Here is a 112,631-nt window from a genome sequence, read left to right as displayed (position 1 = left end):
GTGCTGAGCGGGGCGATGAGTGCCAGGAGCGGGCGGTGGCGGTGCAACGCCACAGATCAGGCGGGTAGCCTTGCTCCCGTGCCCCGTCTGTCTGAAGTCATCGCCGCGCTGGAGACGCTGTGGCCCGCCGAGCGGGCCGAGTCCTGGGACGCGGTCGGCACCGTCGTGGGCGACCCCGACCAGGAGGTCACGCGGGTCCTGTTCGCCGTCGACCCGGTCCAGGAGATCGTCGACGAGGCGGTGAAACTGGGCGCCGACCTGATCGTCACCCACCACCCGCTCTACCTGCGCGGCACGACCACGGTCGCGGCGACGCACTTCAAGGGCCGTGTCGTGCACACCCTCATCAAGAACGACATCGCGCTGCACGTCGCCCACACCAACGCCGACACCGCCGACCCGGGTGTCTCCGACGCCCTCGCGGGCGCGCTGGACCTGCGGATCACCGGGCCGCTCGTGCCGGACCCCACCGACCCCGAGGGCCGCCGCGGCCTCGGCCGCCTCTGCGCGCTGGACCACCCGCTGACCGTCCGCGAGCTCGCCGCCCGCGCCGCCGAGCGGCTGCCCGCCACCGCACAGGGCATCCGCGTCGCCGGCGACCCCGAGGCGCTCGTGCGCACCGTCGCCGTCAGCGGCGGCTCCGGCGACAGTCTCTTCGACCACGTCCGCGCGGCCGGAGCCGACGCCTTCCTCACCGCGGACCTGCGCCACCACCCGGTGTCGGAGGCCCGCGCCCACAGCCCCCTCGCGCTGCTCGACGCGGCGCACTGGGCCACCGAGTGGCCCTGGTGCGAGCTGGCCGCGAGCCAGCTCGACGAGATCTCCGACCGCCACGGATGGGACCTGCGCGTCCACGTCTCGAAGACGGTCACCGACCCCTGGACCGCGCACGCGGCCTCAACCACTTCTGACCCCCTTGGAGCCCCGAACTGAACGCCGCGCCCGCCGACCAGATCCGACTCCTCGACCTCCAGGACCTCGACGTCCGCCTCCAGCAGCTGGCGCACAAGCGCAGGTCGCTGCCCGAGCACGCCGAGATCGAGTCGCTGAGCAAGGACCACATCCAGCTGCGCGACCTGCTCGTGGCCGCGCAGACCGAGGAGAGCGACACCGCCCGCGAGCAGACCAAGGCCGAGCAGGACGTGGACCAGGTGCGCCAGCGCGCCACCCGCGACCAGCAGCGCCTGGACTCCGGCGCCGTCACCTCCCCCAAGGACCTGGAGAACCTCCAGCGCGAGATCGCCTCCCTCGCCAAGCGGCAGGGCGATCTGGAGGACGTGGTGCTGGAGGTCATGGAGCGCCGGGAGTCCGCGCAGGAGCGGGTCGCCGAACTGACCGAGCGTGTCACCTCCGTCCAGTCGAAGATCGACGACGCGACCGCGCGCCGCGACGCGGCCTTCGAGCAGATCGACGGCGAGGTCGCCACGGTCACCAAGGAGCGCGAGGTCATCGCCGGTTCCATCCCCGACGACCTGCTGAAGCTCTACGACAAGCTGCGCGGGCAGCAGGGCGGCGTCGGCGCGGCCAAGCTGTACGCGCGCAGCTGCCAGGGCTGCCGGCAGGAGCTCGCCATCACCGAGCTGGCCGAGATCCGCAAGGCGGCACCCGACACGGTGATCCGCTGCGAGAACTGCCGCCGCATCCTGGTGCGCACGTCCGAGTCCGGCCTCTAGGCCTTCAGGGAGCCGTTCCGGTGCGGGAGTTCATCGTCGAGGCCGACGGCGGGTCGCGGGGCAACCCGGGGCCCGCGGGCTACGGGGCCGTGGTCAGCGACGCGGCGACGGGGGAGACCCTGCGGGAGACCGCAGAGTACATCGGCGTCGCCACGAACAACGTCGCCGAGTACCGGGGCCTCCTCGCGGGCCTGCGCGCCGCCCACGCGCTGGACCCGGCGGCGACGGTCCACGTCCGGATGGACTCCAAGCTCGTCATCGAGCAGATGTCGGGCCGCTGGAAGATCAAGCACCCCGACATGAAGCCCCTGGCGGCGCAGGCGGCCCGCGTCTTCCCGCCCGGGCGCGTCACGTACGAGTGGATGCCGAGGGAGCGGAACAAGCACGCGGACCGGCTGGCCAACGAGGCGATGGACGCGGGGGCCAAGGGCGAGCAGTGGTCGGAATCGGCCTCCACGGCAGAGCTGGACGCGGCCGCCGGGCGCTCGGCCTCCACGGCCGAGCTGGACGGGGCCGCCGGGCGCGCCGCCGGGGTTCCGGAGGCTCCCGGAGCCGCCGAGGACGCCGGGGACGCCGCCCGGGCCGACACCCGCGCCGCCCGAGCCGTGGCCGCCCCCGGCTGGGCGCCCGCCGACATGGGCGCCCCCGCCACCTTCGTCCTGCTGCGCCACGGCGAGACCCCGCTGACGCCCCAGAAGCGGTTCTCCGGGAGCGGCGGAACCGACCCCTCCCTCTCCGACACCGGCCGGGAACAGGCCGAACGGGCCGCCGCGATGCTGGCCCGGCGGGGCACCGTACAGGCCGTCGTGTCGTCGCCGCTCGCCCGTACGCGGGAGACCGCCGGGATCGTCGCCGCCCGGCTCGGGCTCGACGTCGCCATCGACGACGGGCTGCGCGAGACCGACTTCGGTGCCTGGGAGGGACTCACCTTCGCCGAGGTGCGCGAGCGCCACCCCGACGACTTGAACGCCTGGCTGGCCTCACCGGACGCCGAACCCACCGGCGGCGGCGAGAGCTTCGCGGCGACGGCCACCCGGCTCGCCGCCACCCGCGACAAGCTGGTCGCGGCCCACGCGGGCCGAACGGTCCTGCTCGTCACGCACGTGACCCCGATCAAGACGCTCGTCCGGCTCGCCCTGGGCGCTCCGCCGGAGTCCCTGTTCCGCATGGAACTGTCGGCCGCGTCCCTGTCGGTGGTCGCCTACTACGCGGACGGCAACGCCAGCGTCCGTCTCCTCAACGACACGTCCCACCTGCGCTGAGCGCCGCCGCCTCCCGGGCCAGCGCCTCCACACGGTCCCAGTCGCGAGCCGCGACGGCGTCCTGCGGCAGCATCCAGCTCCCGCCCACACAACCGACGTTGGGCAGGGCCAGATAGTCCGGGGCGGAGGCGGGGCCGATCCCGCCCGTGGGGCAGAAACGGGCCTGCGGGAGCGGCCCCGACAGCGACCTCAGATACGCCGTACCGCCCGCGGCCTGCGCCGGGAAGAACTTCATCTCCCGCACCCCGCGCTCCAGCAGCGCCACGACCTCCGACGCCGTCGACACCCCCGGCAGGAACGGCACCCCGGACGCCCGCATCGCCTCCACCAGCACGTCCGTCCAGCCCGGGCTCACCAGGAAGCGGGAGCCCGCGGTCACCGCCTCAGCCACCTGCCCGGGACGGATCACCGTCCCGGCCCCGACCACCGCCCCGGGCACCGCCCGGGCGATCTCCCCGATCGCCGCCAGGGCCGCGGGCGTCCGCAACGTCACCTCGATCGCGGGCAGCCCGCCCGCCACCAGCGCCCGCGCCAGCGGTACGGCGTCACGGGCATCCTCGATGACGACGACGGGGACGACGGGCGCGAGGTCCAGCAGGGAGGCGGGCGGGGCAGGGGAGGCCATGGCCTCATCCTGCCGTCGGCATGCAGAGCGCGCAAAGGTCGTTGCGCACCCTGCAACGCCCGCTAGTGCACGTCGTCCACCAGCACATCCAGCGACCACGCCTGCCCCGCCTTGGCGGGCGCCTGCGCCTCCACGACGTACCCGAGATCCCGGAGCGCCTCCACCAGCTCGGCCGGCCCCTTCGGGTCGGCCCCGGCGGTCAGCAGGCTGCGCACGATCCGCCCCTTCGTCGCCTTGTTGAAGTGACTGACCACCTTCCGCGTCGGCGCGTGCAGCACCCGCACCGACGCCGTCCGCCCGGCGACCTCGCCCTTCGGCTTCCAGGCGGCGGCGTACGCGGCGGACCGCAGATCCAGCACCAGCCCGCTCCCGGCCACCTCGGGCAGCACCGACGCCATCGGCGCACGCCAGTGCGCGCCCAGCGCCCCGAGCCCCGGCAGCTTCACACCCATCGAGCACCGGTAGGACGGAATCCGGTCCGTCACCCGCACCGCACCCCACAGCCCGGAGAACACCAGCAGCGACCGCCCGGCACGCCGCTTGGCGGCCGTGTCGAGGGACGCCAGGCCGAGGGAGTCGTAGAGCACGCCGGTGTAGATCTCCCCGGCAGGCCGCGCCCCCGCCGTCCGCAGCTCCGCGTTCTTCGCGACCTCGCCCCGCAGCCCCTCGCTCAGCCCCAGCACCTCACGCGCCTTGTCCTCGTCCCCGGAGCACAGCTCCACCAACTCGGTGAGGACGGCCTCCCGGGCGGCGGTCAGCCCCGGCAGCGACAACGACTCCGGCTTCAGCGGGGCACCGCGGCCGGAAGAGGCCTTGCCCTCGGACGGCGGCAGCAGGACAAGCACGCGTACTCCTTCGATCGAACTCCGCCGACAGCGTACGGGGACGTCGTGGGCAGCTCAGACGCGCGCCCGGCCGAGGGCCCGGACCAGACCGTCGGCGTCGTCGGCGTGGAACCGCACGAGCCGCACCTCGCGGCGCCGCCCGAGGAAGGTGACGTGCGTGACCGGTTCGGTCAGTTCGAGCGTGACCGTGGTCTGCGACCCCACCTCGACGTCCAGCTCGCCCTCGGCCCGCTCGTGCGTCATCCGCAGCTCGCGCCGCACGGAACCGATCCGCTCCAACGGCACGCACAGATCGACATGGACGTACCGCCGTATCCGCAGCGAGCCGCGCTCCACATCCAGCACGTGCGGACGTACGACGGACGAGGCGTGCAGCGCGACCACGAACACAACCGTGTACACGTCCAGGAAGAGGAACACCGCGTGCACGGCCGGCCAGTCCCGCAACAGCACGGACAACGCGACCGTCTCGACCAGACACACGAACGCGAACCCGGCCATCATCGCGCCCTGCCCACGCGCGTACCCGAAGGCCACCCCGCCGCCCGCCCCGTGCGTACGCCGCACCACCCACAGAGCGAGACTGGCGAACAACTGCAGCTCGTGCCGGACCAGCAGCCACCCGGCCCTCATCGCCGCTCCTCGGTGAGGATCCGCAACGCGCGGCGGACGGCCTCCGCCTGGGCCGGGGCGAGATCGTCGTAGAACGCGCGCAGGACGTTGTCGTGCGGATCGAGCTCACCGGCCCCCGGGAACAGCGTCGTGGGAATGCAGTCGGCGAGCGCCCGGGCCGCCTCGGCGACGCGCGGATCGTCCGGCTCGGCGTCGACGAGCGCGTCGAGCAGCGCGTACGCCTCACCGGCCCGCGCGAGCGCCCCCGGACTCCCCAGCGCCTCACCCACCGACGACACCAGCCGCTCCCGGTCCCCGGCCGGCATGGCGGTCTCCAGGAACGCGATGATCTCGCGGTCCTTGGCGGCCATCGGCGAGTCCGACAGATGCGCGGTCCCGGCGAACAGCGCGGCCAGCTCGGGCGACACCGGCCCCTCGGCGGGCACCCCGCCCTCCGCGTCCAGCAGGGTCCGCAACCGCGCCCGCCGCTCCCGCAGCGCCTCCTCCTGCCGCGCCAGGTCCTCGTCCAGCTCGGTCAGCACCTCGACGAGGTCCTTCCCGGCATCGTCCGCGAGCACGTCCCGCACCTCCGCGAGCCCCAGCCCCAGCTCGGTCAATCGCCGGATCCGCGCCAGCACGACGGCATGCCGCAACCCGTACTCCCGATACCCGTTCGCCCGCCGCTCCGGCTCGGGCAACAGCCCCAGATGGTGGTAGTGCCGCACGGCCCGCGTGGTGACGCCGACGACCCCGGCGAGTTCTCCGATCCGCATGCCACCAGTGAAGACGTTGACGCTGCGGCAGGGTCAAGCACGCCGTCCCCGCGAGCACTGCGCCCGCCCCTTCGGCAAGCCCGTCGCTCTTCCGGAACCGTTCGCCTTCGACCTGGACACGGCCGACCTCCTCTGATCCCCTGTGGGCGGGGGTGCGACATGGGGAGACGAGAACAGACCAGCTGGACCAGGGCACGCCTGGGCCGCGCCGGCCCGCCCCTCGACCTCCTCACCGCCCACTTCGACCAGCACGTCTACGCACCCCACGCCCACGACGAATTCACCATCGGCGTCACCGTCGGCGGCTCGGAGGTCATCGCGTACCGGGGCGGGCACATCCACTCCTACCCCGGCTCGATCGTCGTCCTGGAGCCCGGCGAGATGCACACCGGCGGCCCGGCCGCCTGCGACGGCTACGCCTACCAGGCCCTCTACGCCGAACCGGCCCTCCTCACCGACGGCACCGTCGGCGGCCTCCCGCACTTCCGCGACCCCGTCCTCCACGACCCGGAACTGGCGGCGGCCCTGCGTGCCGCCCACACCGACATCAGCGCCTGCCCCGACCCGCTGGAGGCCGAGTCCCGGCTGCCCTGGCTGCTCACGGCCCTGGCCCGCCGTCACTCCACGGCCCGGGCGGCGAGCGACGCCGTGACCGGCGGCGACGGCATCGCCAGGACCGTACGCGACCGCCTCGCCGACGAACTGCTGGAACCCCCCTCCCTGGCCTCCCTCGCCACGGACCTGGGCCTTTCCCGCTACCAGCTCCTGCGCGCCTTCCGCACGACGATGGGCGTACCGCCGTACGCCTGGCTCGCCCAGCACCGGGTGGCCAGGGCCCGCCGCCTCCTGGAAGCCGGGCTGCGCCCCGCCGAGGTCGCCGGGCTCGTCGGCTTCGCCGACCAGGCACACCTCACTCGTTGGTTCCGCCGGGTGCTGGGGGTGACCCCGGCGGCGTACCGCAACAGCGTTCAAGACACCGTGGGGTGAGACGGCCGAGACTCCCCCCATGACTGCACGCGGCTGGTTCCTGTTCTCCCTGATGGGAGTGGTCTGGGGCGTCCCCTACCTGATGATCAAGGTGGCGGTGGACGACCTGTCCCCGTCCATGGTGGTGTTCACTCGCTGCGCCCTCGGTGCCGCGCTCCTGCTCCCCTTCGCCCTGCGCCAAGGCGGCCTCGGCCGTACCGTCCGGGCCCACTGGAAGCCGATGCTGGCCTTCGCCGTCATCGAGATCATCGGCCCCTGGTGGACCCTGACCGACGCCGAACGCCACCTGTCCAGCTCCACCGCCGGACTCCTCATCGCGGGCGTGCCGATCGTCGCCCTCCTCCTGGCCCGCTTCTTCGGAGCGGAGGAGCGGGTGGGCGCCCGCCGCATCACGGGCCTGGCCCTCGGTCTCGCGGGCGTCACCGTCCTGACTCTGCCGCACCTCACCGGCGGCGACGCCCTGTCGATGGCCGAGGTGCTGGTGACGGTCGTCGGCTATGCCACGGCCCCGCTGATAGCGGCCCGGTACCTCAGGGACGTCCCGACCCTCCAGCTGATCACCCCCTGCCTCACGCTCGCCGCCGTCGTCTACGCCCCGGCCGCGTACCTGACCCGGCCCGAAGCCATGCCCTCGGCCGACGTCCTGGCCGCCCTGGCCGGCCTCGGCATCGTCTGCACCGCGATCGCGTTCGTGGCCTTCCTGGAACTGATCAAGGAGATCGGCCCGACCCGGGCCGGCGTGATCACCTACGTCAATCCGGCGGTAGCGGTAGCCGCAGGCGCGCTTTTCCTGAACGAGGAGCTGACGCTCGGCATCGGCGTCGCCTTCACCCTGATCCTGGCGGGCTCGGTGCTGGCCACGGCCGCGGCGCCGAAGCGTGTCGTCCGCCGGGTACCATGGTCGACACGGCAGACGAGCCGGGCGGACGGCCGCGTGGAGTCCCCCTGACGGGGAGCTTCCCGAGGAACGTCCGGGCTCCACAGGGCAGGGTGGTGGCTAACGGCCACCCGGGGTGACCCGCGGGACAGTGCCACAGAAAGCAGACCGCCGGGGACCTCGGTCCTCGGTAAGGGTGAAACGGTGGTGTAAGAGACCACCAGTGCTTGAGGTGACTCAGGCAGCTAGGTAAACCCCACCCGGAGCAAGGTCAAGAGGGAGCACCTCGGTGCTCCTGCGCGGACGATCGAGGGCTGCCCGCCCGAGTCCGCGGGTAGACCGCACGAGGCCGGTGGCAACACCGGTCCTAGATGGATGGCCGTCTCCCCGGCCGCCGCGAGGCGACCGGGTGACAGAACCCGGCGTACAGCCCGACTCGTCTGCCGCTGCCCGCGGCTTTGCGCGCTCGGCCGGCCCGCGCGGTGGGACCCGGGACGTATCCGGCTTTGAAGCGACGGGGCGGCCTGCACGTAGGGATTCCGGCCGTGCCGCCGCACGGCGAGCCCTGAACGTGTCGGACCTTTGCGGAGCGGCCCAGCACCTCGTCACCCGCCCGCGGAAACCTCCGTAGCGGCAACGTGCGCAAAACCCCGCGACGGACCCGCCCCCCACCCCCGTAGAGCAGACGACAGAAAGCTCACAGGGAGGGGAGCAGGACGTGGCAGGGCACAGGGGCAGGCGTGTCAGAGGTGCGGCGGCCGCAGTGGTGGCGATGGCGGCGCTCACCGCGTCGCAGGCGCCGGGGGCGGTTCCGGCGCGGGCCTTGGTACCGGCGCCCAGGCAGGCACCCGCCGAGGTCGGACCGAGCGTGTCCGGCGACGGCCCGTACCGGACCGAGCTGCCGCCGCTGCGGACCGGGAAGCGCGCGGGCGGCCCGGCGGCGGAGGAGGAAGTGGGCGGCGCGCTGCCGGCGAGTGTGTTCGCCGCCTATCGGCGGGCCGAGGACCGGCTCGCGCGCGAGGCGCCCGGCTGCCGGTTGCGCTGGCAGCTGCTGGCGGCGATCGGGCAGGTGGAGTCGGGGCAGGCATGGGGCGGAAGGGTGACGTCGGACGGTACGACCGTCGCGCCGATCCTCGGCCCGCGGCTGGACGGCGTGGCCTTCGCGCTGATCCGGGACACCGACGACGGCGTCCACGACGGGGACACCGCGTACGACCGTGCGGTCGGGCCGATGCAGTTCATCCCGTCGACCTGGGCCCGCTGGGGTGCGGACGGCAACAGCGACGGGCGTAGGGATCCGAACAACGTCTTCGACGCGGCACTCGCCGCCGGACGGTATCTGTGCGCGGGCGGGCGGGATCTTTCCGTTCCCGCCGAGTTGGACCGGGCGATCCTGGGCTACAACCACTCGGCGGCATACTTGCGCACGGTCCGGGCCTGGTACGCGTACTTCCTGGAAGGGCACCGGGTGGTGCCGGACCGCTCCGCCGGGTCCTCCTCCGCGCGCCCTGAGCCGTCACGATCGCCCTCGAAGCCGGAACGAGCCACACCCACCCCTTCCGGCCGTCCGACCGCCATCCCGTCCCGCCCGTCGTCGGCCCCCGCCTCACCGGCCCCCACCCCATCCCGTCCGGCCGCCGAGCCCCCGGAGACGGAGGAGCCGCAACTCACCGTCCCCGACCCGGACATGGAGCTCCCCGGCGACGACTTGCTGCCCAGCACCGCCCCGCTCACCAGTAACAGCGCGGACTCGATGGCCGTCTCCCCCTCCACAACCGCCGATACTGGGCGGTAATGTCGCCCACCGCCGGACAGCACGAGACCGGTGGGTGAGCGCGAAGGGGCACTCATGGCGACGGACACGCCTGCGGACATGCCCGCAGAGACACCTGCGGAGGTGACCGCGGCCGACGAGCGGTGGCGGCGCATGTGGAGCCACCGTGAGCACCTGCTCAAGGTGGCCCGGCGCCGGTCGATGAGCCCGGAGGACGCCGAGGACGCGGTGCATGAGGCGATGCTGCGTGCCGCCGAGCGGCCCGACCTGGACGAGGAACGGCTCGCTGCCTGGCTGACGACGGTGACGATGCGCCTGTGCGTCGACCGCTACCGACAGGTGAACCGCGAGGCCGAGGTGCGGACCAGCCCGACGCTCGTCGCCCCCGGTCCGGTGCCCGTCGAGGAGGCGGTGTGCGACCGGGCCGAGGCGAAGTGGCTGGCGGTGCGCAGTGGTGAGCTGCCCGCGCGGCAGGCCGAGGCGCTGCGGCTGAAGTCGCAGGACCTGGACGTCGGCCAGGTCGCCGTCCGGATGGGGCTGAGCTACCGGACCGTCGAGTCGCTGCTGGCCCGGGCCAGGCGGACGTTGCGGCAGTCGCTGGCCGCCACGCTCGGGTTCGCGCTGTTCCTGATCGGGTGGGGGCGGCCGCGCGGGGTCGGCAGGGCACAGACCGTGGCGGTCGCCTCGACGGCGGCTTCCCTGGCGGTGGCGGGGTTCGTGCTGCCGTACGCCCTCGACGGCAGCGGAGGCGGTGGCGGTACGGCGCCTCGGTCCACGGTCGCCACGCCGGACGCGGAGACGATGCGGCCGGACGGCGGTGGGGACGGCCGTACGCCTCGGGGAGCTGAGCCCACGGCTGCCGCAGGCGCGCGCGGAGCGGCCGAGGCTCCCGTCAGCGAATCGTTCCTCCCACTGTCCGAGCCGTCGCTGCCGGAGGTCCCGGTCGTCGCGCAGGTCCCGGACGTTCCGGAGATCCCGGTGTCGCCGCTGCCCGGGCTGTCCACGCCGGAGGTCCCGCAGGTGCCCGATGTCCCCGACGTGCGGGTGGAGCACTCCGCCGTGCCGACGGGCATGGCGGACACGGCCGTCCCGGAAGCTCATGAGGCTTCCGACGCACCGTCCATCTCGTTCCCCGAGCTCACGGTGAGCCCGCTTCCGTAGCGCTGCCAGGAAACCCGCCCGGGTAGCGCTGCCCGGCAACCGCCCGAAAGCGCCGCCCGGAACCCCGCCCGGGTAGCGCTGCCCGGCAACCGCCCGAAAGCGCCGCCCGGAACCCCGTCCGCAAGCGCCGCCCGGAACCCCGTCCGCAAGCGCCGCCCGGAACCCCGCTCGAAAAAAATCCGCCACTTGAGCGACGGACGCCCCGCCCCTCCCCGTAGAGCAGATGTCAGAGCTGCTCCATGGGCTGAAGGGTGGACCGGATGGGTGTCGAGATCTGTGTGGAAGGGCTGACCAAGTCCTTCGGTCACCAGGTCATCTGGCAGGACGTCTCGCTGACGCTGCCCGCCGGGGAGGTCTCGGTCATGCTCGGCCCCTCCGGCACGGGCAAGTCGGTGTTCCTCAAGACGCTCGTCGGCCTGCTCAAGCCGGAGCGTGGCTCCATCACGATCCAGGGCCGGGACATCACCAAGCTCCGCGAGCACGACCTGTACGAGGTGCGCAAGCTCTTCGGCGTGCTGTTCCAGGACGGCGCGCTGTTCGGCTCGATGAACCTGTACGACAACATCGCCTTCCCGCTGCGCGAGCACACCCGCAAGTCCGAGAGCGACATCCGGCGCATCGTGCTGGAGAAGATGGACATGGTCGGGCTGATCGGCGCGGAGGGGAAGCTGCCCGGCGAGATCTCCGGCGGGATGCGCAAGCGCGCCGGGCTGGCCCGGGCCCTCGTCCTCGACCCGGAGATCATCCTCTTCGACGAACCCGACTCGGGCCTCGACCCGGTCCGCGTGGCCTACCTCAACCAGCTCATCGTCGACCTCAACGCCCAGATCGACGCGACCTTCCTGATCGTCACGCACGACATCGCCTCCGCCCGCCAGGTGCCGGACAACATCGGGCTGCTGTTCCGCCGCGAGCTGGTGATGTTCGGGCCGCGGGAGAAGCTGCTGGCCAGCGACGAGCCCGTGGTGCGGCAGTTCCTGAACGGCCGGATGCAGGGACCGATCGGCATGGCGGAGGAGAAGGACGCCGCCCAGGTCGAGCAGGAGCTCGCGCAGATCGACGACAGCGCGGGTGTTCAGGCGCCGGCTCCCCGCCTGCTGCCGGGGCCGGGCATCGACCGGCCACCCCGCTGGGAGGCCATCGCCCGGCGCGAGGCGGCGCTCCACCGGAAGGAGGTGGCCGGCGCGTGAGCCTGTCACCGGTGGGAGCGCTGCGGCACTCGGGCAGCCTCTTCGCGATGGCGCTGGACATCGTCCGGACGATTCCCCGACGGCCTTTCCAGGCACGGGAGTTCATCCAGCAGACGTGGTTCGTCGCGAGCGTCACCATCCTGCCGACGGCCCTGGTCTCCATTCCGTTCGGGGCGGTCATCGCGCTCCAGATCGGCAGCCTCACCCGGCAGTTGGGCGCCCAGTCCTTCTCGGGGGCCGCCTCCGTGCTCGCCGTGCTGCGCGAGGCCTCGCCGATCGTCACCGCGCTGCTCATCGCGGGCGCCGGCGGCACGGCGATCTGCGCCGACCTCGGGGCGCGGAAGATCCGCGACGAGATCGACGCGATGCAGGTACTGGGCATCGACCCCATCCACCGGCTGGTCGTCCCCCGTGTGCTGGCGTCGATGCTGGTGGCGGTGCTGCTCAACGGCCTGGTGTCGGTGGTCGGCGTGGCGGGCGGCTACTTCTTCAACGTCGTTCTCCAAAACGGCACCCCGGGCGCCTACCTGGCCTCCTTCACCACCCTCGCCCAGCTTTCCGACTTGTGGGCGGCCGAGGTCAAGGCGCTGGTGTTCGGTGCGATCGCCGGGATCGTCGCCTCCTACAAGGGCCTGACCGCGAAGGGCGGACCCAAGGGTGTGGGCGACGCGGTGAACCAGTCGGTGGTGATCACCTTCATGTTGCTGTTCGTGACCAACTTCGTGATGACCGCGGTGTACTTCCAGGTCGTCCCCCAGAGGGGTTAGCCGATGAGACTCATCGACCGCCCGCTGAAGTCTCTAGAGGCCCTGGGCACCCAGCTCTCCTTCTACGGCCGCTCGCTGGCGTGGACAGGGCGCACCCTGCACCGCTACAAGAAGGAGATCCTGCGACTGCTCGCCGAGGTGAGCTTCGGCCGGGGCGCGCTCGCCGTCGTGGGCGGCACGGTCGGCGTGATCGCCTTCCTGTCGTTCTTCACCGGCACGGAAGTGGGGTTGCAGGGCTACGCCGCGCTCAACCAGCTCGGCACCTCCAACTTCGTCGCGTTCCTCTCGGCGTACTTCAACACCCGTGAGATCGCCCCGCTGGTGGCCGGGCTCGCGCTCTCCGCGACCGTCGGCGCCGGGTTCACCGCCCAGCTCGGCGCGATGCGGATCAGCGAGGAGACCGACGCGCTGGAGGTCATGGGAGTGCCCTCGCTGCCGTTCCTCGTGACGACGCGGATGATCGCCGGGTTCGTGGCCGTCGTCCCGCTGTACGTGATCGGCCTGCTGTCCTCGTACCTGGCCGCCCGCACCATCACCACCGGCTACTACGGGCAGTCCACGGGCACGTACGACCACTACTTCCAGCAGTACCTGCCCCCGGTGGACGTGCTGTGGTCCTTCGGGAAGGTGCTGGTCTTCGCCGTCCTGATCATCCTGGTGCACTGCTTCTACGGCTACTACGCGAGCGGCGGCCCGGCGGGCGTCGGCGTCGCGGTGGGCCGTGCGGTGCGGACCTCGATCGTGGCGATCAACGTCCTGGACTTCTTCCTGTCGCTGGCGATCTGGGGCGCCAGCACGACCGTACGGATCGCGGGGTGAGCCGCCGTATGAGGGTGCTGAGACTGCGGTTGTACGGCGTCGTCTTCATCGCCGTGCTCGCGTTGCTGCTGTCCCTGTCCGTCGCCGTCTACCGGCAGGTGTTCACGCCGGTCGTGCGGATCACGCTGGAGGCCGACAACCTCGGCAACCAGCTCGATCCGCGTGCCGACGTCAAGCTGCGCGGGCTGCTGGTCGGCGAGGTGCGCGAGGTGCGGGCCGACGGGACGAAGGCGACGCTCGACATCGCGCTCAAGCCGGAGCACGTCGCCGCGATCCCGTCCGACGTGCACGCCCGCCTGCTGCCCAAGACGCTGTTCGGCGAGAAGTACGTCGACCTGGTCCCGCCCGCCGGCTCGTCCGGCCGACCCATCCGCGCCGGGGACGTCATCACCCAGGACCGCACCCGCGTCGGCATCGAGGTCCAGCAGCTGATGAACGACCTGCTGCCCCTGCTGCGGACGGTCCAGCCCGGCAAGCTCAACGCCACGCTCTCCGCGTTCGCCACCGCCCTGGAGGGACGCGGCGACCGGATCGGCGACAACCTCACGCGAGTGGAGGCCTACCTGCGCCGCCTCAATCCGCACCTGCCGTCCCTGAAAGAGGACATCGCGCGCTTCGCCGACGTCGCCGAGGTCTACGGCGACGCCGCGCCCGACCTGATGGAGATCCTGCGCAACACCGTCACCACCAGCCGCACGATCGTCGAGGAGAAGGACCGGCTGGCGGCGGCGCTGACGACCACGGCGACTGTCGCGGGCACCGCCGAGGACTTCCTCGACGCGAACGGCGACCGGCTGATCACCCTCGGCCGGGTCTCCCGCCCCACGCTGGAGCTGTTCGCCCGTTACTCCCCGCAGTACCCCTGTCTGCTGGCCGGCCTGGTCCGGCAGGACAAGGCGTCCGAGGAGGCGTTCCGGGGCGGAAAGATGCACATCACGCTGGAGGTCGTACGGGCGCAGGGCGCGTACGAACCGGGTGAGGAACCCCGTTACGGCGAGCGGTCCGGCCCCAACTGCCGTGATCTGCCGCATCCTCCGGTGCCGGCGCCCGGCGCCCACCTCAACGACGGTTCGAAGAAGGCTGGTCCGGCCTCGGGCGGTCCGCTCGGCGTCTCCGCCACCCGGGCCGAGCAGCGGGCCGTCGGCTCGCTCGTGGCACCGGTGCTGGGCGTGCCCGCGGACGAGGTGCCGCCGGTCGCGACGCTGCTCTTTGGGCCGATGGCGCGCGGGACGGCGGTGAGCGTCGCATGAGCACCGCAGGAGCCCGGCAGACCGCCGCCCCGCTGATCAAGTTCAGTCTCTTCGCACTCGTGACGGTGGTGGCGACAGCCCTGCTCGCCGCCACCATCGTCACCATCTCCTTCACCCCCGAGCACGAGTACCGCGCGGTCTTCAGCGACGTCACCGGCCTGGAGGAGGGCGACGACATCCGGGTGGCCGGAGTGCGGGTCGGTGAGGTCGAGGGCATCCGGATCAAGGACCGGACGCTGGCCGAGGTCACCTTCACGGTCAGCCGGGGCCGGCCGCTGCTCACCAGCACCGGCGCCGTCATCCGCTACCGCAACCTGGTCGGTCAGCGCTACGTCGCGCTGACCGAGGGCGCCGGCGACGGCACCCGGCTGCGCCCCGGCGGCACCATCCCGCTCGCCCGCACCCAGCCCGCCCTCGACCTGAACGCGCTGCTGAACGGCTTTAAGCCGCTGTTCGCCGCGCTCAGCCCGAAGGACGTCAACCAGCTCGCCACCGAGATCATCAAGACCCTTCAGGGCGAAGGCGGAACCGTCAACAGCCTGCTGACGCACACGGCGTCGCTCACCACGACGCTGGCCGGCCGCGACAAGCTGATCGGCTCGGTGATCGACAACCTCAACACCGTGCTGAAGACGCTCGACAAGCGCGGCGCCCGCTTCTCCGGACTGCTCAAGCAGCTGCGCCGGGTCATCTCGGGCCTGGCCGCCGACCGCAAGCCCATCGGGGAGTCGCTGGTGAGCATCGGCGACCTGACGGAGGCCACCTCGGGCCTGCTGAAGGACGCGCGTTTGCCGCTGAAGGACGACATCGCGGAGCTGACCGACCTCACCGGGACGCTGAACGACAACGAGAAGACCGTGGAGGGCGTGCTGAAGAGGCTGCCGAACAAGCTCAACGAGCTGACGGGGACGGCGTCCTACGGCTCGTGGTTCAACTTCTACCTGTGCGACTTCGACGGCCGGATCGTGCTGCCGAAGACGAAGCAGGTGCTCACGCCCGAGATGCACGTGGCGAGGGCGAGGTGTGGGGCATGAGCCGCAAGCGCCGCCCGGAGCCGCTGGTCAAGGTGCGGGTGGAACCGCCGAAGCTGCCGCGCGTACGGCTGCCGAGGGTACGGCTCCTGCCGCGCCGCAGGCCGCGTCCGCAGCCGCTGATCAAGGTCCGGGTCGATCCGCCGAAGCTGCCGGGGATACGGCTGCGCCGTCCGCGCCTCGGCCCCTTCCGTGAGCGGAACCCCGTCGTCATCGGCGCCGTCGGACTCACCGTCCTCGCGCTGCTGACTGTGGCCGCGTTCAACGCCGACCGCCTGCCGGTGATCGGCGACGGCGAGACGTACAGCGCCGCCTTCGCGGAGGCGGGCGGTCTCAAGCCGGGCGACGAGGTGCGGATCGCCGGGGTCAAGGTCGGCAAGGTCGAGGAGGTCGGCCTGGACGGAGACCACGTCAAGGTCATCTTCAAGATCAAGGACGAGCCGGCGTTCGGCACCGAGACCGGCGCGTCGATCCGGGTCAAGACGATCCTCGGCGCGAAGTACCTCGCCCTGCACCCCAAGGGACAAGGCCGCCTGGAGCCCGGCAGCGAGATCCCGCTGCGGCGGACCGTCCCCGCGTACGACGTCGTGCAGGCGTTCAGCGATCTCACCACCACGACGGAGAAGGTCGACACCGAACAGCTGGCCAAGGCGCTGGACACCATCTCCACGACCTTCGAGGACTCACCCGAAGAGGTACGGGCGTCCATCAAGGGCCTGTCGAAGATCTCCCGGACGGTGGCCTCGCGCGACAAGGCCCTCGGGGAGCTCCTCGACCACGCGAACGGCGTGACGGGCGTACTCGCCGACCGGTCGGGCGACTTCACCGCCCTGGTCGAGGACGGCGACAAGCTGTTCAAGGAGATCAGCAAGCGGCGTGCGGCGATCCACAAGCTGCTGAAGACCTCCGCCGCGCTCGGCATCCAGCTCTCCGGCCTGGTCCAGGACAACGAGAAGGAGATCGGGCCCGCGCTCAAGGGCCTCAACACCGTGGTGAAGATGCTCGAACGCAACCAAGCCGGCCTGGAGCGGAGCATCAAGCTCCTGGCCCCCTACGTACGAGTCTTCACCAACACCCTCGGCAACGGCCGCTGGTTCGACTCCTACGTCCAGAACCTGATCGCCGCCCCCGTGGTGCCGCGGACGGGAGGCGAGCGGTGAGCAACCGATGGAAGAAGCCCCTGGCCCTGCTGACCGCCCTGGCCGTGGTCGCCGCGCTGACCTACGTCCTGTGGCCGCGGACCGAGCCGGCCCGCGTCACGGCGTACTTCCCCCGCACCGTCGGCATCTACCCCGGCTCGGACGTCCGCGTGCTGGGCGTGCGGATCGGCGAGGTCAGGAAGATCACGCCGGAGGGCGGCCGGGTGCGGGTGGAGCTGGAGTACGACGCCGACCACAAGGTCCCTGCGGACGCGCAGGCCGTGATCATCAACTCCTCGGTGGTCAGCGACCGTTACGTGCAGCTGCTGCCGGTCTACCGGAGCGGCCCGGTGCTGCGGGACGGGGACGAGATCCCCGAGTCGCGCACGGCCGTACCGGTCGAACTGGACCGCGTCTTCGACAGCCTGCACACCACGGCCGAGGCGCTCGGCCCCGAGGGTGCCAACAAGGACGGCGCCCTGTCACGGCTGCTCGGCGTCAGCGCCGACAACCTCGACGGCCAGGGCGAGAACCTCCACCGGATGGTCGGGGACCTCTCGGAGGCGGTCACGACTCTCTCCGACGGCCGCACGGACCTGTTCGGCACGGTCCGCAACCTCCAGGTGTTCACGGCGGCGCTGGCGGCGGACGACAAGAGCGTGCGGTCGTTCAACAGCAGCCTCGCCAAGGTCGCCGAGCAGCTCGCGGGCGAGCGCAAGGACCTGGCGGCGGCGCTGACACACCTCGGCACGGCCCTCGGTGACGTGTCCGCCTTCGTGAAGAAGAACAAGAAGTCGCTGACGAAGAACGTGGAGGGCCTGAGCAAGGTGACCAAGGTGCTCGTCACCCAGCGTGCGGCACTGCAGGAGCTGCTGGAGGTCGCGCCGACGGGTATGTCGAACCTGCACAACGCCTACAACCCCGCCGCCGGCACCCTCGACACACGCAACAACCCCGACCACCCGCAGGATCCGGCCGCTCTGCTGTGCTCGATCCTGAAGACGACCGGGGAGAAGACCGACTGCGGGGACCTGAGGGACCTCTTCGACTCCCTGCCCGAAGTGCCCCGAAGCACCTCGGGCACCGGCACGGTCGACCGCACCCTCGGCGGAATCCTGGGGGCGCGCGCATGAGGCCCCTGAGCAAGGGCGGGGTCGTCGCATGGGCGGCCGTCGGGACGCTGCTGCTGTCCGGCTGCGAGATCAACGGCTGGTACGACGTCCCGCTCCCCGGCGGAGCCGCCGCCGACGGTCACGCCTACCACGTCACCGTCGAGTTCCGCGACGTCCTGGACCTGGTGCCGCAGTCGGCGGTCAAGGTCGACAACGTCACCGTGGGCGCGGTGGAGAAGGTGGAGCTGGATGGCTGGCACGCGAGGGTCCGCCTCCGGGTCGCCGACTCGGTGAAACTGCCCGCCAACGCCGTCGCCGGGCTGCGGCAGACCAGCATGCTCGGCGAGAAGTACGTGGCGCTGGCCGGGCCGCCGGAAGGCACGCCGGTCGGCCGGCTGCGCGACGGTGATGTGATCCCCCTGTCCCGCAGCGGCCGCAACCCGGAGGTCGAGGAGGTGCTGTCCGCGCTGTCCGCGCTGCTCAACGGTGGTGGCGTGGCCCAGCTCAAGACGATCACCACGGAGCTGAACAAGGCCCTGGACGGCCGGGAGAACAGGGTCAGGTCCCTGCTCAAGGAGCTCGACACCTTCATCGGCGGCCTGGACGACCAGCGGCGGGACATCGTCCGCGCGCTGAAGGCGGTGGACCGGCTGGCCAAACGGCTGGGCAAGGAGAAGACGACGATCGCCGAGGCCGTCGACACGATACCGCCCGCCCTGAAGGTCCTGGCCGACCAGCGCCGCGACCTGACGAGGATGCTCACCGCCCTGTCCAAGCTCGGCAAGACCGGCACCAAGGTGATCAATGCCTCGCACGAGGACACGGTCGCCAACCTCAAGCAGCTGCGGCCGATCCTGCGACAGCTCAACAAAGCGGGCAGCGACCTGCCCAACTCCCTGGAGCTGCTGACGACGTACCCGTTCCCGCGCAACGTGGTGGACGCCATCAAGGGTGACTACGTCAACCTGCACGTCACGGCGGACCTCGATCTGGCCGGGATCTACGGCAACCTGAGGGACGAGCCGGGCGGCGGGAACGGCGGGGACACTCAGGTGCCGGAGCTTCCCGCGCCCCCGGACCTGCCGGACGTACCGGACCTGCCGGACGCACCGGATCTCCCGGACGCACCGGATCTCCCGGACGTGCCGAAGCCCACCGCGCTGCCGAGCGGTCCGAGCGTGCCGTCGCGCCCGTCGGCCCCCTCGGACGGCGGCGACCCGCTGTGCCCGCCGGTGTGCACCGCCGGCTACGGCTCCGGCGGCCACCGCGCCGGGGGCGACTGGCCCGAGGGGATCGACCTCGAACTCGCCGAACTGATGCTGAAGGGGGTCCAGCCGTGATCACCCGTACGGTCAAGGCGCAACTGATCGCCTTCGCCGCCCTCACCGCCGTAGGCGTGTCGTACGTCGGCGCCGAGTACACGGGCCTGGTGGACGAAGTCCTGGACCGCGGCTACACCGTGCGGGCCGACTTCGCCGACTCCGGGGGCGTCTTCCCCGGCGCCGAGGTCACCTATCGCGGGGTGCCGGTGGGCAAGGTCGGCGCACTGCGCCTGACCGGCCCGGACGGCGTCTCGGTCGCGCTCGACATCGAGGACGGGGCGCCGCGCATCCCGGCGGACACGCTGGCAGTGGTGGCGAACCGTTCCGCGGTGGGCGAGCAGTACGTCGACCTCCAGCCCCGCACCTCCCGCGGCCCGTACCTGCTGAACGGCAGCACGATCCCGCGCGAGAGCACGCGGGTGCCGCTGTCGACGACGGACATGGTCCTCAGCCTGGACCGCCTGGTGAACTCGGTCGGCAAGGACGATCTGGGCGTCACGGTCGACGAGCTGGGCCAGGCGTTCGCCGGTACCGGCCCGAACCTGAGCCGCCTGGTGGACTCGGGCAACACCCTGGTCGAGTCGGCGTCCGAGGCGCTGCCGGAGACGATCGCCCTGATCGAGGACTCACGCAAGGTCCTGAAGACACAGGCCGACCAGGGCTCGTCGATCAAGTCGTTCGCGCGTGATCTGGCGGCGCTGTCGGCCCAGTTGAAAGCCAGCGACGGGGACCTGCGCAAGCTGATCGGCAACGCGCGGCCGGCGGCGCAGGAGCTGAACTCGCTGCTGAAGTCGACCGGGCCGCAGCTGTCGGTCCTGCTGGCCAACCTGATCAGCGGCGGCCAGGTCACGCTGGCCCGCCTCCCTGGAGTGGAACAGGCCCTGGTCACCTTCCCGCTGATGGTCGCGGGCAGCTACACGGTCGTCCCGGGCGACGGCACCACCCACTTCGGCCTGGTCCTGAACGCCGACGACCCGCCGGCCTGCACCCAGGGGTACGGCACGGCCCGCCGGGACCCCGCGGACACCAGCACCCGCGAGGCGAACACCGGCGCCCGCTGCACGCTCCCGCGCGGCAGTCAGTCGTCGGTACGAGGCGCGCAGAACGCCCCGGGCGCATCGCCCGCCGGCGGCGGCGCGGACCAGGCGACGTACGTCACCCCGTACGACCCGGAGACCGGTACCACCACCGGCCCGGACGGAACAAACGTCGAGATCGGCTCGACGGGCGGCCAGCAGGCCGTGTTCGGAAAGGAGTCATGGCAATGGCTGCTCGTTGGCCCCGTGGCATGAGGCCGGTGCGACCCGGAGTGCTGACGGCGGGACTCGTCGCGGCGACCGTCGCCACCACAGCACTGACGCTCTGGCTGGCCTTCGGCCTCTACCAGCAGCGCGAGGCGGACCAGCGACGCCAGGGCATCCTGGCCGCCGCCCGCCAGTCGGCGCTGAACTTCACCTCCCTCGACTACCGGCACTACGACCGCGACAGCGCGAACGTACTGGCGGGCGCGACCGGCGAGTTCAAGAAGCAGTTCACCGTGCAGACGGACCAGTTGACGAAGCTGGTGGCCCACAACAAGTCCGTGTCGGAGGGCCAGGTCCTGGAGGCGGGCATCGTCCGCTCCGACGAGGACTCGGCCCGGGTACTGGTGGTCGCTGACAGCAAGGTCACCAACACCGCCGCGCCCGAGGGGGAGGCGCGCACGTACCGGCTCCAGCTCGACCTCGTGCACAAGGACGGCCGCTGGCTGACGTCCGACGTCGAGTTCGTCGGCTGACCCACGGGCCGATCCGCCGACCGACAAGCACCGACGAGGAGTACGAGGAGTACCACCATGCCGAAGACGACCACCGGCCGCGCCCCCGCTCCGGGCACCCGGCGCACCATGACGGCGGCCGCCCGCGCGGCGGCGAAGCGCGCGGAGCGCGGCCACCGTGAAGCGGGCGCGGCGACGGCCGGCGACGAGGAGTCCCCGCGGCGGGCCGAACGGCCACGCGCCGGACGCACCGTCCTCGTCGAGGCACCGAAGGACGGCTGGGACGACCCGCCTGAGCCGTCACCGGCGTCGTTCGAGGAAGACGCGCCACAGGAACCGAGCGAGGCCCGCCCCGGCGGCCGTCGAAGGCCGCTCACCTTCCTCCTTGCCGTCCTGCTCGTCCTGGGCCTGGTCGCGCTCGCCGCCCTGGGATGGCAGTACCGTGACGGGCGCCTGACGGAGACGGCCCGGGCCGAGGCGCTCGCGGCCGCGCGAAAGGCGGCGCCGATCGTCCTGTCGTACGACTACCGCCGCCTGGACAAGGACTTCTCCAGGGCCCGTGCCCACCTGACCGGCGACTTCCGCGACGAGTACGGCACGACCACGAAGACCGTGGTCGCCCCGACGGCCCAGAAGTACCACGGCGTGGTGAAGGCCACGGTCGCCGCCCCCGGTTCCTCCGGCGGCACCCCGGCCGCCTCCGTCGTCTCGGCCTCCCCCGACAAGGTCGTGGTCCTGCTCTTCGTCAACCAGGTCACCGAGAGCACTCAGGTTTCCGGGGCCCGCGTGGACCAGAACCGGGTGCGGATGACGATGGACCGCACAGGCGACGGGTGGAAGGTGAGCGCGCTGGACGCGCTGTGAAGGGACCGACCGCCTGATCAGCGCCGTCCGGCCTCGGACTGGTCCTCCAAGAGAGGCGCCCTCACCTGGTCGTGAACCTTACGGCTTCTCGGAGCGAAGCGATGGCACCCTTCACATCGGCCGACCGCGCTGCGAGAGCAGCGGCGGCGTGACCAGTCGATGTACGTCACCTGCCAGCTGCGCCCGGCGAGCAGCAGTCGACGAGGGCCGATGACCTCGTCGGTGAGCAGCGGCTGGCACCGGGCCGTCGGCCGGTGCGGCCAAGACGCTGCAGGAACGAGGCCACACCGAGCCTGGGGCGTCGATCCGGACGACCCGGTCCAGGTCGCCGACGTCGATGCCAGAGCAGCAGCTCTGAATCAACCGGAGTACGGAGCGGTCACTGGACCGCCGACCCCAGCGACCGCTCCCGCACCCGCTCCAGATGCCCCCCGAACACCTCCCGGGCCTCCGGCGTCAGCGTCCGCAATGCCATCAGCGCCGTGATGGCGACATCGCACAACTCCGCCTGCACGTCCTCCCACGTGTGTGTGACGCCCTTGCGCGGGTTCTGGCCCGTCGCCCCGATCACCGCCTCGGAGACCTCGCCTACCTCCTCCGAGAGTTTCAGGATGCGCAGGAGGACGCCCTCGCGGCCCTCGACCGGGCGGTTGGTGTCGAGCCACTCCGACAGGGCATCGATGGTGGACCAGAGTTCAGGGGCGGGGGACTGTTCGTTCATGGGGACGCAGCCTGGCACGAGGGTCTGACAACGGGCCTGACACTGCCCGGCCGCCGCCCCTACTCCATGTACTCCTCCTCGAACAACGCCTCCTGCTCCCCTTCCTTCGCCTTGCGCAGGCGCCTCGTCCGGGCGCCCACCACCGCCGCCGTGCCCGCCGCCGTCGCCGCGAAGGCCGCCGGGATCATCCAGCCGCGGTTGACCGTGTGGCCGAGCAGGTGGTCCAGGGAGAGGCGGCCCGGGCCGGTGACGGCCAGGCCCGCCGCGGTCAGGCCCAGCGTCGCCGCGTACTCGTAGCCGCCGCCCTGGTTGAAGAAGCCGTTCGGGGTGTGCACCGCCGCCGCTCCGGCCATCGCGCCGGCCGCCGCCGCACCCGCGGCCGGGGTGGCCAGGCCCAGGGCCAGCAGGGTGCCGCCGCCGGTCTCCGCGAGGCCGGCCGCGGTCGCGCTCGCCTTGCCGGGGGCGTAGCCGACGGACTCCATGAACTGGCCGGTCCCCTCGATGCCGTGCCCGCCGAACCAGCCGAACAGCTTCTGCGCGCCGTGGGCGGCCAGCACACCCCCCGCCCCCAGCCGGAGCAGCAGCAGGCCCAGATCGCGTCGGTCGTAACGGCTCACGTCGTCTCCCGGAGCAGGCAGCAGGAAGGGAAGAGGGTTCTCATCGCGTTCTCCACCGTCGCATCCCCGGCACCTCGCGCCACCTCGCGGACCCGTCCTGGACGCCGTTCGGGTGGCACGGGTGGCGGGGGGTGGGGGCCGGTACGAGGCTGGCTCGTATGACGATTCAGATCACGCGCCTCAGCGACCCGGCCGTCCGCGCCTTCGTGGCCGCCGTGAACAACCACGACCGCGAGAGCTTCATGGAGCTCCTCGCGCCGGGCGCGACCATGACGGACGACGGCTCCGAGCGGGACCTCGCCGACTGGGTGGAGCGGGAGATCTTCTCCTCCCACGGCCACATGGAGGTCGACAACGAGTCCAACGGCGGCCGTTCCCTCATCGCCCGCTACAGCAACGACACCTGGGGCGAGATGCGCACCCGGTGGAGCTTCACCGTGGACGACGACGGCCGGATCACCCGCTTCGAGACCGGGCAGGCCTGAAACCCGCCTCCCGCAGGGGCTTGTGTTCGTGTGCGCTCCAACTTCTAGCCTCTCCCGGCATGGAGACCACACGGCCGCTGGGACGCGGCGGCATCGAGGTGAGCGCACTCGGCTTCGGCTGCTGGGCGATCGGCGGTGAATGGCAGGCTCTCGACGGGCAGCCGCTCGGCTGGGGCAAGGTCGACGACGAGGAGTCGGTGCGGGCGGTGCGGCGCGCCCTCGACCTGGGCGTCACCTTCTTCGACACCGCCGACACCTACGGGGCCGGGCACAGCGAACGCGTGCTGGGGCGGGCTCTCGGCAAGCGCAGGGCGGATGTCGTCGTCGCCACCAAGTGGGGCAACGTGTTCGACGAGGAGACCCGCACCCTCACCGGCGGCGACGACTCCGCGGCTTATCTGCGCCAGGCCCTGACCGCGTCCCTGCGCCGGCTCGGCACCGACTACGTCGACCTCTACCAGTTCCACCTCTCCGACGCGGACCCCGAGCGCGCCGCCCTGCTCCGTGACACCTGCGAGGAGCTGGTCCGCGAAGGGCTGATACGGGCCTACGCGTGGAGCACCGACGACCCCGCACGCGCCGCCGTGTTCGCCGAGGGGCCGCACTGCGCCGCCGTCCAGCACGCGCTCAACGTCCTCCAGGACGCGCCCGCGATGCTGCGGCTGTGCGAGGAGGCGGGCCTCGCGAGCATCAACCGCAGTCCGCTCGCCATGGGGCTGCTCACCGGGAAGCGCCGGGAGGGGCAGCCGTTGGAGGCCGGGGACATCCGCAGCAGGCCCCCGGCCTGGTTGCGGGGTTTCGGTGCCGGGTCCGGCGCCGACCCTGAGTGGCTCGCCCGGGTCGACGCTCTCAGGGAGGTCCTCACCAGCGAGGGCCGCACGCTCGCCCAGGGCGCGCTGGCCTGGCTGTGGTCGCGCAGCCCGCGCACGGTTCCCATCCCCGGCTTCCGCTCGGTCGCCCAGGCGGAGGAGAACGCAGGGGCCCTGGACAAGGGGGCCTTGACCGGCGCGCAGCTCGCAGAGGTCGACCGGCTGCTCGGGCGGTGACCCCACATCCGGTCCCTGCATCCGGTCCTTGACGTGTGCGGCAGCCGTTCCACACGCACCGGTGCGTACTTCGCGGTCCCTCGCGAAGTCCACCCCCACCCGGTGCGGTGGAACGACTGCCGCCGCCCCCCTGGATGTGGCCTACGGAAGCCCTCTGCTCCAACTGTGAAGCTTTCGTGTAGGAGAGTTGAGCATAGGCTCCCTATCGGCCGCAATGGGGCGGACGTTGCTATTCCGGTTGTGCAGGTTGACGACTTGACGAACTCCGTCGTGTGCTCAGCCGCGTCCGACGTACGGCATCGCCGTCGCCAGTACGGTCGCGAACTGCACGTTCGCCTCCAGCGGCAGCTCCGCCATGTGCCGCACCGTGCGGGCCACGTCCGCGACGTCCATGACCGGTTCCGGGGCGACTTCCCCGTTTGCCTGGAGGGCTCCCGTCTGCATACGGGACGTCATGTCGGTGGCCGCGTTGCCGATGTCGATCTGCCCGACGGCGATCCGGTACGGCCGCCCGTCCAGAGAGAGGGACTTCGTCAGGCCCGTCAGGGCGTGTTTGGTCGCCGTGTAGGCCACCGACAGCGGGCGGGGCGTGTGGGCGGAGATCGAGCCGTTGTTGATGATCCGGCCGCCCTGCGGCTCCTGCTCCTTCATCTGCCGGTACGCCGCCTGCGCGCACAGGAACGCCCCGTTGAGGTTGGTGTCCACCACGTGCCGCCACGCCTCGTAGGGCAGCTCCTCGACCGGCACGCCACCCGGCCCGAACGTGCCCGCGTTGTTGAACAGCAGGTCGACCCGGCCGAAGCGCTCGACGGTCGCGGCGAAGAGGGCGCTCACGTCCTCGGGGCGTGAGACGTCCGTCCGTACGGTGAGAGCGGCACCGACGGTCGCCCTCCCGGCCGGGCCCCCGCTCGTGCCGCCGGTCACTCTCCCGGTCGTGCCCCCACTGGTGCCCCCGCTCGTGCCGCCGTGTGTGCCCTCGGGCGCCAGGGCCGCCGTCTCCTCCAGCGTCTCGGCGCGCCGGCCCGCCAGTGCCACCGACCAGCCCGCGCGCAGCAGTTCCACGGCGACCGCCCGGCCGATGCCGGAACCCGCCCCGGTCACCACCGCGATTGCATTGTCCTTGGCATTCATGCGCCCGCAGCGTACGGGAGCCACGTCCGCACGCTGCGGGACCAGGGCTCAAGCCGGCGTGAGCTCCGTCGTGAGGTCCTCGTCCGGGGTCTCGCCCGGGTAGCGGACGCCGACGCGGTTCCGGATGGCGTCGAGCGTCCGCATCACGGCGAGCGTGCCGTCGAGCGGCACCAGCGGGGACTCGGTCTCACCCGCGCGCACGGCCCGCATCACCTCCAGCGCCTCGTGGCGCATGCTGTTGCGGGGTCCGTCCGCCGGATCGGCGGTGAACTCCTCAGCGTCGCGGCCGTCCCGGTGCAGGACGAAACCCTCCGGGAAGAAGAACCCGTGCGGGATGTCGATCCGGCCCTTCGAGCCGGTGACCGAGGCGGAGGTCGCCGTACCGCCCACGATGGAGCAGTGCACCGAACCGAGCGCGCCGCTGTCGAAGGAGAGCACCGCCGCCGTCTGGAGGTCGACGCCCTCCTCGGAGAGCACCGCCCGCGCCGCGACGTCCGACGGCTCCCCGAGCAGCAGCTGCGCGAACGACACCGGGTACACGCCCAGGTCGAGCAGCGCGCCGCCGCCCAGCTCCGGGTTCCGCAGCCGGTGCGAGGGCGGGAACGGGCCGGCCAGCCCGAAGTCGGCCTGGACGCTGCGCACCTCGCCGATCGCGCCGTCGTCGACCAGCGCCTTCAGCCGCCGCACCAGCGGGTTGCAGTACATCCACATGGCTTCCATCAGGAAGCGCCCGTGCTCGCGCGCCAGCGCGACGAGTTCCTCCGCCTCGCGCAGGTTCAGCGTGAAGGGCTTCTCGCACAGCACGTGCCGCCCGGCCGCGAGACACAGCCCGGCGGCGGCCCGGTGCGCGGTGTGCGGGGTGGCGACGTAGACGACATCGATGTCCTCGTCCTGCGCGAGCGCGTTCCAGTCGCCGTAGGCCCGGGGTATCCCGAACCGCTCCGCGAACGTCTTCGCCGACGCCTCGGACCGCGACGCGACCGCCACGACCTCCGCGTCCGGCAGGTCGATCAGATCCGCGGTGAACGCGCCCGCGATCCCCCCGGTCGCCAGGATCCCCCACCGCACCGTGTCCACCGTCATCGCGCCCCGCCTCCACCTCGTGACCCCGAGCAGTCCGTACGAGCTGAGAGCATAGGTGGCGATCGACATTCAGAGGGAGGGACTCATGCCCGAGGGCGGGGCGTCCATATCGAACACCGCGCAGGAGGCCGCAGCCGGGACGGAGCGGCCCGACCGCACGGCGCACCGCCGCACCGGGCTCCTGGTCACCTTCCTCCTGGGAAGCCTGACCGCCGTGCCTCCGCTGGCGATGGACATGTACCTCCCGTCCCTGCCGGAGGTCACCCGTTCCCTGCACGCGCCGGCCGCGACCGTCCAGCTCACGCTCACCGCGTGCCTGGCCGGCATGGCGCTCGGGCAGCTCGTGGTCGGGCCCATGAGCGACCGGTGGGGGCGCCGCCGCCCGCTGCTGGCCGGGCTCGCCGTCTTCGTCGTCGCCACCGTGCTGTGCGCCCTCGCCCCCACCGTCGAGCTGCTGGTGGCCTTCCGGCTGGCCCAGGGCCTCGCGGGCGCCGCCGCCATCGTCATCGCCCGGGCCGTCGTGCGCGACCTCTACGACGGCATGGCCATGGCCCGCTTCTTCTCCACCCTCATGCTGATCTCCGGGGTCGCCCCGATCGTGGCACCGCTGATCGGCGGGCAGGTCCTGCGGGTCACGGACTGGCGGGGCGTGTTCGCCGTCCTCACCGTCATCGGTGTGCTGATCGGGGCCCTGGTGTGGGCGCGACTGCCCGAGACGCTGCCGCCCGCCGAGCGCCACGGCGGCGGCGTCGGCGAGGCCCTGCGGGCGATGCGCACCCTGCTCGCCGACCGTTCCTTCACCGGCTACACGCTCACCGGCGGCTTCGCCTTCGCCGCCCTCTTCGCCTACATCTCGGCCTCCCCGTTCGTCATCCAGGAGATCTACGGCGCCTCCCCGCAGACGTTCAGTCTGCTGTTCGGCGTGAACTCCGTCGGGCTGGTCGTCGTCGGCCAGATCAACGGCAAGATCCTCGTCGGCCGGGTCAGTCTCGACCGGGTCCTGGGCCTCGGCCTCGCGGTCGTCATCACCGCCGCGACCGCGCTGCTGCTGATGTCCCTGGGCGTCTTCGGCGAGGTCGGACTGGCGCCCGTCGCCGTCGCGCTGTTCGTGCTGATGTCGGCGATGGGCATCACCCTGCCCAACACCCAGGCGCTCGCCCTGATGCGCACCAAGCACGCCGCCGGTTCCGCTTCGGCCCTGCTCGGCACGTCCTCCTTCCTCATCGGCGCGATCGCCTCCCCGCTCGTCGGTGTCGCCGGGGAGGACACCGCCGTCCCGATGGCCGTCGTCCAACTGGCCGCCGCACTGGTGGCACTGGCCTGCTTCATGGGAATGTGCCGACCCTGGAAGAAGGAGAGCGGCCGCCCGAGCGTGGAGGGAGCAGTCAGCTGAGCGCCAGACTGCGCGACGGCACACCGGAACGGGCCGGACTCGACCCGGCGGAACTGCGCCGGCTCGTCCGGGAGGTCCACGTCCTCACCACCGGGCAGCGTCCCTGGGCGCCGGGCGCCGTCCTGGTCGTCGGACGCGGCCCGGTGATCGCGGTCGAGGAGGCGACGGGCTGGGCCGTGCGCTACGCGTCCTACGACCCCGACGCCGACGCCGGGGTGGAGCTGCCCCCCGAGGACCGGGTCCCGATGACCGTCGGCACGCCCTTCGACCTGGCGTCCCTCACCAAGCTGTTCACGTCCGTGGCCGCCGTGCAGCAGATCGAGCGCGGCACGCTCGGCATCGACGCGAGGGTCGGGGCGTACCTGCCCGACTTCACGGGGGCCGCCCGGCACGGCATCACCGTGCGGCAGCTGCTCACCCACACCTCCGGGCTGCGGCCCGAACTCCCGCTGTACGACTGCGCCGACGACGCGCAGCGGCTGGCGATGCTCCGGGCGGAGGCGCCGGTCGGGGTGCCGGGCACGTACTGCTACTCCGACCTGAACATGCTCCTCCTCCAGTACGTCCTGGAGCGCATCACCGGCCGCACCCTCGACGTCCTCGTCCACGACGGCATCACCCGGCCGCTGGGCATGACGTCGACGGATTTCGGGCCGTGCCCGGGTGCCGCGGCGACGGAGGACCAGCGGCGGCCGTGGGCCAAGGCGGACCGGGGGATGCTGCGGGGCGAGGTCCACGACGAGAACGCCTGGGCGCTGGGGGGCGTGGCCGGCCACGCGGGGCTGTTCTCCACCGGCCGGGACCTCGCGGTGTTCTGCCGCACCCTCCTCGCCGGCGGCTCCCACGGCCCCGCCCGCATCCTCGGACCCGACTTCGTCGAGCTGCTCTTCACCCCGCCGGGCCTCGGGTTCTCCCTCGACCAGCCGTGGTTCATGGGCGACCTGGCGGGCCGCGGCGCGGCGGGCCACACGGGCTTCACGGGCACGTCCCTCGTCCTCGACCCCGCCACGGACACGTTCCTGGTCCTCCTCACCAACGCGGTCCACCCGCGCCGCCGCCGCCCGGACAGCGCCCCGAGGGCCGCGGCGGCATCCCGGGTGGCGCGGGCGGTGCGGTGATTCTCACCGCCGGCCAGGGGGGAGTGGCGGGGTATGACGAGGGGGGAGGCGGGCGGATATGAGCGCCGCCCGTCGCCCGTGCGGTGCCCTCGCGCTGACCGCTGACCGCTGACCGCCGCCCGCCGCCCGCCGCCCGGCGGTGCCCTCGCGCCGCCCGCCGCCCGTGCGGTGCCCCCGCGATCACCGCCGCCCGCCGCCCGTGCGGTGCCCTCGCGCCGCCCGTCGCCCGTGCGGTGCCCTCGTGCTGACCGCCGCCCGTGCGGTGCCCCCGCGATCACCGCCGCCCGCCGCCCGTGCGGGTGCCCCCGCGATCACCGCCGCCCGCGCGGGCCCCACTCCGCCGCCCGTGCACCGCTCGCCGTCGGCCCGAGCGGCCGCTCGCCGCAGGGTGCACCGCCGCCCGGACCGGCGCCGCACCCCCCGTGCGCCTCGTAGAATCGCCGGGTGAACGCCCCCGTACCCCCGGCCGAAAACCTCCGTGCCGCCCTCGCCGGTCTGCTCGACGGGCTGCCGCCCCGGCAGGCCGCGCAGGCGGTCGAGCGGCTGATCGCCAGCTACCGGGGGGCCACCCCGACCGACGCCCCCATCCTGCGGGACCGGGCCGACGTCGCCGCCTACGCCGCCTACCGGATGCCCGCGACCTTCGAGGCCGTGCGCTCCGCGCTGGAGGCGTTCGCGGACGCCGCTCCCGACTGGGTGCCCGGCGGGCACACCGACCTCGGCGGGGGCACGGGCGCCGCGGCCTGGGCCGTGAGCGCGGTCTGGGGCGGCCGGCGGCCCACCACCGTGCTCGACTGGGCCGAGCCCGCGCTCGCCCTGGGGCGCGAGATCGCCGCGGCCAACCCGGAGCTGAGGGACGTCCGCTGGCAGCGCTCCCGGATCGGGGCGGCTCTCTCCCTCGAGAGCACGGACCTCGTCACCGTGTCCTACGTCCTCAACGAGCTGACCGCCCCCGACCGCACCGCCCTCGTCGACGCCGCCGCGGCCGCGGCGCAGGCCGTCGTGATCGTCGAACCCGGCACCCCCGACGGCTACGCCCGCCTCATCGAGGCCCGCGACCGGCTCATCACCGCCGGCTTCCGCATCGCCGCCCCCTGCCCGCACAGCGCCGCCTGCCCCATCGTCCCCGGCACGGACTGGTGCCACTTCTCCGCCCGGGTCAGCCGCTCCTCCCTGCACCGTCAGGTGAAGGGCGGTTCCCTCGCCTACGAGGACGAGAAGTTCGCCTACGTCGCCGCCGCCCGCTTCCCCGTCGAACCGGCTCCCTCCCGGGTCGTCCGGCGCCCCCAGATCCGCAAGGGCCAGGTCCTCCTGGACCTGTGCGAGAGCGAACCGTCCCTGCGCCGCGGCACCGTCACCAAACGCCACGGCGACCTGTACAAGGCCGCACGGGACGCCGACTGGGGAGACGCCTGGCCGCCCTCCTGAGCTTCTGTCAGGTACGCATAAGATCATTTTCGCGCCCTCGGGCGTGAGCAACGCGTACCACTGAAACGGGAGGACCCTTTGAAGAAACTGCTGATCGCTCCGCTGGCGGCGGCGGCCCTGGCCCTGGCCGGGTTCGTGCCGAGCGCGTCCGGCGCGGCGGCCGTCGGGAGCGACGACGTGTCCACCGTCGCGGCCACGGCGCAGTGCAAGAGCCTCACGGCCCTGTCGACCGTTCACGTCCGCAAGTCGGCCAGCACCAGGTCCACCAGCCTGCGCCTCTGGTACAAGGGCACCAAGGGCTGCGACATCAAGGGTGTCGACGGCGGTTCGTACAGGAACACCTGCGGGATAGACAGCTACCACTACTGGCGCAAGGTCAACTACCGCGGCACCGTGGGCTACGTGCCCAACGTGTGCGTGAAGTACTCCTGACCCGCCCAGCGGACCAGCGCGTCCTCCGCCGCCGTCCGGTCGGCGGGGGACAGGTCCGCGAGGTCGGCACCGTGGTTCCCGCCCGGCACCCACAGCACCCGTGCGTCGGGACCGCCGGGGTGGAAGTGCTCGGCCACGGCGGGGTCCTGGGTGCCGTAGACGAACAGCAGCCGGTTGCCGCGGCGGCGGACCCAGCGGTCGATGTCGGGCATGGCGGCCGGGTCGAAGCGCAACGTGATGTCCCGGGGGACGAAACTGCGCGGCTCGGCGGCGCCCGGGTGGCGTAGCAGATCCGCCAGGTGGGCGGTGGGGAGACTGCCGTACCCGAGCTGGGTGCCGATCTGGTACCAGTACGGGATGTAGTTCCGGGCGGTCGTGTCGGCGTACAGGTCCAGGCCCGCCGTGTCGTCCAGCCAGGTGTACAGCTCCTCGGACGTCGCCCCGGGGCCGGGGATCGCGGCCACGTCGGCCGGGGTGCCGCGCTGCCAGAACATGAACGGCGCGCGCAGGACGGCGATTTCGAGTGCCCTGTCGGCGCTGCCGACGAGCCGGAAGGTGTCGCCGGTGGCGGCCGCCCAGGCCTCGTAGCGGGCGACCAGGTCGGCCCGGCGCAGCAGGATCGCCCGCTGGGCCGCCTTGAGGGACTCCCTGGCGGCGGGGGTGCCGACCGTCTCCAGGAAGCGGAGGTACGCGGAGTCGTCCCGGTCGTCGACGTTGCTCGGGGCCGAGTAGACCACCGTGCCGGCCACGTCATGGGGATGGAAGCGGCGGTGGTAGACGCTCGCCATGCCGCCCTTGCTGCCGCCGGTGGAGATCCACGCGCCGGGGTACAGCCGGCGGAAGAGCCGCACGACGCGGTGGTGGTCGTCGGCCGCCTGGCGGACGGTGAGGTGGGTGTAGCCGGGGTCCGCGGGGCGTGAGGCGCCGAAGTAGCGGTGCTCGACCTGGAGTTGGTTGGCGCGGAGCAGGACCGCCGGTTCTGTCCGCCGGGGGGTGAGGACCGCCTGGTAGCCCGTGCTGAGCAGCACGGTGGGGCGGTCGGCGGCGGTGTGGAGCAGGGTGAGGCGCTGCTCGAAGGTGCCGGCGGCGGGGTTCGTGTGGTCGACCGGCTGGCGCAGGCCAAGGACGAAGTGCCGGTACCCCGGCTCGGCGTCCTGCCGCTCCTCGATCAGACGCAGTCCGGGCAGGGCCCGTAAGGCGTCGGCCACGTCGACGTCCCCGGGGCGGGCCGGTGCGGTCGCGGCCCGTGCGGGTCGGGCCGCCACGGTGGCGAGGCCCGCCGCTGAGACGGCCGTGGCCGCCGAGGCGATGAGCCGTCGTCTGGTCCATGTGCTCATGAGCCGAGTCCTCCCGGGCGTCCGTGGGCGGGTGTCCGCCGGTCGCGGGGTCGCGACCGCCTCAGTACATCCGCCGGACAGCCCGGGAGGATCCCGCGCGCGGGGGTCCGCTCTCCCTCGCACGGGGGAGGCTCAGGACGCCGTGCCGGCCGTGCCCTCCTCCTGTGCTTTCCGCTGTCGTTTCTCCTGGAGCGTGCGCAGCAGTTCGCGCTTCTGGGCCTGCGGGTCGAGACCGCCGCCGATCCGGTCGCCCCGGCCGCCGCCGCGCAGCGCCCTGCGGCCGAGGTTCTTGCGCGATCCGCCCACACCCAGCATGTTTCCGGCTCCGCCTCGGGTCATCTCGGGCTCCTTACCCTGACTACCTCATCGTGACGAGACGGTTCGTCTCGTTCGTACGTGCTCCACTGTCCGCGAGACGCTCCGTCTTGTCAACCTGATAAATTCGGGCCATGGCCGTCCAGAAGTCCACCCAGCCCGCTCCCGGCAAGTCCGCCCCCGACTCCACCCGGCGCAGCGAGAAGTCCCGCCGCGCCATCTACGACGCCGCCCTCGCGCTGGTCGTCGAGGTCGGCTACCCGAAGACCACCGTCGAGGGCATCGCCGCCCGCGCCGGTGTCGGCAAGCAGACGATCTACCGCTGGTGGTCGTCCAAGGCGGACGTCCTGATGGAGGCGTTCCTCGACCTGGCCGAGCAGTCCGCGCCGGAGGCCGGGCCCGCGCCGTACACCTTCCCGGACACCGGCGACCTCGCCGCCGACCTCAAGGCCGTCCTGCGGGCCACCGTCGACGAACTGCGCGACCCGAGGTTCGAGGCGCCCTCGCGCGCGCTGGCCGCCGAGGGCGTCGTCAACGAGCAGCTCGGGCGCGAGCTCGTGGCCAAGCTGATGCAGCCCTCACTCGACCTCTACATCACCCGGCTGCGCGCCGCGCAGGACGCCGGCCAGGTGCGGCCCGAGATCGACCCGCGGATCGCCCTGGAGTTCTTCATCTCCCCGCTCGCCCAGCGCTGGCTCCAGCGCACCGGCCCGATCTCCTACGAGTACACCGACACCCTCGTCGACTACGCCCTTCACGGTCTGGCCCCGCGCTGAGCGGCCCGGGCCAGCCGCCCCGGCGCGTCCGTGATCACGCCGCCGCAGCCCAGCGCCAGCACCCGGTCCCGCTGCGCGTCCGTCACCACGGTGTGCGCCCACACCCGGGCGATCCCCGAGTTCACCGCGCGCACCAGGTCCGCGTCGCGCGCCCGGTGGTCCACGTCCAGCAGGTCCACGTACGACCGCCAGCGCTCCGGGCGGTCCGTGCGCAGCTGCTGCGCCGAGCGCCACAACTGCGAGAGCAGCCCGAGGCGGTGGACGCGCCGGGCCACCTCGGGGTCGTTGGAGTTGACGAAGACCGAGCGGGTCAGGCCGCGGGCCCGGATCAGCGCGGCCAGCCGGTCCAGACCGCGCGGATCCTTCGCCTCCAGCATCAGCACGATCCGCCCGCCGAAACGATCCAGCACCTCGGCGACCGTCGGCGGCCGCTCCGACCGCCAGCTCCCGGGCAGCCTGTCCTTCGGGCGCAGCCGTACGCCCTGCCACTCCCGGGCGTCCAGGGCGCGCACCTCGCCGCCCAGGTAGGTGGTGCGGTTCAGGGTCTCGTCGTGGAACACCACCGGCGTGCCGTCGCGCAGCACCCGGGTGTCGAAGTCGAGCACCTGCGCCGTCCCGCGCTCGTAGGCGGCGGCCAGTCCCGCCATGCTGTTCTCGGGGACCTCACGGGCGCCGCCGCGGTGCGCGACGTACGTGATCCGGGGCAGGGCCGCCACGGTCAGCGGCCCCGCGCCCCACTCCAGCGGCGCCGGGGCGCGGCCGCCGGGTCCCGTGAGGGTCAGCGAGACCACGGAAGCCATGGAGGCCAGACCCGTCAGCGCGATCCTTGTGACCATGGCGACCACGGTAGGACGCCATGTCATGGCAAAGCGGGCAATGACACCCGATCGTGGGGGAGAGCGGGGCTCGCCGGTTCTCCCCCCATCGGATGCCCGGTGTACGTTGCGTTCCCTCCTGTCCCCGATGTGGGCACTGGCCCCCCGGTGCGCGGGAAGATGGGACCATGAGGCATGCTGTTCCGCACGACGGCGAGGCGAGGGGATAGATGAGCGCGGAGTTCGGCGGCCGGACCGGCCTGCAGGGCAAATTCACCCAGTGGCTGCGCGCCGGGCGCCGGCCGAAGGAGACCGCCGGGGACGGCGGCCGTGAGGCCCTGCTGCTCGCCGCCGCCGACGCGGGACTGCCTCTCGCGCCCGCCGCCCACCCCTCCGGGTACCGCTGCTCCTGCGACCGGGTCGGCTGTCCCACCCCCGCCCGCCATCCGGTGTCCTTCGCCTGGCAGACGCAGTCCACCACCGACCGCGGCCAGATCGAGCGCTGGGCCCGCCATCAGCCGCAGGCCAACTTCATCACCGCGACCGGCATGGTGCACGACGTCCTCGACGTTCCCCTCGACGCCGGTCGCGACGCGTTGGAGCAGCTGCTCGCCGCCGGGATCGAGGTCGGGCCGGTCGCCGAGAGCGACGACGGCCGCCTGCTCTTCTTCACCCTCACCCGCGGTACGCCCGAGGACGAGGACGAGTGGTGGCCGTGCGAACTGGACTGCCACCCCGAGACGGTGGACGAGCACCCCGGGCTGCGCTGGCACTGCCGGGGCTCCTACGTCCTCGTACCGCCCGCGCGGCTGCCCGGTGAGGGCCGGGCGGTGCGGTGGGTGCGCGGGCCCGAGCACGCGCTGCCGGATCCGCTGAGCCTGCTGGAGGTGCTCACGGAGGTCGGCGGGCGGTACGCCGGTGAGGACTCCGACCACGCCGCCGGGGCTGCCTGGCCCACGCGGCGGCACTGAAGCCGGTCGGCGACCGTACCGTGAGGGCCGCTACGAGCCCTCCGCCGAGGTCAGGCCCTGGATCCGGCCCAGGATCGTCACCGGGCCCCGGCCCTTGGGGTCCAGCGCCACCTCGTTGGAGACGAACTCCATCGTGAGGGACTGCTTGATCTCGCCCTTCGTCAGGGCGAGGACGTCCTTGCCCGGGGCGGGCACGGACGTGCCCGCGTAGGCGGTCTGCTTCTCGTAGTGGCGCGTGGTGAAGAACACCAGCGCCCCGCCGTCCGTCGTGCGCAGCGCCAGCGGTGCGTAGTCGCCGTTCGTCAGCGGCTCGTCGATGTACTGGGTGACCCTGCCCGGCCTCTTGGAGTTCTTCTGGCGCAGGGCACGCCACTGGCTGGTGTGGGCGCCGTCCGCGAAGGTCTCCCCGCCGCTCTTCAGGTACGTCGCGTACGCCCGGCTCAGCTCGCCGGGGCCGGTGGCCAGGTCGGTCGACTCGGCGGGGACGGGCTCGGCCCAGCCGTCGGCGTCCTTCTCGAACTGCGGGACCTTGCCCGGGGCGACGAGCGTCAGGTACGCCACCTGGAACGGGTCGTCGAGGCTGCTGCGGGTGAACACCAGCAGCCAGCGGGCGCTGCCGCCCTTGTTGCCGGCCGCGTCGACGACGAACCAGCGGGGCCAGCCGGCCTTCTTGGGGATGGTGAACTTCGCGTCGGTCAGCTTCAGCGGGGTGTGGTTCGGGTTGCCGGCCGGGTTGTTGGCCTTCCCGGCCTTCAGGCGGGCCGCGTCGATGTCGGCGAGGGCGCCGGTGGTGTGGTCGGCGTCCAGGGTGCCGTCGTAGGCCTTGTCGGCCTCGTTGTACGCGGTCGTGAACTCCTGGAGGGCCTCGGCGGCTTCGGCGCGGGTCGTGGCCGGGAGGATCTCCCGTTCGCCGTGCACCACGACACATCCACTGGCCGTCAGTGACAAAGCGGTCACCGAAATTGCTATGAGGGCGCTCCGGGCGGGCCTGCGGAGCGTACGAGGGTCGCGATCCCTGCTCATCGGGTACCTTCACCTTCCCCTTTCCGGAGGCGAACCCTACCGGGTGCCTCCGGCGGTCGGGCCGGGGGTGGGGTGAGGGCCGGGGGCTTCGGCTGTCGCCGGGTGCGGGCCCGACCGGACTCAGCGTCGGTGACGGTGGGTTGTCACACCTTGTCGCGCACCGGTGTCGGCGTCGTGGTCCGGGCCGGGGCGAGGAACAGAGCCAGGGTCGGGATCAAGTAGAGGAGCCAGACGGCTACTTGGAGCGTGGTGGGGTCCGGCTGGAAGTTGAAGACGCCCTTGAGGAGCGTGCCGTACCAGCTGTCCGGGGGAATCGTGCCGGAGATGTCGAAGGCCTTGTCGGTGAGGCCGGGCAGGAAGTCGGCCTCCTGGAGGTCGTGGAAGCCGTAGGCCAGGACGCCGGCCGCGACGACCACCAGCATGCCGCCGGTCCAGGTGAAGAACTTCGCCAGGTTGATGCGCAGCGCGCCCCGGTAGAACAGCCAGCCCAGGAGGATCGCCGTCAGGAGGCCGAGGGCGACGCCGAGCAGGGGGCGGGGCGTGCCGTCGCTCGCCGCGTGGACCGAGGCCCAGACGAACAGGGCCGTCTCCAGGCCCTCGCGGCCCACCGCGAGGAAGGCCGTCGCGACCAGCGCGCCCGTGCCCATCGCCAGCGCCGCGTCCAGCCTGCCGTGCAGTTCCGACTTGAGGTGACGGGCCGTGCGGCGCATCCAGAACACCATCCACGTCACCAGGGCGACCGCGAGGATCGACAGCGAACCGCCGAGTGCCTCCTGCGCCTGGAACGTCAGTTCCTGGGAGCCGAATTCGAGGGCGCAGCCGAAGCCGAACGCGAGGGCCACCGCCACGCCGATGCCCGCCCAGATCGGCTTCAGGGCGTCCCTGCGGTCCGTCTTGACCAGGTAGGCGATGAGGATGCAGACGACGAGGCTCGCCTCCAGGCCCTCGCGCAGACCGATCAGGTAGTTGGAGAACACGGGCTCAGGCCTCCTTGGAGAACAGCGTCCGGCCCCACCAGTCGTCCTGGTCGCGGACGCCCGGCGGGACGGCGAAGAGGGCCGAACCCACGTGCTGGATGTACTCGTTGAGCGCGTCCGCGGCCAGGCTGCGCTGGATCGGGATGAAGCCCTTGCGGACGTCCCGCTGGTAGGCCAGGAAGAACAGGCCCGCGTCCAGGCGGCCGAGGCCGTCCGTGCCGTCCGTGAAGGAGTAGCCGCGGCGCAGGATCGTCGCCCCGTGGTTGGTGTCGGGGTGTGCGAGCCGGACGTGCGCGTCGGGCTTCATCGCCTTCAGGAACGGCTCGTCGCGCTCCTTGGCCTTGCCGACCGGCGCGCCCTCGCCCTTGTCGCGGCCGAAGATGTCCTCCTGCTCCTGGAGCGAGGTGCGGTCCCAGGTCTCGATGTGCATGCGGATGCGTCGGGCGACGAGGTAGGAGCCGCCCCGCATCCACGCCGGACCGTCCTTGTCGTCCACCCAGACGAACTTCTTCAGACGGTCCGTCTCGGTGCCCGCGATGTTGCGGGTGCCGTCCTTGAAGCCCATCAGGTTGCGTGGTGTCTGCGCCTCGGGTGTCGTCGAGGACGTCTTGCCGAAGCCGAGCTGCGACCAGCGGATGACGACCTTGCCGAAGCCGATGCGGGCCAGGTTGCGCACGGCGTGGACCGCGACCTGGGGGTCGTCGGCGCAGGCCTGGATGCACAGGTCGCCGCCGCTGCGGGCCTTGTCGAGGTTGTCGCCCGCGAACTTCGGCAGGTCGACCAGGGCCTCCGGGCGGCGGTCCGCGAGGTCGAACTTCTCGAACAGGGACGGGCCGAAGCCGATGGTGAGGGTCAGGCGGGAGGGCTTCAGGCCCAGTGCCTCGCCGGTGTCGTCCGGGGGCGCCTCGGCCAGACCGCCGTAGGCGCCCTCGCCGACGGCGTGCCCGGCCGTCATGCGCCGGGCGGCCGCCGTCCAGTCCTTCAGCAGCTGAACGAAGGCCTCACGGTCGTCGGTCGTCACGTCGAACGCGGCGAAGTGCAGGCGGTCCTGGACGGGGGTGGCGATGCCCGCCTGGTGCGGGCCGTGGAAGGCGATCGCCGAGCCGGCCGGTTCGGTGTCGTCCTCGGTGCGGGCCATCGCCACCGCGCCGCCTGCCGCGGCCGCGCCGAGGGCCAGGCCGGCGCCGCCCCAGCCGAGCAGGGAACGGCGGCTGGGGGAGGGGGAGGGGGAGGGGGTGGTCTCGTCCGTCATCGTGGCCCCGCTACTTCACCACGGCCGCGGCGAGCTTCGACAGCGGTTCCGCCAGGGCGTTGACCGCGTCCGAGAGCTCCTTGCGGTCGGCCTTGCCGACCTTGTCGTAGGAGGTGAAGTCGTACGACGTCGTGTTCGGGCGGTACTGGTCGAGCAGCTTGTCCAGGGCGGCGAACTGCTCGTCGAGTTCGGTGACCAGAGCCGCGTCGTTCTCCTTGGCGACCGGCTTCAGCAGGTCGTACGACTTCTGCGCGCCCTCGACGTTGGCCTTGAAGTCGACCAGGTCGGTGTGCGAGTAGCGCTCCTCCTCGCCGGTGACCTTGCCGGTGGCGACCTCGTCGAGGAGTTCCTTGGCGCCGTTGGCCATGGAGGTCGGGGTGATCTCGGCCTTGCCGACCCGGTTCTGCCAGTCCTTCAGGTCGGTGATGAGCCGGCCGGCGAGTTCCTTCTCGCGGTCGCCGATCTTCTTGTCCTGCCAGAGGGCCTTCTCCAGGCGGTGCCAGCCCGTCCAGTCGGTGGCGGGGTCCTGGCCGTCCTCCAGACCGTCCTCGCGGACGTCGACCTTGGGGTCGATGTCGCCGAACGACTCGGCAACCGGCTCGGTGCGCTCCCAGCCGATGCGGGAGGGCGCGTACGCCTTCTTCGCCGCTTCGAGGTCGCCGTCCTTGACGGCCTCGGCGAACGCCTCGGCCTTCGGCAGCGTCTCGTCGGCCTGCTGCTGCGCGTAGGCGCGGTAGGCCGCCACGGCCTTGTCCAGACGCGGGTCGCGCTTGACGGCCTTGCCGCCGGTGGCCTTGACGGCCTGGCGGATGCCGTCGCCCTTCATGCCCGGCTTGCAGGCGATCTGGTAGTCACCGGCCTTCACCTCGGCGGTGACCCGCTGCTTGGTGCCGGGGCCTATGTTCTCCCGCTCGGTGACCACACGGTCGTCGGGGAAGAGGACGTAGACCTCGGTGACCTTGGAGCCCTTGTTCTCGACGGCCAGCTCGACGTGCCCGGCGGGGAACTCCTTCTTCGACACCTCGCACTTGTCGTCCGTCGCCGTCACGTTGATGACGTGGTCGCCGTCCTTCGCGTCGCTCTTCTCGGTGCAGCCGGTGACGGCGGCCAGGGCCGCCGCGGCGGCGATGACGACGGAAGCGGGACGGGCGGGTCGCATATGGGCTCCAGGAGACAGGAAGGTGAGGCTCACCTAAGACAGCACATAAGGATTACCTAAGTGGCTAAAAATCGCCCCCATGATTGGGTCAAGGGAGGGTCAAAGGTCGCTGCGCCCCCTGCGTCACCGGCGTGCGCCCCTCTCCGGCGGTGCTGCCGCCCGGGACGACCGGCCGCCCCGGCGATGTGAGAATTCCCCTCGTGACTGACTACGACGTGCTGCGCGTCTTCTGTGGACCGAACGGTGGGTACGGCAACGAGCTCGGAGTCGTGCGCGAAGGGTCCGTGATGCCTGAGCGGGACGAGCGGCAGGCGTTCGCCGCGAAGGTCGGGTTCAGCGAGACCGTGTTCGTCGACGACCCCGAGCGCGGAGTGATCGACATCTACACGCCGACGCTGCGGCTGCCCTTCGCCGGGCATCCCTGCGTGGGGGCGGCATGGCTGCTGGACGTGCCCGAGCTCGTCACGCCCGCCGGAGTGGTCGGTGCCCGGCAGGACGGGGAGTTCTGCTGGATCGAGGCCCGCGCGGAGTGGGTGCCGGCGCGGACGCTGCGGCAGTACGGCACGGCCGCCGAGGTCGACGACCTGGCCGTGCCGCCGCCCGGGGAGTGGGTGTACGCCTGGGCGTGGGAGGACGAGCCCGCCGGGCGGATCCGGGCCCGGGCCTTCCCCGGCCGGGGCGACGGCATCGACGAGGACGAGGCGACCGGGGCCGCGGCCCTGCTGCTCACCGACCGGCTCGGCCGGGCCCTCAACATCACCCAGGGCGCGGGCTCGCAGATCCTGACCGCGCCTCAGCCGGGCGGGTGGACCGAGGTCGGCGGCCGGGTCCATCTGGAACGCTGACCCGGGCGGAGCGCGTCCGTACGGGTGGAACAGCGTGTGTGCGAGGCGGTGAACGGGGACCTCTGGGCGTGACCAAGCACCACCGCGAGAGGAATCTCATGCGCATTCGATCCGCTCTGGCCGTCGCCGCCCTCACCGCCGCCCTGTCCGCCGCCGGTGCGGCGACGGCCTCCGCCGACGACGACGGTCACGAGTACCGCGACGACCACCACGTGGCGTGCAGCCCGTACTTCGGCGAGCTCGAGGCCGAGACCGCCGAGATCGAGTGGGGCGGGGCCGTCTGCCACAACGGCCCGTTCGACATCTGAGCGGCACAGGACCGGCTGACTCCCGAGCCGGCACCCGGGGCTCCCTCGCCGCGCGCGAGGGGGCCCCGCCCGTTCACGCCGTCAGGGGGAACTCCTCGGCCAGCGCCTCGAACATCTTGTTGTTCAGCCCGTACGCCCGCTTGCACTCGGCCACGATCCGCTGCCGCTCCAGTTCGTCACCGGGCACCGCGTCCAGCAGCGCGCAGTAAGTGCGCTTGAAGGCGGCCGGGTTGGGGATCTCCTCGAAGACGTAGAAGCGGACCCCGTCGCCCTTCTTCGAAAAGCCCCACGTCTTCTCGGCCGTGTCGCGGATGATCTGCCCGCCGGAGAGGTCGCCGAGGTAGCGGGTGTAGTGGTGGGCGATGTAGCCGGCCGGCCAGGTGCGGGCGCATGCGGTGATCCGCTCCGCGTACTCCAGCGTGGCCGGCAGCGCGTCGGCCGTCGTGCGCCAGCCGGGGCCGCGCAGATGCTCCAAATCCCGCTCCAGCTCCGTCACGCGGAACAGCTCCGGGCGGACGAAGGGGCCGGCCACCGGGTCACCGGCCAGCTGCCGGGCGCCGGACTCCAGCGCGCCGTACACGAACCACAGCTGCTCCGTGTAGCGCGCGTACGCGTCGACCCCCAGCCTGTGCGCCAGCAGGTCGCTGATGAAGGTCGAGCCCCTGACCTCCTCGTGCTGCTCGCGGGAGGCGGTCCGAAGGAGCGTCGAGAAGGATTCCATGGGCACACTTTCCGAGGTTAGGCTTACCTAAGTCAAGCCTCTTGCCGACCGGATGTCGGTAAACTTCCCGACGAGGCGTCGGTAAAAACCTGTGACGCCGGACCCATGCGAGAAAAAACGGCCCGCCCTCCGGGGAGAGCGGGCCGAGCGGTGGTCTGCGGGGCGGGCTACGGCAGCGTGAGGATCTCCGCGCCCGTGTCCGTCACCACCAGCGTGTGCTCGAACTGGGCCGTCCGCTTGCGGTCCTTCGTGACGACCGTCCAGCCGTCGTCCCACATGTCGTACTCGTGCGTCCCCAGCGTCAGCATCGGCTCGATCGTGAACGTCATGCCGGGCTGGATCACCGTCGTCGCGTGCGGACTGTCGTAGTGCGGGATGATCAGGCCCGAGTGGAACGACGAGTTGATGCCGTGCCCCGTGAAGTCCCGGACCACGCCGTAGCCGAAGCGCTTGGCGTACGACTCGATGACCCGGCCGATGATGTTGATCTGCCGGCCCGGCCTGACCGCCTTGATGGCCCGCTCCAGGGACTCCCGGGTCCGCTCCACCAGCAGCCGCGACTGCTCGTCGACGTCACCCACCAGGTACGTGGCGTTGTTGTCGCCGTGCACACCGCCGATGTACGCCGTCACGTCGAGGTTGACGATGTCGCCGTCGCGCAGCACGGTCGAGTCCGGGATGCCGTGGCAGATGACCTCGTTGACGCTCGTGCACAGCGACTTCGGGAAGCCGCGGTAGCCCAGCGTCGAGGGGTAGGCGCCGTGGTCGCACATGTACTCGTGCGCCACCTTGTCCAACTCGTCCGTGGTCACCCCGGGGGCGATCAGCTTCGCGGCCTCCGCCATCGCCCGGGCGGCGATCCGGCCGGCCACGCGCATCGCCTCGATGGTCTCGGGCGTCTGCACCTCCGGTCCGGTGTACGGCGTCGGCGCGGGCTTGCCGACGTACTCGGGACGGCGGATGTTTCCGGGCACGGAACGGGTGGGGGACAGCTCCCCTGGGACGAGCAGCGACTGGCCAGACATGCCAGCGAGTCTAACCAGCGGCCATGGGGGAACATGTCGAAGGCGAGAGGAGCTGGTCATGGCCCTGTTCAAGAAGCGGACGGTCGGCAAGCCGGGTGAGTGGTACTACTGCCTGGAGCACAAGAAGGTCGAGGAGGGGCCGGAGTGCCCCAACAAGGACCGGTTCGGGCCGTACGCCTCCCGCCCGGAGGCCGAACACGCGATGGCGACCGCCCGTGAGCGCAACCTCCAGTGGGAGAACGACCCCAAGTGGCACGACGCCCCGGCGGGCGGCCGGGACGACGAGAGCTGATCCCACCGGCGCCCGGGGCCGCGGCTGCCGCGGCCCCGGGCGTGCGTGACGTCCGGGTGCCGCTCCCGGGTCACCAGCGGGCCGGTGGCGGTGCCGTCAGGTGTTCCGCCAGCCGCGCCATCCGGTCCCGGAAACGGTGCCGCCCCCGCGGGGTCGGCAGGGCGTTCTCCCCGGCCGCCGCGCTCACCAGGTGCTGCACCGTGTCGAGGTCCAGCTCCGAGCCGTCGGGGACGGGCAGGGTCTCGTGCGCCACGGACGGAAGCTCCCCCCGGCCCGGGCCGAGGGCCAGGACCGTCGCACCGGCACGGCGCGCGTCCGACACCCGTTCGAGGAGTGGCGCGGCGGGGCCCCCGGGGGCCACCACCAGCAGGGTCTCGCCCCGCCGGGCCGCCTCCAGCCGGCCCAGACCGACCGCCAGGTGCGCCGGATCCGAGGGGCGGGCGGCGTGCCGCACCAGCGTCGGGGCCAGCTCCGGCGTGCCCGACCAGGCGGCCTCGTCCACCAGATGAGCGGCGAGATGCCAGGGCTCGTACTCCGGGGTGCCGACGAGCAGCAGCCCGCCCCCGTGCGACACCACCGAGCCGCGCAGCGCCCCCGCGAACCGCCGGGTGGCCCCCAGCCACTCCGTCCCGGCGAGCACTTCCCGCAGCAGTGCGACCCGTACCGCATCCATGGGGTCGCATCCTGCCCCGATCGGGCACTCGTGACGTGGAGTTCACCACGCATTCGCCCGGCCTGGGTAGGCCGACCGGTCACGCGTACCACTGTCGAACGACCGGAGGAACCCGTCGATGACCGAGACCAGCGTCCCCTTCCGCGCCGGACAGGAGGGGTACGCCAGTTTCCGTATCCCCGCCGTCGTCGCCACCGGCACCGGTGACCTGCTCGCCTTCTGCGAGGGCCGGGTCGGCTCCCGGGACGACTTCGGGAACATCGACATCGTTCTCAAACGCTCCTCGGACGGCGGCCGCACCTGGGGCCAGCTCCAGATCGCCGCGCACCACGGCGACGCCCTCGCCGGCAACCCGGCCCCGGTCGTCCTCGACACCGGCCGCGTCCTTCTGGTGCACGTGCGCAACGCGGCCTCCGCCACCGAGGACGCCATCCGGCGCGGCACGGTGAGCGCGGCGGACGGGCGCCGGGTATGGGTGCGGCACAGCGACGACGAGGGCCGCACCTGGTCGGCGCCGAGGGAGATCACCCGGGAGACCAAGCGGCCCGAGTGGCGCTGGTACGCCACCAGTCCCGGCCACGCGATCCAGCTGAGCACCGGCAGGGTCGTCGTCCCCGCCAACCACTCCCTGCCGCCCACCGGCACGGACAACGGCACCGAGGGCCGGTACAACGGCGGCCACTGCCTGCTCAGCGACGACCGGGGAGCGACCTGGCGCATCGGCTACGTCGACGACAACACCGACGGCTACATCAACGCCAACGAGACCACCGCCGCCGAACTCCCCGACGGGCGCGTCTACTTCAACACCCGCAACGACTCGCCTTCTCCCGGCACGCGGGCTGACGCCCACTCGGCCGACGGCGGACAGACCCTGGTGAAGCCCTTCCGCCCGCAGGCCGGACTCGTCGCCCCCGTCTGCCAGGCCGCCGTCCTCCAGCTCCACGACCCCGGCCTGCTGCTCTGCTCCGGCCCCGCCGACCCGGGTTTCCGCGCCCTGATGACGATCCGCGTCTCCACCGACGGCGGCACCACCTGGCGCCCGGCGTACACGGTGGACGGCCTGCCCGCCGCCTACTCGGATCTCGTACGGATCGACGCGGACACCGTGGGCCTGCTGTACGAGACCGGCGACTTCGGCGCCTACGAGACGATCACCTTCCGGCGGGTGCCCGTGACGGAGCTGACCTGAGCCGAGGGGAGCGGCCGCGCGGTCGTAGAGTCGGGGCCATGACCTCTACCGACAGTGCTGCCACCGACACCGCCCAGAAGGCGCCCGCCAAGGACCCCTGGGACCTGCCCGACGTCTCCGGACTCGTGGTCGGGGTGCTCGGCGGAACCGGGCCGCAGGGCAAGGGCCTGGCCTACCGGCTCGCCAAGGCCGGACAGAAGGTGATCATCGGCTCGCGGGCGGCCGAGCGCGCCCGGGATGCCGCGGAGGGGCTCGGCCACGGAGTCGAGGGCGCAGACAACGCCGAGACCGCGCGCCGCAGCGACATCGTGATCGTCGCCGTGCCGTGGGACGGCCACGGCGAGACCCTCGCGTCCCTGCGCGGGGAACTGGCCGGCAAGCTCGTCGTCGACTGCGTCAACCCGCTCGGCTTCGACAAGAAGGGCGCCTACGCGCTCAAGCCCGAGGAGGGCAGCGCCGCCGAGCAGGCCGCCGCCCTCCTCCCGGACTCCCGGGTCACGGCCGCCTTCCACCACCTGTCCGCCGTCCTGCTCCAGGACCCGGAGATCGACGAGATCGACACCGACGTGATGGTGCTCGGCGAGGTGCGGGCGGACGTCGAGATCGTCCAGGCCCTGGCCGGGCGGATCCCCGGGATGCGCGGGATCTTCGCCGGGCGGCTGCGCAACGCCCACCAGGTGGAGTCGCTGGTGGCGAACCTGATCTCCGTCAACCGCCGGTACAAGGCGCACGCCGGGCTGCGCGTCACCGACGTGTGAGCCGGTGAGGTCCATGGGGGACACTGGACGGCAGCAGCAGTGCCGCAGTGTCCCCCGACAGGAGTCGACCCCATGCCCCGCCTCGCCCTCTACGCCCTGATCGTCTGCGTCCTCTCCGTGGCCGCGGCCGTCGTCTCCTTCACACGGGGCAGCTTCCTGGGGATCGTGTGGGTGCTGCTGGCGGGCCTGTCGTCCAACATGTGCTGGTACTACGCCAAGCGCGCCAAGCAGCGGAAGTCCGTCACCGGCTGACGCGCGCCCGTCAGGGGGCCGCCGAGCAGAACTCGTTCGAGCCCTGCCAGAAGCGGTACAGCTCCTGACCGCAGTACGTCTCGAAGTCGCTGATCCCGAGAGACTTCAGGATCGTGTCGATCACGTCGAAGAAGACGCCGTTCACCGCGGGCAGCCACAGCAGCGCGAACACGAAGAGCAGGCCGAACGGCGCGAACGGCTCCACCTGGCGCCGGATGCCGTACGACAGCCAGGGCTCGATCACGCCGTAGCCGTCCAGGCCCGGCACCGGCAGGAAGTTCAGCAGCGCGGCCGTCACCTGGAGCAGAGCGAGGAAGGCCAGCGCGAAGCGGAAGTCGTTCGGCACGCCGTCCAGCGCGTCCAGCCAGAACGGGGCGGTGCACACGACGGCGAACAGCACGTTCGTCAGCGGGCCCGCCGCCGAGATCAGGCTGTGCTTCCAGCGCTCCCGGATCCGCCCCCGCTCGATGAACACCGCGCCGCCGGGCAGTCCGATCCCGCCCATGATCACGAAGATCACCGGGAGCACGATGCTGAGCAGCGCGTGCGTGTACTTGAGCGGGTTCAGGGTCAGATAGCCCTTCGCGCCGACCGAGATGTCGCCGCTGTGCAGGGCGGTGCGCGCGTGCGCGTACTCGTGCAGGCACAGCGAGACGATCCACGCCGCCGTCACGAACAGGAACACGGCGACCCCGGGCTGCTCGGCGAACCCGGTCCAGGTCGCCCATCCCGTGACCGTCGTCACGGCGAGGATCCCGACGAACACGGGACTGATCCGCCGCTCGCTGTGGCGGGTGGTGGCGGTGGTCATGGGGCTCCCTGCACTCATCGACACGGGGTGGGACGGCCCGACAGTACTGGGCGCAGGTGAAAAACGTCTCGCGCGGGCGGTCGGTTCCGGGGAGGGTGGGCGCATGGGGCTCTGGCACGTGTACTACGAGGACTGGCAGATGGAGTGCTGCGGCACGCCGTTCTCGGTGGGGGACGAGGTGAGCTGGCCGCTGCTGCTCCTGGACTCCGGCACCGTGCCGGGCGGCGGCCGGCACGACCGGCTCACGGAGATCACCGGGCCCGTGGAGGACGTGGGCGGCGTGCGGATGGTGCGGGAGGAGACGGGCCTCCCGGTGGCCCTCGGGGCGGACCCCGACGCCGACGAGGACCGGCGCCCGGAACCGGGGAGCCGGACCCGGACGGTCGGGCTGCTGTACGTGGAGCGGCACGGCGCGAAGTGGCCCGAGGCCCGCGGACGCGTACGGGCCGTACAGGTGCTGACCCAGACCTGGGCCGAGACGGCGCCGGGCTCGCGCTCCTACGAGCCGGTGCGGGGGGAGCACGTGCTGCGGACGGTGGAGCGGTGCCCGAAGTGGTTCAAGGAGACCGAGGCGGAGCCGTCGGCAGACGGGCGGGGACGGCGCTCGCGCGAATCGGGGGTGGTGGTGACCCTGGACGTGACGGGCACGGACTCCCCGCTCTCCCTTCCGGCCGGCCGCGCCCGGCGCCGCCGAGGATCCTGATGCCGCGCCTGCTCCCGGCACCGCCCCCCGAACGCCCGCCGCGCCGTCAACCGCCGTGACCCGCCCCCGTATCCCCGGAGACAATGAGCCCGTGCACTACCGCATCCTCGGCACCACGCAGGCGCTCCGCACCGACGGGACGGCCGTTTCGGTCGGTGGGGCGCGGTTGCGTGCGCTGCTGACCGTGCTCGCGTTGCGGGCGGGACGCACCGTGCCCACGGGGCTGCTCGTCGACGAGGTGTGGGGCGCGGACCCGCCCGCCGACGCGCCGGGCGCGCTGCAGGCACTGGTCGCGCGGTTGCGGCGGACGCTCGGGGCGGACGCGGTGGCCTCCGCGGAGGGCGGGTACCGGCTCACGGCCGCGCCCGACGACGTCGACCTGCACCGGTTCGAGCGGCTGGCCGGCGAGGGGCTGCGGGCGCTGGCCGACGGCGACCCCGCCAAGGCCTCCGTGGTCCTCGACGACGCCCTCGCCCTGTGGCACGGCCCGGCCCTCGCCGACCTGCCCGACCGCACCGCCGAGGCGGCCCGCTGGGACACCCGCCGCCTGGACGTGCTGCGCGCCCGCCACACCGCCGCCCTCGCCCTCGGCCGGGCCGAGCAGTCCCTGCCGGAACTGACCGCGCTGTGCGACGGCCACCCCTTGGACGAGCCCCTCCAGACCCTGCGCCTGCGCGCCCTGCGGGAGGCCGGCCGCACGGCGGAGGCACTGGACGCCTACGAGGACGTGCGGCGTCTGCTCGCCGACCGTCTCGGCGCCGACCCGGGCCCGGAACTGCGAGCCCTCCACGCGCAGTTGCTCCGCCTGGGAGACACGCCCGTACCCGCACCCGCCGCCGAGGGGCCGGGCAGGTCCGCCGGGAACCTCCGGGCCCGCCTCACCTCCTTCATCGGCCGGGAGACCGACATCGAGACCATCCGCGGGGACCTCGCCGCGGCCCGGCTGGTCACCCTGCTCGGTCCCGGCGGTGCCGGGAAGACCCGGCTGTCGCAGGAGGCCGCCGAGACCGTACGACAGGCCATGCCGGGCGGCGTGTGGCTCGCCGAACTCGCCCCGGTCGACGACCCCGCCGCTGTCCCCGAGGCCGTGCTCACCGCCGTCGGTGCCCGCGAGACCGTGCTGTACGGAGCCGGCGCCGAGGGCATCCGGGCCGCCGTCGCCGACCGGCTCGACGACCCCGTCGAGCGGCTCGCCGAACACTGCTCCCGACCGCACACGCTGCTGATCCTCGACAACTGCGAGCACGTGGCCGACGCCGCCGCCCGGCTCACCGAAGAGCTGCTGGCGCGCTGCCCGGACCTCACCGTCCTCGCCACCAGCCGTGAACCGCTCGGCGTGCCGGGGGAGTTGCTGCGCCCGGTGGAGCCGCTGCCCGAGCCGGTCGCGCTGCGGCTGCTCGCCGACCGGGGCGCGGCGGCGCGGCCCGGCTTCCGGATCGAGGACGATCCGGAGGCGTGCGCCGAGATCTGCCGGCGCCTCGACGGCCTGCCGCTGGCCATCGAACTCGCCGCCGCCCGGCTGCGGATGCTCACCCCCCGCCAGATCGCCGACCGGCTCAACGACCGCTTCCGCCTCCTCACCTCCGGCAGCCGCACCGTCCTGCCCCGCCAGCAGACCCTCAGAGCCGTCGTCGACTGGTCCTGGGATCTGCTCGACGAGGACGAACGGGACGTCCTGCGGCGGCTGTCGGTGTTCGCCGGCGGCTGTGACCTGCCCGCCGCCGAGGCCGTGTGCGGACCGGCCGCCCTGGAGGCGCTCGGCTCTCTCGTCGACCGCTCCCTGGTCGTCGCCGCCCCGCCCGGCGGGCCCGCCGACGGGGAGATGCGCTACCGGCTGCTGGAGACCGTCGCCGAATACGCCGCCGAACGGCTGGACGAGTCCGGGCAGCGCGCCGACGCAGAGCGCGCCCACCTGACGTACTTCCGTGAACTCGCCCGCACCACCGACCCGTTGCTGCGCAGCCCCGGCCAGCTCGCCGCCATCCACCGGCTGGAGCGGGAGTACGACAACCTGCGCACGGCCCTGCGCCACGCCGTCACCGCGCGCGACGAGCAGGAGGCGCTGTGCCTGGCGCTGTCCCTCGTCTGGTACTGGCAGATGCGCGATCTGCGCATCGAGGCCCGCAACTGGTGCCGCGAGATCATGTCGCTGGGCCCGGATCCCTTCGCCGAGCCCGTCCGCCCCGCCGCCGCGGTGTGGCCGCGCTGCACCGACGCCCCGCCCCCGATGACCGGCGAGATCCTGTGGGAGGCCCGGCGCGGCATCCACCTGGCCCATCTCGCCTGCATGGACACCGAACTGGAGGCCTGGCAGAACGGCCGGTCCCAGCGCAAGCTGCGGACCATCGCCCGGACCTACGAACCGGGCCTGCCGCAGAACTGCCGCCTGCCCGGCCTGCTCTGGTTCTTCGCCGTGATGCTGACCGGCGACATGGACCGGCTGCGCGTCATCATCGACGCGTCCATCGACACCTGCCGCCGGACACCCGGCTTCGACTGGGAACTGGCCTCCGGCCTGCAGATGCGGGCCAACTTCCTTGCCAACCGCACCGACTGGGCCGGCGACGCCGCGCGGGACGCCGACGAGTCACTGGAGATCTACCGGCGCCTGGGCGACGCCTGGGGCACCGCCGAGGCCCTGTCCGCCCGCGCCGAGGCCCATGAACGAAAGGGTGAACACGCCCTGGCCGCAGCCGACTACGAGGCGGCCATCGCTCACGCCGAGCACCTGGGCGCCCGTGCCCAGGCAGCCGTCCTCACCGCCCGCCTGGGCAGCGCCCTGCTGGAGGCCGGCGAGGACGAACGCGGTGAGCGGCTGCTGCGCGAGGTGATCGCGCAGCGCGCGGACTCGCACAACGAGGCGATGCCCGCCGCGCGGCTGTTCCTCGCCGCCCGGCTGGGCATGACGGGCCGTGTCGCGGAGGCGCGCGAGCACCTGCGGCGGCTGCGCCAGGACTTCCGTATCGCCCACTTCATCGTCTTCGACGCGTTCATCCTCGGTTCGGAGGCCTGGCTGGACGCCGCGGAGGGACGGCACGAGGAGTGCCTGCGCCTGATCCGCAAGGCGCTGGAGCGGGCCGGTGATCCGCTGGCCACGGCCATCACGCCCCATATGCGCTCGGGATACCTAATCGTCGGCGCCTGGGCCCTGGCCGGTCTCGACGGCGGGCGGCGCGCCGCGGACGCGGCCCGCTGCCTGGGCGCCTTCGATGCCTTGCTGCCGGCCGGTCATGTCGCCCAGCTCCAGGAGCGGGTGACCCGTGAGCGGGCCGAGCGGCAAGCCCGGGCCGCGCTCGGCGACGCGGCGTACGAGACCGCGTACGCGCAGGGCGACGGCCTCTCCCTGGAAGAGGCCGTCGCCCTGCTCTGACGCGGATCCGCCCGTCCGTCAGCTCTTGGTGCGGAACTTGTGGATCGCGACCGGCGCCATCACGGCCGTGATCGCCACGGACCAGCCGAGCGTCACCCACAGGTCGTGCGCCACCGGCCCGCCCACCATCAGACCGCGCGAGGCGTCCGCGAGCGTGGACAGCGGGTTGTAGTCGGTGAACGCCTGGAGCCAGCCCGGCATCGACGTCGTCGGCGCGAAGATCGACGAGCCGAACTGCAGCGGGAACAGCACCAGGAACCCCATGGCCTGCACGGACTGCGCGCTCTTCATGATCACGCCGAGGGTGAGGAACACCCACATGATCGACGAGGCGAAGGCCGTGGACAGGGCCACGGTCGCGAACAGCCCGGGCCAGTTCGTGATCTCGAACCCGACCGCGACGGCGACGATCATCAGCACGGCGGTCGCGAACAGCATCCGCAGCAGCTCCACCGAGATCTTCGCGAACAGCACCGAGCCGCGGCCGATGGGCAGGGACCGGAAGCGGTCCATGACACCGGAGTTGAAGTCCTGGCTGAAGCCGGTGCCGACGCCCTGGGAGAGCGTCATGCTCATCATCGCGATCATGCCGGGGATGACGTACTGGACGTACCGGTCCTGCCCGCCGCCGAGCGCCTGCCCGATCGAGCCGCCGAACACGAACACGAACAGCAGGGTGAAGATGACCGGCATCAGCAGCGCGTCGGCCATCGACTCCGGGTCCTGGCGGATCCACAGCAGGTTGCGGCGGACGAGGGCACTGGTGTGCCGCAGGTGCCCACGCAGGCTGATCCGGGCGTCGTCGGTCGTCGCGGGGGTGGAGACGGTGGCGGCACTCATACGGCGACCTCTTCGCGGTCCTCGGCGGGCACGGTGTCCTGCGGTGCACTGGCGCGGTGGCCGGTGAGGGACAGGAACACCTCGTCCAGGCTGGGCAGTTCGGTGGTGACGGCGGCGAGCGTGACGCCGCGCGCCGTGAGGGCACCGACGACGGCGGTCAGCTGCTCGTCGCTGAGGATCGGTACGAGGAGGGTCCCGGAGTCGCTGTCCACGGTGGTGGTCGCGAGCCCGGTGATGCCGAGGTCGTCCAGGTGCGCGGCGAGCGGCCGCAGGTGCAGGGCGTCGGCCGGCCGGATCCGCAGGGTCCGCCCGCCGACCTTGGCCTTGAGTTCCTCGATGCCCCCGCCCGCGACGACCTTGCCCTTGTCCACGACGGTCAGCTCGGAGGCGAGCTGCTCGGCCTCCTCCATGTACTGCGTGGTCAGCAGCACCGTCACGCCGTCGCCGACCATGGCCTTCACCTCGTCCCACACCTCATTGCGGGTGCGCGGGTCGAGTCCGGTGGTCGGTTCGTCGAGGAAGAGGACGGCGGGCCGCCCGATCATCGAGGCGGCCAGGTCGAGCCGCCGCCGCATACCGCCGGAGTAGGTGCTCGCGGGCCGCTTGGCGGCCTCGGTCAGCGAGAACCGCTCCAGCAGTTCGTCGGCACGCGCGCGTGCCTCCTTGCGGGGCAGGTCGAGCAGCCGCCCGATCATGTACAGGTTCTCCCAGCCGGGGAGCTTCTCGTCGACGGAGGCGTACTGCCCGGTGAGCCCGATCACCCGGCGCAGCTGCCGCGGCTGCCGTACGACGTCGTACCCGGCCACCGTGGCCTGCCCCGAGTCGGGCGCGAGCAGCGTGGACAGGATCCGCACGAGGGTGGTCTTCCCGGCACCGTTGGGCCCGAGCACCCCCATCACGGTGCCTTCCCGCACCTCCAGGTCGACCCCGTCCAGAGCCTTGGTCTCCCCGTAGTGCTTCACCAGCCCCCGCACGGTCACAGCGGCGCCGCTGGTCTGATAGTCGATTCGCGTCATGGGACAGACGCTCTCAAGCGCCACCGACAAACCGCCGACAGATCACCGACAGCCCTCGCCGGTGATCCCGGAAAGGGGACAGCCCGTCGACGGGGGACGATCGACGGGCTGTCCGTGGTACCGCTGTGGCTCTAGTGGACGGAGTGCTCGTCTTGCGGGAACGTTCCCCCGACGACCTCGTCCGCGAACGCCTTCACCGCGTCACCCATGACCTCGCGCAGGTTGGCGTACTGCTTCACGAACTTCGGCATCCGCCCGCCGGTCAGACCCAGCATGTCCGTCCAGACCAGCACCTGCGCGTCGGTCTCGGGGCCCGCCCCGATGCCGACGGTCGGGATGTGCAGCACCCGCGTCACCTCGGCGGCCAGCTCCGCGGGGACCAGCTCCAGCACCACCGCGAACGCGCCCGCGTCCTGCACGGCCTTCGCGTCCCTCAGCAACTGCTGGGCCGCCTCCTCGCCGCGCCCCTGCACGCGGTAGCCCATCGCGTTGACCGACTGGGGGGTCAGCCCGATGTGCGCCATGACCGGGATGCCGGACTCGACGAGCAGCCGGATCTGCTCGTGCGACCGCTCGCCCCCCTCCAGCTTCACGGCCTGCACGCCCGCCTCCTTCACCAGCCGGGTCGCCGAGCGCAGTGCCTGCACCGGACCCTCCTGGTAGGAGCCGAAGGGCAGGTCGCCGACGATCAGGGCGCGCGAGGTGCCCCGTACGACCGCCGCCGACAGCATCGTCATCTCGTCGAGGGTGACGGGCACGGTCGTCTCGTACCCGAGGTGGCAGTTGCCCGCCGAGTCGCCGACGAGCATCACCGGGATGCCGGCCTCGTCGAAGACGGACGCCGTCATCGCGTCGTACGCGGTGAGCATCGGCCACTTCTCGCCGCGCTCCTTGGCGGCGGCGATGTCGCGCACGGTGATACGGCGGGTGCCCTTGCCCCCGTACAGCGCCCTGCCGCTGTCGGAGGACTTCGCCCGAGCAGTCTGGGCAGCCGGAAGCTGCGTCATTACACGGCTCCTAACACGTCATCTCGAGGCGCCCTGACGGCGTCCCCGGACCACGTCCATGGTGGCACCTCGTGCCACCGAGGGCTAGGGGAGCCCCCCGTGAGTTCCGCCCCCGGATCCGCGAGCGGGTGCTGTGTAAGAGACGGGTAAGAGAATTCCAATACGAGACGGTCTCGTATCGAAATGGTTCTAGGCTCGACCGCATGACTACCTCTGACGACCCGGCCGCGCCCACCGGCCCCCGCGTACCGGAAGCGGTGCACCGGCGCCGCTGGGCGATCCTCGGCGTGCTGATGCTGAGCCTGCTGATCGTCGTGCTCGACAACTCGATCCTGAACGTCGCCATCAAGACGATCTCCACCCCGGCCCCGACCGGCCTGGGCGCCACGCAGAGCGAGCTGGAGTGGGCGATCAACGCCTACACCCTCGTCTTCGCGGGCCTGCTGTTCACCGCGGGGCTGCTCGGCGACCGGCTGGGACGCAAGAAGGTGCTGCTCGGCGGCCTCGCCGTGTTCGGCATCGGCTCCGCGTTCGCCGCGTTCTCCGGCTCGCCGGGCGAGCTGATCACCTTCCGGGCCGTGATGGGACTGGGCGCCGCGTTCGTCATGCCCGCCACCCTCGCCGTCCTCATGAACGTCTTCGAGCGCGAGGAGCAACCGAAGGCCATCGGCGTCTGGGCGGGCGGCGTCGGCCTCGCCGTCGCCATCGGTCCGATCACCGGCGGCGTGCTGCTGGAGCACTTCTGGTGGGGCTCGGTCTTCCTCGTCAACGTGCCGATCGTGCTGCTCGCGCTCGCGCTGATGCTCTGGCTGGTGCCCGACTCGCGCGACCCGCACCCCGGCCGGGTCGACCCCGTCGGCGTGGCGCTGTCCGTCGTCGGCCTGGTCCTGCTCGTCTACGGCATCATCGAGGGCGGCCAGCACGCCGACTTCACCGACGTCACCGTGCTGTCCACCATCGGAGCCGGTCTCGCCGTGCTCGTCGCGTTCGTCGTGTTCGAAAAGCGCAGCGACCACCCGTCGATCGACGTCACGTACTTCCGCAACAAGGCCTTCTCGGCCGCCATCGCCGCCATCGCGCTGGTCTTCTTCGCGCTGATGGGCGTGACCTTCTTCTCCGTCTTCTACACGCAGAGCGTGCGCGGCTACTCGCCCCTGCAGACGGGCCTGCTGATGCTGCCGCTGGCCGCCGCCCAGCTGATCTTCGCGCCGCGCGCCCGGCTGGTCGTCGACCGCTTCGGCAACAAGACCACGACCACGGCCGGTCTGCTCGTCATCGCCGCCATGCTGGCCGCCTTCGCCACCCTGGACGCGGACACCCCCATCTGGATCCTGGAAGTGATCTTCTTCCTGATGGGCGCCGGCATGGCACACATCATGACGCCGGTCAGCGTCGTCATCATGCAGGCCCTGCCCCGCGAGAAGGCCGGCTCCGCCTCCGCGCTCAGCAACACCTTCCGGCAGGTCGGCGGCGCCCTCGGCGTCGCCGTCCTCGGCTCGGTGCTGTCCACGGCGTACCGCACGGGCATCGAGGACAAGCTCGGCGCGCTGCCCCCGGCCCTGCGCCACACCGCGGGGGAGTCCATCGAGGCCACCCTCGGTGTCGCCGCCGGGCTGGGTCCGCGGGGGGAGTCCCTGGTCGCCCCGGCCTACGACGCGTTCCTGCACGCCATGCACGTCACCGCCCTGTGGGGTGCCGGCGTCGCCCTGGCCGGCGCGGTCGTCGTGGCGCTGTTCCTGCCGGGCAAGCCGCCGGCGCCCCAGGGGACGGAGGGGGAACAGGAGTTGTCGCACACCAGGTCGTAGGCCTGCGGGAGAATTCACCCCCGCGCAGCAAGGAACGGTCTCCACCCGGTCAGGAAAGGACGCAGCGACGTGAGCCTCGCCGAACGGCACCCCCCGCACGACGGCCCCGGGAGGGGCCGCCCCAGAAGCGAGGCCGTCGAGGGCGCCATCATCGAGGGCGTGATGAAGCTCCTGGAGGAGGGCGTGCCGCTGGCGGAGCTGTCCATCGAGCGCATCGCCCGCACCGCCGGGGTCGGCAAGGCCACCATCTACCGCCGCTGGAGCGGCAAGGAGGAACTCTTCGTCGACGTCGTGCGCACCGCCGAGCCGCCGGACCCGCCGCTGCCCGGCACCTCCCTGCGCGACGACCTCGTGGTCCTGCTGGAGCAGGTGCGCCGGCGCGGCCTGGCCAACCGCTCGTCGGCGATCCTGCACAGCGTGCAGGCCCAGATGAAGAGCAGTCCGAAGCTCTGGGCGGCGTACCACGCCACCGTCGTCGCCCCGCGCCGCCGGCTCGGCCTGGAGGTCCTGAGCCGTGGTCAGGAGAACGGCGAACTGCGCACGGACCTGGACCTCGAACTGCTGAACGACCTGTTCGTCGGCCCGATGCTCGTGCGCGCCGTGCTGCGCCCGGACGCCGAACTCCCCGACGACCTCGCCGAGCAGATAGTCGACACCCTGCTCGAAGGGCTGCGGCCCGACAGCTCACCGCCCGTCAGTTCGGTCTCCCGCGAGCCCTAGTGTGCGCGTTTCGTCACAGAGGGCGCTTTCAGCGGGCGTGAGCGGAACTCGCCGCGGGGACTCGAACGTCATCGCCCCCGTACGGCCGTCGAGGGACGGCGGGGAACGGAACGGATCATCCCCTAGGGTCGTAAGGACACGGGGGCGATGGTGTGCACGGCAGGCAGTGAGGCGACGGTATGGCGCAGCAGGCGTACATGACGGAGACGGACAACGGCGGCTCGGGGCCCGAGCACCGGGGAACCCGGCTTCGGCGCCTGTTCGACCGGCTGGCGGGCCCCTGGCGGGGCGATCCGCGGATCTGGCGTCGCGGGCTGATCGTGGCCGGGTGCGCGGTGCTGCTGGCCCTGGTCATGGGACTGCACTCGCGGATCCCGAACAGGATCGGCAACCTGGGCAGCCTCATCGAGACGTTCCTGCCCTGGCTGGGGATTCCCGTCGCCCTGCTGTTCGTCCTCGCGCTGGTCCGCAGGTCCGCGACCGCGCTGATCGCGGTGGTGCTGCCGTCCGTGGTCTGGCTGAACCTCTTCGGCGGCCAGCTCAGCGACAAGACCGCGACCGGCGGTGACCTCACCGTGGTCACCCACAACGTCAACGCCGACAACCCGGACCCGTCGGGCACCGCCCGTGACGTGGCCGCCTCCGGCGCCGACGTGCTGGCCCTGGAGGAGCTGACGCCGGCCGCGGTCCCGACGTACGAGAAGGCGCTGGCGTCGACGTACCGCTACCACTCGGTGCAGGGCACGGTCGGGGTGTGGAGCAAGTACCCGCTGACCGGCGTCCGGGACGTCGACCTCGACATGGGCTGGACCCGCGCGATGCGCGCCACCGTGACCGCCCCGGCCGGGCAGGTCGCGGTCTACGTCGCCCATCTGCCGTCGGTGCGCGTGAAGATGGAGGCCGGCTTCACGGCCCGGCAGCGTGACCGCAGCGCGGACTACCTCGGCGAGGCCATCGCCCACGAACCGCTGAAGAACGTGGTCCTGCTCGGCGACCTGAACGGCACCATGAACGACCGGGCCCTCAACGCCGTCACCTCCCAGATGCGCTCCACGCAGGGCGCGGCCGGCAACGGTTTCGGTTTCAGCTGGCCCGCGTCGTTCCCGATGGCGCGCATCGACCAGATCATGGTCCGGGGCCTGACGCCGGAGAGCTCGTGGACCCTCCCGCAGACGGGCAGCGACCATCTGCCGGTCGCGGCCCGTGTGAGGGTCGCCACAAGCGGCTCCTGAAAACCGCTGGTCAGGGCTCTTCCGGCAGATATCCGCAGCTGCGGCGTCACCTCGTGGAATAGTGCGCCTGCGAGACTTTGTTCCGTACTTGAACATACGCGTACGGATCTCCAAGCAAGTCTCGAAAGGCTCCTTCATGCCCCTGGCCCTGCTCGCCCTCGCCGTGGGCGCCTTCGGCATCGGTACGACCGAGTTCGTGATGATGGGGCTGTTGCCCGACGTCGCGGACGACCTGAACATCTCGATACCCAGCGCCGGCCACCTGGTGTCGGCGTACGCGCTGGGCGTCGTCATCGGCGCCCCGCTGCTGGCCGCGGTCACCGCGAAGATGTCCCGCCGCACGGTCCTGATCGGCCTGATGGGACTGTTCGTGGTGGGCAACGCCCTGTCGGCCCTCGCGCCCGACAACGGCTGGCTGCTGGCCGCCCGCTTCCTGAGCGGCCTGCCGCACGGCGCCTTCTTCGGCGTGGGCGCCGTCGTCGCGATGAACATGGTCGCTCCCGAGCGCAAGGCGCGCTCGGTCTCGCTGATGTTCCTCGGCCTGACGGTCGCGAACGTCGCGGGCGTGCCGGTCGCGACCCTCATGGGCCAGCACCTCGGCTGGAGGGCGACCTTCCTCGGTGTCAGCGCCATCGGTCTGGCGGCGATCGCCGCGCTCGCGTTCCTCATCCCGCACGACCACCAGCACACCACCGCGGGGGGCCTGCGCGGCGAACTCGCCGCCCTGCGCTCCCTGCCGGTCTGGCTGTCGCTCGGCACCACCGTGGCGGGCTTCGGCGCCCTCTTCGCGGCCTACAGCTACATCACGCCGATGCTCACGGACGCCGCCGGTTACGCCGGTGCCAGCGTCACCCTGCTGCTGGCGCTGTTCGGCGTCGGCGCGACCGCCGGCAACCTGCTGGGCGGCCGCCTGGCCGACCACTCCCTGCGGGGCACCCTGTTCGGCGGCCTCACCTCGCTGGTGGCGGTCCTGTCGCTGTTCCCGCTGCTGATGCGCACGGAGCTCACGGCCGCCGTCGCCGTGATCCTGCTCGGCATGGCGGCCTTCGCCACCGGCTCCCCGCTCCAGCTGATGGTCATGGAGAAGGCCTCCTCGGCCCCGTCCCTGGCCTCCTCGGCCAACCAGGCCGCCTTCAACCTGGCCAACGCCGGCGGCGCCTGGATCGGCGGCCTCGCCCTGGCCGCGGGCTTCGGCGTCACCTCCCCGGCCACGGCCGGCGTGGCCCTGGCCGTCCTCGGTCTGGCCGTGGCGTCGCTGGCCTGGGCGGTGGACCGGCGCCGGGCGCCGGTCGCCGGACGCGAGCGGATCGTGGCGAGCCATGTCCCGCAGGAGGCGGAAGCGGTACACCGCTGACCGCTTCCGGTGCGCGGCGGCCCGGGGGACGAGGTCCCGCGGGCCGCCGTCGCGTCTACCGGGGCGCCCGGCGCCGCGCCGCGACGATCGCCGAACTGGCGGGCGTGGTGAGGACTTCGGCCGCGTCCAGGTCCGGATGGGTCAGGTAGAACAGACGCAGCTCGTCGACCTCGCCCTCGAACCGGGGCGGCCACTCGGCCGACGGGGTGAAGTCGTCCAGGACGAGAATCCCTCCGGGGGCGAGCAGGTCGACGACCCCGCGGGGATCGTCCCGCTTGCCTCCGCCGTCGCAGAAGAAGACGTCGAACGGGGCGTGCCGTTCGAGCAGCCGCCAGTCGCCGGTGAGGACGCTGACGCGGCTGTCGTCCGCGAAGACACCGGCCGCCCGACGGGCCAGCTCCGCGTCACGCTCCACGGTGACGAGCCGCGCGCCCTCCCCGAGACCACTGTGCAGCCAGGCCGTCCCCACCCCCGACCCGGTGCCGCTCTCGGCGACGACCCCGCCGGGCTTCGCAGCGGCGGCCGTCCTCAGCAGCCTGCCCACCTCACGGATGCAGCTCTTCTCGAACCCCGCCTCGGCGGCGAGACGTTCGGCGGCTTCGACACGGGACGGAACAGCACGCACTGCCATGGTCGGCCCCCCCCCTCACGGTGGGCCCGACGCTACCTGACCACCTGTCAGGGCACCGGCCGATTGATCGAGTTCGCCCGACCGCCGGTCGAAGTCGTCGGAGCCGGACGGCGACCATCAGCAGGCATTCCGGTGGGCACCCGGCGCCGTCGAGGGCGAGTGGACCCGCGGCGCCGGCTCGCAGTCCAGGGCCGCCGCGGGGGCCGGGCTCGGTGCGGCGACCGTGCGGCCCGCGCCGGACGGCCCGGTCAGGCGCGCTCGCGGGGCACCGTCGTGCGAGCCGCTCTGCCCGGCGAGGGAGCCGGCCTGCCGGGGGCGTCGCCGGTCGGTGAAACCGGCGTGCCGGGCGGCCTCCGCTTCCAGCGCCTCGGTGCCGGCGTACGGGATGAGGCCTCGCCGGACGCGTTCCCGTTCCCGTACTCGGTGCCGCCGCCACGGGGCGACGGGCTCGTCGGCCACCGCCGTGCCGGACACGCCGGTCGCCTCCCGCACGAGCCCGCCGGGTTCCTCGACCAGGGTGCCGAGGCCGACGTCGATGTCGTGGCGGGCCGCCGTCTCCCGCACCGGCCGGTCGGGCCACCACGTGAGCCGGTGACGCCGGCGACACCGAGCGCCCGTCACCCGGTCGTGGCGGTGCCCCGCGCGGGAGGCGGCGTGTGCGGCCGGCCGCTACTGCGACTGCGTCGCGATCTGGATCAGGTTGCCGCAGGTGTCGTCGAAGACGGCCGTGGTGACGGGGCCCATCTCCAGGGGCTCCTGGGTGAAGCGGACGCCGAGGCCGCTCAGGCGCTCGTACTCGGCCCGGACGTCGGCGACGGCGAACTGGGCGAGCGGGATGCCGTCGCCGATGAGCGCGTCGCGGTAGGTCTTGACGGCCGGGTGGCCGGCGGGCTCCAGGAGCAGCTCCGTGCCGCCGGGTTCCTCGGGGGAGACGACGGTCAGCCATCGGTCCTTCTCGCCCACCGGGACGTCGTGCTTCTTCACGAAGCCGAGGACCTCGGTGTAGAAGCGGAGGGCCTTGGCCTGGTCGTCGACGAAGATGCTGGTGAGTCGGATTTTCACGGGGTGCTCTCCTCGGGTCCGGGTGCCTCGCGTCCGAGCCATCTCTCGGCGATGTCGCGCAACGGGGCCGTGTTCAGGTCGTGGAACTTGTAGCGGCCCTCCCGCCTGGTCTCGACGAGCCCGGCGGCCTCCAGCACGGCGAGGTGCTGGGAGACCGCCTGGCGCGAGATGCCGAGCCGATGCCTCATGCTCAGCCGCGAGCAGATCTCGAACAGTGTCTGCCCGGACTGCTCCGCGAGCTCGTCGAGGATGGTGCGACGCGTGGGGTCGGCCAGGGCTTTGAAGAGGTCGTCGGCCACGACCTCACCATAGGCAAGTGTTCACTTGCCTATCAAGCCCTTCCTCCCGGACCGACCCGTCAGAGCGACTCCCGCCACCCGTTCGTGATCGGCAGCCGCCGGTCCTTCCCGAACCCCTTCGCCGAGATCTTCGTGCCCGGCGGGTACTGCCGCCGCTTGTACTCCGCCGTGTCGACCATGCGCAGCGTCTTCGCGACCAGCGCCGGGTCGTACCCGGCCGCCACGATCTCGTCCGCGCCACGGTCCCGGTCGACGTACAGCTCGAGGATGGCGTCCAGCACCGGGTAGTCGGGCAGTGAGTCCGTGTCCACCTGGCCCGGGCGCAGCTCCGCGCTCGGGGGCTTGGTGATGGAGTTCTCCGGGATCGGCGGGGTCTGGCCGCGCTCCCGGGCGGCCCGGTTGCGCCACTCCGAGAGACGGAAGATCGACGTCTTGTAGACGTCCTTGATGGGGCCGTACGCCCCGACCGAGTCGCCGTAGAGCGTCGAGTAGCCGACCGCCAGTTCCGACTTGTTGCCCGGGGCGAGAACGATGTGGCCCTCCTGGTTGGAGAGCGCCATGAGCAGAGTGCCGCGCAGGCGCGACTGGAGGTTCTCCTCCGCCAGGCCCGTCAGGCCCAACGAGCCCATGTACGCGTCGAACATCGGCTCGATCGCGACCGTGCGGTAGTTCAGGCCCGTGCGGCGGGCCAGTTCGGCCGCGTCGTCCTTGGAGTGGTCCGAGGAGTACTTCGACGGCATCGACACGCCGTACACGTTCTGCGGGCCCACCGCGTCGCACGCGATCGCCGCCACCAGGGAGGAGTCGATACCGCCCGACAGGCCGATCAGGACCGACCTGAAGCCGTTCTTCGCGACGTACGCCCGCAGACCCACGACGAGCGCCGAGTAGACCTCCTCGTCGTCGTCCAGGCGGTCCGCGTAGCCGCCCGTGAGCTCGGGCTCGTAGGGGGCCAGCGGTTCCTCCGAGAGCACCACGCGGTCGATGCGCAGGCCGTCGTCGACCACGCCCGTCGGGGCATCGGCCGACGCCGCCGGCAGATCCAGGTCCAGGACCACACAGCCCTCGGCGAACTGCGGCGCCCGGGCCACGACCGCGCCGTCCTTGTCGACCACGATCGAGTCGCCGTCGAACACCAGCTCGTCCTGGCCGCCGATCATGGCCAGGTACGCCGTGGTGCAGCCGGCCTCCTGGGCCCGCTTGCGGACCAGCTCCAGGCGCGTGTCGTCCTTGTCGCGCTCGTAGGGGGAGGCGTTGATCGAGACCAGCAGGCCCGCCTGCGCCGAACGGGCGGCGGGGACGCGGCCGCCGTCCTGCCAGAGGTCCTCACAGATGGCCAGGGCGACATCCACGCCGTGCACCCGCAGGATCGGCATGCTGTCGCCGGGCACGAAGTAGCGGAACTCGTCGAACACGCCGTAGTTGGGCAGGTGGTGCTTGGCGAAGTTCAGGACCACCTCACCGCCGTACAGCACCGCGCCCGCGTTCTGCGGCGCGCCGGCCGGCTGGCCGTACTTCGGCTGGGCGGTCGCACTGCGGTCGAGGTAGCCGACGATCACCGGCAGCTCTCCGAAGCCCTCCTCGGCCAGGCGCGCGGCGAGAGTGCGCAGCGCCGCGCGCGAGGCCTCCACGAAGGACGACCTGAGCGCCAGGTCCTCGACGGGATACCCGGTCAGCACCATCTCCGGGAACGCCACGAGATGCGCTCCCTGCTCGGCGGAGTGCCGGGTCCAGCGGACGATCGACTCGGAGTTGCCGGCGAGGTCGCCCACGCGGGCGTCGATCTGGTTCAGGGCGAGACGTAGTTGAGGCACGCCGTCCAGTGTAATCGTCAGAGCGACACAATGGGGTGGTGTGGGTCACCCCACACCACCCCGGTCCCCTTGCGGAGGTCAGTGGCGCCGGTACGACTCGACGTAGCCGGAGGCGGGCGAGCCCACGCCGGTGACGTCGTCGTAGCCCTTCACGGCCGCGAGGGAGCTGTCCTTGCCGAGACTGCGCACGGACGTGGCCAGACCGCCGGTGGCGTCGTAGCCGTTCACGAAGTCGACCCGGGCCACGGCGAGGCCGGAGCCCGTCGGGTCGTCGGTGACGTCGTGGTAGACCTTCGAGCCGGACTTCGCGTAGATCGCCGGGTTGGCGAAGCCGATCGCCTTGCCGCCGCGGGCCTCCTGGGCCAGGGCCTGGATGGCCGCGATGGTCGGCGCGGCGAGCGAGGTCCCGCCGATGCGGTACTCGCTGTAGGCCTGCTTCCTGCCGTCGGGGAGGGTCTGCGTCTGCCCCACCAGGAAGCCGGTGTTGGGGTCGGCGATCGCCGCGATGTCCGGGACGACCCGGTTGCCGTCCGCGCTGTTGGCCTTCGCCAGCGCGTCCGGCACGACTCCCTGCTGGTAGAAGGGCTCGGCGACCGTCTTGCTGGTGCCGCCGCCCGCGCCGGAGGTGAAGGCGCCGGGGAAGCCCGTCCAGCTCTTGCCGTCGGCCGACAGGTTCGCCTTGTCGGTGCCCCAGCCGGTCTCCCAGAGGTACGTGTCGTTCTTGCCGACGGCCAGCGAGGTGCCGCCGACGGCGGTGACCCACGCCGAGTTCGCCGGGGAGTCGACCTGCTTCGTCCCGGAGCTCGCGACCTCGTCGCCGTCGTCGCCGGAGGAGAAGTAGAAGCCGATGCCCTCGACGGCGCCCAGCTGGAAGACCTGGTCGTAGGCGGCCGCGAGGTCGGGCGTCTGCGCCGCCTCGACCTCGCCCCAGGAGTTGGACACGATGTCGGCCAGGTGGTGGTCGACGACCTTGCCGAGCGCGTCGAGCAGGTCGCCGTCCGTGCAGGAGGCGGCGCCGACGTACGTGACGTCCGCGGCCGGGGCGACCGCGTGCACCGCCTCGACGTCCAGGGTCTCCTCGCCGTACCAGCCGGACGCCGAGCAGTCCTCGGTGTTCGTGTACTTCGCGGGCAGCACCTGGTGCAGCTGGCCCGTCTTCCACGCCGCGTCGCCGTTGCGCTTGGCGTAGGTGCCGGCGTCGTAGGCGATCGTCGGGGAGGCGTACGCGTCCGTGATGGCGACCCGGACGCCCTTGCCGGTGCGCTTGCCCGCGCCGTAGGCGGCCCGCAACTGCTTGCCCGTGTACCCCTTCACGGCGTACGGGATCTTCTTGCCGTACGCGTCCGGGAGCGTGCTCGCGGTGTTCGAGCCGTAGTACGAGGAGAACGGCCCCGCGTTGCGGAACACGGTGTCGGGCGGCGGCAGTTGATCGTCGTGCGTGGCCATGTGCGGCGCGTTGTCCAGCCCGGTCACGGTCAGGACGGCGTCGGCCAGGCTCTGCGGCACGGAGGCGGTGCTCGCCGGGGCGCGGTAGGTCTTCGAGCCCTTGGCGAAGTTGTGCAACTGGGTGCCGAACGCCTTCTCGGCGGCGGCCACGTCACCGGTGACGGAGACGTAGTGCCGCGTGACGCCGGTGACCTTCAGGCCGGCCGCCGTCAGCCAGGACTTCACGGCCGCCACCTGGGCCGCGGTGGCGCCGAAGCGGGCCTGCGCCTTCCTGGCCGACAGGTACTTGCCGTACGAGGCCGAGTCCGGGTCGGAGACCGCCTTCGCGTAGGCGGCGAGGCCCGCGGCGTCCTTGCCGGCGAGGTAGACCCGGGCCGAGACCCGGGCGCCGTCGGAGGTGGCGCCCTTGTCCGCCTTGGCCGTGGCCCAAGCGGGCCGGGTCCCGGACAGCAGGTCGCGGACCGGATGGTCGGCGGCGTGTGCCGCGGGTATGCCGAGCGCCAGCGCACCGGCGAGCATCGGCAGTGTCGCTGCCATGCTCACCCCGGCGCGCACCGTGGCGCGGTTGGATCTCATGGAACCCCCTGTGCGGTTCGTCGCGAGTGGATCACTCGACGGACGCCACTCTCGCGATGAACCGTTCATGCCAGGGAATGGTGCAGCCCAAGAAGCGCTCTACGGAGGCCAAGAAGAGCCCAAGAGGCCGCGATGAAGGGCGATTTGAGGCTTAAGCGCAGGCCCTCTTCAGGACCGAGGCGCCGCGCCCCGCTCCTTCAGCATGTCCGCCATCAGGGAGATCTCCGACTGCTGCGCCTCCACCATGCCCTGGGCGAGCCGCTTCTCCACCCCCACCGCGCACCGGTCCACACACCCCTCGGCCATGTGGACACCGCCCTGGTGATGGTCCGTCATCAGCTGGAGGTAGAAGACCTCCGCCCGCTTCCCGCTGAGCTCGCCGAGCTTCTTCATCTCGGAGTTGGTCGCCATGCCCGGCATCAGCGCGCCGTCCTTGCCGGAGGCCATGCCGCCCATGTCCATCCACGTCATGGGCGGTTTGGAGGACACCTTGGGCAGACCCCACAGATCGAGCCAGCCGAGCATCATGCCGCGCTGGTTGGCCTGCGTCTGCGCGATGTCGTACGCGAGGCGCCGGACCTCCTCGTCCTCGGTGCGGTCGCGCACGATGTACGACATCTCCACGGCCTGCTGGTGGTGCACCGCCATGTCCCGCGCGAACCCGGCGTCCGCGGACTCGGCAGACGGGGTCACGCTGCCGCCGTCGTCGCCGGCGACCGCGTAGGTGATCGCGCCGGCCGCGACGAGCGCCGCCGCCGCGGCCCCGGCGATCAGACCGACGTGCCTCACTTGGAGAGCCCGTTCGTGCAGGCGGCACCCGGCTCGGGGGTCTGCTCGCCCTGGACGAACTTCTCGAAGAACGCGTCCACGTTCGGGTCGCTCGCGCCCGTCACCGTGCGCTGGTGGCCCCACGCCGAGAGCATGATCGGGTCCTTCTGGTCGTCCATCGGGCTCATCAGCGTGTACGGCGTCTTCTTCACCTTCGCCGCGAGCGCGTCGACGTCGGCCTTCTTCGCCTTGGCGTTGTACGTCACCCACACCGCGCCGTGCTCCAGCGAGTGCACGGCGTTGGTGTTGTTCAGCCGCTCGGTGTAGACGTCGCCGTTGCAGTTCATCCAGACCGGGTTGTGGTCACCGCCGACCGGCGGCTCGGAGGCGTACTTCACGGCCTTGGTGACGTGGTTGCGGGCCAGCTTCCCCTCCCAGGTCTTCACGCCGTCCTTGCCCGTCACGAACTTGCCCTTGCCCGAGGAGTCGCTCGCCGCCGCGGAGTCACTGCCCTTGTCGTCCTGGGACCGCACGAGCACGACGCCGCCGACGACGAGACCGGCGACGACCACCACGCTGGCGGCGATGGTGAGGATCCGGTTGCGGCGCTCACGGGACTGCTCGGCGCGCCGCATCTCCTCTATGCGCGCCTTGCGGTCCGTGCCGGTCTTGTTGGCGGAGCCCATGAGGTGTCCTTCGTGGGAAAGGTGACGGTCGGGTCGGCTGATCGTAATGGGGGAGACGGGGCGCCTCGTAGGGCGGTCGCGGGAATGGGCCGAATCGATACGGCACCGACAGCTGCACGACAGGTTCACCGACCCCCGGCCCCGCACTCCCGCCGATAATTTGAACCGCAGATTCCCATTACCTAGGCTGCCTGCATGCGGCTGCTGCGCTCCACCGACCTCGCCCTGCGGGTCCTGATGCGGCTCGCCGTCGCGGGCGGGTCCAGCCCGACGACCCGGGAGGTCGCGGACGGCATGGACGTGCCCTACACCCATCTCGCGAAGGTCGTCGCCGAGCTCCAGCACATGCATCTGCTCGCGGCCCGCCGCGGGCGCGGCGGCGGCCTCACCCTCACCGAGCAGGGCCGTACCGCCTCGGTCGGTGCGGTCGTCCGCGCCTTCGAGGGCAGCGGCGACGTCGTCGACTGCGAGGGCCCCACCCCCTGCCCCCTCAACTCCGCCTGCCGCCTGCGCACCGCCCTGCGCCGGGCCCAGGAGGCGTTCTTCGCCTCACTGGACCCGGTCACGGTGGAGGACATCGTGGCGGAACCGACCGGGATCCTGCTGCTGGGGATCTCGCGGGGCGCCGATCCCCGTGGTGTCTAGGCCGCCTGCCCCGCCAGCCACAGGTCCGGGCCGAACACCTCGTAGTGGATGTCGGCGGGGGCCACGCCCTTGGCGATCAGCTGGGTCCGCACGGCCCGCATGAACGGGAGCGGGCCGCACAGGTACGCGCGCGTGCCCGTGGCGAGCGGAACGCCGGTGAGGTCGACCAGGCCGAGGTGCGTGCCTGCGGGGGCGTCCTGCTCATACCAGAGGTGGACGGCCGCGTCCGGGAGCTTGGCCGCGTGGGCCTCGTGGTCGGTGCGCAGGGCGTGGGTCGCGGGGGAGCGGTCGGCGTGCACCACGGTGACCGGGGCGCGGTGCCCCGAGTCGGCGAGGTGGGCCAGCATCGCGGTCATCGGGGTCACGCCGATGCCCGCCGAGGCCAGCAGCAGGGGCGTGTGGGGGCCGGCGTCCAGGACCAGGTCGCCACACGGCTCGGACAGCTCCAGGACGTCGCCCACCCGCACGCGCGCGTGCAGGTGGTTCGAGACCTCGCCCTCGGGGGCGCCGGCCTCGCGCACGCGCTTGACGCTGATCTGCCGCAGGTCCGGGCCGGGCGCCCCCGACAGGCTGTACTGCCGTATCTGCCGGGCACCGTCCGCGAGGGCGACGCGGACGGAGACGTACTGGCCCGCGAGGAAGTCCCGCACCGGACCGCCGTCGGCCGGCCGCAGCCGGAACGTGGCGACGTCCGCGGTCTCGGCGACCCGCTCGACGACCTCCCAGGCCCGCCAGGTGTGCCCGCCGCGCTCCTCGCGCAGCCGCTGCTCCACGGCGATGAGCGCGTTCGCCATCAGCCAGTAGACCTCGCCCCACGCGGCGGCGACCTCGGGCGTGACCGCGTCGCCGAGCACCTCGGCGATGGCGGCGAACAGGTGCTCGTGGACGATGCCGTACTGCTCGGGTGCGACACCGAGCGAGGCGTGCTTGTGGGCGATGCGCCGCAGCATCGCGTCCGGCCGCTGCTCCGGGTGGTCCAGCAGGTGCGTCGCGAACGCCGCGACGGAACCGGCCAGTGCCTGCCGCTGGGTGCCGGAGGCCTGGTTGCCCCGGTTGAACAGATCCCGCAGCAGCTCCGGGTGGGCCGCGAACAGCCCCGCGTAGAAGCGCTCGGTGATCGTGCCGAGGGCCGTGCCGACGGCGGGGAGTGTGGCGCGGACGGTGGCGGCGGACTGCTCGGACAGCATCAGGGCTCCTCAGGGCTCGGCTGCGGGCACGCTATTTAAAGTTGCATATGAGATGCAAATTAAGTGGAGGCGCAGCGAGAGGAACCGGCCGTTACGGATGTCGGCGCGAGCAGGCACTATGGGCGGAAGAGCAGTTCACCTGCCGTACGTGAGGCATTCGATCCCGGGCCGCCCGGGCGATCATGGTCCGCAACGCGTACGAAATGGTGGTGTGGTGGGATGCTCAGGTGCCCGACCGCCTCCCGTGGTACGGAAGACAGGCGGCCTGACCAGCAAGGATGGGGAAGCGGAAGATGGACAAGCAGCAGGAGTTCGTGCTCCGGACGTTGGAGGAGCGCGACATCCGGTTCGTACGCCTGTGGTTCACGGACGTGCTGGGCTTCCTCAAGTCCGTCGCCGTGGCCCCGGCCGAACTGGAACAGGCCTTCGACGAGGGCATCGGCTTCGACGGCTCCGCGATCGAGGGCTTCGCCCGGGTCTACGAGTCCGACATGATCGCCAAGCCGGACCCGTCGACCTTCCAGATCCTGCCCTGGCGTGCGGAGGCCCCGGGCACGGCCCGGATGTTCTGCGACATCCTCATGCCGGACGGCTCCCCGTCCTTCGCCGACCCGCGCTACGTGCTCAAGCGGGCCCTCGCCCGCACCTCCGACCTGGGCTTCACCTTCTACACCCACCCGGAGATCGAGTTCTTCCTGCTGAAGGACCGGCCGCTGGACGGCAGCCGCCCGACGCCCGCCGACAACTCCGGCTACTTCGACCACACCCCCACCAACGTCGGCATGGACTTCCGCCGCCAGGCGATCACCATGCTGGAGTCGATGGGCATCTCGGTGGAGTTCTCCCACCACGAGGGCGCGCCGGGCCAGCAGGAGATCGACCTGCGCTACGCCGACGCGCTCTCCACCGCCGACAACGTCATGACGTTCCGCCTCGTCATGAAGCAGGTGGCGCTGGAGCAGGGCGTGCACGCCACGTTCATGCCGAAGCCGTTCTCCGAGCACCCCGGCAGCGGCATGCACACGCACCTGTCGCTCTTCGAGGGCGACCGCAACGCCTTCTACGAGTCGGGCTCGGAGTACCAGCTCTCCAAGGTGGGCCGCTCCTTCATCGCGGGCCTGCTGCGGCACGCGGCGGAGATCTCCGCGGTCACCAACCAGTGGGTCAACTCCTACAAGCGCATCTGGGGCGGCGCCGAGCGCACGGCGGGCGCGGGCGGCGAGGCCCCGTCCTACATCTGCTGGGGCCACAACAACCGCTCGGCGCTCGTCCGCGTCCCGATGTACAAGCCCGGCAAGACGGGCTCGGCGCGCGTGGAGGTCCGCTCCCTGGACTCCGGCGCGAACCCGTACCTGGCCTACGCCCTGCTGCTGGCCGCCGGCCTCAAGGGCATCGAGGAGGGCTACGAACTCCCGCCGGGCGCCGAGGACGACGTCTGGGCCCTCTCCGACGCGGAACGCCGCGCGATGGGCATCGAGCCGCTCCCCCAGAACCTGGGCGAGGCCCTGACCCTGATGGAACGCAGCGACCTGGTCGCCGAGACCCTCGGCGAGCACGTCTTCGACTTCTTCCTGCGCAACAAGCGCCAGGAGTGGGAGGAGTACCGCTCGGAGGTCACGGCGTTCGAGCTGCGGAAGAATCTGCCGGCGCTGTAGACGCAGGTCAGGGCGGGTTCCCGCTGCTTCGGCGGAGGGGGCCGGCGGTCACGGACCGTCGGCCCCCTCCGCTTCGCGTGCCCGGCGCGCCCGGGCCCCCTCCGCCGGGGCCGGCGGACGTCCCCCGGCGCGCTCACACCGACGCGTTCTCCGACGCCGTCGTCCAGGCGAAGCCGTCCGGGTCGGTGAACGGTTCCGCGTCGCTGCCGATGATGAGGCGGTGTGAGCCCGTGCCGTCGGGGGAGACACCGGCGACCTTGGCGAGGCCGCGGCGCTTGTACAGGGCCAGCTTGACCGGGCCCGTACCGGTGGCGAACTCGACGTACTTGCCGCCGAAGCTCTTCGCCACGGCCAGACCGTGCTCCACGTAGAACTGCTTGCTGGCCTTCACGTCCTCCACGCCGAGCAGCAGGACGACCTCGTCGACCTGCCGGGTCGCCGGGCCGGTGTTCTTCTTCGACGACGACGCGATCTGCCAGATCGTGCCGTCGGGGGCCTGCACGACGCCCCCGTAGCCCCACAGCGACTTCGCGGCGGGCTTCAGCGTCGTCGCGCCGGCCTGCACGGCCGCGTCGACGAGGGCGTCCACATCGGCCGGCTGGGCGACCACGAGCGACAGCGTGAACCCGCGGAAGCCGGAGGTCTGCGCCTGCGACGCGGTCAGGCGCAGCCGGTCGTCCAGGCCGAAGGCGGTGGAGTAGAAGCGGCCGGCGGCGGCGGGGTCGGCCACCTCGAGGGTGACGGATGCGATGGAAGTCATGACAACGACGCTAATCGCGCTCCGGCAACCGTGCTTCTCGATTCCTGACCGGGTTCTCCGGGCCCTCAGGCCTGCTGCCGCTTCAGGTCCGCGAGCAGCTGGTGCAACGGCTCCGTGGCCCTGCGCCGGTACTCCTGCACCGCCCACCCGTTGCCGTCCGGGTCCTGGAAGTGCATGAACGTGGCGCCGTCGTCCGGGGAGTACTGGACGGGTTCCGAGATGTCGAGGCCGCGGGCGACCAGCTCCGCGTGGGCCGCCTTGATGTCGGCCACGCACAGCTGCAGCCCCTGGTAGGAGCCCGGGGCCGGGGTGGGGCCGGGGGTCATCTGCCAGATCGACTCGCCCAGGGCGATCGAACAGCCGGAGCCCGGAGGGGTCAGCTGCACGATCCGCATCCCGGGCATGACCTCCTGGTCGATGTCCACGTGGAAGCCGACCTTGTCCCGGTAGAAGTCCCGGGCGCGGTCGATGTCGGTCACGGGCAGCGGGATGACTTCGAGGGTGATGTCCATGGCGTGACTCCTTCGTCCGGCCTCATGAGAACCGCCGTCTCGTCCGGCTGACGCCGGCTGAACGGCTCCCCTCACCGAAGCCGAAAACGGTGCACGGCGCCACCGAGTAGACGGCCGCACGGCCCGCGCCGTACGGGAAATGGCCCTCGCGTACCCCCTGTGGCCGGAAACCGCCGTACCGTTCCTCCCGCGCCGCGGCCGGTCGCCGTAGCCGTGCTCCGCCCCGGACGGCCGCGCACCCCGTCCGCCTGCCGAACTCACCGGCGCTTCCCCCGGGCCGTGCGGTTAGGCTCAAAGCCGTACGACCTTGATCCGATGGACGTCCGAGGAACAGTGCGAGGGAGGCCCGGATGACGGCGGCGCCGGGGCGCAGGAGCAGTACCTTCACACGACTGCTGCGGCACGGCTTCACCGACGCCTCCGCCGCCGAGCGACTCCTGGACACCCCCGAGCTCGTGGCCCTGCGCGACGACCCGGTGCTGCTGGAGGCGCTGGGCGCCACCGCCGACCCCGATCTCGCGCTGCTCGGCCTCGTCCGGCTGCTGGAGGCCCAGCAGAGTCCCGGCGCCCGCCGGGAACTGCTCGACACCCTGATCTCGGCCAAGCCCCTGCGCGACCGCCTGCTCGGCGTGCTCGGCGCCTCCACCGCCCTCGCCGACCACCTCACCCGGCACCCGGACGACTGGCAGGCGCTCGTCATGTACGAGGCGTACGACCTGCACCCCGGGGTGGAGGAGTTCGAGGCCGGTCTCGCCGAGGCCACCGACCCGGTCTCCCTGCGCGTCGCCTACCGGCGCTGCCTGCTGTCCATCGCCGCCCGGGACGTCTGCGGCACCACCGGCGTCGCCGAGTCCGCCGCCGAGCTCGCCGACCTCGCCACCGCCACCCTGCGTGCCGCCCTCGGTATCGCCGAGGCGGCCGCGCCCGAGGACGCCGCCCTGTGCCGGCTCGCGGTCATCGCGATGGGCAAGTGCGGCGGCCACGAGCTGAACTACGTCTCGGACGTGGACGTCATCTTCGTCGGGGAGGCCACCGAGGGCACCGACGAGACCAAGGCCGTGCGCGCCGCCACCCGGCTCGCCTCACACATGATGCGGATCTGCTCCGAGACCACCGTCGAGGGCTCCATCTGGCCCGTCGACGCCAACCTGCGGCCCGAGGGCCGCAACGGGCCCCTCGTGCGGACCCTCTCCAGCCACCTCGCCTACTACCAGCGCTGGGCCAAGACCTGGGAGTTCCAGGCGCTCCTCAAGGCCCGCCCGGTGGCCGGCGACCTCGACCTCGGCGCGGAGTACGTCGCCGCCGTCCAGCCCCTGGTGTGGAAGGCCGCCGAGCGCGAGAACTTCGTGTCCGACGTGCAGAAGATGCGCCGCCGGGTCGTGGAGAACATCCCCGTCGCCGAGGTCGACCGCCAGCTGAAACTGGGTCCCGGCGGCCTCAGGGACGTCGAGTTCGCCGTGCAGCTGCTCCAGCTGGTGCACGGCCGGGCCGACACCTCCCTGCGCAGCGGTACGACCCTGGACGCCCTCGAGGCCCTCGCCTCCGGCGGCTACGTCGGCCGGTCCGACGCGGCCCAGCTCGACGAGGCCTACCGCTTCCTGCGTTCCATGGAGCACCGCATCCAGCTGTTCCGGCTGCGCCGCACCCACCTCGTCCCGGAGGACGAGGCCGAGCTGCGCCGCATCGGACGCTCCCTCGGGCTGCGCAAGGACCCGGTCGCCGACCTGCACCGCGAGTGGCGGCGGCACGCGGGTGTCGTACGCCGGCTGCACGAGAAGCTCTTCTACCGGCCGCTGCTCGACGCGGTCGCCCAACTCGCCACCGGCGAGGCCCGGCTGAGCACGGAGGCGGCCCGGGAACGCATGGTGGCCCTCGGCTACGCCGACCCGGCCTCCGCCCTGCGGCACCTGGAGGCACTGGCCTCCGGCGTCACCCGCAAGGCCGCCATCCAGCGCACCCTGCTGCCCGTCCTGCTCGGCTGGTTCGCCGACTCGGCCGACCCGGACGCGGGCCTGCTCAACTTCCGCAAGGTCTCCGACGCCCTCGGCAAGACCCCCTGGTACCTGCGGCTGCTGCGCGACGAGGGCGCCGCCGCGCAGAACCTCGCCCGTGTACTGTCCGCCGGCCGCCTCGCGCCCGACCTGCTGATGCGCGCCCCGGAGGCGGTCGCCCTGCTCGGCGACGGGGACGGCGGCGGCCTGGAACCCCGGCCGCGCGCCCATCTGGAGCAGGAGATACTCGCCGCGGTGCGACGCGCCGACGGCGGCGCCCAGGCGGTCACCGCGGCCCGGGGTGTGCGCCGCCGCGAGCTGTTCCGTACGGCCGCCGCCGACATCGTCGGCTCCTACGGCACCGAGGAGCAGCCCGCCGAGGCCGACCAGGGCGCCTTGGTGGACCGGGTCGGCGGCGCGGTGTCGGACCTGACCGCCGCGACCCTGGCCGGCACGCTCCGCGCGGTCGTGCGCGACGGCTGGAAGGACGGACTGCCCACCCGGTTCGCCATCATCGGCATGGGCCGGTTCGGCGGCCACGAGCTGGGCTACGGCTCCGACGCGGACGTGCTGTTCGTGCACGAGCCGTGCGACGGTGTCGACGAGCGGGAGGCCTCCCAGGCGGCCAACAAGGTCGTCTCCGAGATGCGCAGGCTGCTCCAGATCCCCAGCGCCGACCCGCCCCTGCTGATCGACGCCGACCTGCGTCCGGAGGGCAAGTCCGGCCCGATGGTCCGCACCCTCAAGTCGTACGAGGCGTACTACCGCCGGTGGGCCCTGACGTGGGAGTCGCACGCGCTGCTGCGGGCCGAGCCCGTCGCCGGCGACGAGGAGCTGGGGCGCCGCTTCGTCGAGCTGATCGACCCGCTGCGCTACCCGGCGGACGGGCTCGCCGACGAGGCCGTACGTGAGATCCGGCGGCTGAAGGCCCGCATGGAGTCCGAGCGGCTGCCGCGCGGCGCCGACCCCAAGCTGCACGCCAAGCTCGGGCCGGGCGGCCTGTCCGACGTGGAGTGGACCGTGCAGCTCATGCAGTTGCGGCACGGCGCGGCGGAGCCGGGCCTGCGCACCACGCGCACCCGGGAGGCCCTGGCCGCCGCCCGCGAGGCCGGGCTCATGACGGACGAGGACGCGGCGATCCTCGACGAGGCCTGGGTCCTCGCGACGCGCGTCCGCAACGCGGTGATGCTGGTGCGCGGCCGGGCCGGCGACACCTTCCCGACGGAGCCGAGGGACCTGGCCGCCGTGGGCAGGTACCTCGGGTACGGCCCCGGCCACGCGGGCGACATGCTCGACGCGTACCGGCGGACGGCACGCCGGGCGCGCGGTGTGGTGGAGGAACTGTTCTACGGCATCGCCGAACGCTAGGGAGTGTCCGACAGCTCGGCCGCGGGCCGGGCCCCGCCCGCCCGGCGCGTCGGCACCACCATCGGCAGCGCGTAGGGCTGCCTGCCGTACCAGAGGGCCGTCACCCCGAACCCGAAGGCCAGGCACAGCAAGCCACCGACCGCGTCCAGCCAGAAGTGGTTGGCCGTGGCCACGATGACCACCAGCGTCAGCGCCGGGTACAGCAGGCCCAGCACCCGCGCCCAGGGGACGCTCGCCAGTGCGAAGATCGTCAGCCCGCACCACACGGACCAGCCGATGTGCATCGACGGCATCGCGGCGTACTGGTTGGACATGTGCTTCAGGTCGCCGGACGCCATCGAACCCCAGGTCTGGTGGACCATGACCGTGTCGATGAAGTCGCCGCCGTTCATCAGCCGCGGGGGCGCCAGCGGGTACAGGTAGTAACCGACCAGGGCGACGGCCGTGGTCGCGAACAGCGCCAGGCGGGTGGCCGCGTAGCGGCCGGGATGGCGACGGTACAGCCACACCAGGACACCCAGGGTGACGATGAAGTGGAGTGTCGCGTAGTAGTAGTTCATCCCGACGATGAGCCAATGCACCGAGTTCACGGCGTGGTTGACCGACTCCTCGACGGCGATGCCCAGATGGTGCTCGACCCGCCAGATCCAGTCGGCGTTGCGCAGCGCCTCGGCCTTCTGCTCGGGCACGGCGTTGCGGACGAGCGAGTACGTCCAGTAACTCACCGCGATCAGCAGGATCTCGAACCAGAACCGGGGCCGCCGGGGGGTGCGCAGCCGGCGCAGCGGACCACGCCCCGTATCGGCCGCAACGGGGTCCGGGAGGGCCGCTTCCAGGCCCTCCGGCTTCGTTACGGTCGTTTCACCCATAGGCGCAAAGTCTGCCAGAAAAGGACTTCTCCACCGATCATCCCGCGGCCCGGCCGGGGCCGCATGTCCTACGGCGACATCAGGCCACAGGTCTCAGGAGCGACCGCGTTCCCCGGGGGCCGAAGCGGTCGAACCGCGCACCACCAGTTCCGGCATGAACACGAACTCGCTGTGCGGCGCGGGTGTCCCGCCGATCTCCTCCAGCAGCGTGCGCACGGCCGCCTGCCCCATCGCGGGGACCGGCTTGCGGATGGTGGTGAGGGGCGGGTCGGTGAAGGCGATCAGCGGGGAGTCGTCGAAGCCGACCACGGAGATGTCCTTCGGCACGTCCAGACCGAGCTGCCGGGCCGCCCGGATCGCGCCCAGCGCCATCATGTCGCTGGCGCACACCACGGCCGTGCAGTCGCGCCCGATCAACGCCGTGGCCGCCGCCTGGCCGCCCTCCAGCGTGTACAGCGAGTGCTGGACCAGTTCCGTCTCGACGGTCTCGGCACCCAGGCCCAACTGGTCCTGCATGCAGCGCACGAACCCCTCGATCTTGCGCTGCACCGGCACGAACCGCTTGGGCCCGAGGGCCAGGCCGATCCGCGTGTGCCCCAGGGACACCAGGTGCGTGACCGCGAGGCTCATCGCCGCACGGTCGTCGGGGGAGATGAACGGCGCCTGCACCTTCGGCGAGAAACCGTCGACCAGCACGTAGGGCACGCCCTGGGCCCGCAGCCGGTCGTAGCGCTGCATGTCGGCGGTGGTGTCCGCGTGCAGTCCGGAGACGTAGATGATGCCCGCGACCCCGCGGTCCACGAGCATCTCCGTGAGCTCGTCCTCGGTGGAGCCGCCCGGGGTCTGGGTGGCCAGCACCGGCGTGTAGCCCTGCCGGGTCAGCGCCTGGCCGATGACCTGTGCCAGGGCCGGGAAGATCGGGTTCTCCAGCTCCGGGGTGATCAGCCCGACCAGCCCCTCGCTGCGCTGGCGCAGGCGCACCGGGCGTTCGTACCCCAGCACGTCGAGAGCGGCCAGCACGGACTGGCGGGTGGTGGCGGCGACGCCCGGCTTCCCGTTGAGGACGCGGCTGACGGTCGCTTCGCTCACCCCCGCCTGCACAGCGATGTCGGCAAGCCGTGTGGTCACAGCACTGGACTGTAGCGGCCGGGGATCTCCTTGCACACCGACGGGACGCCGGGTGCGCGCCGTCGCACGGCCCGCTGCGGGTTGCTGGGTCATCGCGATCCCTCGAAGTCGTGGTCGGCGTCCGATCCGCAACGGATGATTCCCCCGGCGGACACGGATGGCAAGTGCTTGCAGAGTCTTGCACAGCTGTCCGACTCCCTGCCGAACAGCGGTGAGTCCGGGCTCCCGGGCGGTCGAGGGGAGGTCACGGCGGCATAACCATCCGCACCTCTTGCAACTTTTTGCTGCAAGGTCTTTCGCAACGTGTTGCAGCGCGGCTAATCTCACCGACGCCCGGCGGCCAACGGCGCAGTCGGCAGCACGAACGGGCTTTCACCCTCAAGGAGAACTCATGCGGCGTGGCATAGCGGCCACCGCGCTGGTGGCGTCCCTCGCCCTGGCGGCGACGGCCTGCGGCGGAAGCGACAGCGGCGACGAGGCCGGCGGCCCGGTCACCATCACCTGGTGGGACACCTCCAACGCGACCAACGAGGCGCCGACGTACCAGGCCCTGGTCAAGGAGTTCGAGGCCGCCAACAAGGACATCAAGGTCAAGTACGTCAACGTCCCCTTCGACCAGGCGCAGAACAAGTTCGACACCGCCGCCGGTTCCAAGGGTGCCCCCGACGTCCTGCGTTCCGAGGTCGGCTGGACCCCCGCCTTCGCCAAGAAGGGCTTCTTCGCGCCGCTGGACGGCACCGAGGCCCTGAAGGACCAGGCCGCGTTCCAGCCCAGCCTGATCGAGCAGGCCAAGTACGAGGGCAAGACCTACGGTGTCCCCTTCACCACGGACACCCTGGCCCTCGTCTACAACAAGCAGCTCTTCGAGAAGGCCGGCATCGAGGAAGCCCCCAAGACCTGGGAGGACCTGAAGAAGGCCGCCGCCACCGTCAAGGACAAGACCGGCGTCGACGGCTACTGGGGCTCCACCCAGGCCTACTACGCCCAGTCCTTCCTCTACGGCGAGGGCACCGACACCGTCGACGCCGACGCCAAGAAGATCACCGTCACCTCGCCCGAGGCGAAGAAGGCCTACGGCACCTGGCAGGGCCTGTTCAAGGGCAAGGGCCTGCACAAGGCCGACACCACCGCCGACGCCTACGCCCACATCCAGGAGGCGTTCGTCAGCGGCAAGGTCGCCTCGATCGTCCAGGGCCCGTGGGAGATCACCAACTTCTACAAGGGCTCGGCCTTCAAGGACAAGAACAACCTCGGCATCGCCACCGTCCCGGCCGGCTCCACCGGCAAGGCGGGCGCCCCGACCGGCGGCCACAACCTCTCCGTCTACGCCGGTTCCGACGCCGCCCACCAGAAGGCCTCGCTGAAGTTCGTCAACTTCATGACCTCGGCGAAGGCCCAGGAGACCATCGCGCTGAAGAACTCCACGCTTCCCACGCGCGAGGACGCCTACACCGACAAGGTCAAGGCCGACCCCGGTATCGCCGGCTACCAGGGCGTGCTGTCCAGCGCCCAGCCGCGCCCGGCGCTGCCCGAGTACAGCTCCCTGTGGGGGCCGCTCGACGACGAGCTCATCAAGATCGCCGGTGGCAAGGAGTCCCTGGACAAGGGCCTCGGCAACGCCGAGACCGCCATCGCCAAGCTGGTGCCCGACTTCTCCAAGTGACCGCCGCCTGGCCGCCGGGTCCCCCTGTCATGGGGGAGGGGACCCGGCGGCCACCGGCCCGCGCCTGCCGCCCGGCAGCCCCCTTGACCTCCTTGAACCTCCAGAAGGTGTCGAACCATGACAGTCGCCATCGACCGAGCGACCGGCAAGCGGCACGGTGAGCGGGAACCGCGACCCGGGCCGGCCCAGCGGCTGAAGAACGGCTTCCACAAGCACTGGTACGCCTACGTGATGATCGCCCCGGTGGCCGTCGTCCTCGGGGTGCTCGTGGTGTATCCGCTCGTGTACGGCCTGTACCTCACGCTCACCGACGCCACCAGCCTCAACACCGCCCGCACGATCGGCGTCAACCACATCGACGCCACGTACAAGTTCATCGGCCTGGACAACTACGCCGACATCCTGTGGGGCCCGACGGCTTACGACCGCTTCTGGTCGCACTTCTTGTGGACGGTGTTCTGGACGGCGGCCTGCGTCGCCCTGCACTACGGCCTCGGCCTCGGCCTGGCCCTGCTGCTCAACCAGAAGCTGCGCGGCCGCACGCTCTACCGGATGCTGCTGGTGCTTCCCTGGGCGGTGCCGACCTTCGTCACCGTCTTCGGCTGGCGGTTCATGCTCGCGGACGGCGGCGTCATCAACACCGCCCTGGGGGGCCTGGGCCTGCCCACCCCGATGTGGCTGGAGGACACCTTCTGGCAGCGGTTCGCCGCGATCATGGTCAACACCTGGTGCGGCGTGCCGTTCATGATGGTCTCGCTGCTCGGCGGCCTGCAGTCGATCGACGCGAGCCTGTACGAGGCCTCAGAGATGGACGGCGCCAACGCCTGGCAGCGCTTCCGGTACGTGACCCTGCCCGGACTGAGGTCCGTCAGCACCACCGTCGTACTCCTCGGCGTGATCTGGACCTTCAACCAGTTCGCCATCATCTTCCTGCTGTTCGGCAACACCGCACCGGATGCCCAGATCCTCGTCACCTGGGCCTACCAGCTGGGCTTCGGGCAGCAGCCGCGCGACTACGCGCAGTCCGCCGCCTACGGAATCCTGCTGCTGTCCATCCTGATCGTCTTCACCTCCTTCTACCGCCGCTGGCTGAACCGCAACGACCAGCAGCTCGCGATCTGAGGCAGGAGTTCCCCATGAGTACGACCACCGTCGAGACCTCCGCCCCGGCCGGCGAGCGGCGTCCCGCGCCCACCCCCGGCAAGGTCCGCGGCCGCGGCGAACGCAGCCGCAGGGCCTCGCTCGCCTCGCACGCCGTGCTGATCCTCGCGAGCCTGACCGCGCTCTTCCCGGTCGCCTGGCTGGTCTTCCTGTCCCTCGGCCCGGACAAGGACGACTACCTCCACCCCGGGCGCATCTGGGGCAAGATGACGCTCGACAACTACGCGTTCGTCCTTCAGGACACCAGCTTCTTCGACTGGCTGAAGAGCACGCTGGTCGTGGTGCTGGGCACCACGCTCATCGGCGTCGTCGTCGCCGCGTCCACCGGCTACGCGGTCTCCCGCATGCGGTTCCCCGGCTACCGCAAGCTGATGTGGGTGCTGCTGGTCACCCAGATGTTCCCGATCGCGGTACTGATCGTGCCGATGTACCAGATCCTCTCGGATCTGCAGCTCATCGACAGCTACCTTGGTCTCATCCTGGTCAACTGCACCACGATCGTGCCGTACTGCGCCTGGCTGATGAAGGGCTATTTCGACACCATCCCGTTCGAGATCGACGAGGCCGGGCGCGTCGACGGGCTGACCCCCTTCGGCACGTTCGCGCGGCTCATCCTGCCGCTCGCCAAGCCGGGCCTCGCGGTCGCGGCGTTCTACAGCTTCCTCACGGCCTTCGGTGAGGTCGCGTTCGCCTCGACGTTCATGCTGAGCGACGACAAGTACACGTTCGCCGTCGGTCTGCAGACGTTCGTCAGCGAGCACGACGCGCAGCGCAACCTGATGGCCGCGACGGCTGTGCTGATCGCGATACCGGCCGCCCTGTTCTTCTACCTCGTGCAGAAGAACCTGGTGACCGGGCTCACCGCAGGTGGCACGAAGGGGTGACCGCGCGCCCCTCGGGGCACCGCCGAACCGCACGTCACAAGCCCGAGGCGGCCGCGGCGCCCATCCGACCCCGCTGTGCCGCGGCCGCCTCGTCACCCCACCCACGCCTTCCATGACCGACCTCCTGTTACGCATCAAGGACGACATGAGCCAGCACTCAGCTGCACCTGCCCCCACCCCCACGTCCGCAGTGGCCGTCGCCAAGCGCCGCGACTGGTGGCGGGACGCGGTGATCTACCAGGTGTACCCGCGCAGCTTCGCCGACAGCAACGGCGACGGCATGGGCGACCTGGAGGGTGTCCGCACCCGTCTGCCGTACCTGCGCGACCTCGGCGTGGACGCCGTGTGGCTCAGCCCCTTCTACGCCTCACCGCAGGCCGACGCCGGCTACGACGTCGCCGACTACCGCGCTGTCGACCCCATGTTCGGCAACCTCCTGGACGCCGACGCACTGATCCGCGACGCCCACCGGCTGAGCCTGAGGATCATCGTCGACCTGGTCCCGAACCACTCCTCCGACCAGCACGAGTGGTTCAAGCGGGCCGTCGCCGAGGGCCCCGGCTCCCCCCTGCGGGAGCGCTACCACTTCCGCCCCGGCAAGGGGGAGAACGGCGAACTGCCGCCCAACGACTGGGAGTCGATCTTCGGCGGCCCGGCCTGGACCCGCGTCACCGAGCCCGACGGCACGCCCGGCGAGTGGTACCTGCACCTCTTCGCCCCGGAGCAGCCCGACTTCAACTGGAACCACCCGGCCGTCGGCGACGAGTTCCGCTCCATCCTGCGGTTCTGGCTCGACATGGGCGTCGACGGCTTCCGGATCGACGTCGCCCACGGCTTGGTGAAGGCGGAAGGGCTGCCCGACCTTGGATCCCACGATCAGGTGAAGCTGCTGGGCAACGATGTCATGCCGTTCTTCGACCAGGACGGTGTGCACGAGATCTACCGGCAGTGGCGGCTGATCCTCGACGAGTACTCGGGTGAGCGCATCTTCGTCGCGGAGGCGTGGACGCCGACCATCGAGCGGACCGCCAACTACGTCCGCCCCGACGAGCTGCACCAGGCCTTCAACTTCCAGTACCTCAGCACCCACTGGGACGCTGCGGAGATGCGCGAGGTCATCGACCGGACCCTGGAGGCCATGCGCCCGGTCGGCGCCCCCGCCACCTGGGTGCTGTCCAACCACGATGTGACCCGGCACGCCACCCGCTTCGCCAACCCGCCCGGCCTCGGCACCCAGATCCGCCTGGCCGGCGACCGCGAACTGGGGCTGCGCAGGGCCCGGGCGGCGAGCCTGCTGATGCTGGCGCTGCCCGGCTCGGCCTACATCTACCAGGGCGAGGAGCTCGGCCTGCCCGACGTCGTCGACCTGCCGGACGAGGTGCGCCAGGACCCGGCGTACTTCCGGGGCGCGGGTCAGGACGGTTTCCGCGACGGCTGCCGGGTGCCGATCCCGTGGGCCCGGACGGGTTCGTCGTACGGCTTCGGCGCCGGGGGCAGCTGGCTTCCGCAGCCGGAGGGCTGGGGCGAGCTGAGTGTCGAGGCGCAGACCGGGGAGCCCGGTTCGACCCTGGAGCTGTACCGCGCCGCACTCGCGGTGCGCCGTGAGCAGGCCGACCTCGGGGCCGGCACGTCCGTGGAGTGGCTGCGGGCGCCCGAGGGTGTGCTGGCCTTCCGGCGCGGGGACTTCGTGTGCGTCGCGAACACCACCGGCGAGTCGGTGGCGATGCCGGCGTACGGCCGGGTGCTGGTGGCCAGCGGGGAGATCGTCGAGGTCGACGACGAGGCCAAGGTGCCGGCCGACACCACGGTGTGGTGGGCCACCGCGACCGCGGGGGCCCGCGCCTGATTTTCCTTTGAATTTCGTACGGCCCGCTGCCCTTTCGGGCGGCGGGCCCTTACTATCTGCGTCACCGCAAGGTTTCCGAACCTTGCAGCAAGAACCTTCAACGAAGAAGGAAACCCCACATGGCACGCAGATACCTCACCGCCGCCGTCGCGCTCGCCGCAGCTTTGGTTGTCATGAACCCGACTGGTGCGCAGGCCTCCCCACCTGGCACCAAGGACGTCACCGCGGTCCTCTTCGAGTGGAACTTCGCCTCGGTCGCCCGCGCGTGTACCACCGCCCTCGGCCCCGCCGGATACGGCTACGTGCAGGTCTCCCCACCTGCCGAGCACATACAGGGACCGCAGTGGTGGACCTCGTACCAGCCGGTCAGCTACAAGATCGCCGGCCGGCTCGGCGACCGCACGGCCTTCCGGAACATGGTGAACACGTGTCACGCGGCCGGTGTGAAGGTCGTCGTGGACACCGTCGTCAATCACATGGCGGCGGGCAGCGGCACCGGCACCGGCGGCTCGTCGTACAGCAAGTACACCTACCCCGGCCTGTACTCCGCGCCCGACTTCGACGACTGCACGAGTCAGATCGGCAACTACCAGGACCGCTGGAACGTCCAGCACTGCGAACTGGTCGGTCTCTCCGACCTCGACACGGGCGAGAACTACGTCCGCGGCGCGATCGCCGGGTACATGAACGACCTGCTCTCCCTCGGCGTCGACGGCTTCCGCGTCGACGCGGCCAAGCACATGGACGCGGCCGACCTCGCGAACATCAAGTCCCGGCTGAGCAATCCGTCGGTGTACTGGAAGCAGGAGGCCATCCACGGCGCCGGCGAGGCCGTCCAGCCCACCGAGTACACCGGCAACGGCGACGTCCAGGAGTTCCGCTACGCCTACGACCTCAAGCGGGTCTTCACCAACGAGAACCTCGCCTATCTGAAGAACTACGGCGAGGGCTGGGGCTACATGAGCAGCGGCGTCTCCGGTGTCTTCGTCGACACCCACGACACCGAGCGCAACGGCTCCACCCTCAGCTACAAGGACAACGCCACCTACACCCTGGCCAACGTCTTCATGCTGGCCTGGCCCTACGGCGCCCCGGACATCAACTCCGGCTACGAGTTCACCGACCACGACGCCGGCCCGCCGAACGGCGGCCAGGTGAACGCCTGCTGGCAGGACGGCTGGAAGTGCCAGCACAACTGGCCGGAGATCAAGTCCATGGTCGCCTTCCGCAACGCCACCCGGGGCCAGGCGGTCACCGACTGGTGGGACAACGGCGGCGACGCCATCGCCTTCGGCCGGGGCGGCAAGGGCTTCGTGGCCCTCAACCACGAGTCGGGCTCCCTGACCCGGACCTACCAGACCTCGCTGCCGGAGGGGACGTACTGCAACGTGCAGAACAACACGCCGGTGACGGTGAACTCCAGCGGCCGGTTCACGGCAACCCTGGGCGCGAACACGGCCCTGGCGATCCACGTGGGCAAGTCCGGCTGCTGACGCGGACGGACACCCGTTCCCGGTGCGAGCGGCCCCAGCGGCACGTCGTGTGACCGCTGGGGCCGCCGTTCCGGACCGACTCCGCTGGTTGAAAGTTCTTTCCAATGGTTTCAAGACTCTTGCTGTAAGGGTTTCGGCGGCGATACGGTCGCGCGGGGTCGGACCCGAGAGAGCCGCAACGCAAGGAGTCCACGTCAGTGATACCGAGATGGCGTGCGCCCTCAAGGCGCCGAACCGCCCGTGCCGGACGGGTCGCCGCGGTCATGGCGACCGCGCTGACCGCGGCACTCGTCCAGCCGCTCGCCGCCGGGGCGGCCACCCCGCCGGCACCTCCGTCCGACGCCCGGCTGGCCGCCGAGCCCGCCCGGCACGACGCCACCCGTGAGCAGTTCTACTTCGTCCTGCCGGACCGTTTCGCCAACGGCGACCCGCGCAACGACAAGGGCGGCCTGACCGGTTCGCGCCTGTCGACCGGCTACGACCCCACCGACAAGGGCTTCTACCAGGGCGGCGACCTCAAGGGCCTGACCAAGCGGCTCGACTACATCAAGGGCCTGGGCACCACCGCCCTGTGGATGGCCCCGATCTTCAAGAACCAGCCCGTTCAGGGCACCGGGGCGAACGCGTCGGCGGGCTACCACGGTTACTGGATCACCGACTTCACCCAGGTCGACCCGCACTTCGGCACCAACAAGGACCTCGAGACCCTCATCGACAAGGCCCACGCCAAGGGCATGAAGGTCTTCTTCGACGTCATCACCAATCACACGGCCGACGTCGTCGACTACGAGGAGAAGTCCTACGACTACCTCTCCAAGGGCGCCTTCCCGTACCTGACGAAGGACGGCGTGCCCTTCGACGACGCCGACTACGCGGACGGGCGGCGCGGCTTCCCCGCGGTCGACCGGGACTCCTTCCCGCGCACACCGGTGGTCACCGAGAAGAACAAGGTGCCGTCGTGGCTCAACGACCCGACGATGTACCACAACCGCGGCGACTCCACCTTCGCCGGTGAGAGCTCCGCCCACGGCGACTTCTCCGGGCTCGACGACCTGTGGACCGAGCGCCCCGAGGTCGTCCACGGCATGGAGAGGATCTACCAGCGCTGGGTGCGGGACTTCGACGTCGACGGCTTCCGGATCGACACCGTCAAGCACGTCGACATGGAGTTCTGGACGCAGTGGGCCACCGCCCTCGACGCCTACGCGGCCAAGCGGGGCCGGGACGACTTCTTCATGTTCGGCGAGGTGTACTCGGCCGACACGTCCGTCACCTCTCCGTACGTCACCCAGGGCCGGCTCGACGCCACGCTCGACTTCCCCTTCCAGGAAGCGGCCCGCCAGTACGCCTCGCAGGGCGGCAGCGCACAGAAGCTCGCGGGTGTCTTCGGTGACGACTACAAGTACACGACCGGCAAGGCCAACGCGTACGAGCAGGTCACCTTCCTCGGCAACCACGACATGGGCCGGATCGGGTCCTTCCTGAACCAGGACAACCCGAAGGCCACCGACGCCGAACTGCTCGAGAAGGACAAGCTCGCCAACGAGCTGATGTTCCTCAGCCGCGGCAACCCCGTCGTCTACTACGGCGACGAGCAGGGCTTCACCGGCCCGGGCGGCGACAAGGACGCCCGGCAGAGCATGTTCGCCTCGCGCACCGCCGACTACCTCGACGACGACCGGATCGGCACCGACCGCACCCACGCCGAGGACGCCTACGACACCAAGGCGCCCCTCTACCGGCAGATCAGCGCCCTCGCCAAGCTCCGCAAGGCCAACCCGGCCCTGACCGACGGCGTCCAGCAGGAGCGGTACGCGGCCGACGGCCCGGGCGTCTACGCCTTCTCCCGCACCGACGCCAAGTCCGGCACCGAGTACGTCGTCGCCTTCAACAACGCCGTCGAGAAGAAGACCGCGACCTTCCCGACCGGCTCGGCCGGCATGCCCTTCCAGGGCATCCACGGCACCGACGCGCGCCTGAAGAGCGGCAGTGACAAGAAGGTCACCGTCACCGTCCCGGCCGGCTCGGCGATCGTGCTCAAGGCGGCCGGAAAGCCGGCCAAGCCCGCCACCGCGCCCACGCTCACGCTCAAGGCCCCGGCGGCCGGCGCGACCGGGACCGTCGAGGTCACCGCCGACGTCGACGGCGGGCGGCTGAACCGGGTCGTCTTCGCCGCGCAGACGGGCAACGGCACGTGGCGGGTCCTCGGCTCCGCCGACCACGCCCCGTACAAGGTCACCCACACCGTCGGCAAGGACGTGGCACCGGGCACGGCCCTGCGCTACAAGGCCGTCGTGATCGACTCGGCCGGCCGCACCGCGAGCGCCCTGGCCGCCTCCACCACCGGCACCCGGCCCGCCGCGGAGCCGCCCACCGCGTCCTCCCGCGACTACGCGATCGTCCACTACAAGCGCGCCGACGGGGACTACGCCGACTGGGGCCTGTACGCCTGGGGCGACCTCGCCGAGGGCGAGGCCACCGAGTGGCCGAAGAGTCACCCCTTCACCGGGCGGGACGCCTACGGCGCCTTCGCCTGGGTCAAGCTCAAGCCCGGCGCCTCGAACGTCGGCTTCCTCGTCATCGACAAGGACGGCACCAAGGACGTCTCCGCCGACCGCACGATCGACGTCACCAAGACCGGCGAGGTCTGGATCGAGCAGGGCAAGGACACCGTCACCACCGAGCGCCCCGAGTACCCGGCGCCCGACCGGAGCAAGGCCGTCCTGCACTACCACCGGGCCGACGGGAACTACGACGGCTGGGGCCTGCACGTCTGGACCGGCGCAGCCGACCCCACCGACTGGTCGAACCCCCTCGAGCCGGTCAAGACTGATTCCTATGGCGCAGTCTTCGAGGTACCGCTCACCGACGGAGCCACCAGCCTCAGCTACATCCTGCACAAGGGCGACCAGAAGGACCTTCCCACCGACCGGTCGCTCGACCTCAAGGCGAACGGCCACGAGGTGTGGCTGGTGAACGGCCAGGAGAAGTACCTGCTCCCGCAGCCCGCCGGGTCCGCGGCCGCCCTCGACCCGGCCACCTCCAAGGCCGTCTGGATCGACCGGAACACCCTCGCCTGGAACGGCTCCGACGCCGCCGCCTCCACCCAGCTGCTCTACGCCCGAGACGGCTCCATCGCGGTGAAGGACGGCGCCCTGACCGGTGACGCCAAGTGGCTGCGCCTGTCGAAGAGCGAGCTGACCGACGCCCAGAAGGCGACGTTCCCGCATCTGAAGGCGTACGACGCCTGGACCGTCGACCCGCGCGACCGCGACCGGGTCCGCGAGGCCCTTCGTGGCCAGGTCGTCGCCACCCAGCGCGCGGCCAACGGTGCCGTCCTCGCGGCGACCGGCGTCCAGATCGCCGGTGTCCTCGACGACCTGTACGACGCGACGAAGGCCGACCTGGGGCCGACGTTCTCCAAGGGCCGTCCCACGCTGTCGGTGTGGGCGCCCACCGCGCAGCGGGTGTCCCTGGAGATCGGTGACTCCACCGTCCCGATGCGGCGCGACGCCGGCACCGGCGTCTGGTCCGTCACCGGCCCGAAGTCCTGGAAGGGCAAGCCCTACCGGTACGTCGTGACGGTGTGGGCGCCCAGCGTCCGCGAGGTCGTCACCAACAAGGTCACCGACCCCTATTCCCTCGCCCTCACCGCCGACTCGAAGCGGAGCCTCGTCGTCGACCTGGACGACAAGGCGCTGAAGCCCGCCGGCTGGTCGGCGTACACCAAGCCCGGTGCCGTGCCGCTGCGGGACGCCCAGATCCAGGAGCTGCACATCCGCGACTTCTCCGTCGAGGACCGGACGGCGAAGCACCCGGGCACCTATCTCGCCTTCGCCGACAAGGCCAGTGACGGCTCCCGGCACCTGCGCGAGCTGGCGAAGGCGGGCACCTCGTACGTCCACCTGCTGCCCGCCTTCGACATCGCCACCATCCCGGAGAAGAAGGCCGACCAGGCGACGACCGACTGCGACCTCGCCTCCTACCCGGCCGACTCCGACAAGCAGCAGGAGTGCGTCGGGAAGATCGCCGCGAAGGACGCCTACAACTGGGGCTACGACCCGTACCACTACACGGTCCCCGAGGGCTCCTACGCCACCGACCCGGACGGCACGGCCCGCACGGTCGAGTTCCGCAGGATGGTGAAGGCCCTCAACGACGACGGGCTGCGGGTCGTCATGGACGTCGTCTACAACCACACCGCCGCCAGTGGCCAGGAGAAGACGAGCGTCCTCGACCGGATCGTCCCCGGCTACTACCAGCGGCTCCTCGCCGACGGCTCGGTCGCGAACAGCACCTGCTGCGCCAACACCGCCACCGAGAACGCCATGATGGGCAAGCTGGTCGTCGACTCGATCGTCACATGGGCCAAGGAGTACAAGGTCGACGGCTTCCGCTTCGACCTCATGGGCCACCACCCGAAGGCCAACATCCTGGCCGTCAGGAAGGCCCTCGACGCGCTCACCCTCGCCGAGGACGGCGTCGACGGCAAGAAGATCATCCTGTACGGCGAGGGCTGGAACTTCGGCGAGGTGGCCGACGACGCCCGCTTCACGCAGGCCACGCAGAAGAACATGGCCGGGACGGGGATCGCCACCTTCTCCGACCGTGCCCGTGACGCGGTGCGCGGCGGCGGCCCCTTCGACGAGGACCCCGGCGTCCAGGGCTTCGCGTCCGGCCTGTACACCGACCCCAACTCCTCGAAGAACAACGGCACCCCCGCCGAGCAGAAGGCCCGCCTGCTGCACTACCAGGACCTCATCAAGGTCGGGCTCGCCGGCAACCTCGCCCGGTACCGCTTCACCGACACCGCGGGCCAGGAGGTCAAGGGCTCCGAGGTCGACTACAACGGCGCCCCCGCCGGCTACGCCGACGCCCCCGGTGACGCCCTCGCCTACGCCGACGCCCACGACAACGAGTCCCTGTTCGACGCGCTCGCCTTCAAACTGCCCGCTTCGACGAGCGCGGCCGACCGGGCCCGGATGCAGGTCCTCGCCATGGCGACGGCCACCCTCTCGCAGGGCCCGGCCCTCTCCCAGGCGGGCACCGACCTGCTGCGCTCCAAGTCCCTGGACCGCAACTCCTACGACAGCGGCGACTGGTTCAACGCCGTCCACTGGAGGTGTGAGGACGGCAACGGCTTCGGCCGCGGACTGCCCATGGCGGCCGACAACACCGACAAGTGGCCGTACGCCAAGCCCCTGCTGAACACGGTCAAGGTGGGCTGCGAGCAGATCGAGGGCACCTCGGCGGCGTACCGTGACCTGCTGCGGATCCGGAGCACCGAGAAGGACTTCTCCCTCGGCACCGCCGAGCAGGTGCAGTCCCGGCTCTCCTTCCCGCTGTCCGGCAAGGACGAGACGCCCGGCGTGATCACCATGCGGCTCGGTGACCTCGTCGTCGTCTTCAACGCCACGCCGCAGCGGCAGGAACAGCGAGTCGCCGCTCTCGCAGGGACCGGCTACCGCCTGCACCCGGTGCAGGCGGCGGGGGCGGACTCTACCGTCAAGTCCTCCTCCTACGCGGCGGAATCGGGCACGTTCGCCGTTCCGGGGCGTACGGTCGCCGTCTTCACCCGGACCGCCGGATAGCGCACTACGTTGGGTGGGGCGGGCCGTGACCCACGGTCCGTCCCACCCACACGCCCCGAGGGGCCGCCGACATGGACGCCAGCGGCAGGCAGCACAGTCCCGGCACCACCGTGCTGGTCGTCGACGACGTCGCGGCCAGCCGGTACGCCATGGGCGCGGTGCTGCAACGGGCCGGCCACCGGGTCGTGCCCGTCGCCAGCGGCGGCGAGGCGCTCGTCGAACTCGACGTACGGCTGCGCGAGGGCACCCTGCCCGATGTGGCCCTCGTCGACGTGGGCCTGCCCGACATGAGCGGCTTCGAACTGTGCCGCCGGGTCCGGGCCCGGCCGCCCATGGCCGCACTGCCCGTCGTCCACTTCTCCGCCGCGGCGACCGCGCCCGGCGACCGGTGCCGGGGACTCGACGCCGGCGGCGACGCGTATCTGACCGTGCCCGCCGAACCGCTGGAGATCCAGGCCGTCGTCCGGGCCGCCGTACGCGGAGCCCGCCGCAGCACGGGCGCCGAGACCGTCGTCCACCGGCTGACGCTGCTGGCCGAGGCCATCATCGCCGTGCAGGCGGCCCGCTGCCCGCGGGAACTCGCCACCGCGGCCGCCGACGGCACCGCCGCCCTCACCGACTCGCCCGCCGTGGTGTACGTCATCGACCCGGACGGCGAATCCCACCGCGGCACCGCCCGGGGCCGCCCCGCGGCGGGCGGTGACGCCCACCAGGCGGCGGCACGGCTGGTCACCCGGCTCGCGGAGGGCCGCACCGGCGTGCACACCAGCGTCGTCCCCGCGCCGCTGTGGCCGGCCGGGATCTTCCGGCCGGGCATCGAGGAGGACGCCCGCCTGACCGTGGCGAGTGCCCAGGACGGCCGGACCACGGTGTGCCTCGCCACGCCAGTGCGGCGGACGGCGATCAACGACCCCGCGGACGACGGGCTGCGCGCCCGCCTCGCCCAGGCCACCGCGCTCGCCGCCGAACCGCTGCTGATGTACCGGGTGGAGCGGCATGTCGCCCTCACCCTCCAGCACAGCTTCCTGCCACGGCCGCACAAGCTGCCGCACCTGCCGGGCGTCGACATCGTCGTCCGCTACGTGCCCGCCTCCGAGCAGACCGAGATCGGCGGCGACTTCTACGCCGCCCTGCGCACCCGCGACGGGGTGCTCACCGCGGTCGGGGACGTCGTCGGGCACTCGCTGGACGCGGCCACCGTCATGGTCGAGATCCGTCACGCCCTGCGCGCCTACTGCGTCGATGAGAGCGCCCCGGTCGTGCTGGCCGCCCGCCTCGACCGGATGCTCCAGCGGTACCACCCCGATGTCACGGCCACCGTGTGCCTGGCCCTGGTCGACCCCGCCAGCGGGCGGGTCCGGATCGCCAACGCCGGCCACATCCCGCCGCTGATCCTGCGCGACGGGGGCGTCGCCCGGTACGCCGACGCCTGCGGTCCGCTGCTCGGGCTGGGTCTGGAGCGGCCCCCGGCGACCGAGTGCCGTCTGCGCGGCACCGACCGACTGCTCATGGTCACCGACGGCCTCATCGAGACCCGCGGTGTCCCCCTCACGACCTCCATGGACCAGCTCCGCACGGCCGCCGCCGACGCCCCGGCCGGCCTCGACCCCCTCTGTGACGTGCTGCTGAGCTGCTTCGGCCACGACCGCGAGGACGACATCGCGATGCTGGCCCTGCGGTTGGGGCCTGTCTAAGGTGAGCTCACTGGCCTAGAACAGGAGTACTGATGCCGCAGATCACCGTCGACTATTCCGCCGACCTCGCGGACGGCTTCGACCGGCGCGGATTCGCCCAGGCGCTGCACGAGGCGACGGTCGAGATCGCGGCTGCCAAGCCGCCGGCCTGCAAGAGCCGGTTCCGCCCGACGGAGGACATCGTCGTCGGCCCCGAAGCCGAGGGGCACGCCCATGTGCACATCCACATCGCACTGCTCGCCGGACGCACCGACGAGACCAAGGCCCGGCTCACCCAGGCCGCGCTTGAGTTGCTGCGGACGTACCTGAAGCAGCCCGAGGGGCTCGCGCTGCACGCCTCCGCCGAGGTCCGTGACCTGGACCCGTCGTACGCGAAGTTCGAGAGCTGAGCCGGTTCAGCTCGCCAGTGCGATGAGCCGGCCGGCCAGGTGCGCGAACGGCCCGTCGGCCGGCTCGTCCTTCATGATGTCGCGCAGCAGCGCGGCCATCTCCTCGTCGTAGGCGGCACTGACGGCGGCGAGGGCGGCGAAGTCGTTGACGAGCTGGGGCTCCAGCTCCTCGCGCGGGATGCGCCGGCCGTCCAGCCAGATCAGCGCCGTCGACTCGGCGAGCGAGATCCAGGACCGCACGACCAGTTCGAGGCGCGCGGGCGGATCGGTCACGCCCAGGTGCGAAAGGATCTGGACATACGCGGCCTGCCGCACGGAGTCGACGAGCGCGTTGGTCGTCGAGGAACCGACCGCCGGGCCGCCGCGCATCAGGGCGGAGAAACCGGGCCCGTGCTCGTCCACGAAGTCGAAGTAGCGGCGCATCACCCGCAGCAGCCGCGCCCCCAGCGGACCCTCGTGCGGCTCCACGAAACGGGCCGCCAGATCGTCCGAGGCCCGCTGCAACGCCGCCTCGTACAGGCTGAGTTTGCCGGGAAAGTAGTGGTAGACCAATGGGCGTGAAATGCCCGCGGCCGACGCTATCTCGTCGATGGAGACCTCGTCGGGCGAGCGGCGGCTGAACAGTTCGAGGGCGACGCCGATCAACTGCTGCCGACGCTCCTCGACTCCCATTCTGCGGCGAACCCCGATAGTCATACGAACACCTTACCGATCGATTCCAGCCTCGAACGGGCCGGATCGATCGCGGGACTCCTTCCGAGGCCCTCGGGCGGGTGCCGGAAGCGCCCGTCAGCGCAGCCCGCCGAGCGAACGCCCGTCCTTCAGGGTCCCCTTGAGCTGAGCCTGCGCCCCCTGCTCGGCCGGCACGGTCAGCAGACTGCTCCGCGCCGTCCCGTCCACTCCGCCCGTCGCCCGGATCGACGCGGTCTCGCGGCCGCCGGCGGCCAGCAGGTACCAGTCGCCACCCCTCGACTTCCACAGCACCCCGGCCAGCACATGCGGGTCACGGGCCCCGCACGCCGGGAGGTTCTCGGCCTTCGCCGCCACCGCCCCGTACGCCCCGCCCGGCGTGTGGAACTGCGCCAGCACCCGTGCCCCGCCGCCCCGCCAGGTCTCGGCCCGGGTGCACACCCACGCCGCCGAACCGCTCGCGTCGGGCAGCGGCTGCTCGTTGAACGCCCAGGCGTTGACGCTGCGCACCCCCGCCGAGCGCACCGTGCCCAGCGAGCAGGCGAACGGCTGCCAGGTGTGCAGCGCCGCGGTGCCGGACACCTCACCGGGAGAGCCCGGCCGTCCGACGGTGAGCCGCGCCGGGACCAGTTCACCGAGGTCGGTCAGCAGCCGGGTCCTGGAGCCGTCGGTCACTTGCAGCACGTTCCACGAGGTGCAGGGTCCGGACCGCAGGGCCGGACTGGCCAGCGGCGCGGTCACCCCGTCGGTGAGCGTGAGGTCCATCGCGCCGGACCCCGGCTTCATCAGGTCCCGCTCGCTTGCCTTCTTCACCCACGGTGCCGTCAGATAGCGGACGTTGCCGTCGGACCGGCCCAGCACCACCGCGCCCGCCTCGGCCCGGCCGGCCCCGTCGACCCGGGCGAAGTCGAGGGCGGCGCCCTGCGTGCCCTCCTTCGGCTCGGCGTAGCGGGTGATGCGCAGACCGTCGTAGAGGATCACCACGCGCGCCGCGTCGACCGTCCCCGCGTACAGCAGCTGGGGTGGTCCGGCCGGGCCGCCGGAGAGGGTGCCGGGCGTCACCGACACCTGGACCGTCTCGCCGGGGCGGGCCCACACGGCCAGGGCGCGGCGCAGCAGGGCCTTGTCGCCGGTGCGGTCGCCACGGGCCGGCCACACGGAGAAGTCGGTGCGCGCCGAGTTGCGCCACACGCCGGACGGGACCCGGGTCAGCTTCGCCGGGTCCAGGGCGGCCTGCGCGGCCGGGTTGCGCGCGTACGGGGGTGCCGCGGCGCCCTCGGGGCCCCAGCCCTCACCGGGCAGACCGAGCAGCGCGCCGCACACCAGCAGCGCGGCACCGGCGGCCAGCGCTGCCTTCAGATGATGACGGCGGCGCATCAGGTCGGTGGGCCGGGCCTGGAGCGAGCAGGGGTCGAACTCGGGGGAGTCGAGCAGCCCGTACCCGGCGGGAATCCCGTCGGCCTCCAGCACCGCGCCCTGCGGATCGGCGACGCCCGCGGCGGCGAGGACCTCGCACACCCCGTCGTCCGTGAGCCGCTCCAGACCACGCAGCGCGTACGCGGCCCGGGCCGGGCCCGACAGAGTGGACAACCGCTGGTCCAGGGCGAGTTCGTCGGCGCCGCCGGAGCGCGGGAACAGCTTCAGGCCCCACACGTGCGGCAGCAGCGGCGGCAGCTGGGACCTCTTGGGCCACGCCTTCGCCTTCAGCGGCACCCCCGCCTCCAGTGCCGTGCGCAGCACCTGGAGACGGATCAGGGCGTAGCCCGGGTCGCCGTCCCGCCCGGTGGACTGGGCCGGGATCACCGGGGCCGGGGTACGGGCGCGGGGGAGGGCCCGCTGGGTGAGGGCGTGCGCGGTCAGGACGCGGCGGCTGCGGCCCAGCCCGGGTGGCAGCACCAGATAGGCCAGCCGGACGAGCCGCGGGTAGTGCTCGACGAGCGCGGCCTCGGCCTGCTCGACGTCGACGACCGGGCCGGCGGGGGAGGGGGGTGCGGGGCGCTGGGCGACATCCTGTGACTGCACGTTCAGCAGAACGAGCGAATCGTTGGATGGTCACCTGGCCCCGGAGCGTCACGCCCCCGGGTGCTCCCCCGGCTCCACGAGCAGCCGGGCGTAGTTCGCCATGGACCGCTGGTAGCGCGGCAGATGCGGGGCCAGGGCGCCCAGGGCCAGCGCCAGGGCCTCCCGGTCGCGGCCGAGGCTCGACAGACACAGGGCCAGACAGGCGCGTACGGCGTCGTCCAGCTCGTCGGACGGCGCGACCAGTTCGGGCGTCAGCAGCGCGACGCCCTCCTCGGCCCGGCCGATGTTCCGCAGGGAGCTGGCCAGCTGGATCTTCGTCCGGCGGGCCTTGTAGGGGCTGGCGTCGGCGAGGCCGTGCTCCAGCGCCTCCCGGTACAGGGGGACCGCCTGGTCGGAGTGACCCGTGGAGTCCCAGGCGCAGGCCTGCTCGAACGGGCCGTGCGGACTGCCCTCGGGCAGCTCGGCGACCAAGGCGTCGACGTCGGCGCGGAAGCGGGCCTCGTCCTCCTCCGTCTCGGCGTAGTCGTCGAAACGGTCCCACAGGGCGGCTACACGATCTTCCCAGTCTTGATCCACCGGACCACCCTCGCACAGGAGTGCACACCGTGGCAGCGGCATATTGAGCACGGCGGGCGCCGCACCCGTATCGAAGGCGAGAGCCTCTTGCCGGGGCTCCGTGCGGCATGCGTCCGGAACGTGCCGTGACAGGGACCGTGCCGTGACAAGGACCGGAGGAACAGATGAGGGTGACCCGACCGATGCTCGCGCTGAGCGGCGCGGTGGCGATAGTGGCGCTGACCGGCTGCGGCGGATCCGGCGACAAGGACGAGGCGGCCGTTCCCGAGGCGGTGACCGGCAGCCTGGAGCACATCGCGGCCGAGGCCGACTGCAAGCCGAACATGCAGACCGACGCGGACACCATCCGCCAGGCGCTGTGCAAGAAGGGCAAGGAGAAGTACGTCCTCGCCACCTTCGCCACCGACCGGGGCCAGCGCGAGTGGCTGAACAGTGCCAAGGACTACGGCGGCTACTACCTCGTCGGCCGCAAGTGGGTAGCCGTCGGCCAGCAGAAGACGGTCACGGCGTTGCAGGGCACCCTCGGCGGGACCATGGAGGAGGGCTCCGAGCACATGAACCCCGGCGGCAGCCACAACAAGAGCGGTCACGACGGCGGCAGCGGCCACCACGGCTGAGCACGCGGGCCGGAACAGCGGAAGGCCGGCGGTGGGAATTCCCACCGCCGGCCTTCCGCGTTACCGGGAGAGGTTTTCTACTGGCAGTCCTCGCCGTTGTTGATGCACTGGACCATCTCGTTCATCACGTTCTCGTCGAAGAAGTTGATGAAGTCGTTGTGGTCGGTGATCGGCTTGTGCAGCTGCTCCGGGAAGGAGTCCACCGCGAAGGCGCCCTGCAGCTGCCCGTTGTTGATCTGCGGCGCCGGGATGTCGTAGACCAGCCGGACCTGGAGCTGGGGGATGGCCTTGAAGCCGTTCGAGCAGCTGCCGTCCGCCTCCACGAAGTCGACGTGGGTGCGGTGGTTGGCGCTGTCGATGTTCTGGCCGTCCCAGCAGCTCTGGAAGTTGGACGTGCGCACCACGGAGCTGCCCTCGGGGCAGATCGGGTACTTGTCCGTCACCTGCCGGTCCTCGAAGCCGGTGCAGCTCCACGAGGTGTTGGCGTTGTTCAGGCCGTTGGTCAGGGACTTGGCGTCACCGGTGATGATGCGCAGGGCCTTCGGCATCGCGACGACATCGCTGGTGCGGTTGCCGACGAACTTCAGCTGGGCCTCGGCCGGCTCGACGATCTTGCCGACGTTGCCGTCCTGGCCACCGCCGGGCTGACCCTGGTCGATGTCCTGCGTACCGTCCTGGATACGGATGACCGGCCAGAAGTACGACGACTTGTCGCCCTGGTTCTGGCAGGACGTGTCGGCGTTCGCCAGGTCCTCGTCGCTCGCGAAGGCGTTGTTGCTCTGGTTGCCGACGTAGTCGTGCTGGTGCTTGGCACCGTTGGAGACGCCGGGCGCCACGATCACGTTGTCCGAGTTGCGGTTCTCGTTCTCGTTGGTGCCGCAGTTCGTGGTGAAGGTGCCCGTGGAGCCGCCGTCGCCGTTCGCGGCGAGGCCGTTCGGCAGGTTGCGGGAGTTGGGCTGGACGTTCTCGATGTTGATGAAGTCGTCCGCCACCGGGCCGTTGTCGGCCTGCCCGCCGTTGCCGCCCTGGCCCTGTCCGTTGTCCTGGCCGCCGTTGTCCTGGCCCTGGTCCTGACCGCCGTCGTTCTGACCGCCGTCGTTCTGGCCGTCGTTGTTCTGGCCGTCGTTGTTCTGACCGCCCCCGGCCTGGCCGTCGTTGGTGTTGGCGTCGGCCGCCATGCCCTTGCACTCGGCGAGCTGCTCGAGGTTGCCCGGGGCCTGTCCGCCCACCCGCCGGATGTTGATGCCGATCCGGTCGATGACCGCGACCCGCTTCGACTTCAGCGGACCGAGGATGGCGTTGTTGACGAAGCCCGAGTCACCGGCCTGGGCCTGACGCGTGGAGGCGAGACGGGTGTAGGCCTCGCTGATCTGCTTGTCGAGGTTGGCCAGCTCCTTGTCCACCCCCTGGCGAGCGCCGTCCGGCACATCGGTCAGCTTCTGACCTACGTCCGGGCACTGGATCGTGGCGATCTGCGCACCCGCGGACTTCGTCTGGTTCGCCGAGTTCTCCTCGTGCGCCGAGGCGTAGAAGTTTGCCCAGATCAGCCCGCCCCCACCGAGCGCTAGGGCCGCCGATGCGGCAATGGCCTTGGTGGCCAGCGGCGTACGGCGTTTTCTTGTGTTGCGTCCCATGGAACTCCTCTGACTTCCTTTTTCGGGGGCATCGAGGCGCCCGACAGGAGTGAAGCGGCTCCCTTCCATACGGAGCCCGTCCCACGGGTGTTCAGGGGTCCCGGAAATTGATGCGAGATTCGTGAGGACTCTGTGTTCTCAACATCCCCTGGAGCACCGGGAGTTGCCGATCACCCACAGGGGGTGAGGAGGCGGGTCCGGTTTCACCGGCCGTGGTCGAGATACGCGAGAACCGCCAGCACGCGGCGGTTGTCGTCGTCCGAGACCTCCAGGCCCAGTTTGGCGAAGATGTTGGCGGTGTGCTTGGCGATCGCCCGTTCCGTGACGACCAGCTTCCCCGCGATCGCCGCGTTGGACCGGCCCTGCGCCATCAGCTCCAGCACCTCCCGCTCCCGGGGCGTCAGCCGCGCCAGCGGCCGGTCGTCGCCCGAACGGCGGCTCAGCAGCTGCTGGATGACCTGCGGGTCCATCGCCGTGCCGCCGGCGGCGACCCGCCGTACGGCGTCCACGAACTGCTCGGCGTCGAACACCCGGTCCTTCAGCAGATAGCCGACCCCACCGCTGCCGTCGGCGAGCAGCTCACGCGCGTACAACTGCTCCACGTGCTGGGAGAGCACCAGCACCGGCAGCCCGGGCCGCTTCCGGCGGGCGTCGAGCGCGCACTGCAGGCCCTCGTCGGTGTGCGTGGGCGGCAGGCGTACGTCGACCACGGCGACGTCCGGCTCCAGCTCGGCCAGCGCGGCGGCCAGTTCGGGCCCGGTCTCGACGGCCGCCGCGATCTCGAAGCCGTGCGCCTGCAGCAGCCGGACGAGTCCGTCGCGCAGCAGGAAGAGGTCTTCGGCCAGGACTACGCGCAAGGAATCTCCATGGTGACCATGGTGGGGCCGCCCGCGGGGCTGCTGACGGCCAGGACGCCGTCGAATGTACCCAGTCGCCGCTCGACCCCGGCCAGCCCCGAACCGGCCCCGATCACCGCACCGCCCTTGCCGTTGTCCGTGACGATCGCCCGCAGCATGCCGTCCGCCCGGTGCAGGTCGACCCAGATCCGGTCGGCGCCCGAGTGCTTCACGGCGTTGGTGAGCACCTCGCTCACGGCGAAGTACGCGGCCGACTCCACGGGAGCCTCGGTCCGCCCGGGCAGATCCACGCTCACCTCGGTGAGCACCGGCAGCCGCAGCGCCAGAGCCCGCACGGCATCGCCCAGGCCGCGTTCGGCGAGCACCGGCGGGTGGATGCCCCGCACCAGCTCGCGCAGCTCGGTCAGGGCCTCCACCGAGGACTTGCGGACCTGCGCGATCAGCTCCTTCGCCTGGGCAGGGTCCTTGTCGAGGAGCGCCTCGATGGTGCCCAGGTCCATGCCGACGGCGACCAGCCGGGCCTGGGTCCCGTCGTGCAGGTCCCGCTCGATGCGCCGCAGTTCGGCGGCGGAGGAGTCGACGGCGTCGCGCCGCGTCTCGGTCAATACCCGTACGCGCTCGGCCAGTTCCCCCTGGTTGCTGCCGAGCACGGCCCGGGTGAGCCGGAAGTGGACGTGCAGCAGGCGCGGGGTGAGGAAGTGCGCGAGGAACAGCAGGACCAGGCCCAGGGCCGCCGCGCCGAACGCGGACGTCTGGTCGTGGACCCGCACGAAGCCGTACCAGTAGCCGTCTGCACCGTCCAACACCCGCCACAGCCCGGCCGCGATCGCGAACCCCTCCAGCGGATAGAAGAGCAACACCGCCGGCAGCAGCGCCGTGACGAACCCGGCGGTCATATCGACCGGCAGCCACCGCAGGTCCCGCCAGGTCGCCGGGTCGCGCAGCATCCCGAAGGTGCGCGCCCAGGGGGTGGCGCCCTCGGGCAGCGGCCGGTACGCCGGAGGGATCCGCACCCCGCCCCACTCCGCCGCGAGCACCCGCCGCGAGTTCGCGAACGCCCGCACTCCCGTCAGCACGTACGGCGTGGTGACGATCCCGACCCCGATCGGGATGAGCGCGATCGAGACCAGGGACAGGCAGAAGCACAGCACCGCCCCCGGCAGCGAGACGAGGGCCAGCGCGAGCCCCCGCACCGCGGCCAGCCCGATGCCCCGCCCTGTCGTCCGCCCGTCGCCGTTCTCGGTGTCCGTGGTCATGGCGTCAGTCTCGCCGAGCGGGCGTGCGCGGTCACGGGGCCGGGACACCTGGCCGGGGGTGGTGCCAGGTACACCCCGGGCCGGTGGGCGGCGGCCTATGTTCCGGTGTCGGCCGCGAGGGCTCTCGTCCATCCGGGGCCGGTGGGCGGCCGCTTAAGTGCCGGTGTCGGCCGCGAGGGCCCTCGTCCATCCCGGCCCGGCGGGCGGCGGCTCACGCTCCCGTGCCGGCCGCGAGGACCTTCGCCTCCACCTCCGGGTCGAGGCCCGAGCGAGGCCGGTCCGGGCGCTGGGGTGCCACACCCCCGGCGTCCTGGAGCCAGCGCCAGGTGTCCGCCACGGTCTCCTCGACGGGCCGGCAGACCAGCCCGGCCCCGACCGCCCGGGAGACGCCCGCACGGTGCAGGGCGTCGTGCAGGTCGCTGCCCGGCGGTACCCACACCGGCAGCTCGGTCCACGGCTCGATGCCCGCCTCCAGGATCACCCCGGGCTCGGTCCAGCGGAGTTCGGCGGTGCCGCCGGTCACCCGCGCGCAGGTGTCGAGCAGCGTGCCCATGGTGGCGTGCCCCTGCGGACTGACCAGGTTGTACGGCCCGCTCAGCTCCCGTTCGGCCGCGTGCAGGATCCACCCGGCCAGGTCGCGTACGTCCACGTACTGCAGGGGCAGGTCGCGCGGGCCCGGTGCCAGTACGGGGCCGCCGCGCGCCGTCCGGCCCAGCCACCAGGGCAGCCGGCCGATGTTCTCGTACGGGCCGAGGATCAGCCCGGACCGCACGAGCACCGACCGGTCCGCACCGAAGGCGTCCAGCACGGCGAGCTCGCCGCCCCGCTTGTCCTGCGGGTAGGCGGTCTGCTCCGCGTCGGCCGACGCGCCCTCCACCAGGGGCGCGTCCTCGTCGTATCCGGCGAGCGGCGCCCACGCGTACACCGAGCAGCTCGACACGTACACGTACCGGCCGGCGCGGCCCCGCAGCAGCCGCGCCGTGTCCCGCACCGCGCGGGGCGCCGCGGACCAGGTGTCGACGACGACGTCCCACTCGCCCGGGTCGTCGGCGAGGACGGCCAGGCCGCCGGGCGCGGTGCGGTCGCCGAGCAGCGACCGCACGCCCGGCGGCGCTGCGTGCCGCCCCCGGTGGAAGACGGTCACCTCCCAGCCACGCCCCAGCGCCGCCTCCACGACGGCCCGCCCCACGAACTCCGTACCACCCAGCATCAGAAGCCTCATGCCGGTGACTCTGCCCCGTGGGGCGAGGGGATGGAACGGGGATCTGCTGTCAGCAGACGCGACGGGAGGGCGCGGGGCCGGGCCTCAGTGGGCCGTCGGCGGCACGTACTTGTAGCCCACGCGGCGCACGGTGCGGATCGTGTCGCGGTGCTCGGCGCCCAGTTTGCGGCGCAGACGGGCCACATGGACGTCGACCGTACGGCCGTCACCCACGTGCCCGTAGCCCCACACCGTGCCGACCAGCTGGTCGCGGGTGTGCACCCGGCCGGGGTGCGCCACCAGATGGGCCAGCAGCTCGAATTCCAGGTACGTGAGGTCGAGCGGCCGCCCGGCCACCTGGGCGGTGCGCTGCACCGTGTCGACGCGGATCAGCGGCTCGCCGCCCGGCTCGGCCCCGGGCTCCGGTCCGGTGGCCTGCGGCAGATCGGGCACCGCCACCGGGAACGGCGGCTGCTGGTCGGCCGGGACGAGCACCAGGTAGCCGATCATCGGCGGCTGCCCCGGCAGCACGGGCAGGGTGTGCTGCGGCGCCGGCAGCCAGGTGGCACCCGGCGGCAGCAGATCCGCGACGGTCACCACCTCGTCCCGGTCGACGGCACGCAGCCGGTGCCGAGGGCCCGGGGCCACGGAGGAGGTGAGGGGTGCGGCGGTGGACAGGGAACGAGTGGTCGCCATGAGAGGTCAGCTCTTTCGCGCGAGGAGTTCGTCGGGGAGGTCGACGGCCGCGATTCGTGGTCGGGTTCGCCGAGGGACGTACGCGGTTCGCGCTGGCCGAAGGCCGGGGTGTACGGCTTTAGAGGGCCGGCGCGTTCATCGCGCGGCAACACACCCGGTCGAAGTCGTGGTCCTGGCGGGACGGCCAGAAGGGCTCGAGGTCATGGCGACCCGTCGCGAGGTGCTTCTGGTAGCTGGCCATGGGCCCATTGAAGCAGAGGAGATCCTCCGCCGGGAGTCTCCTCTCACTGCTTGGACATCCGCGGGGCGGACCGCCGGACCGCCCGCACCTCATCCCACCAGGCGCTTGCGCCAGTCCACTGGTGTGACGTCGATGGCCTTGCCCGGGTCGCCGTCCCACTGCGTGGACAGCCCGGACGAGGTCAGCGCCGCCACGACCTCGTGTCCGACGGCCGTGGTGGTCTTCTCGGAGTCGTCGAACCCGCCGTAGTACAGCGACAGGCCGTGTCCCTCCGCCGCGGCGCGGGTGCCCTGGCGGTGGAAGAAGACGAAGCCGCGCACCGTCGCCTCGTCGTCCGCCTCCGCGCCGATCTCCGACATGCCGCAGCCGCGGCAGCAGGTGAAGTTCTCCCGCGCGACGATGCCGGCGTCCTCCAGGGCGGCGAAGGCCCGCTCCAGCCGGTCCGGATCGGTCGGCCCGGTCCACGTCTCCTGCTCGTCGACCTGCTCCAGCCACAGTCGCTCGACCACCACGCGGGCCTGCGCGGGAGACAGGGGGGACGCGTCCTGCGGGCCCGTCATCAGGTACACCGTCTCGCGGATCATCTCCTCGATGCCCAGGTAGCCGTCCCGGAGCATGTCTCGGACGTACCGCTCGGCCCGCGCGGCGACCTCGGGCGCGGGCGCGGGAGGTTCCTCGGGCAGGCCGAACTCCTCGCGCTCCCAGGTGACTCCGGCGTCCCAGCCGTCCTCCTGCCGCGCCCAGCGCGCCATCACCCCGGCGACGAGGGCGGGGTCGGTCACCCGGGTCACCCACAGGTGGGGGACGGACCCGGTGCGGTGCTCGAGGTCGTACGAACCGTCCTCGTGGCGCGCGGTCTGGATGAAGACCCCCGGCCGGTCCGGTATCCGCTGGACCACGAGGAAGCGGTCGTCGGCACCGCCGATCCGCTCCACCAGCTCCCGCAACTCCCGTGCGCAGATCCGCGCGTACGTCTGCCCGCTCTCCGTCAGCACCGTGACCGCGAGGCCCCCGTCGATCTCCATGCCCTCACTGTGGCACGCCCCACTGACAACGCGAGGGGGCGCCCACCGCGAACGGTGGGCGCCCCCTCGGGAGCCGTGGAGCGCGCCGGTCAGACCTGGCCGGCCTTCTCCAGCGCCGAGCAGCAGGTGTCGACGATCAGACGGGTCACCACGTACGGGTCGACGTTGGCGTTCGGGCGGCGGTCCTCGATGTAGCCCTTGCCGTCCTTCTCGACCTGCCACGGGATGCGGACCGAGGCGCCGCGGTTGGAGACACCGTAGGAGTACTCGTTCCACGGGGCGGTCTCGTGCAGACCGGTCAGGCGGTCGTCGATGCCGGCGCCGTAGTTCTTGACGTGGTCGAGGGGCTTGGAGCCCTCGCCGAGCGACTCGCACGCGGTGATGATCGCGTCGTAGCCCTCGCGCATCGCCTTGGTGGAGAAGTTGGTGTGCGCGCCGGCGCCGTTCCAGTCGCCCTTGACCGGCTTGGGGTCGAGGGTGGCGGCGACGTCGAAGTCCTCGGCGGTGCGGTAGAGCAGCCAGCGGGCCACCCACAGCTGGTCGGAGACCTCCAGCGGGGACAGCGGGCCGACCTGGAACTCCCACTGGCCGGGCATCACCTCGGCGTTGATGCCGGACAGATCGAGGCCCGCCTTCAGGCAGTTGTCGAGGTGGGCCTCGACGACGTCACGGCCGAAGATCTCGTCCGCGCCGACACCGCAGTAGTAGCCGCCCTGGGGGGCCGGGAAGCCGCCCTTGGGGAAGCCGAGCGGGTAGCCGTCCTGGAAGAAGGTGTACTCCTGCTCGATGCCGAAGATCGGCTCCTGCGCCGCGAACTTCTCCGCCACCTCGGTCAGCGCCGCACGGGTGTTGCTGGCGTGCGGGGTGAGGTCGATGTTCAGGACCTCGCACAGCACCAGGATGTCGTCGCCGCCGCGGATCGGGTCCGGGCAGGTGAAGACCGGCTTGAGCACACAGTCCGAGGAGTGGCCCTCGGCCTGGTTGGTGGAGGACCCGTCGAAGCCCCAGATCGGCAGCGCGTCGAGACCGGCGGGGGAACCCGCGATGATCTTGGTCTTGGAACGCAGTTTGGCCGTCGGCTCGGTGCCGTCGATCCAGATGTACTCAGCCTTGAAGGTCACGGGCCACATCCTTCGGGGGTGTGTCTGGGCGCGTATCGCGGGTGCTGCGGCGCTGCGGCACCGATGCGCCGCGTCTGCTGCCCGGCAGCCTGGCAACAGGCGATTTCCCGGCCATTGCTCGGATGTGAACCCCGTGTTACCTGGTGTCGCTGTGCCGCACCTCACGCCGGGAGGGCGTGGTGCCGGGGCGGCGCCGGTCACCGGCTCCCCTCCGTCGGGCCGGTGACCGGCGCCGCACGGCCCGGACGCGCCGGTCCCGCCGCCCCTGGCCGGGGGCGGCAGGACCGGTGACACGTACGAGGAGGGCGGCCGAGGGGGTGGCCGCACGCCTCATCCGTTCAGTCGGTCGTACGGCCTCACCCCACCTTCTCGATCAGGGCCCGGCGGATCAGGAACTTGCCGGGCTCACGGACCTGTTCGAAGGCCGCGTTGTTGAGCAGCGCACAGCTGCCGGAGACCGAAGTGACCTCCACCGTCGTGGACTTGTTGTTGTCCAGGTTGGTGACCTTCAGCTTCGTGCCGGCCGGGAACTGGTTGCTGGACGCGGCAGGCGCGCCGCCCTCGCCGGAGAGCGTGACGGTCGAGCCGTTGCACACCTGCTGCCCGGAGGCCGCGCCGCCGCCGGGGTTTCCCGCGGGCGCGGACGCGGCGGGCTGCGACGGCTGGGCCGACGCCGCGGGAGGCTGTGCCGGCTTCGCGGGCTGCGACGGCTGTGCGGTCTGGGAGTCCTGAGCCGATTCCCCGACGGCGCACCCGGACGCCTCCTGCTTCCGCTTGATCTCCGCGACGACCGCCTCGCGGTTGGCGATCCGCGCCTCGGACTGCGCGTCGGGCCTGGCCCGCTGGTCCGCGATGAACTTCTGGTTGTTGCCGAGGGCGGTGGCGAGGCCCAGGCAGACCGTCGACTCCGACGCCGACTTGGGGGTCGGCGCGGCGTTCGACGTGCTCGCCATGACGAAGGCCCCGCCTCCCGCCACCGTCGCCGCGCTCACCAGCAGCGCGATCTTCTTCTTCGTGCCGAGAGTTCTCCTGCGCGACATGCGCGCCTCCTGAAGAGGTAGGGGAGCGTACGCCGCTATGTACGAGATACCGAACGGGGTGACTCAGCGGTTACAGGAGTCACTCAAGTGACCTGTGCCACACGGGGTCTGGCGACTGGTCAGCGCGACAGGGCGTCCCGCACGGCCTCGTCGCTCCGGCCGACCACCGCCGTGCCGTCGTCCGCGGTGATGATCGGGCGCTGGATCAGCTTCGGGTGCTCGGCGAGCGCCGTGATCCAGCGTCCGCGCGAACCGGCGTCCCGCGGCCACTCCTTGAGCCCGAGCTCCTTGGCGTCCGCCTCCTGGGTGCGGGTGATGTCCCAGGGTTCGAGCCCGAGGCGCTCCAGCACGCCGCGGATCTCCTCCTCGCTCGGCACGTCCTCCAGGTAGCGGCGGACGGTGTAGTCGGCGCCCTCGGCGTCGAGCAGCGTCAGGGCGCTGCGGCACTTCGAACACGCGGGATTGATCCAGATCTCCATGAGCACACGGTACGCGCCGACTGTCTTGTTCGATTTTCTGGCGCCCCTCCCGTCCCTCGTGGAGCTGCCGTGACGCGCTGCCAATTCCTGTGCTCACCTGGGCTTTTGGCGGGCCCTGCGGACTGCCTGTTGTCAGTGCCGGGCGGTAAACTGTAAGCAGTGTTCGAGGGTGGCGCCGGGGATGCCGACATCTTCGGTGAGCCGCCCGACCGCGACAGGAGGATGCCTGTGCCCGCTGCCGCCCTGAAGTCGAAGCCGTTGCCCGCCCAGTCCACCGCGAAGCGTCCCGTCCTGCTCGACCTGCCCTACGTGCCCGTGGAGAAGCGGCCGCTGCCGCCGGGCCGGCCCCGCGAGTGGTACGTGTCGCACAACCGCCGCCTCAAGGCGATGCGCCTGGCCATCGCCCTGCTCGACTCGGGCGTCTACATGCCGAACCAGGCCCGTGACGAGACGATCCGCGACACGGCGGAACTGATCGGCGTCCACCCGCCGTCGGCCACGACGTGCCACATGGTGCGGGCGTTCATGCGCTACTCCCGCTGACCCGTCCGCTCCGGTCCGAGCGCCGGGTGCCCCGGACGGCGGGGTGCCCGGCGCTCGCTCACGCGGCCCGGCCGGGTGCCGCGAACACCGGCGGGTTCAGGCGGGCGAAGCCCTCCTGCCGCTCGTAGGGGAAGTAGGGGTAGGGCGCCGGGCGGTGGCTCACCGCGTCGAGCTTCGCCACCTGCTCGGGGGTGAGGCTCCAGCCGACGGCGCCGAGGTTCTGGCGCAGCTGCCGCTCGTCCCGGGCGCCGATGAGGACCGAGGACACGGTCGGCCGCTGGAGCAGCCAGTTCAGTGCGATCTGGGGCACCGCCTTGCCCGTCTCCCGCGCGATCTCGTCCAGTGCGTCGACGACGTCGTAGAGGTGCTCGTCGGAGACGGGCGGGCCGTGGCCGGCGGTGCGGTGCAGCCGGCTGCCGGGTGGGAGCGGTGTGCCGCGGCGGACCTTGCCGGTCAGACGCCCCCAGCCGAGCGGGCTCCAGACGATCGCGCCGAGGCCCTGGTCGAGGGCGAGCGGCATCAGCTCCCACTCGTAGTCGCGGCCGATCAGGGAGTAGTACACCTGGTGGGCCACATAACGCGGGTGGCCGTGCCGCTCCGCGGCGGCGAGGGACTTCATCACCTGCCAGCCGGAGAAGTTGGAGACGCCGGTGTAGCGCACCTTGCCCGCCCGGACCAGTGAGTCGAGCGCGGCCAGCACCTCCTCGACCGGCGTCCCGGCGTCGAAGGCGTGCAGCTGGAAGAGGTCGAGATGGTCCGTGCCGAGCCTGCGCAGGGCGTCCTCGCAGGCGCGGATCAGCCGGGAGCGGGAAGACCCCGCGTCGCCCGGCCCGTCGCCCATGGGCAGGCTCGTCTTGGTGGAGACGATCACCTGGTCCCGGCGGCCCTTGATCGCTTCCCCGAGCACCTCCTCGGACGCGCCGGCGGAGTAGACGTCGGCGGTGTCGAACATCGTGATCCCCGCGTCCAGGCAGATGTCCACCAGGCGGCGCGCCTCCCGGGCGTCGGTCGTGCCCCACGCGCCGAAGAGCGGACCCCGCCCGCCGAAGGTGCCGGCTCCGAAGCTCAGCGCGGGGACCATGAGTCCGGACGCGCCCAATCGCCTGTATTCCATTCCGGGCCCCTTTCAGGAGCGACTCCGCTTTAACGGGTCTACGGTTCCGTTAGTGGTCACTAAGGTAGCAGAGTGGAGCTGCTAACGGAACGGGAGTACCGTTATGGATGACGGAGGGGAGCCGGGGACGATCCGGCCCGGTGGGCGCACGGCGCGGGTGCGGGAGGCGGTGCTGCGGGCGGCCGAGGACGCCCTGACCGAGCAGGGCCTCACCGGCCTCGACCTGGCCGACGTCGCGCGCCGCGCCGGGGTGGGGAAGACGACCGTCTACCGCCGCTGGGGAACCGTGACTTCTCTGGTGGCGGACCTCTTGGAGGACATGGCCGAGCAGTCCGCGCCGCGCACCGAGACCGGGTCACTGCTCGGCGATCTGACGGCCAACGCCCGGCTCGTGCAGCGGACGTTGACGGACCCTCGGCAGGGGCCGCTGTTCAAGGCCCTGATCGCCGCCGCCACGGGGGACGGGAAGACGGCCGCGGCCCTGCACCGCTTCTACGACATCCGCGTCCGGGAGTGGGCCCCCTGCGTCCGGCAGGCCGTCGACCGGGGCGAGGCGCCCGAGGGCACCGACCCGCACGAGGTGATCCGCGCGGTCTCCGCCCCGCTCTACTACCACCTGCTGATCAGCGGCGGCCGGCTCGACGAGGCCCTGGCCGACCGGGCCGCCGAGGCGGCGGCGACAGCGGCGGGAGCGGGAGTGTACGTACGGGACGCGGGCCGATCCCGGCCACGGGAGACGGACACGTCCCGGCGCGCGTGAGGGGGGACGCCCGTCCCGGGTGCCGGCCGGCCGAGCGGCACCCGGACGTGCCGCCCCTCAGCCCGCCGCCAGCTCCCTCTCCAGCGGTGTGCGGAAACGCGGCGTGATCCTGGTCGCCCCCACCCACCCGCCGAGCCGCTCCGCCTCCGACTCGATCGCGGCGAGGGCCTCCCGGCCGATGCCCTCCTCGTCGAGGATCCGCCAGGTGATCTCCCCGTCGGGGCGCTGCGCCCAGCCGCCGACCACCCGCCCGTTCCACCACACCGTCGGCCCCACGTTGCCGCTGCGGTCGAACAACCGGGGCCGCAGCTCGGGCGCGAGGTACCAGTCGCGCTGCTGCCAGCCCATCGCGGTGGGGTCGAGAGCGGGCAGCAGCGCGGCCCAGGACTCGCCGGGCGAGGGTACGGGGTCCGCGTCCCCTTCGGCCACGTACCCGGTGCCCTCGTCCAGCGCCACAGGCTCCGCCCCGATCGCGGCCAGAGCCCTGCGGACCTCCGTCACGCGCCACCCCGTCCACCACTTCAGATCGGCCTCGGTCGCCGGACCGCACGCGGCGAGCCACCGTCCCAGCAACTCCGCCTGCGCCCCGGCCGTGTCCAGCTCGGGATGCTCGGGCGCCACGGCCCAGCGGAACCGGCTGGACGTCCAGGAGCCGAGCGGCCGGCCGCGCACCACCTTCCCCTCCACACCCAGCACCTTCAGCAGCCGGGTCGAGACGGAGTGCATCCCCTGGTAGCTCTTCCCGGCCGCGTACACGAACTGCTCCCGCAGGCGCGGCTCGTCCTCGGCGAGTTCACCGGCGGTCGCCTGCCCGCGCCGGGCGAGCGCGGCCAGCGTCGACTCCTCCACGTCCTTCAGCCAGGCCGCGTCCGGCGCCCCGGCCGCCGCCATGTGCGCGAGCAGCGCCGCCCGTTCGCGGGCGGCGACCGCCAGACCCGTCGAGGCGTGCACGACGGCGGCCAGCTCGGTGGGGAACACGAACACCGTGTGCCGCATGCCGTGCATCCGCACCAGGGAACGGTCCTCGTACAAGGCCCGCCCGGTCTCCTCGACGGTCCCGGCGGAGTCCGCGAGCCGGGCCCCCACCGCGAGATACACCGTCGCCGGGTCCGTGCCGTGCAGCGCGACCAGGGAACCGGCGACCTCCTCGGGCGTCCCGGCCCGCGCCCGCCCGGCCAGCCGCTGACGCAGCGCGAGCCGGGCCCGCCGCTCCGCCACGCCGATGTACCGCTGCGCACCCATGACGGCCTCCACTCGTCACACCCGGATCCCCCTGCATCATCGCGGACGCCACTGACAAGCACCCCTCCACACGCCTCAGGCGTACCGCTTCAGCAGCCCCGCCACGTACGCCTCCAGCCGCCCGCCCAGCACCTCCGGTGTCAGATCAATCCGGCCCAGCTCCCGCCAGGGGCCCGCCAGCTTCGCCGCGTCGGGGACGTATGCCAGGGCGTCGAGCAGCCGCCAGTACAGATGCTCGGCGCCGTCGGCCAGGCGCCTGCCGCCCCGAGCCTCGTAGCGCTCCCGGAAGCCGAGGCCGTACTCCGGCCCGTGCAGCAGCGCCAGCGCTGTTGAGCAGTGGGCGACATCGAGGTCGGCGGGTCCCCAGGAGGTCTCCACCCAGTCGACGACACCGCTGATCCGCAGACCGGCCCCCGAGCCCGTGAACAGGACGTTCCCGGGGTGGAAGTCCCGGTGCAGGAAGCAGCCGTCGTACGGCGGGGGATCGCGGCGGATGACGTCCACGGCCCGCTCCCAGCCCGGGGGGACCGCAGCCGGCGACGTCCACGCCTGGTAGGTCCGCGGACGCTCCCGGGGGACGACCCGGTGGATTTGGGCCAGCTGGGCCGCCAGCAGGTCCACCCGCGCGTCGAGTTCCTCCTCGTCGACCCGGACCCGCCCCGGCAATACGGACATCAGCAGGGACGGATGGTCGCAGTGCTCGCCGGCCGCGTCCACGCCGATCAGCTCGGCGGCCGGTACGCCCTGCTGCTCCGCGAGCAGCACGAGGATCTCCGCCTCGCGGGCCAGCAGCCCGGGCGCGTGCCGCCGGAAGAAGGGCTTCACGAAGGTCCGCAGCGCCAGCCCGGTGCCGTCGTCGAGGGTGAGCCGCCGCAACTGGGCGCTCCAACCCCCGCTCAAGAAGGCCGACTTGTCGACAGTACGGCCCTCCGGGAGCTGCTTGGACACCCACGCGCGGGTCGCCGTCCAGCCCTGCTCTCCGAGCCCGGTCAGGACGGCGGTGACGAACTCCCGCCGGTCGTCGGGGTGATCACGGAACCACAGGCCCAACCGGTGCTCCGCCTCGGGGAGTTCCAGGTGGGTGAACTGCGCACGCCGGGCCAGCGCCTCCGAGCAGGCCTCCGTCACGGCGGGCGGGATGACCTCGTCCGTGCCCGGCACCACGAGCACCGCCCGTCCCTCGAACGCCCGCAGAACGTCGAACGCGGGCGCCGCACGCCAGCTCCCGGGCGTGCGGATGATCTCGCTGAACCGCCCGTCCCCCTCGCCGAACGGCACGTCCCACGCCTTGGCCGCGTACACCGCCGGCGCGCACAGCCCCAGGGCGGCCACCCGGTCCCCGTAGTGACGGACGAGATCGGCCACCGTCTGGCCGCTCATGCTGAACCCGACGAGGACCAGCGGCCCGTCCCCGCGCGCGTGCGCGTCGATGACGGAAACGGCCTGCTCGAAGCGGCGGCGCAGGCTCAGCTCCCGCAGCAAGCCGGTGCTCTCCCCGTGCCCCGAGAAGTCGAAGGCGAGGGCATGGCAGCCGTGTGCGGCGAACTCCGTCAGCAGCGGCACCAGCCGCTCCTTGCTGCCGCGGCCGGCGCCGTGCAGCAGGACGACCGTGGCCCGGGCCCGCCCACCGGCGCCGGTGGACAGACCGCTGAGTCGTTCGCCGCCGATGATGTGGGTGAAGGGGATCGGCTCACTCATCCGGCCATTCACTCACGCGGCCACGGCCCGCGAAGGGCGTTCACAGGCCCGGGGCTCCCCAGACGGGGAACCAGCGGCTCAGGTCCTGCTCGATACGCAGATCGCCGGCGAGCGCGGACCGCACCTGCAGTTCGAGTGCGTTGTCACGCCGCCGCGTCCCGTCCGCCAGGGGCGCGAACGGATAGAACGTGCCGCGCTTGTAGAGGTAGACCAGCGCGAGCCGCCGGCCGGAGAGGTCCTCGAACCCGGCGAGGGAGCACAGCAGCTGGGGGCTGAATCCGTTGACCTCCATCTGGCTGTTCACGGCGTGCAGATCGTTCACCAGCGCAGGGAGCCGGTCCGGGGCGCGGCGCGAGACCAGCCAGGAGTAGCCGTAGTCGTCCTGCCGCAGTTCCACCGGCGGGCCGTCACGGTCGGTGTCGGCGTCCAGCAGGGCCTGCACCTCGCGGTGGGACTGCTCGAACGCCGCGCCCTCGACCGTGGCGAAGCAGACCGCGCCCCGCCCGGTCGGTGTGAAGCCCGCGGCGGCCTCCAGCGTCACGGCCGCCGAGGGCAGCGCGAAGAGCCGGTCCAGATCCGCCACGACCGGTTTCGTCCGGCCGAGCAGGATGTCCAGCAGCCCCATGCTCCGCTCACACTCCTCCGGGTGCCGCCTCGCCGAGTTCGGCGGAGATCCGGCCCAGTTCGCCGAGCCGCTGCTCCAGGCTCGGGTGGGTCGAGAAGAGCCGCGCGATGCCGGGCTCGCGGCCCAGCGCCGGCGTGAAGTAGAAGGCGTTGAAGGCCTGGGCGGTGCGCAGGTCCTTGGTGGGGATGCGGGCGATGTCGCCGGAGACCTTGGTGAGCGCGGAGGCCAGCGCCGAGGGCCGGCCGGTGAGCTGGGCGGCCGCCCGGTCCGCGGCCAGTTCCCGGTAGCGGGACAGGGCCCGGATCAGCAGGAAGCTGATCGCGTACACGGCCGCCGACACGCCCATCACCGCGGCGAAGACGGCGGCCGTGTTCTGGTCCCTCCGGCCCGAGCCGAACAGCTGCGAGTAGAAGGCGAACCGCACGATCAGTCCCGCCAGCACACCGAGGAACGACGCGACGGTGATCACGGCGACGTCCTTGTGCGCCACGTGTGACAACTCGTGCGCGAGCACGCCCTCCAGCTCGGCCGGCTCCAGCCGCCGCAGCAGCCCGGTCGTCACGCAGACCACCGCGTGGTCCGGGTTCCGCCCGGTCGCGAACGCGTTCGGCATGTCCATGTCCGACACGGCGACGATCGGCCTGGGCATGTCGGCCAGGGCGCACAGCCGGTCGATCACGGCGTGCAGTTCGGGATACTCCTCCCGCTCCACGACCCGCCCGCGCATGGCGTACAGGGCGATACGGTCCGAGAACCAGTACTGCGCGCCGAGCAGCGCCGCCGCGATCACCACGACCAGCACCCACGACTTCAGCAGCACGATCAACGCGGCGACGAACCCCACGTACAACAGCCCGAGCAGGAACAGCGTGACCCCCATACGGGCGGTCAACCGCCGGTCGCTCCGGAAGCGGCTGTGCATCTGCATCACCCCGCAGCTCACGCACTCGTCCCACAGCCAGTGTGCACCCGGCCCTCCCCATGAACGGGTCGCGACCGGCCCCAGGACCGGCAAAGCCGTCAGCCGCCCCGGCCCACCGCGTACCCCGGCACGGACGGCCACCGCACCGTCAGCACGACCGACTCCTCCTCCGCGACCCACGAGTGATCGACCCCGCGCCCCCACACGACGTAGTCGCCCTGCCGCTCCAGCAGCACACTGCGACCGGGAAGTTCGACGCGGAAACGCCCGCTGACGAGCACCAGCAGCGCGGTGCGTTCCTCCCCACGCACCCACTCCGCCCGCTCGTCCCCCCGAGGATGAACCCCCCACTTGATCTCCACGGCCTCACTGTGCCGCGGATCCCCGACGTCCTTGAAATGCCCGAGGAGCCATCCCCGGTCCAGCGCGGCGTCCTTGCCGGCGTTGCCCACGTACACGCTGTCGTCCACGGGCCGGACGCTAGCAGCCGCCCAAATCGAGTGTGTATCGCCCAAGCGATGGTGTGTGATCGGGGCCATGACGATTGAGCTGGACATGCCGGGGACCGGCGGTTTGAGTGAGGCTGTGGGCGTGCTGCGGGACTGGCAGTACGACGGGGCGCCGATGCAGCTGCATCCAGGAGACGTGGGCTGGTTCTGGCGGTTCGGTGCGGGCGCGACGGCCGCGGCGGTGCGGACCTGGAGCCGTGACGGACGGATCCTCGCCGTCGGGCTGCTGGACGGCCCCGAGCTGCTGCGGCTCACGATCGCACCGGACGCCCGGCAGGACGAGGAGCTGGCGCACCAGCTCGTGGCGGACCTGACCGAGCCGGAGCGCGGTGTGCTGCAGGAGGGGAGGGCGTACGTCGAGGCGCCCGCCGGGACACCGGTCCAGGATCTGCTGGGCCGGGACGGCTGGAACTTCGACGAGCCCTGGACACCGCTGCGCCGGGACCTCGCGCGGCCGGTGGAGGACCCGTGCGTGCGGATCGAGGTGGTCGGGCCGGAGCAGGCGGGCGTGCGGGCCGCCGTACAGCGGGCAGCGTTCGACAGGTCGACGTTCACGGAGGAGCACTGGCGCGCGATGGCGGCCGGCGTGGCGTATGCGGACGCCCGGTGTCTGGTCGCGTACGACGACCGGGGCGAGGCGGTGGCGACGGTGACGGTGTGGTCGGCCGGTCCGGGGAAGCCCGGGTTGCTCGAGCCGATGGGTGTGCACCGGGACCATCGCGGGCAGGGCCACGGCAGGGCGATCACCGTCGCCGCGGCGGCTTGTCTGCGAGAGCTGGGCTCGTCGAGCGCGCTCGTCTGCA

At 71.9% G+C, this 112,631-nt stretch carries 107 protein-coding genes, 1 other RNA gene and 2 pseudogenes (1 of these 110 running past the window's edge); 55 read left to right on the top strand and 55 right to left on the bottom strand.

Annotated elements, in window-relative coordinates; all coding sequences use genetic code 11:
* The first annotated feature begins 78 nt into the window (after positions 1–78).
* Genes ACFY9E_RS08285 through ACFY9E_RS08275 form a run of 3 tightly spaced genes read left to right on the top strand, consistent with a single transcriptional unit; the run spans position 79 to position 2,935 of the window.
* Positions 79–933, top strand: coding sequence for a Nif3-like dinuclear metal center hexameric protein (locus tag ACFY9E_RS08285; protein WP_390980623.1), 855 nt, complete (start codon positions 79–81; stop codon positions 931–933).
* The gene (locus ACFY9E_RS08280) at positions 930–1,673 is read left to right on the top strand and encodes a C4-type zinc ribbon domain-containing protein (RefSeq protein WP_390982006.1); all 744 of its coding nucleotides are present in this window, start codon (positions 930–932) and stop codon (positions 1,671–1,673) included. Before ACFY9E_RS08285 ends, ACFY9E_RS08280 begins: the two co-directional genes overlap by 4 nt.
* 20 nt (positions 1,674–1,693) lie before the next feature.
* Positions 1,694–2,935: a bifunctional RNase H/acid phosphatase gene (locus tag ACFY9E_RS08275; protein ID WP_390980621.1), complete on the top strand. Its 1,242-nt coding sequence runs from the start codon at positions 1,694–1,696 to the stop codon at positions 2,933–2,935.
* Here ACFY9E_RS08275 and eda read toward each other — a convergent pair.
* The 4 genes from eda to ACFY9E_RS08255 all read right to left on the bottom strand — a co-directional run bounded on the left by eda (position 2,910) and on the right by ACFY9E_RS08255 (position 5,790).
* Complete coding sequence (eda, locus tag ACFY9E_RS08270) at positions 2,910–3,560, bottom strand: bifunctional 4-hydroxy-2-oxoglutarate aldolase/2-dehydro-3-deoxy-phosphogluconate aldolase (RefSeq protein ID WP_390980619.1); 651 nt, start codon at positions 3,558–3,560, stop codon at positions 2,910–2,912. The two genes, ACFY9E_RS08275 and eda, sit on opposite strands and share 26 nt — an antisense overlap.
* Before the next feature lie 62 nt (positions 3,561–3,622).
* On the bottom strand, positions 3,623–4,405 hold the full coding sequence (gene yaaA, locus ACFY9E_RS08265) for a peroxide stress protein YaaA (protein WP_390980617.1): 783 nt from the start codon (positions 4,403–4,405) through the stop codon (positions 3,623–3,625).
* 54 nt (positions 4,406–4,459) lie between these two features.
* Entirely contained in the window at positions 4,460–5,038 is a 579-nt protein-coding gene (locus ACFY9E_RS08260; RefSeq protein WP_390980616.1) for a hypothetical protein, read from the bottom strand.
* Positions 5,035–5,790 (bottom strand): MerR family transcriptional regulator, encoded by a 756-nt coding sequence (locus ACFY9E_RS08255; RefSeq protein WP_390980614.1) that lies wholly within the window; start codon positions 5,788–5,790, stop codon positions 5,035–5,037. Before ACFY9E_RS08255 ends, ACFY9E_RS08260 begins: the two co-directional genes overlap by 4 nt.
* Before the next feature lie 7 nt (positions 5,791–5,797).
* Here ACFY9E_RS08255 and ACFY9E_RS08250 point away from each other — a divergent pair, with 7 nt between their 5' ends.
* The 17 genes and pseudogenes from ACFY9E_RS08250 to ACFY9E_RS08170 all read left to right on the top strand — a co-directional run bounded on the left by ACFY9E_RS08250 (position 5,798) and on the right by ACFY9E_RS08170 (position 21,839).
* Positions 5,798–5,926 (top strand): hypothetical protein, encoded by a 129-nt coding sequence (locus ACFY9E_RS08250; protein ID WP_390980612.1) that lies wholly within the window; start codon positions 5,798–5,800, stop codon positions 5,924–5,926.
* Between the two features lie 23 nt (positions 5,927–5,949).
* Positions 5,950–6,777 (top strand): AraC family ligand binding domain-containing protein, encoded by an 828-nt coding sequence (locus ACFY9E_RS08245; protein WP_390980610.1) that lies wholly within the window; start codon positions 5,950–5,952, stop codon positions 6,775–6,777.
* A gap of 19 nt (positions 6,778–6,796) precedes the next feature.
* A pseudogene (locus ACFY9E_RS08240) lies at positions 6,797–7,576 on the top strand (DMT family transporter); the annotation flags it as partial.
* Between the two features lie 115 nt (positions 7,577–7,691).
* Positions 7,692–8,097: RNase P RNA component class A (gene rnpB / locus ACFY9E_RS08235), an RNA gene on the top strand.
* Between the two features lie 329 nt (positions 8,098–8,426).
* Complete coding sequence (locus ACFY9E_RS08230; RefSeq protein ID WP_390982003.1) at positions 8,427–9,449, top strand: lytic murein transglycosylase; 1,023 nt, start codon at positions 8,427–8,429, stop codon at positions 9,447–9,449.
* Positions 9,450–9,503: 54 nt separating this feature from the next.
* The gene (locus tag ACFY9E_RS08225) at positions 9,504–10,589 is read left to right on the top strand and encodes a sigma-70 family RNA polymerase sigma factor (RefSeq protein WP_390980608.1); all 1,086 of its coding nucleotides are present in this window, start codon (positions 9,504–9,506) and stop codon (positions 10,587–10,589) included.
* 260 nt (positions 10,590–10,849) lie between these two features.
* Positions 10,850–11,779, top strand: a complete 930-nt coding sequence (locus ACFY9E_RS08220; RefSeq protein WP_390980607.1) for an ATP-binding cassette domain-containing protein — start codon at positions 10,850–10,852, stop codon at positions 11,777–11,779.
* Positions 11,776–12,546 (top strand): ABC transporter permease, encoded by a 771-nt coding sequence (locus tag ACFY9E_RS08215; RefSeq protein ID WP_390980606.1) that lies wholly within the window; start codon positions 11,776–11,778, stop codon positions 12,544–12,546. Before ACFY9E_RS08220 ends, ACFY9E_RS08215 begins: the two co-directional genes overlap by 4 nt.
* 3 nt (positions 12,547–12,549) lie before the next feature.
* The gene (locus ACFY9E_RS08210) at positions 12,550–13,365 is read left to right on the top strand and encodes an ABC transporter permease (RefSeq protein ID WP_390980604.1); all 816 of its coding nucleotides are present in this window, start codon (positions 12,550–12,552) and stop codon (positions 13,363–13,365) included.
* Positions 13,366–13,373: 8 nt separating this feature from the next.
* Entirely contained in the window at positions 13,374–14,615 is a 1,242-nt protein-coding gene (locus ACFY9E_RS08205; protein WP_390980602.1) for an MCE family protein, read from the top strand.
* Positions 14,612–15,649 (top strand): MCE family protein, encoded by a 1,038-nt coding sequence (locus ACFY9E_RS08200; protein WP_390980600.1) that lies wholly within the window; start codon positions 14,612–14,614, stop codon positions 15,647–15,649. Before ACFY9E_RS08205 ends, ACFY9E_RS08200 begins: the two co-directional genes overlap by 4 nt.
* Positions 15,646–16,806, top strand: a complete 1,161-nt coding sequence (locus tag ACFY9E_RS08195; RefSeq protein ID WP_390980598.1) for an MCE family protein — start codon at positions 15,646–15,648, stop codon at positions 16,804–16,806. Before ACFY9E_RS08200 ends, ACFY9E_RS08195 begins: the two co-directional genes overlap by 4 nt.
* Complete coding sequence (locus ACFY9E_RS08190; RefSeq protein ID WP_390980596.1) at positions 16,803–17,918, top strand: MCE family protein; 1,116 nt, start codon at positions 16,803–16,805, stop codon at positions 17,916–17,918. The genes ACFY9E_RS08195 and ACFY9E_RS08190 overlap by 4 nt, the downstream gene beginning before the upstream one ends.
* Positions 17,915–19,237: an MCE family protein gene (locus tag ACFY9E_RS08185; protein WP_390980594.1), complete on the top strand. Its 1,323-nt coding sequence runs from the start codon at positions 17,915–17,917 to the stop codon at positions 19,235–19,237. The genes ACFY9E_RS08190 and ACFY9E_RS08185 overlap by 4 nt, the downstream gene beginning before the upstream one ends.
* Positions 19,234–20,511 carry an MCE family protein gene (locus tag ACFY9E_RS08180; protein WP_390980592.1) on the top strand — a complete coding sequence of 426 codons (1,278 nt, stop codon included), beginning with the start codon at positions 19,234–19,236 and terminating at the stop codon, positions 20,509–20,511. The genes ACFY9E_RS08185 and ACFY9E_RS08180 overlap by 4 nt, the downstream gene beginning before the upstream one ends.
* Positions 20,508–20,996, top strand: a complete 489-nt coding sequence (locus ACFY9E_RS08175) for a hypothetical protein (RefSeq protein ID WP_390980590.1) — start codon at positions 20,508–20,510, stop codon at positions 20,994–20,996. The genes ACFY9E_RS08180 and ACFY9E_RS08175 overlap by 4 nt, the downstream gene beginning before the upstream one ends.
* Before the next feature lie 57 nt (positions 20,997–21,053).
* Positions 21,054–21,839 (top strand): hypothetical protein, encoded by a 786-nt coding sequence (locus tag ACFY9E_RS08170; RefSeq protein WP_390980588.1) that lies wholly within the window; start codon positions 21,054–21,056, stop codon positions 21,837–21,839.
* 229 nt (positions 21,840–22,068) lie between these two features.
* Here the strand turns inward: ACFY9E_RS08170 and ACFY9E_RS08165 are convergent.
* From ACFY9E_RS08165 to ACFY9E_RS08155, 3 genes and pseudogenes are all read right to left on the bottom strand, one after another.
* Positions 22,069–22,181 (bottom strand): annotated as a pseudogene (locus ACFY9E_RS08165) (helicase-related protein); the annotation flags it as partial.
* Positions 22,182–22,218: 37 nt separating this feature from the next.
* The gene (locus ACFY9E_RS08160; protein WP_390980586.1) at positions 22,219–22,560 is read right to left on the bottom strand and encodes a MazG-like family protein; all 342 of its coding nucleotides are present in this window, start codon (positions 22,558–22,560) and stop codon (positions 22,219–22,221) included.
* Between the two features lie 59 nt (positions 22,561–22,619).
* A complete protein-coding gene (locus ACFY9E_RS08155; protein WP_390980584.1) occupies positions 22,620–23,177 on the bottom strand; it encodes a DoxX family membrane protein in 558 nt (185 codons plus the stop codon).
* 158 nt (positions 23,178–23,335) lie between these two features.
* Between ACFY9E_RS08155 and ACFY9E_RS08150 the strand changes: the two genes are divergently transcribed.
* Both ACFY9E_RS08150 and ACFY9E_RS08145 read left to right on the top strand, forming a co-directional pair.
* A complete protein-coding gene (locus ACFY9E_RS08150) occupies positions 23,336–23,662 on the top strand; it encodes a nuclear transport factor 2 family protein (protein ID WP_390980582.1) in 327 nt (108 codons plus the stop codon).
* A 59-nt stretch (positions 23,663–23,721) separates the two neighbouring features.
* A complete protein-coding gene (locus tag ACFY9E_RS08145) occupies positions 23,722–24,708 on the top strand; it encodes an aldo/keto reductase (protein ID WP_390980580.1) in 987 nt (328 codons plus the stop codon).
* A gap of 276 nt (positions 24,709–24,984) precedes the next feature.
* Here the strand turns inward: ACFY9E_RS08145 and ACFY9E_RS08140 are convergent, their stop codons facing one another.
* On the bottom strand, positions 24,985–25,839 hold the full coding sequence (locus ACFY9E_RS08140) for an SDR family NAD(P)-dependent oxidoreductase (RefSeq protein ID WP_390980578.1): 855 nt from the start codon (positions 25,837–25,839) through the stop codon (positions 24,985–24,987).
* 48 nt (positions 25,840–25,887) lie between these two features.
* On the bottom strand, positions 25,888–26,922 hold the full coding sequence (locus ACFY9E_RS08135; protein WP_390980576.1) for a Gfo/Idh/MocA family oxidoreductase: 1,035 nt from the start codon (positions 26,920–26,922) through the stop codon (positions 25,888–25,890).
* Between the two features lie 85 nt (positions 26,923–27,007).
* Between ACFY9E_RS08135 and ACFY9E_RS08130 the strand changes: the two genes are divergently transcribed.
* The 4 genes from ACFY9E_RS08130 (at position 27,008) to ACFY9E_RS08115 (ending at position 31,293) form a co-directional block, all read left to right on the top strand.
* Positions 27,008–28,315 carry a Bcr/CflA family efflux MFS transporter gene (locus tag ACFY9E_RS08130; RefSeq protein ID WP_390980574.1) on the top strand — a complete coding sequence of 436 codons (1,308 nt, stop codon included), beginning with the start codon at positions 27,008–27,010 and terminating at the stop codon, positions 28,313–28,315.
* On the top strand, positions 28,258–29,433 hold the full coding sequence (locus tag ACFY9E_RS08125; protein WP_390980572.1) for a serine hydrolase: 1,176 nt from the start codon (positions 28,258–28,260) through the stop codon (positions 29,431–29,433). Before ACFY9E_RS08130 ends, ACFY9E_RS08125 begins: the two co-directional genes overlap by 58 nt.
* A gap of 444 nt (positions 29,434–29,877) precedes the next feature.
* Entirely contained in the window at positions 29,878–30,861 is a 984-nt protein-coding gene (locus tag ACFY9E_RS08120) for a small ribosomal subunit Rsm22 family protein (protein ID WP_390980571.1), read from the top strand.
* Positions 30,862–30,939: 78 nt separating this feature from the next.
* Positions 30,940–31,293, top strand: coding sequence for a hypothetical protein (locus ACFY9E_RS08115; protein WP_390980570.1), 354 nt, complete (start codon positions 30,940–30,942; stop codon positions 31,291–31,293).
* Here the strand turns inward: ACFY9E_RS08115 and ACFY9E_RS08110 are convergent.
* Both ACFY9E_RS08110 and ACFY9E_RS08105 read right to left on the bottom strand, forming a co-directional pair.
* Positions 31,260–32,630 carry a S28 family serine protease gene (locus ACFY9E_RS08110; protein WP_390980568.1) on the bottom strand — a complete coding sequence of 457 codons (1,371 nt, stop codon included), beginning with the start codon at positions 32,628–32,630 and terminating at the stop codon, positions 31,260–31,262. The two genes, ACFY9E_RS08115 and ACFY9E_RS08110, sit on opposite strands and share 34 nt — an antisense overlap.
* Positions 32,631–32,762: 132 nt before the next feature.
* Positions 32,763–32,969 carry a DUF6243 family protein gene (locus tag ACFY9E_RS08105; protein WP_390980566.1) on the bottom strand — a complete coding sequence of 69 codons (207 nt, stop codon included), beginning with the start codon at positions 32,967–32,969 and terminating at the stop codon, positions 32,763–32,765.
* Positions 32,970–33,079: 110 nt separating this feature from the next.
* Between ACFY9E_RS08105 and ACFY9E_RS08100 the strand changes: the two genes are divergently transcribed.
* Positions 33,080–33,721, top strand: a complete 642-nt coding sequence (locus ACFY9E_RS08100) for a TetR/AcrR family transcriptional regulator C-terminal ligand-binding domain-containing protein (RefSeq protein ID WP_390980564.1) — start codon at positions 33,080–33,082, stop codon at positions 33,719–33,721.
* Here ACFY9E_RS08100 and ACFY9E_RS08095 read toward each other — a convergent pair.
* Positions 33,700–34,557, bottom strand: coding sequence for a glycerophosphodiester phosphodiesterase family protein (locus ACFY9E_RS08095; protein ID WP_390980562.1), 858 nt, complete (start codon positions 34,555–34,557; stop codon positions 33,700–33,702). The two genes, ACFY9E_RS08100 and ACFY9E_RS08095, sit on opposite strands and share 22 nt — an antisense overlap.
* A 209-nt stretch (positions 34,558–34,766) precedes the next feature.
* Here ACFY9E_RS08095 and ACFY9E_RS08090 point away from each other — a divergent pair, with 209 nt between their 5' ends.
* A complete protein-coding gene (locus ACFY9E_RS08090; protein ID WP_390980560.1) occupies positions 34,767–35,507 on the top strand; it encodes a bifunctional DNA primase/polymerase in 741 nt (246 codons plus the stop codon).
* A gap of 30 nt (positions 35,508–35,537) precedes the next feature.
* Here the strand turns inward: ACFY9E_RS08090 and ACFY9E_RS08085 are convergent, their stop codons facing one another.
* The 4 genes from ACFY9E_RS08085 to efeO form a co-directional block, all read right to left on the bottom strand.
* The gene (locus tag ACFY9E_RS08085) at positions 35,538–36,530 is read right to left on the bottom strand and encodes a hypothetical protein (protein ID WP_390980559.1); all 993 of its coding nucleotides are present in this window, start codon (positions 36,528–36,530) and stop codon (positions 35,538–35,540) included.
* A 143-nt stretch (positions 36,531–36,673) separates the two neighbouring features.
* Positions 36,674–37,507 carry an iron uptake transporter permease EfeU gene (gene efeU / locus ACFY9E_RS08080; protein WP_390980557.1) on the bottom strand — a complete coding sequence of 278 codons (834 nt, stop codon included), beginning with the start codon at positions 37,505–37,507 and terminating at the stop codon, positions 36,674–36,676.
* Between the two features lie 4 nt (positions 37,508–37,511).
* Positions 37,512–38,759, bottom strand: a complete 1,248-nt coding sequence (efeB, locus tag ACFY9E_RS08075; protein ID WP_390980555.1) for an iron uptake transporter deferrochelatase/peroxidase subunit — start codon at positions 38,757–38,759, stop codon at positions 37,512–37,514.
* Between the two features lie 10 nt (positions 38,760–38,769).
* On the bottom strand, positions 38,770–39,918 hold the full coding sequence (gene efeO / locus ACFY9E_RS08070; protein ID WP_390980553.1) for an iron uptake system protein EfeO: 1,149 nt from the start codon (positions 39,916–39,918) through the stop codon (positions 38,770–38,772).
* A 200-nt stretch (positions 39,919–40,118) separates the two neighbouring features.
* Between efeO and ACFY9E_RS08065 the strand changes: the two genes are divergently transcribed.
* Together ACFY9E_RS08065 and ACFY9E_RS08060 are read left to right on the top strand one after the other, a co-directional pair.
* Positions 40,119–40,763 carry a PhzF family phenazine biosynthesis protein gene (locus ACFY9E_RS08065; protein ID WP_390980551.1) on the top strand — a complete coding sequence of 215 codons (645 nt, stop codon included), beginning with the start codon at positions 40,119–40,121 and terminating at the stop codon, positions 40,761–40,763.
* A gap of 98 nt (positions 40,764–40,861) precedes the next feature.
* Positions 40,862–41,071 (top strand): hypothetical protein, encoded by a 210-nt coding sequence (locus tag ACFY9E_RS08060; protein ID WP_390980549.1) that lies wholly within the window; start codon positions 40,862–40,864, stop codon positions 41,069–41,071.
* Positions 41,072–41,144: 73 nt separating this feature from the next.
* On the opposite strand, the gene ACFY9E_RS08055 is transcribed toward ACFY9E_RS08060, so the two are convergent.
* On the bottom strand, positions 41,145–41,792 hold the full coding sequence (locus ACFY9E_RS08055) for a biliverdin-producing heme oxygenase (protein WP_390980547.1): 648 nt from the start codon (positions 41,790–41,792) through the stop codon (positions 41,145–41,147).
* A gap of 167 nt (positions 41,793–41,959) precedes the next feature.
* Positions 41,960–42,817: a type I methionyl aminopeptidase gene (gene map / locus ACFY9E_RS08050; protein WP_390980545.1), complete on the bottom strand. Its 858-nt coding sequence runs from the start codon at positions 42,815–42,817 to the stop codon at positions 41,960–41,962.
* 58 nt (positions 42,818–42,875) lie between these two features.
* On the opposite strand from map, the gene ACFY9E_RS08045 reads away from it, so the two are divergent.
* On the top strand, positions 42,876–43,109 hold the full coding sequence (locus ACFY9E_RS08045) for a hypothetical protein (RefSeq protein ID WP_390980543.1): 234 nt from the start codon (positions 42,876–42,878) through the stop codon (positions 43,107–43,109).
* 70 nt (positions 43,110–43,179) lie between these two features.
* Here ACFY9E_RS08045 and ACFY9E_RS08040 read toward each other — a convergent pair whose 3' ends face one another.
* Positions 43,180–43,782 (bottom strand): hypothetical protein, encoded by a 603-nt coding sequence (locus ACFY9E_RS08040; RefSeq protein WP_390980541.1) that lies wholly within the window; start codon positions 43,780–43,782, stop codon positions 43,180–43,182.
* Between the two features lie 118 nt (positions 43,783–43,900).
* Here ACFY9E_RS08040 and ACFY9E_RS08035 point away from each other — a divergent pair, with 118 nt between their 5' ends.
* The 3 genes from ACFY9E_RS08035 (at position 43,901) to ACFY9E_RS08025 (ending at position 45,984) form a co-directional block, all read left to right on the top strand.
* Positions 43,901–44,974 (top strand): exo-alpha-sialidase, encoded by a 1,074-nt coding sequence (locus ACFY9E_RS08035; RefSeq protein ID WP_390980539.1) that lies wholly within the window; start codon positions 43,901–43,903, stop codon positions 44,972–44,974.
* 38 nt (positions 44,975–45,012) lie between these two features.
* Positions 45,013–45,732: an NADPH-dependent F420 reductase gene (npdG, locus tag ACFY9E_RS08030; RefSeq protein WP_390980537.1), complete on the top strand. Its 720-nt coding sequence runs from the start codon at positions 45,013–45,015 to the stop codon at positions 45,730–45,732.
* A 72-nt stretch (positions 45,733–45,804) separates the two neighbouring features.
* Positions 45,805–45,984 carry a hypothetical protein gene (locus ACFY9E_RS08025; protein WP_283969852.1) on the top strand — a complete coding sequence of 60 codons (180 nt, stop codon included), beginning with the start codon at positions 45,805–45,807 and terminating at the stop codon, positions 45,982–45,984.
* 10 nt (positions 45,985–45,994) lie between these two features.
* On the opposite strand, the gene ACFY9E_RS08020 is transcribed toward ACFY9E_RS08025, so the two are convergent.
* Positions 45,995–46,795, bottom strand: a complete 801-nt coding sequence (locus tag ACFY9E_RS08020) for a site-2 protease family protein (RefSeq protein WP_390980535.1) — start codon at positions 46,793–46,795, stop codon at positions 45,995–45,997.
* Positions 46,796–46,898: 103 nt separating this feature from the next.
* Between ACFY9E_RS08020 and ACFY9E_RS08015 the strand changes: the two genes are divergently transcribed.
* Entirely contained in the window at positions 46,899–47,498 is a 600-nt protein-coding gene (locus tag ACFY9E_RS08015) for a DUF6578 domain-containing protein (RefSeq protein WP_390980533.1), read from the top strand.
* 91 nt (positions 47,499–47,589) lie between these two features.
* Complete coding sequence (locus ACFY9E_RS08010) at positions 47,590–50,868, top strand: BTAD domain-containing putative transcriptional regulator (RefSeq protein WP_390980531.1); 3,279 nt, start codon at positions 47,590–47,592, stop codon at positions 50,866–50,868.
* 18 nt (positions 50,869–50,886) lie between these two features.
* On the opposite strand, the gene ACFY9E_RS08005 is transcribed toward ACFY9E_RS08010, so the two are convergent.
* The 3 genes from ACFY9E_RS08005 to panB all read right to left on the bottom strand — a co-directional run bounded on the left by ACFY9E_RS08005 (position 50,887) and on the right by panB (position 53,731).
* Positions 50,887–51,708 carry an ABC transporter permease gene (locus tag ACFY9E_RS08005; RefSeq protein WP_390980529.1) on the bottom strand — a complete coding sequence of 274 codons (822 nt, stop codon included), beginning with the start codon at positions 51,706–51,708 and terminating at the stop codon, positions 50,887–50,889.
* Positions 51,705–52,724 (bottom strand): ATP-binding cassette domain-containing protein, encoded by a 1,020-nt coding sequence (locus ACFY9E_RS08000; protein WP_390980527.1) that lies wholly within the window; start codon positions 52,722–52,724, stop codon positions 51,705–51,707. Before ACFY9E_RS08000 ends, ACFY9E_RS08005 begins: the two co-directional genes overlap by 4 nt.
* 131 nt (positions 52,725–52,855) lie before the next feature.
* Positions 52,856–53,731 (bottom strand): 3-methyl-2-oxobutanoate hydroxymethyltransferase, encoded by an 876-nt coding sequence (panB, locus tag ACFY9E_RS07995; RefSeq protein ID WP_390980525.1) that lies wholly within the window; start codon positions 53,729–53,731, stop codon positions 52,856–52,858.
* A 203-nt stretch (positions 53,732–53,934) separates the two neighbouring features.
* On the opposite strand from panB, the gene ACFY9E_RS07990 reads away from it, so the two are divergent.
* From ACFY9E_RS07990 to ACFY9E_RS07975, 4 genes are all read left to right on the top strand, one after another.
* On the top strand, positions 53,935–55,536 hold the full coding sequence (locus tag ACFY9E_RS07990) for a DHA2 family efflux MFS transporter permease subunit (protein WP_390980523.1): 1,602 nt from the start codon (positions 53,935–53,937) through the stop codon (positions 55,534–55,536).
* A gap of 69 nt (positions 55,537–55,605) precedes the next feature.
* The gene (locus ACFY9E_RS07985; RefSeq protein ID WP_390980521.1) at positions 55,606–56,256 is read left to right on the top strand and encodes a TetR/AcrR family transcriptional regulator C-terminal ligand-binding domain-containing protein; all 651 of its coding nucleotides are present in this window, start codon (positions 55,606–55,608) and stop codon (positions 56,254–56,256) included.
* 179 nt (positions 56,257–56,435) lie between these two features.
* The gene (locus ACFY9E_RS07980) at positions 56,436–57,488 is read left to right on the top strand and encodes an endonuclease/exonuclease/phosphatase family protein (protein ID WP_390980519.1); all 1,053 of its coding nucleotides are present in this window, start codon (positions 56,436–56,438) and stop codon (positions 57,486–57,488) included.
* A gap of 136 nt (positions 57,489–57,624) precedes the next feature.
* A complete protein-coding gene (locus tag ACFY9E_RS07975) occupies positions 57,625–58,842 on the top strand; it encodes an MFS transporter (protein ID WP_390980517.1) in 1,218 nt (405 codons plus the stop codon).
* Between the two features lie 55 nt (positions 58,843–58,897).
* Here the strand turns inward: ACFY9E_RS07975 and ACFY9E_RS07970 are convergent, their stop codons facing one another.
* The 8 genes from ACFY9E_RS07970 to ACFY9E_RS07935 all read right to left on the bottom strand — a co-directional run bounded on the left by ACFY9E_RS07970 (position 58,898) and on the right by ACFY9E_RS07935 (position 66,124).
* On the bottom strand, positions 58,898–59,473 hold the full coding sequence (locus ACFY9E_RS07970; protein ID WP_390980515.1) for a class I SAM-dependent methyltransferase: 576 nt from the start codon (positions 59,471–59,473) through the stop codon (positions 58,898–58,900).
* A 117-nt stretch (positions 59,474–59,590) separates the two neighbouring features.
* Positions 59,591–60,037, bottom strand: coding sequence for a hypothetical protein (locus tag ACFY9E_RS07965; RefSeq protein WP_390980513.1), 447 nt, complete (start codon positions 60,035–60,037; stop codon positions 59,591–59,593).
* Positions 60,038–60,142: 105 nt separating this feature from the next.
* Positions 60,143–60,535 (bottom strand): VOC family protein, encoded by a 393-nt coding sequence (locus ACFY9E_RS07960; protein ID WP_390980511.1) that lies wholly within the window; start codon positions 60,533–60,535, stop codon positions 60,143–60,145.
* Positions 60,532–60,834 (bottom strand): metalloregulator ArsR/SmtB family transcription factor, encoded by a 303-nt coding sequence (locus ACFY9E_RS07955; RefSeq protein ID WP_390980509.1) that lies wholly within the window; start codon positions 60,832–60,834, stop codon positions 60,532–60,534. Before ACFY9E_RS07955 ends, ACFY9E_RS07960 begins: the two co-directional genes overlap by 4 nt.
* Before the next feature lie 59 nt (positions 60,835–60,893).
* Positions 60,894–62,648 (bottom strand): NAD+ synthase, encoded by a 1,755-nt coding sequence (locus ACFY9E_RS07950; protein WP_390980507.1) that lies wholly within the window; start codon positions 62,646–62,648, stop codon positions 60,894–60,896.
* A 78-nt stretch (positions 62,649–62,726) separates the two neighbouring features.
* Positions 62,727–64,670 carry a protease pro-enzyme activation domain-containing protein gene (locus tag ACFY9E_RS07945; RefSeq protein ID WP_390980505.1) on the bottom strand — a complete coding sequence of 648 codons (1,944 nt, stop codon included), beginning with the start codon at positions 64,668–64,670 and terminating at the stop codon, positions 62,727–62,729.
* Between the two features lie 168 nt (positions 64,671–64,838).
* Positions 64,839–65,459, bottom strand: a complete 621-nt coding sequence (locus tag ACFY9E_RS07940) for a DUF305 domain-containing protein (protein WP_390980503.1) — start codon at positions 65,457–65,459, stop codon at positions 64,839–64,841.
* Complete coding sequence (locus ACFY9E_RS07935; RefSeq protein ID WP_390980501.1) at positions 65,456–66,124, bottom strand: DUF3105 domain-containing protein; 669 nt, start codon at positions 66,122–66,124, stop codon at positions 65,456–65,458. Before ACFY9E_RS07935 ends, ACFY9E_RS07940 begins: the two co-directional genes overlap by 4 nt.
* Before the next feature lie 195 nt (positions 66,125–66,319).
* On the opposite strand from ACFY9E_RS07935, the gene ACFY9E_RS07930 reads away from it, so the two are divergent.
* Positions 66,320–66,769, top strand: coding sequence for an Rrf2 family transcriptional regulator (locus ACFY9E_RS07930; RefSeq protein ID WP_390980499.1), 450 nt, complete (start codon positions 66,320–66,322; stop codon positions 66,767–66,769).
* On the opposite strand, the gene ACFY9E_RS07925 is transcribed toward ACFY9E_RS07930, so the two are convergent.
* Positions 66,766–67,956: a globin domain-containing protein gene (locus ACFY9E_RS07925; protein ID WP_390980497.1), complete on the bottom strand. Its 1,191-nt coding sequence runs from the start codon at positions 67,954–67,956 to the stop codon at positions 66,766–66,768. The genes ACFY9E_RS07930 and ACFY9E_RS07925 overlap by 4 nt on opposite strands.
* A 293-nt stretch (positions 67,957–68,249) precedes the next feature.
* Between ACFY9E_RS07925 and glnA the strand changes: the two genes are divergently transcribed.
* A complete protein-coding gene (gene glnA / locus ACFY9E_RS07920; protein ID WP_033312643.1) occupies positions 68,250–69,611 on the top strand; it encodes a type I glutamate--ammonia ligase in 1,362 nt (453 codons plus the stop codon).
* Positions 69,612–69,744: 133 nt separating this feature from the next.
* On the opposite strand, the gene ACFY9E_RS07915 is transcribed toward glnA, so the two are convergent.
* Both ACFY9E_RS07915 and ACFY9E_RS07910 read right to left on the bottom strand, forming a co-directional pair.
* Entirely contained in the window at positions 69,745–70,371 is a 627-nt protein-coding gene (locus tag ACFY9E_RS07915) for a glyoxalase (RefSeq protein WP_390980494.1), read from the bottom strand.
* Positions 70,372–70,436: 65 nt separating this feature from the next.
* Positions 70,437–70,883, bottom strand: a complete 447-nt coding sequence (locus tag ACFY9E_RS07910) for a VOC family protein (RefSeq protein ID WP_390980492.1) — start codon at positions 70,881–70,883, stop codon at positions 70,437–70,439.
* A 350-nt stretch (positions 70,884–71,233) separates the two neighbouring features.
* On the opposite strand from ACFY9E_RS07910, the gene ACFY9E_RS07905 reads away from it, so the two are divergent.
* Positions 71,234–74,242, top strand: coding sequence for a bifunctional [glutamine synthetase] adenylyltransferase/[glutamine synthetase]-adenylyl-L-tyrosine phosphorylase (locus ACFY9E_RS07905; RefSeq protein ID WP_390980490.1), 3,009 nt, complete (start codon positions 71,234–71,236; stop codon positions 74,240–74,242).
* On the opposite strand, the gene ACFY9E_RS07900 is transcribed toward ACFY9E_RS07905, so the two are convergent.
* A complete protein-coding gene (locus ACFY9E_RS07900; protein WP_390980488.1) occupies positions 74,239–75,111 on the bottom strand; it encodes a phosphatase PAP2 family protein in 873 nt (290 codons plus the stop codon). The two genes, ACFY9E_RS07905 and ACFY9E_RS07900, sit on opposite strands and share 4 nt — an antisense overlap.
* 93 nt (positions 75,112–75,204) lie before the next feature.
* Positions 75,205–76,239 (bottom strand): substrate-binding domain-containing protein, encoded by a 1,035-nt coding sequence (locus ACFY9E_RS07895; RefSeq protein ID WP_390980486.1) that lies wholly within the window; start codon positions 76,237–76,239, stop codon positions 75,205–75,207.
* Positions 76,240–76,630: 391 nt separating this feature from the next.
* Between ACFY9E_RS07895 and ACFY9E_RS07890 the strand changes: the two genes are divergently transcribed.
* From ACFY9E_RS07890 to ACFY9E_RS07855, 8 genes are all read left to right on the top strand, one after another.
* Positions 76,631–77,902: an extracellular solute-binding protein gene (locus tag ACFY9E_RS07890; protein ID WP_390980484.1), complete on the top strand. Its 1,272-nt coding sequence runs from the start codon at positions 76,631–76,633 to the stop codon at positions 77,900–77,902.
* 117 nt (positions 77,903–78,019) lie between these two features.
* On the top strand, positions 78,020–79,024 hold the full coding sequence (locus ACFY9E_RS07885; protein WP_390980482.1) for an ABC transporter permease subunit: 1,005 nt from the start codon (positions 78,020–78,022) through the stop codon (positions 79,022–79,024).
* 14 nt (positions 79,025–79,038) lie between these two features.
* Entirely contained in the window at positions 79,039–79,947 is a 909-nt protein-coding gene (locus ACFY9E_RS07880; protein WP_390980480.1) for an ABC transporter permease subunit, read from the top strand.
* A gap of 145 nt (positions 79,948–80,092) precedes the next feature.
* Positions 80,093–81,793 carry an alpha-amylase family glycosyl hydrolase gene (locus tag ACFY9E_RS07875; protein WP_390980478.1) on the top strand — a complete coding sequence of 567 codons (1,701 nt, stop codon included), beginning with the start codon at positions 80,093–80,095 and terminating at the stop codon, positions 81,791–81,793.
* Between the two features lie 119 nt (positions 81,794–81,912).
* The gene (locus ACFY9E_RS07870) at positions 81,913–83,286 is read left to right on the top strand and encodes an alpha-amylase family glycosyl hydrolase (RefSeq protein ID WP_390980476.1); all 1,374 of its coding nucleotides are present in this window, start codon (positions 81,913–81,915) and stop codon (positions 83,284–83,286) included.
* A 197-nt stretch (positions 83,287–83,483) separates the two neighbouring features.
* On the top strand, positions 83,484–88,877 hold the full coding sequence (pulA, locus tag ACFY9E_RS07865) for a pullulanase-type alpha-1,6-glucosidase (protein ID WP_390980474.1): 5,394 nt from the start codon (positions 83,484–83,486) through the stop codon (positions 88,875–88,877).
* A gap of 71 nt (positions 88,878–88,948) precedes the next feature.
* Positions 88,949–90,571 carry a SpoIIE family protein phosphatase gene (locus tag ACFY9E_RS07860; RefSeq protein ID WP_390980472.1) on the top strand — a complete coding sequence of 541 codons (1,623 nt, stop codon included), beginning with the start codon at positions 88,949–88,951 and terminating at the stop codon, positions 90,569–90,571.
* Positions 90,572–90,603: 32 nt separating this feature from the next.
* Positions 90,604–90,960: a 5-carboxymethyl-2-hydroxymuconate Delta-isomerase gene (locus ACFY9E_RS07855; RefSeq protein WP_390980470.1), complete on the top strand. Its 357-nt coding sequence runs from the start codon at positions 90,604–90,606 to the stop codon at positions 90,958–90,960.
* A 6-nt stretch (positions 90,961–90,966) separates the two neighbouring features.
* Here ACFY9E_RS07855 and ACFY9E_RS07850 read toward each other — a convergent pair whose 3' ends face one another.
* From ACFY9E_RS07850 to ACFY9E_RS07840, 3 genes are all read right to left on the bottom strand, one after another.
* Complete coding sequence (locus ACFY9E_RS07850; RefSeq protein WP_390980468.1) at positions 90,967–91,656, bottom strand: TetR family transcriptional regulator; 690 nt, start codon at positions 91,654–91,656, stop codon at positions 90,967–90,969.
* 93 nt (positions 91,657–91,749) lie between these two features.
* The gene (locus ACFY9E_RS07845; RefSeq protein ID WP_390980466.1) at positions 91,750–93,672 is read right to left on the bottom strand and encodes a hypothetical protein; all 1,923 of its coding nucleotides are present in this window, start codon (positions 93,670–93,672) and stop codon (positions 91,750–91,752) included.
* 48 nt (positions 93,673–93,720) lie between these two features.
* A complete protein-coding gene (locus ACFY9E_RS07840) occupies positions 93,721–94,248 on the bottom strand; it encodes a tetratricopeptide repeat protein (protein ID WP_390980465.1) in 528 nt (175 codons plus the stop codon).
* Between the two features lie 164 nt (positions 94,249–94,412).
* Between ACFY9E_RS07840 and ACFY9E_RS07835 the strand changes: the two genes are divergently transcribed.
* A complete protein-coding gene (locus ACFY9E_RS07835) occupies positions 94,413–94,865 on the top strand; it encodes a hypothetical protein (protein ID WP_390980463.1) in 453 nt (150 codons plus the stop codon).
* A 77-nt stretch (positions 94,866–94,942) separates the two neighbouring features.
* On the opposite strand, the gene ACFY9E_RS07830 is transcribed toward ACFY9E_RS07835, so the two are convergent.
* The 10 genes from ACFY9E_RS07830 to ACFY9E_RS07785 form a co-directional block, all read right to left on the bottom strand.
* Positions 94,943–96,499 (bottom strand): DUF1996 domain-containing protein, encoded by a 1,557-nt coding sequence (locus ACFY9E_RS07830; protein ID WP_390980461.1) that lies wholly within the window; start codon positions 96,497–96,499, stop codon positions 94,943–94,945.
* Between the two features lie 203 nt (positions 96,500–96,702).
* The gene (locus tag ACFY9E_RS07825) at positions 96,703–97,356 is read right to left on the bottom strand and encodes a LuxR C-terminal-related transcriptional regulator (protein ID WP_390980459.1); all 654 of its coding nucleotides are present in this window, start codon (positions 97,354–97,356) and stop codon (positions 96,703–96,705) included.
* Positions 97,347–98,612, bottom strand: coding sequence for a sensor domain-containing protein (locus ACFY9E_RS07820; protein ID WP_390980457.1), 1,266 nt, complete (start codon positions 98,610–98,612; stop codon positions 97,347–97,349). Before ACFY9E_RS07820 ends, ACFY9E_RS07825 begins: the two co-directional genes overlap by 10 nt.
* A 211-nt stretch (positions 98,613–98,823) precedes the next feature.
* A complete protein-coding gene (locus tag ACFY9E_RS07815) occupies positions 98,824–99,834 on the bottom strand; it encodes an NAD-dependent epimerase/dehydratase family protein (protein WP_390980455.1) in 1,011 nt (336 codons plus the stop codon).
* Between the two features lie 84 nt (positions 99,835–99,918).
* Entirely contained in the window at positions 99,919–100,509 is a 591-nt protein-coding gene (locus ACFY9E_RS07810) for a winged helix-turn-helix domain-containing protein (RefSeq protein WP_390980453.1), read from the bottom strand.
* 118 nt (positions 100,510–100,627) lie between these two features.
* A complete protein-coding gene (locus ACFY9E_RS07805) occupies positions 100,628–100,750 on the bottom strand; it encodes a hypothetical protein (RefSeq protein ID WP_390980452.1) in 123 nt (40 codons plus the stop codon).
* 89 nt (positions 100,751–100,839) lie between these two features.
* A complete protein-coding gene (locus ACFY9E_RS07800) occupies positions 100,840–101,775 on the bottom strand; it encodes a DUF6891 domain-containing protein (protein ID WP_390980450.1) in 936 nt (311 codons plus the stop codon).
* Between the two features lie 89 nt (positions 101,776–101,864).
* Entirely contained in the window at positions 101,865–102,896 is a 1,032-nt protein-coding gene (gene glnII, locus ACFY9E_RS07795) for a glutamine synthetase (RefSeq protein WP_390980448.1), read from the bottom strand.
* Between the two features lie 356 nt (positions 102,897–103,252).
* Positions 103,253–103,936: a hypothetical protein gene (locus tag ACFY9E_RS07790; protein WP_390980446.1), complete on the bottom strand. Its 684-nt coding sequence runs from the start codon at positions 103,934–103,936 to the stop codon at positions 103,253–103,255.
* 119 nt (positions 103,937–104,055) lie between these two features.
* Positions 104,056–104,415 (bottom strand): ArsC/Spx/MgsR family protein, encoded by a 360-nt coding sequence (locus tag ACFY9E_RS07785; protein WP_390980444.1) that lies wholly within the window; start codon positions 104,413–104,415, stop codon positions 104,056–104,058.
* Between the two features lie 228 nt (positions 104,416–104,643).
* On the opposite strand from ACFY9E_RS07785, the gene ACFY9E_RS07780 reads away from it, so the two are divergent.
* On the top strand, positions 104,644–104,958 hold the full coding sequence (locus tag ACFY9E_RS07780; RefSeq protein WP_390980443.1) for a hypothetical protein: 315 nt from the start codon (positions 104,644–104,646) through the stop codon (positions 104,956–104,958).
* Positions 104,959–105,016: 58 nt separating this feature from the next.
* On the opposite strand, the gene ACFY9E_RS07775 is transcribed toward ACFY9E_RS07780, so the two are convergent.
* On the bottom strand, positions 105,017–106,072 hold the full coding sequence (locus tag ACFY9E_RS07775) for an aldo/keto reductase (protein ID WP_390980441.1): 1,056 nt from the start codon (positions 106,070–106,072) through the stop codon (positions 105,017–105,019).
* Positions 106,073–106,175: 103 nt separating this feature from the next.
* On the opposite strand from ACFY9E_RS07775, the gene ACFY9E_RS07770 reads away from it, so the two are divergent.
* Positions 106,176–106,832 carry a TetR/AcrR family transcriptional regulator C-terminal ligand-binding domain-containing protein gene (locus ACFY9E_RS07770; RefSeq protein ID WP_390980439.1) on the top strand — a complete coding sequence of 219 codons (657 nt, stop codon included), beginning with the start codon at positions 106,176–106,178 and terminating at the stop codon, positions 106,830–106,832.
* Positions 106,833–106,889: 57 nt separating this feature from the next.
* Here ACFY9E_RS07770 and ACFY9E_RS07765 read toward each other — a convergent pair whose 3' ends face one another.
* From ACFY9E_RS07765 to ACFY9E_RS07745, 5 genes are all read right to left on the bottom strand, one after another.
* The gene (locus ACFY9E_RS07765) at positions 106,890–108,074 is read right to left on the bottom strand and encodes a DNA glycosylase AlkZ-like family protein (protein ID WP_390980437.1); all 1,185 of its coding nucleotides are present in this window, start codon (positions 108,072–108,074) and stop codon (positions 106,890–106,892) included.
* A 75-nt stretch (positions 108,075–108,149) separates the two neighbouring features.
* Entirely contained in the window at positions 108,150–109,772 is a 1,623-nt protein-coding gene (locus ACFY9E_RS07760) for an alpha/beta fold hydrolase (RefSeq protein WP_390980436.1), read from the bottom strand.
* 40 nt (positions 109,773–109,812) lie between these two features.
* The gene (locus ACFY9E_RS07755) at positions 109,813–110,397 is read right to left on the bottom strand and encodes a hypothetical protein (protein WP_390980434.1); all 585 of its coding nucleotides are present in this window, start codon (positions 110,395–110,397) and stop codon (positions 109,813–109,815) included.
* Between the two features lie 7 nt (positions 110,398–110,404).
* Positions 110,405–111,319, bottom strand: coding sequence for a zinc metalloprotease HtpX (gene htpX / locus ACFY9E_RS07750; protein WP_390980432.1), 915 nt, complete (start codon positions 111,317–111,319; stop codon positions 110,405–110,407).
* 98 nt (positions 111,320–111,417) lie between these two features.
* Complete coding sequence (locus tag ACFY9E_RS07745; protein ID WP_390980430.1) at positions 111,418–111,789, bottom strand: signal peptidase I; 372 nt, start codon at positions 111,787–111,789, stop codon at positions 111,418–111,420.
* Between the two features lie 67 nt (positions 111,790–111,856).
* Between ACFY9E_RS07745 and ACFY9E_RS07740 the strand changes: the two genes are divergently transcribed.
* Positions 111,857–112,631: the 5' portion of a GNAT family N-acetyltransferase gene (locus tag ACFY9E_RS07740; RefSeq protein ID WP_390980428.1), read on the top strand. Its footprint extends 95 nt past the window's final position; only the first 775 of its 870 coding nucleotides appear in the window; its start codon is at positions 111,857–111,859; the stop codon falls past the right edge of the window.

The organism is Streptomyces sp. NPDC012466, assembly GCF_042955215.1.
GTDB lineage: Bacteria > Actinomycetota > Actinomycetes > Streptomycetales > Streptomycetaceae > Streptomyces.
The sequence above is the reverse complement of the archived record's forward strand: the minus strand, read 5'-3'. Positions and strand labels throughout refer to the sequence as shown.

Coding starts and splice junctions, on each gene's coding strand:
- ACFY9E_RS08130 (WP_390980574.1), top strand. CDS start 27,008: ATGCCCGAGGGCGGGGCGTCCATATCGAACACCGCGCAGGAGGCCGCA.
- ACFY9E_RS08185 (WP_390980594.1), top strand. CDS start 17,915: ATGAGGCCCCTGAGCAAGGGCGGGGTCGTCGCATGGGCGGCCGTCGGG.
- efeO (WP_390980553.1), bottom strand. CDS start 39,918: ATGCGACCCGCCCGTCCCGCTTCCGTCGTCATCGCCGCCGCGGCGGCC.
- htpX (WP_390980432.1), bottom strand. CDS start 111,319: ATGCACAGCCGCTTCCGGAGCGACCGGCGGTTGACCGCCCGTATGGGG.
- ACFY9E_RS07980 (WP_390980519.1), top strand. CDS start 56,436: ATGGCGCAGCAGGCGTACATGACGGAGACGGACAACGGCGGCTCGGGG.
- ACFY9E_RS07890 (WP_390980484.1), top strand. CDS start 76,631: ATGCGGCGTGGCATAGCGGCCACCGCGCTGGTGGCGTCCCTCGCCCTG.
- ACFY9E_RS08230 (WP_390982003.1), top strand. CDS start 8,427: ATGGCGGCGCTCACCGCGTCGCAGGCGCCGGGGGCGGTTCCGGCGCGG.
- ACFY9E_RS07785 (WP_390980444.1), bottom strand. CDS start 104,415: ATGGAGATCTGGATCAATCCCGCGTGTTCGAAGTGCCGCAGCGCCCTG.
- ACFY9E_RS07990 (WP_390980523.1), top strand. CDS start 53,935: ATGACTACCTCTGACGACCCGGCCGCGCCCACCGGCCCCCGCGTACCG.
- ACFY9E_RS08100 (WP_390980564.1), top strand. CDS start 33,080: ATGGCCGTCCAGAAGTCCACCCAGCCCGCTCCCGGCAAGTCCGCCCCC.
- ACFY9E_RS08220 (WP_390980607.1), top strand. CDS start 10,850: ATGGGTGTCGAGATCTGTGTGGAAGGGCTGACCAAGTCCTTCGGTCAC.
- ACFY9E_RS08060 (WP_390980549.1), top strand. CDS start 40,862: ATGCGCATTCGATCCGCTCTGGCCGTCGCCGCCCTCACCGCCGCCCTG.
- ACFY9E_RS07815 (WP_390980455.1), bottom strand. CDS start 99,834: ATGAGGCTTCTGATGCTGGGTGGTACGGAGTTCGTGGGGCGGGCCGTC.
- ACFY9E_RS07880 (WP_390980480.1), top strand. CDS start 79,039: ATGAGTACGACCACCGTCGAGACCTCCGCCCCGGCCGGCGAGCGGCGT.
- ACFY9E_RS08110 (WP_390980568.1), bottom strand. CDS start 32,630: ATGAGCACATGGACCAGACGACGGCTCATCGCCTCGGCGGCCACGGCC.
- ACFY9E_RS08005 (WP_390980529.1), bottom strand. CDS start 51,708: ATGAGTGCCGCCACCGTCTCCACCCCCGCGACGACCGACGACGCCCGG.
- ACFY9E_RS07820 (WP_390980457.1), bottom strand. CDS start 98,612: ATGACCACGGACACCGAGAACGGCGACGGGCGGACGACAGGGCGGGGC.
- ACFY9E_RS07830 (WP_390980461.1), bottom strand. CDS start 96,499: ATGGGACGCAACACAAGAAAACGCCGTACGCCGCTGGCCACCAAGGCC.
- ACFY9E_RS08260 (WP_390980616.1), bottom strand. CDS start 5,038: ATGAGGGCCGGGTGGCTGCTGGTCCGGCACGAGCTGCAGTTGTTCGCC.
- ACFY9E_RS07945 (WP_390980505.1), bottom strand. CDS start 64,670: ATGAGATCCAACCGCGCCACGGTGCGCGCCGGGGTGAGCATGGCAGCG.
- eda (WP_390980619.1), bottom strand. CDS start 3,560: ATGGCCTCCCCTGCCCCGCCCGCCTCCCTGCTGGACCTCGCGCCCGTC.
- glnA (WP_033312643.1), top strand. CDS start 68,250: ATGGACAAGCAGCAGGAGTTCGTGCTCCGGACGTTGGAGGAGCGCGAC.
- ACFY9E_RS07810 (WP_390980453.1), bottom strand. CDS start 100,509: ATGGCGACCACTCGTTCCCTGTCCACCGCCGCACCCCTCACCTCCTCC.
- ACFY9E_RS07875 (WP_390980478.1), top strand. CDS start 80,093: ATGAGCCAGCACTCAGCTGCACCTGCCCCCACCCCCACGTCCGCAGTG.
- ACFY9E_RS08035 (WP_390980539.1), top strand. CDS start 43,901: ATGACCGAGACCAGCGTCCCCTTCCGCGCCGGACAGGAGGGGTACGCC.
- ACFY9E_RS08245 (WP_390980610.1), top strand. CDS start 5,950: ATGGGGAGACGAGAACAGACCAGCTGGACCAGGGCACGCCTGGGCCGC.
- ACFY9E_RS07835 (WP_390980463.1), top strand. CDS start 94,413: ATGAGGGTGACCCGACCGATGCTCGCGCTGAGCGGCGCGGTGGCGATA.
- ACFY9E_RS07805 (WP_390980452.1), bottom strand. CDS start 100,750: ATGGCCAGCTACCAGAAGCACCTCGCGACGGGTCGCCATGACCTCGAG.
- ACFY9E_RS07755 (WP_390980434.1), bottom strand. CDS start 110,397: ATGGGGCTGCTGGACATCCTGCTCGGCCGGACGAAACCGGTCGTGGCG.
- ACFY9E_RS07925 (WP_390980497.1), bottom strand. CDS start 67,956: ATGCTGTCCGAGCAGTCCGCCGCCACCGTCCGCGCCACACTCCCCGCC.
- ACFY9E_RS08105 (WP_390980566.1), bottom strand. CDS start 32,969: ATGACCCGAGGCGGAGCCGGAAACATGCTGGGTGTGGGCGGATCGCGC.
- ACFY9E_RS07765 (WP_390980437.1), bottom strand. CDS start 108,074: ATGGGTGCGCAGCGGTACATCGGCGTGGCGGAGCGGCGGGCCCGGCTC.
- ACFY9E_RS08195 (WP_390980598.1), top strand. CDS start 15,646: ATGAGCCGCAAGCGCCGCCCGGAGCCGCTGGTCAAGGTGCGGGTGGAA.
- ACFY9E_RS07930 (WP_390980499.1), top strand. CDS start 66,320: ATGCGGCTGCTGCGCTCCACCGACCTCGCCCTGCGGGTCCTGATGCGG.
- ACFY9E_RS08015 (WP_390980533.1), top strand. CDS start 46,899: ATGGGGCTCTGGCACGTGTACTACGAGGACTGGCAGATGGAGTGCTGC.
- ACFY9E_RS08145 (WP_390980580.1), top strand. CDS start 23,722: ATGGAGACCACACGGCCGCTGGGACGCGGCGGCATCGAGGTGAGCGCA.
- ACFY9E_RS07915 (WP_390980494.1), bottom strand. CDS start 70,371: ATGACTTCCATCGCATCCGTCACCCTCGAGGTGGCCGACCCCGCCGCC.
- ACFY9E_RS07885 (WP_390980482.1), top strand. CDS start 78,020: ATGACAGTCGCCATCGACCGAGCGACCGGCAAGCGGCACGGTGAGCGG.
- ACFY9E_RS07900 (WP_390980488.1), bottom strand. CDS start 75,111: ATGGGTGAAACGACCGTAACGAAGCCGGAGGGCCTGGAAGCGGCCCTC.
- ACFY9E_RS08020 (WP_390980535.1), bottom strand. CDS start 46,795: ATGACCACCGCCACCACCCGCCACAGCGAGCGGCGGATCAGTCCCGTG.
- ACFY9E_RS07850 (WP_390980468.1), bottom strand. CDS start 91,656: ATGACTATCGGGGTTCGCCGCAGAATGGGAGTCGAGGAGCGTCGGCAG.
- ACFY9E_RS07800 (WP_390980450.1), bottom strand. CDS start 101,775: ATGGAGATCGACGGGGGCCTCGCGGTCACGGTGCTGACGGAGAGCGGG.
- ACFY9E_RS08055 (WP_390980547.1), bottom strand. CDS start 41,792: ATGGAATCCTTCTCGACGCTCCTTCGGACCGCCTCCCGCGAGCAGCAC.
- ACFY9E_RS07910 (WP_390980492.1), bottom strand. CDS start 70,883: ATGGACATCACCCTCGAAGTCATCCCGCTGCCCGTGACCGACATCGAC.
- map (WP_390980545.1), bottom strand. CDS start 42,817: ATGTCTGGCCAGTCGCTGCTCGTCCCAGGGGAGCTGTCCCCCACCCGT.
- ACFY9E_RS08200 (WP_390980600.1), top strand. CDS start 14,612: ATGAGCACCGCAGGAGCCCGGCAGACCGCCGCCCCGCTGATCAAGTTC.
- ACFY9E_RS08025 (WP_283969852.1), top strand. CDS start 45,805: ATGCCCCGCCTCGCCCTCTACGCCCTGATCGTCTGCGTCCTCTCCGTG.
- ACFY9E_RS08175 (WP_390980590.1), top strand. CDS start 20,508: ATGAGGCCGGTGCGACCCGGAGTGCTGACGGCGGGACTCGTCGCGGCG.
- ACFY9E_RS08210 (WP_390980604.1), top strand. CDS start 12,550: ATGAGACTCATCGACCGCCCGCTGAAGTCTCTAGAGGCCCTGGGCACC.
- ACFY9E_RS08000 (WP_390980527.1), bottom strand. CDS start 52,724: ATGACGCGAATCGACTATCAGACCAGCGGCGCCGCTGTGACCGTGCGG.
- ACFY9E_RS08140 (WP_390980578.1), bottom strand. CDS start 25,839: ATGAATGCCAAGGACAATGCAATCGCGGTGGTGACCGGGGCGGGTTCC.
- ACFY9E_RS07860 (WP_390980472.1), top strand. CDS start 88,949: ATGGACGCCAGCGGCAGGCAGCACAGTCCCGGCACCACCGTGCTGGTC.
- ACFY9E_RS08085 (WP_390980559.1), bottom strand. CDS start 36,530: ATGAGCAGGGATCGCGACCCTCGTACGCTCCGCAGGCCCGCCCGGAGC.
- ACFY9E_RS08160 (WP_390980586.1), bottom strand. CDS start 22,560: ATGAACGAACAGTCCCCCGCCCCTGAACTCTGGTCCACCATCGATGCC.
- panB (WP_390980525.1), bottom strand. CDS start 53,731: ATGACGCAGCTTCCGGCTGCCCAGACTGCTCGGGCGAAGTCCTCCGAC.
- ACFY9E_RS08040 (WP_390980541.1), bottom strand. CDS start 43,782: ATGGATGCGGTACGGGTCGCACTGCTGCGGGAAGTGCTCGCCGGGACG.
- ACFY9E_RS07770 (WP_390980439.1), top strand. CDS start 106,176: ATGGATGACGGAGGGGAGCCGGGGACGATCCGGCCCGGTGGGCGCACG.
- npdG (WP_390980537.1), top strand. CDS start 45,013: ATGACCTCTACCGACAGTGCTGCCACCGACACCGCCCAGAAGGCGCCC.
- ACFY9E_RS08205 (WP_390980602.1), top strand. CDS start 13,374: ATGAGGGTGCTGAGACTGCGGTTGTACGGCGTCGTCTTCATCGCCGTG.
- ACFY9E_RS07790 (WP_390980446.1), bottom strand. CDS start 103,936: ATGTCGCGCAGGAGAACTCTCGGCACGAAGAAGAAGATCGCGCTGCTG.
- ACFY9E_RS08255 (WP_390980614.1), bottom strand. CDS start 5,790: ATGCGGATCGGAGAACTCGCCGGGGTCGTCGGCGTCACCACGCGGGCC.
- ACFY9E_RS07760 (WP_390980436.1), bottom strand. CDS start 109,772: ATGAGTGAGCCGATCCCCTTCACCCACATCATCGGCGGCGAACGACTC.
- ACFY9E_RS07870 (WP_390980476.1), top strand. CDS start 81,913: ATGGCACGCAGATACCTCACCGCCGCCGTCGCGCTCGCCGCAGCTTTG.
- ACFY9E_RS08135 (WP_390980576.1), bottom strand. CDS start 26,922: ATGACGGTGGACACGGTGCGGTGGGGGATCCTGGCGACCGGGGGGATC.
- ACFY9E_RS07975 (WP_390980517.1), top strand. CDS start 57,625: ATGCCCCTGGCCCTGCTCGCCCTCGCCGTGGGCGCCTTCGGCATCGGT.
- ACFY9E_RS07775 (WP_390980441.1), bottom strand. CDS start 106,072: ATGGAATACAGGCGATTGGGCGCGTCCGGACTCATGGTCCCCGCGCTG.
- ACFY9E_RS07970 (WP_390980515.1), bottom strand. CDS start 59,473: ATGGCAGTGCGTGCTGTTCCGTCCCGTGTCGAAGCCGCCGAACGTCTC.
- ACFY9E_RS08225 (WP_390980608.1), top strand. CDS start 9,504: ATGGCGACGGACACGCCTGCGGACATGCCCGCAGAGACACCTGCGGAG.
- ACFY9E_RS08170 (WP_390980588.1), top strand. CDS start 21,054: ATGCCGAAGACGACCACCGGCCGCGCCCCCGCTCCGGGCACCCGGCGC.
- ACFY9E_RS08090 (WP_390980560.1), top strand. CDS start 34,767: ATGAGCGCGGAGTTCGGCGGCCGGACCGGCCTGCAGGGCAAATTCACC.
- ACFY9E_RS08095 (WP_390980562.1), bottom strand. CDS start 34,557: ATGGTCACAAGGATCGCGCTGACGGGTCTGGCCTCCATGGCTTCCGTG.
- ACFY9E_RS07905 (WP_390980490.1), top strand. CDS start 71,234: ATGACGGCGGCGCCGGGGCGCAGGAGCAGTACCTTCACACGACTGCTG.
- ACFY9E_RS07935 (WP_390980501.1), bottom strand. CDS start 66,124: ATGGGCTCCGCCAACAAGACCGGCACGGACCGCAAGGCGCGCATAGAG.
- ACFY9E_RS08045 (WP_390980543.1), top strand. CDS start 42,876: ATGGCCCTGTTCAAGAAGCGGACGGTCGGCAAGCCGGGTGAGTGGTAC.
- ACFY9E_RS08150 (WP_390980582.1), top strand. CDS start 23,336: ATGACGATTCAGATCACGCGCCTCAGCGACCCGGCCGTCCGCGCCTTC.
- efeB (WP_390980555.1), bottom strand. CDS start 38,759: ATGACGGACGAGACCACCCCCTCCCCCTCCCCCTCCCCCAGCCGCCGT.
- ACFY9E_RS07855 (WP_390980470.1), top strand. CDS start 90,604: ATGCCGCAGATCACCGTCGACTATTCCGCCGACCTCGCGGACGGCTTC.